Here is a 111,579-nt window from a genome sequence, read left to right as displayed (position 1 = left end):
CGCGCGGCGCCCACTGCCGTTTCACTTGCGGCGTTTCACCGCAGCCAGCCAACGGCCGTCGCGGTCCAGCATGGCGATGCAGCGCCCGTCGGCAGATGCGGCGAGCGTGGCGAGCGCTGCGTTGGCGCCCTCGATGGTTTCGCCGCGCCGCACGGCGAGCGAGTCGCTGTCGATCTCGGCCAGCGCCACACCGCCCTCGACCGCCAGCGCGAGCACGGCGCCCCGCATGTCCCCGAAGGGCAGCATCGCCAGCAGCCGACCCGGCAGCGACCGGGGCGGGCCGCGGCGCCACGAGCCGGACTCGAGGCGCCGGATCTCCGCCCCCTCGCGCAGGCCCAGCAGCCAGCCGCGCGCCTGCTCGCCGCGCCAGGCAGCGGCGAGCCACTCGCCCTCCTCGCGCAGCCTCGCGATCTCGCGCCGCACCTCGAGGTGCAGCACCGAGGCCACGCCCGCCGTGTCCACGCGCAGCCATTCGTAAGGCACCGGCCCGGGCAGCAAGCGCGCGGTCGGCGACACCACCGGCGCCGCGCGCGGCGTGAAGCGCCCCGGCAAGGGGATCGCCTCGTTCATCCGGTAGTCGTGCACCAAGCCCTTGAGCACCGGTGGCGCGTCCGGCGAGTAGGCCAGCTCCCAGACCTCGGCCGGCGCCGCCGGCTCGGCCAGCCCCACCAGGAAGCTCGACCGGCCCGGCACGTCGGCGAGCGCCGCCACCACGATCGGCGCATCGAGCCGGTAGCGGTGCACGTCGGCCAGCGTCGCCGCGTCCAGGATGCGCAGCGCATCGCGCCCCTCGCCGCCCACCGCGACCAGCCCGGCCTCGGCGCCCGACACCGCGATTCGGGCCCGTAGCGGCATGTCCGCGCGCGAGGCGAGCTCGCGCATCGCCGGCACGGACAGGACACGCAAGCGGCCGTCGGCGCCGAGCAACCAGGCACGGTCACCCGAAAGCAGCGGCGGCGCGGCCAGCCGCGCATCGAGCGAGGCGCGACCGAGCTCACGACCGCTCGCGCATTCGATCAGGGCGAGGCTTCGACCGCCGTCGACCGACGACAGCAGCCGGTCTCCCACCGCCGCCGCCGCCGCCCCCCCGACCGACAACGCAAGCAGCGCCCCGCAGAGCACGCCGCGCGAAACGCCACGGCAGCCGATCCGCAGGGCGCCCAGATCGAAAAAAGGGCGGCCAGAGGCCGCCCTAAGCTCACGAGGAGACTGTGTCACGAACCGTCGATCAGTAGACGTCGTGCTGCGTGTTGTAGATGTTGAACTTGCCGGTCGGCGTCACGATGCGCGGATCCTTGATCACCGCCTTCAGCTTGCGGGTCTTGTCATCGACGATCACGATCGCGGACTCCTGGTTCTTCGCACTCCACACCGAGAACCAGACCTCGTCGCCCGCCTTGTTGTACTCGGGCTGGGTGATCCGCTTCGCGCCATCGCCCACGCCGGCCCATTCGCCGATCGGAAGCACCTGGAAGGGCTTGTCGAGGTTCTTGATGTCGAACACCGCGACCGACTGGGCGATCTTCGGATCCGGGTTCAGCGGCGTGTCGACCCAGAGGTTGCTCGACTTCGGATGGGTCTTGATGAACAGGTTGCCACCGCCCTGGGCCTTCAGGCTGCGCACGACCTTCCACGCGTTCTTCGAATGCTTGGCCGGGTCGGTGCCGATCAGCGCGATGGTCTCGTCACCGAGGTGACCCGTCGCCCAGACCGGGCCGTGCTTCGGATCGACGAAGTTCGCGCCGCGGCCCGGGTGCGGGATCCGGCCCACGTCGACGAGGGCAGCCAGCTTGTCTTCCTTGCTGTCGACCACCGCGATCTTGTTCGACTCGTTGGCGGCCACCAGGAAGTAACGCTTGGAAGCGTCCCAGCCGCCGTCGTGCAGGAAGCGCGCCGCCTCGATCTCGGTCGTCTTCAGGTTCTTCAGGTCACGGTAGTCGACCAGCAGGATCTTGCCGGTTTCCTTGACGTTGACGATGAACTGGGGCTTGTCGTGCGCGCCGACGATCGACGCCACGCGCGGCTCGGGATGGAACTCCTGCGTGCCGACGGTCATGCCGCGGGTGCCCACGATCTTGAGCGGCTCGAGCGTGTCGCCCTTCATGATCGTGTACTGAGGCGGCCAGTAGCTGCCGGCGATCGCCAGCTGGTCCTGGTACTTCTTGTCCTTGGACGTTTCGACCGAGCGAGCCTCGAGACCCACGCGGATCTCGGCCACGTTGTCGGGCGTCTCCATCCAGAGGTCGATCAGGTTGATCTTGGCGTCGCGACCGATCACGTACAGGTAGCGGCCCGAGCCCGAGGTGCGGGAGATGTGCACCGCGTAACCGGTCTTGACGACGTTGATGATCTTCTTGGACGCGCCGTCGATCAGCGCGATCTCGCCGGTGTCACGCAGCGTCACCGAGAAGATGTTGCTGATGTCCCAGTCGTTCATCTTCTTCTTCGGACGCTTCTCCGGCGGAACGATGACCTTCCAGGTGTCCTTCATTTGCGCCATCCCGAACTCGGGCGGCGTCGGCGGCTCCTGTTGCACGTAGCGCGCCATCAGGTCGACCTCATCGTCGGTCAGGTCGCCCGAGGTCCCCCAATTGGGCATGCCGGCCGGCGAGCCGTACTTGATGAAGGTCTTGAGGATCTCGGTGCCGCGCTCGAGCGTGATGTCGGGCGTGAGCGGCTTGCCGGTGGCGCCCTTGCGCAACACGCCGTGGCACCCCGCGCAGCGCTCGAAGTAGATCTGGCGCGCCTTGTCGAACTCCGCCTTGGTCATCGGCGGGGCCTTCGGGTTGATGTTCTGGTGCATTTCCTGGCCAACCAGCGGCGAGCTGCCGGCCTGATAGCGGATCTCGGGCTCGGTCACTTTCTTGTCGACCGCCCAGCCCGCTGACGGCACCGCGGCGAACACGCCTGCGACCACTGCTGCAACCGGCAACCACTTCATTCGTGCCTTCATCTGGCTTCTCCTTGTTGGTCCCTTGGTTCGTCGGACCCTGAAAAATATGCTTTTGCGCTGCATCAATGACGCCATTCTTTGCTGCAATAGCCTCGGCCGCCTTGATTCAACGCAAGTGCGCCGCCGGTTTTCGACAAGTACAGTGACGCCTGCTCCACGACAACAACGAAACGGTGAATCCGTGCCGAAAGCGACGAAATCCGCACGCGCCCACGAGCCCCCTTCCCGAGCCGCCCGCGCCACGCGTTCGACCATCCCTCGAGCACCGGGCAGGGACCACACTGCAGTGCACAAACCGACCCTGCGCGCGATCGCCGCAGGCGCGGCGATCTGCCTGCTGTCGGCCGCGCAGGCCCAGCAGGTCACCGAGCCGCCGACGCCTGTCGCCCAGACGTCGGATGCCGCCGGCGGCGGGCTCGGCGCGGTCGTGGTCACCGCCACCCGCAGCGACACGCCGCTGCTCGAGGTGCCGGCCAGCGCCAGCGTCGTCTCGCGGCAGGACCTGGAGCAGCGCAATGTCGCGCGCTTCGGCGACGCGGTCGCGGAGGTGCCCGGGCTCTACGTGCGGGGCGCGGCGTTCGGCGCGAGCTTCCCCGGCTCGGGGCAGGCGGTGCTCTCGCTGCGCGGCATCCCGCGCACGCCGCGCACGCTGGTGATGGTGGACGGCCTGCCGATCAACAACGCGCTGTCGGGCGGCGTGAACGTGAGCGGGATCGCCCTGGAGAACGTGGAGCGCGTCGAGGTCCTGCGCGGCCCCTATTCGGCGCTCTGGGGCGGCAACGCGATGGGCGGGGTGATCAACTTCATCTCGGCCTCGCCCGACCAGCCGCTGGCCGAGATCCGCGGCGGCCTGGGCAGCAATGGGCTGCGCGCCGGCAGCGCGATCTTCCGCAAGCGATTCGAAGGCGGCCTCGGCGTGTCGATGGCCTTCGGCTACCGCGAGAGCGACGGTTACGACGACAGCGACTACGCGATCAAGCGCGCCCTGCCCGGCACCGGTGCGATCCCGGTCACCGGCGCGATCCCGACCCGCACGCCCGAGGGCGCGCCGGCCTGGTGGGTCGGCCTGAAGGGCGCGCGCCCCTGGACGCAGACCAATGCCTCGGCCCGCTTCGACTGGACGCTCGGCCCGGCCACCAGGATGAACGCCGGCCTGGCCTGGGGCGAGTACGAGGTGGGCTACCGGCGCCCGAGCAGCTTCCTGATCGGCCCTGCCGGCACGCCGGTGTCCTCGGGCAACGTGGGCCTGGCCGACGCCTCGACGCCGCTGCGGATCGCGATGGCCGAGACCGACTTCCTCACGCCCACGCCTTCGGGCGAGCGCGACCTGCGGGTGTTCGCGGGCGTCGAGCACCGCTTCTCGGGCGGCTCGCTGCTGAAGGTGAACCTCGGCCGGCTCGAGCATCGCTTCGGCTTCTCGCAGGCCGGCCGCGGCGCCGACTACGAGTCGGGCCCCGGGACCTACACCGACCAGCCCAACGATCGCACCGACCTCGACGTGTCCTGGCGCAACCGGCTCGGCGAGTCCACGATCTTCACCGCGGGCTTCTCGCTCAACCATTCCACGCTGGATCGCAGCACGCAGTCGCTCGCCTACTGGCGCGACCCCGACACCGCGGTGGCCGAGACCGGCCGCAGCACCGGCGAATCGGACAACACCGCGCTGTTCGCCCAGACCGAGACCTTCGTGGGCGAGAAGGGCCGCCTGGTCCTCGGGGCGCGCTACGACCGCTTCCGGACCTCGGGCAGCATCGCCGACGCCTCGGGCAGCGCGACCTTCCCGGCCAACACCTTCAGCCGGCTGAGCCCCAAGGCGGCGTTCGCCTGGCAGGCTTCGCCCGAGCTCACGCTGCGCACCTCGCTGGGCGCCGGCTTCCGCCCGCCGGCCCTGCTCGACCTGTACTCGCGCTTCACGGTGCCCAGCCCGGTGGCCGGCCAGCTGATCCTGTACGACGCCTCGCCGGACCTCGAGCCCGAGCGGGTGATCGCGCTCGACGCCGGCTTCGACCTGGCGCTGGCCAACGGTCTCCAAGGCTCGGTCACGGTCTTCGCACAACAGCTGCGCGACCTGATCTACCGCCGCTCGATCACGCCCACGCTGACTCGCGCCGAGAACACCGGCGAGGCCCGGGTGGACGGCATCGAGGCGAGCTTCCGGGCGCCCACCGGCCTGCAGGGCCTGCGCGTGATCGGCTCGTACACGCACAACTTCCGCTACGAGGTCACGAAGAACGACGCGGTGCCCGGCAGCGTGGGCAAGAACCTGACCGACGTGCCACGCACTTTGTGGTCGCTGGGCGCCGAGTACGCGTCCGGCCCCTGGAGCGGGCTGCTGGTCTACCGGCACGTGGGCCACGTGTTCGGCTCGAGCGACGACCTCAACCAGGAAACGACCGAGGGCATGTACGGCGCCTACGATCGGCACGGCGTGGCCAGCGCCAGGATCGGCTATCGCTTCAGCCGCCAGTTCAGCGCCAGCCTGGCCATCGACAACCTGACCGACCGCCAGTACTTCGTGTTCGCCAAGCAGCCGGGACGCACCGTGTTCGCCGAGGCCGCCTGGCGCTTCTGATCCCGCAGCCGGACCCTCGCGCGCCGGCGCAAGGTCAATCCGGCCAGCCTTGCGCCGGTCGCTACAATCCGCCGGTGCGCATCGTCCGACTCGTCAAGATCCTCTACGTCGCCTGGCGTCACGGCCTGGACGAAATCGCCGCCTCCGGGGCGGCGGCTACGTTCCGCTCGCCGTGGCTGCTGCGGGCGGTGCGGCTGCTCCACCTGGGCCGCAAGCTGCAGGCGCCGCGCGGCCAGCGCCTGCGCGAGGCGCTCGAGAGCCTGGGGCCGATCTTCGTCAAGTTCGGCCAGGTGCTGTCCACCCGCCGCGACCTGCTGCCGCCGGACATCGCCGACGAGCTCGCGCTGCTTCAGGATCGGGTGCCGCCCTTCCCCGGCGAGCTGGCGGTCAAGGCCATCGAGAAGGGACTGGGCAAGCCGATCGACGCGCTCTTCGACGACTTCGACCGCAAGCCGGTGGCCTCGGCCTCGATCGCGCAGGTCCACTTCGCCCGGCTGAAGGACGGCCGCGAGGTCGCGGTCAAGGTGCTGCGGCCCAACATGGCGCCGGTGATCGAGCGCGACCTGGAACTGCTGCGCACCGCCGGCACGCTGCTGGTCAAGGTGTCGGCCGACGCCCGCCGGCTGCGCCCGCTCGACGTGATCGACGAGTTCGACAAGTACCTGCACGACGAGCTCGACCTGATCCGCGAGGCGGCCAACGCCACCCAGCTGCGGCGCAATTTCGAGGGGTCGCCGCTGCTGCGGGTGCCCGAGATGTTCTGGGACTGGTGCTCGACCGAAGTCCTCACCATGGAGCGGATGCGCGGCATCCCGATCGGCCAGGTCGAGCGGATGCGCGCGGCCGGCATCGACCTGAAGAGGCTCTCGCGCGACGGCGTGGAGATCTTCTTCACCCAGGTGTTCCGGCACGGCTTCTTCCACGCCGACATGCACCCGGGCAACATCCTGGTGGGCGACGCGGGGCCGGACTTCAACCGCTACATCGCGCTGGACTTCGGCATCGTGGGCACGCTGTCGGACTTCGACAAGAACTACCTGGCCCAGAACTTCCTGGCCTTCTTCCGGCGCGACTACCGCCGGGTGGCCGAGCTGCACGTGGAATCGGGGTGGGTGCCGGCGACCACCCGCGTCGAGGAGCTCGAAGGCGCGGTGCGGGCCTGCTGCGAGCCGGTGTTCGACCGGCCGCTCAAGGAGATCTCGCTGGGCCTGGTGCTGATGCGCCTGTTCCAGGCCTCGCGGCGCTTCAACGTGGAGATCCAGCCGCAGCTGGTGCTGCTGCAGAAGACCTTGCTGAACATCGAGGGGCTGGGCCGGCAGCTCGACCCCGACCTGGACCTCTGGGTCACCGCCAAGCCCATCCTGGAGCGCTGGATGCGCGAGCAGATCGGCCTGGAAGGCCTGGTGGACCGGATGAAGCTGGAGTCCCGGCAGTGGGCGCGGCTACTCCCCGAGCTGCCCCGGCTGGCCCACGACGCGCTGGCGCGACAGGCCCGGCCGCAAGCCGATCCGGCCGTCCGGGAGCTGCTCGTCAGGCTGGTGGCCGAGCAACGACGCACGCGGCGCTGGCTGGCGGGCTTCATGGCGCTCACCCTTGCGGGATTCGGCGCACTGATCTGGCTGACGGTTCTATAATCGCGCGCCGCCCGCGGCGCCAGTCCGGCGCCGGCGGCATTTCCGAGTCGTCTTCCGCCCACCTTCCCGAACCCGGGGGAGCACGTTCATGCTGTTGCAGCTGGTCATCGCCTACCTGGTGCTGTCGGTCGCCATCGGACTCTTCGCCGCGACCCGCGTGCACAACACCCGCGACTACATCACCGCCGGCCGCAACCTGCCGATGCCGGTGGTGCTGGCCATGGTCTTCGCCACCTGGTTCGGCGCCGAGACGGTGCTGGGGATCTCGGCCACCTTCCTGGAAGAGGGCTTTCGCGGCCTGATCTCGGACCCGCTGGGCGCCTCGCTGTGCCTGGTGCTGTTCGGGCTGATCTTCGCCCGGCCGCTGTACCGGATGAACCTGCTCACGCTGGGCGACTTCTTCCGGGTGCGCTACAACCGCTCGATCGAGCTGGTGCTGTCGCTGTGCATCGTGATCTCCTACCTGGGCTGGGTGGCCGCCCAGGTGACCGCGCTGGGGCTGGTCTTCAACGTGCTGTCCGAAGACACGATCTCGATGAACCAGGGCATGTTGGTCGGCGCCGGCGTGGTGCTGGTCTACACGCTGTTCGGCGGCATGTGGTCGGTGGCCATGACCACCTTCGTGCAGATGATCGTGATCGTGATCGGCCTGCTGCTGGTCTCGGCCAACGCTGCCGAGCAGGCCGGCGGCGTGGCCACCGTGATCGCCAAGGCCCACGCCGAGGGCAAGTTCGCCTTCCTGCCCACGCTGGACCCGATCGACATGCTGGGCTGGGTCGCCGCGCTGTTCACCATGGCGCTGGGCTCGATCCCGCAGCAGGACGTCTTCCAGCGCGTCAACTCGTCGAAGAACGAGACCGTGGCCGTCTGGGGCACCACGCTGGGCGGGATCTCCTACTTCTTCTTTGCCGCGGTGCCGCTGTTCCTGGCCTACTCGGCCAACCTGATCGACCACGGGATGGTCGAGAAGCTCAAGGAGGTCGACACCCAGTTGATCCTGCCCACGCTGATCCTGAACCACATGCCCTTCTGGCTGCAGGTCGTGTTCTTCGGCGCGCTGCTGTCGGTGATCATGAGCACCGCCTCGGGCACGCTGCTGGCGCCTTCGGTCACCTTCGCCGAGAACGTGATCAAGCCCTACTTCCCGCGACTCACCGACCAGCAGTTCCTGTGGACCACCCGATTCACCGTGGTCGGCTTCACCACCATGGTGACCTCCTACGCGGTGGCCACCGACGCCACGATCCACACGATGGTCGAGAACGCCTACCGGATCACGCTGGCCGGCGCCTTCGTGCCGCTGGTCGCCGGCCTGTTCTGGAAGCGCGCGAACAGCTTCGGCGCGCTCTGGGCGGTGGTGCTGGGCCTGGGCACCTGGCTCGTGCTCGAGGTGCTGGGCATCGACGAGCCGGTGGAGCCGCAGCTGATCGGCCTGCTGGCCAGCGCGATCGGCATGGTCTTCGGCAGCCTGAGCGCGCCGGCCGATCAGCGCGCCGCCATCGCCTCCAGGTCCTGAACCCAGCCGCGCAGCCGGCGAGTCATCGCCTCGCGCTGCAGCGGCGCGGCAGAGGCCAGCAGGGCGGCCGAGAGCCGGTCGGTGGCCGCGCCGGCCTCGGCCAGCCGGGCCGCCCGGGCCGGATCGTCCACCTTCCACACCGCCAGCAGCCAGTCGCGCACGCGCGCCTCGGCCACCTCGATCGGCGGCTGCTCCCGGGCGATGGCGCCCAGCACCGCGATCGCCTGGCGCTGCCGGGCCTCGCGCTCGGCCATCCAGTCGGCCTCGTAGGGCGGGTGCGCGGCGGCCAGCGCGCGCAGCGTGTCGAGCTGCGGTTTCTGCAGCTCGCCCAGGAAGAACTCGGCGCGGCCGCGGAAGCGCTCGACACGGGCGTCGATCAGTGCCGAGGGGTCGACCAGCCCCCACTCGCGCTTCAATTCCTCGTTGCGCTCGGCAAAGCGCCGCGCCAGGCGATCGAGCTGCTCCGGACGCAGGGTCAGGGCCAGCGCGGCCACCGGCAACGCGGCCTTCTCGGCGATCGGGCGCCAGGCGTCTTCCAGCGCGCGGCTCCGCCAGCCGGCGACCGTGGCCCCCGACACCGGCGCCGGCGCGGCGGCGATGCCGGACAGGAAGGCGGCGTACCGGGGCAGCTGGCTGGCCCGGTGCCAGCTGGCCAGCGCGTCGAGATGCTCGCCGACCAGGGCGCGCTGGGCGCCGTCCAGGGCCAGGTCGCGGTCGATCCGCCAGGCAAGGACCGAGGGCAGCGAGGCGTAGCCGAACCGCACCGACGAGCAGGCGCCCAGCAGCAGGACCAGGACGGTGACAAGCGTCACCGATAGGAGTCGGGACCGCATGTTAAGATTTTCGACAAACTTCCTCGAAGAAGCCGCAAGCTTCTGATTAAAAAGGAAAAAATGAATATCGTCATCCTTGCCGCAGGCCAGGGCAAGCGGATGCGCTCCGACCTCCCCAAGGTGCTGCATCCCCTGGCCGGCAAGCCCCTGCTGCGCCATGTCATCGATTGTGCCCGCAGCCTGTCGCCGCAGCGCCTGATCGTCGTGCACGGCCACGGCGGCGACACGGTACGTGAGGCCGTCGACGCCGCGCTGCCGGGCAACGACATCGGCTGGGCGCTGCAAAGCCCGCAACTGGGCACCGGCCACGCGGTGATGCAGGCCGCCCCGCTGCTGGACCCCACGGTGCCCACGCTGGTGCTCTACGGCGACGTGCCGCTCACCACCCGCGACACCCTGGTGCGTCTGATCGAGGCCGCCGGCCCTGACAGGCTGGCCCTGCTCACGGTGAACCTCGACGACCCCACCGGCTACGGACGCATCGTGCGGCACGAAGGCCGGATCGTGCGGATCGTGGAGCACAAGGACGCCGACGCGCCCACCCGCGACATCCGCGAGGTCAACACCGGGATCATGGTCGCGCCCACCGCCGCGCTCGCGCGCTGGCTGGCCGGCCTGTCCGACGACAACGCGCAGAAGGAGTACTACCTGACCGACATCGTGGCGATGGCGGTGCGCGACGGCGTGGCGGTGGCGTCCGCCCAGCCGGCCGCGGCCTGGGAAACGCTGGGCGTGAACAGCAAGCTGCAGCTCGCCGAGCTCGAGCGCGTGCACCAGCGCAACGTGGCCGAGCGCCTGCTCGACGAGGGCGTGACCCTGGCCGACCCGGCGCGGCTCGACGTGCGCGGCACGCTCGCCTGCGGGCGCGACGTGGCCATCGACGTGAACTGCGTGTTCGAGGGCGAGGTGTCGCTGGCCGACGGCGTGCAGGTGGGCGCCAACTGCGTGATCCGCAACGCCCGCATCGATGCCGGCGCGCAGATCCTGCCCTTCACCCACATCGAGGACGCCTCGGTGGGCGCCGGCGCGCGCATCGGCCCCTACGCGCGGCTGCGCCCGGGCACCGAGCTGGGCGCCGACACCCACGTTGGCAACTTCGTGGAGATGAAGAACACGAAGATGGCGGCGGGCTCGAAGGCCAACCACCTGGCCTACGTGGGCGACGCCACCGTGGGCCAGCGGGTGAACATCGGCGCGGGCACCATCACCTGCAACTACGACGGCGTGAACAAGCATCGCACCGTGATCGAGGACGACGCCTTCATCGGCAGCGACAGCCAGCTGGTCGCTCCGGTGACCGTGGGCCGCGGCGCCACGCTGGGCGCCGGCACCACGCTGACCCGCGACGCGCCGCCCGACCGGCTCACCGTGTCGCGCGCGAAGCAGCTCACCGTGGAAAGCTGGAAACGTCCGCAGAAGGCCGCGAAAGCGGCCAAGTAACCAACACCGGCCTGAGCAAGGCCAACGAGGAATCGGCAACATGTGTGGAATCGTCGGGGCAGTGGCCCAGCGCAACGTCGTACCGATCCTGATCGAGGGCCTGCGCAAGCTCGAGTACCGCGGCTACGACTCGGCCGGCATCGCGATCATGAACGGCCAGATGTCGCGCGTGCGCGCGGTGGGCCGCGTGGCCGAGCTCGAGCACCGCGCCAAGGAAGCGCGCGCCGACGCCCCCACCGGCATCGCCCACACCCGCTGGGCCACCCACGGCGGCGTGACCGAGAACAACGCCCACCCGCACATCTCGAACGGCGAGGGCATCGAGGTCTCGGTGGTGCACAACGGCATCATCGAGAACCACGAGGTGCTGCGCGCGCGGCTCAAGGCCCAGGGCTACGCGTTCCAGAGCGACACCGACACCGAGGTCATCGCCCACCTGGTGCACAGCCTGGTGGCAAGCGGCAAGACGCTGATGCAGGCGGTCCAGCAGGCGGTGCGCGAGCTGCATGGCGCCTACGCGATTGCCGCGATCAGCAAGACCGAGCCCAACACCGTGGTGGGCTCGCGGCGCGGCTCCCCGCTGCTGCTGGGCGTGGGCAACGCGGGCTCGGGCCAGGGCGAGAACTTCCTGGCCTCGGACACCTCGGCGCTGCTGCAGGTGACCAGGTACGTGGCCTACCTGGAAGAAGGCGACGTGGTCGAGATCCGTCTCGACGGCTATTCGATCGTGGACGCCGAGGGCAATCCCGCCGAGCGCCCGATCGTGGAGAGCCAGCTGTCGGCCGACGCGATCGAGCTGGGCAACTACGACCACTTCATGCAGAAGGAGATCTTCGAGCAGCCGGGCGCGCTGGCCAACACGCTCGAGATGGTCGCCAACGCCTCGTCGCTGTCCTCGGGCCTGTTCGGCGCCGATGCCGAAGCGATCTTCGCCCGCACCAGGCAGATCCTGATCCTGGCCTGCGGCACCAGCTGGCACGCCGGCTCGGTGGCCAAGTACTGGCTGGAAAGCATCGCCGGCATCCCGACCAGCGTGGAGATCGCCAGCGAATACCGTTACCGCGAATCGGTGGCCCTGCCCGGCACCCTGGTGCTCACGATCTCGCAGTCCGGCGAAACCGCCGACACGATCGCAGCACTGCAGTACGCGCAAGGCCTGGGTCTGCGCGACACGCTGACCATCTGCAACGTGCCCGAGAGCGCGCTGATCCGGCAATCGAAGCTGCGCTTCCTGACCCGCGCCGGCCCCGAGATCGGCGTGGCCTCGACCAAGGCCTTCACCACGCAACTGGCCTCGCTCTTCGTGCTGACGCTGGTGCTGGCCAAGCAGCGCAACCGCCTCGCGCCCGCGCGCGAGAAGGAACTGATCGAGCAGCTGCGCCACCTGCCCGCCGCGCTGAACCGCGTGCTGGAGTGCGAGCCCGCGGTGCGCCACTGGGCTCGCCGCTTCGCGGTCAAGCAGCACGCGCTGTTCCTGGGCCGCGGCGTGCACTTCCCCATCGCCCAGGAAGGCGCGCTGAAGTTGAAGGAGATCACCTACATCCACGCCGAGGCCTACGCCGCCGGCGAGCTCAAGCACGGCCCCCTGGCCCTGGTCGACCGCGAGATGCCGGTGGTGGTCGTGGCCCCCAACGACGCCCTGATCGAGAAGCTGAAGTCCAATCTTCAGGAAGTGCGCGCCCGCGGCGGCGAGCTCTTCGTGTTCGCCGACCGGGATACCCACATCGAGCCGGCTGACGGGCTGAACGTGATCAACCTGATCGACCATGCGGGGCCGCTGTCGCCGATTCTTCACGTGGTGCCGCTGCAGTTGCTGGCGTATCACGCGGCGCTGGCGAGGGGGACGGATGTGGACAAGCCAAGAAACCTGGCGAAATCCGTCACCGTAGAGTGAGATGAGGTTGGCGCCAGGTTTCTTGGCTTGCGGCGAAGGCTAACTTGCCGGAGGCAAGTTAAGGGCCGGAGGCCCGGCCGGAGCCACAAACCGCGTGCGCCACAGGTTTGCCTGACGGTCAAATGACCGGCGCGCTCTTTGCGCGAGGTTGATCGTCGTAATCTGGCCCATCGACTCTTGACGTAGTCCGTCGATGATGATGGCGAGCCTTGCGATCTTGGCGGCCCCAGAGTTCCCCCTGCTCCCGGAGCTTTTCGGCCGCAGTCAAGAGGTCGGCGAACGGGGGCCGTCGTATGTCAAGCTGAGCACTATTCGGTGCAGGCGCTCGATGACATCCATGAGCACGGCCTCGGTCAAGAGCCGCGGTCCGCATGTCCGATGATCAGTTTCTCGAAGTCAGCCCTATGGTCGATCGCAATGGGACCGGGCGGCCGGGGTTGAGGCTTCCTTCCCCCGTACGGGGAGCTGGAACCTGCCCGCCAGCAATGCCCCGAACTGGGCCGGAGCTTTCTCCCATGTCGTCTTCAACTTCAAGACTTGCCACGCTCTGGGCGCTGGGCGTCATCGCCTTCGGGACGGCGACGTCCGTGGCAGCGCAGTCGGCCCCGCTGTCCGCACAGGACTCCGATCCGCGGATCATGGGCTGGATGCAGGGCTTTCCGCCGCCACCTGACAAGCTGATCATGCAACCAGACGCCGACTACTTCAGCTTTCCCAAGCTGCGCTGGTCAGTCTGCCACTTGCGCGAGTTCCTTCCGACCGAGGAAATCAGCCGGGGGACCGGCGCACCGGTTCCGCTCGACTACCTTCCGCACGCCGCCTTCGCGACCACGGCACGCGAGATTGACACGCTCACCTTCATGCCGATGACCGGGGGCAAGGCGATGACCTGGGAGGAATCGCTCTTCGCCAACTACACCGACGGGATGCTGATCCTCCACAAGGGGCGTGTCGTCTACGAGCGCTACTTAGGTTGCCTGCAGGAAGACGGCAAGCACGCCATCATGTCGATGACGAAGTCGATCACCGGGCTGCTGGCGCAGATTCTCGTGGCCGAGGGCGCACTGGACGACACCCTGCGAGTGCGCGACCTGATTCCCGAGATTGGCGATGGCGCCTTTGCCACCGCCACGGTGCGGCAAGTCATGGACATGACCACGGGTTTGAAGTATTCGGAGGACTATTCGGACCCGAACGCCGACATCTGGCTCTATTCCCGCGCAGCCAGCCCCCTGCCGAAGGCCGAGGGCTACACCGGCCCCGACGGCTACTGGGCATACCTCCAGCAGGTCCGGCCCGCGGGCAGACATGGTGATGCGTTCCACTACAAGACGATCAATTCCGACATGCTCGGATGGATCATCAGTCGCGTCACGGGCAAGGCCGTGACCGAACTCGCGTCCGAGAGACTCTGGCGGCCCATGGGCGCCGAGCAGGATGCTTACCAGACCGTGGATGGCAAGGGCGTTCCGTTCGCCGGCGGTGGCGTGACCGCGGGCCTGCGCGATCTCGGGCGACTGGGTCTCCTGATGCTCAACGGCGGCGAGATCAACGGCAAGCGGCTGTTCCCAGCCGCGGTCGTCGAGAAGATCCGGGCGGGCGACGACCGATCGAAGTTCAGCGGCTTCCCGACGATCCCGAACGGCAGCTACACGAGCCAGTGGTGGGTCTTCCACAACGAGCACGGCGCCTATGCCGCGCGCGGTGTCCACGGGCAGACGATTTACGTCGATCCCAAGGCTCAGATGGTGCTGGTCCGTCTGGCCTCGTTCCCGCGAGCCCAGAATGGGCTCATTGACCCGACATCACTGCCGGCTTACCAGGCCGTGGCGGAGTATCTGATGCGGCAACACTGAACAGGGGAGGCGAAGCATCTTCCGGACGGTCGCGAATCACGGAGCCAGGGACCACAGCGTTTCCGGCAACGCGCCGAACCGCTGACTGTAGATGCTCCAAAGGTTGTTTCGGCCGTGAAGGAGGTCTATTCGAACCAGGCTTCAGAAACTGGAAATCGCCAAACCCCCGGTTGCCTCGAGTAACCCGTCCGAATGAATCCGGACAGCAATGCCCGACTCACCTTCGCTCATCGACTCGGAATGGCTCGCCAGATGACAGAGAAGCGTCTGACAGCGGCTGCAGTGGCAGCCGCTACCGGCGCCAGCGAGCCCACTGCGCGCAGATGGCTGGGCCGCCACCGCGCCGGAGGCGAACCGGCACTGGCCGACGTCCGCTCACGCAGGCGCGGATTGCGGTCAGCGTCAGCGTATCGGCGAGCACGGTCAGCCGCGTGCCCTCCCGTGAGGGGCTATCGCGGCTCGCCGCCCGGCACGGCGACAGGTAGATCTCGTAGCTCTTGTTGACCTGCTTGGTGGTCTTGTGGATCGCCGTGTCCACCTCCTCGACGCTGGCCTTGCCCTGCGCGTCGACCACCTCGATTCGCCTGGCGTGCGGGCTCAGCTTGGCCATTGCGCCCTTCAAGGGCCGGAAGTCGTTGACCATGGTCTGGTCGATCAGGATGTTCCGGTCGGCCAGGTACAGGAGGCGTTTCTTCGCGCCGCTCTTCCACAGGCGCCAGATGATCTGGAAGGCGGTGTAGGTCTTGCCGATGCCAGTCGCCATGACCAGCAGCACCCGGTTCTGCCCGCGCGCGATCGCCTCCACCGTGCGGTTGATCGCATTGAGCTGGTAGTAGCGCGGCGACTTGCTGGGCGCGTAGTCCGACTCGGTGACCTGCCGCACCTCGGCCGTCCAGCCCTTCCAGGCGCACAGCCGGTTCCACAGCTCGGCCGGCGACGGGAACTCGTGCAACGCGATGTTGCGCTCGAGCACGCCACCGCCCAGCGTGGCATCGCGAAACACGAAGCCGTCGCCGTTGCTCGAGAAGCCGAAGGGCACGTCGAGCGACTGCGCGTAGTTGATCGCCTGCGCCATGCCGGCGCCCACCGCGTGGCCGTTGTCCTTGGCCTCCACCACCGCCAGCGGGATGTTGGTCTTCCAGAACAGCGCGTAGTCCGCCCGCAGCACCGTGGAAGCATCCCGGCGCGCCCTGCGCCCGCGCACCACCACCCGGCCCGCCCGCAGCGGGTACTCGCGGTAGATCTGCGACATGCCGTCCCAGCCGGCAGCCTCGATGGCCGGGCGGATGAACTTGTCGCAGATGTCGCTTTCGGACAGAGTCTTCTTGTTCATGCTCCTGGGGAGGCGAGCCTTGCGGAGGGCTCGCGGGCGCTACTGTCGCAGGATAGGCGGATCAGCACCACCTCCCGGGCGACGCACGGCGCATCAGGTCGGTTACGCCGGCCAGTCCTCCACCGCCAAGCCGGGTACGCGCCGGAACTCGCGCAGGTTGCGGGTCAGCAGCGTCATGCCGCGGGAACGGGCATGGGCAGCGACGAAGAGGTCGTGGCTGCCGATGGGCGTGCCGTTGCGTTCGAGCTCGGCGCGGATGTCGGCGTAGTGTTCGTCCGCGGGGGCGTCCAGCGGAAGCACCGTGAGCGCTTCCAGCAGTTGCTCCACGCGTTGCGTCAGCGTTACCGAGCCTTTCCGGCGCGCGCCGAAGCGCAACTCGCAGGCCGCGACGATGCTGGTGCACACGTCGTCGGGGTCGAGGTCGGCCACCTGCCGCGCCAGGGCGCCATGGGGATTTCGGATGAGTTCCGAGAGCGCACTGGTGTCCAGCATCCTGGGTGCCCGGGGCATCACAGGTCGTCCCGAGCTTGCGGGGGCAGGTCTTCCACCTCCGGGAGGGCATCGTCCAGCGGCTCCCACGAGGCCAGGAGATCCCTGAGCCGGTTCCGGCGGATGGGCGTCAGGATCAGGCTGTCGCCTTCCTGGCGGATCAGCACCTCGGAGCCCTCCATCTCGAACTCGCGTGGGATGCGAACGGCCTGGTTGCGGCCGTTACGGAACAGCGAAGCGTGGCGTTCGGTCACAGGGACCTCCGGTGAGAACCAAGGCATATGTCAAAGCATATGCCAAGCCGAGCGACAGCGCAAGACCGCGCTGTCGATCGTTGGTCACGGCGAGACGATACGTGCCGATCTGCTCGCAGGGCACTCAGGTGCGCTGTCGCCTCATGAGGCGCGCTCGGGGGGCTCGCGCGAACCCTTCGATGTGGAGCCTTCGACCGCGCTCGCCGGGTGGTCCTGGCGAACACGGGTACTCTTGGATACAGCCCGAATGACCAGTCCGAGGTGTCCCGCGGAATTGATCGGGGGCTTCGTTTGTTCATGTCTACGATCGCAGGCATTTGCAGGGCCTTCTTCAGTCCTCCAGGCATTCGAACATGACCCCCTACCCCAACCTCCTCTCTCCCATCCGAATCGGCGCCACCACCCTGCCGAACCGCATGGTGATGGGCGCGATGCACACGCGCCTGGAGACGATGGACCGGCCGATCGAGCGGCTGGCCGCCTTCTACGCCACGCGCGCACGCGGCGAGATCGCGATGATCCTCACCGGCGGCTACGCGCCGGTGCCCGAAGGGGTGATGGACGAGGGCGGCCTCGTGCTGAACAGCCGCGAGCAGCTGGCCGATCACCTGCCGATCACCTCGGCGGTGCGCGAGGCGGGCGGCCGCATCGTGCTGCAGATCCTGCACGCGGGGCGCTACGCCCGGGTGCCGGAGTGCGTGGCGCCCTCGCCGGCCAAGGCGCGGATCAACGCCTACGCGCCGCGGGCGCTCGCCACCAACGAGGTCTGGGCCACCATCGAGAGCTACGCGAACACCGCCGCGCTGGCGGCCGAGGCGGGCTACGCCGGCGTGGAGATCATGGGCTCCGAGGGCTACCTGATCAACGAGTTCACCGCGGCGATCACCAACCAGCGCGACGACGAGTTCGGCGGCTCCTTCGATCGGCGCATCCGCTTTCCGCTGGAGATCGTGAAGGCGGTGCGCGCGCGCGTGCGGCCGGACTTCATGCTCGTGTACCGGATATCGTCGATCGACCTGATGGAAGGCGGCATGGCCGCCGCCGAGATCGCCGAATTCGCCCGCCGCATCGAGCAGGCAGGCGCGGACATGATCAACGTGGGCGTCGGCTGGCACGAGTCGGCGGTGCCGACCATCGCGGCCTCCGTGCCGCGCGCGGCCTGGGCCGCCGCGGTGCGCAACGTGAAGCAGGCCGTGTCGATCCCGGTGATGGCGTCGAACCGGATCAACACGCCCGAGGTGGCCGAGGCGCTGATCGCCTCCGGCGCCGCCGACCTGGTGTCGATGGCGCGACCGCTGCTCGCCGACCCCGAGTTCGCGCTCAAGACCCGGCAGGGGCGCGTCGACGAGATCGCCCCCTGCATCGCCTGCAACCAGGCCTGCCTGGACCACATATTCACCGAGCGCGTGGCCACCTGTCTGGTGAACCCGCGGGCGGGGCGCGAGATCGAGTTCATGGACAGGCGCTCGCCCTCGCCGCGCCGCTTCGCCGTCGTGGGCGCCGGGCCGGCCGGCATGAGTTTCGCAATCGACGCGGCCCGCCGCGGCCACCGCGTCACGCTTTTCGAGGCCGCGCCCGAGATCGGCGGCCTGTTGAACCTGGCCTGTCGCGTGCCGGGCAAGAGCGAGTTCGATGAGCTGCTGCGCTACTTCGCGGTGTCGCTGCAGCGGGCAGGCGTCGAGGTGCGGACCGGCACCCGGGCGAGCGTCGACGCGCTTGCAGGCGGCGGCTTCGACACCGTGGTGCTCGCCACCGGCGTGCTGCCTCGCCGGCCCGATATCCCCGGCATCGACCACCCCAAGGTGCTCGGCTACACCGAGGTGCTGTCCGGCCGCGCCGAAGTCGGCGAGCGGGTGGCCATCATCGGCGCGGGCGGCATCGGTTTCGACGTGGCCGAGTTCCTGGTCGGCGATCCGGAAGAATCCACGAGCCCGGATGCCTTCCGCAAGGCCTGGGGCGTGGACGCCGCGATCGCCAGCCCCGGCGGGCTCGCCCCGCCGAGCCCACACCGGCCTCGCCGCCGCGTGCACATGCTCCAGCGCAAGCCCGGCTCGCTCGGCAAGGCCCTGGGCAAATCCACCGGCTGGATCCTGAAGGCGAAGCTGCGGCGGGCCGAGGTCGAGATGATCGCCGGCGCCCGCTACGAGCTCATCGACGATCGCGGCCTGCACTACTCGGTGGATGGCGAGCGGCGCCTGCTCGACGTCGACAACGTGATCGTGTGCGCCGGGCAGGAGCCCGAGCGCTCGCTGCACGACGCGCTCGCGCAGCGCGGAATGCTCGTGCACCTGATCGGCGGGGCGGACGAGGCGGCCGAACTCGATGCGTACCGGGCGATCGACCAGGCTGTGCGGCTGGCGGTTTCGCTCTGAGAAACCAGACGGCCTGACACCTCCGCACCCGCACCACCGAAAGTCAGTTTCGTATATCGGAACAGTGTTTTAGATCTGGCGGACCGGATGCCAACATGGCGCATCAATCCATGTTGCCGCACCCGGCCCCGCCATGATCCGCCGCCTGCACGACCGCCACGACCTCGAGTCGTCGCGCGCCGATAACCCCAACTTCGCCGGAACCTTGGCCAAGGGCCTGATGGTGCTCGAGGCCTTCGTGCGCGAATCGCGCCCGCTGGGCAACAGCGAGCTGGCCCACGCGCTCGGGCTTACCCGCCCCACCGTGTCCCGGCTCTGCCGCACGCTGCTCGACCTCGGCTACCTGGACCACGATCCGCGCATCGACCGCTACTTCATCGGCCCCGCCGCGGTAGCGCTTGGCTACCCGTACATCGTCAACACGCCGCTGCGCATGGTCGCGAGGCCCGGCCTGCAGGCGCTGGCCGACCGCTTCCAGGGGGCCGCATCGATCGGCGTCGCCTTCGGCCTTGACGTCGTCTACCTGGAAACCTGCGCCTGCCCCACCAGCACGCTGGCGCGGCCCGACGTCGGCGCCACCCGGAGCGTGGCAGCCACCGCGATGGGCAGGGCGTGGCTGGCTTCGCAGTCCGCCGACGAGCGCCAAGCAGTGCTTGCGGCGCTCGCGCGCGAGCGGCCGGCCGAGTGGGAACGCTGCCGCGCCGGCATCGACGACTCGCTGGCGCACTACGCGAAGCGCGGTTTCGCTCTGAACCTTGGCGATGCCGGCCTGGGCGTGCTCGGCGTAGGCGTCCATTCGCGTGTGCGCTACGGCCAGCGCACGCTGGTCTTCAATTGCGCAGTGCCCGGCCTGCAGTGGGCCGCGGCACGCCTGGCCAAGGAGGCGGGACCAGCCCTGGTGGAACTGGTGCGCCGCATCGAACAGCAGGCCGGCATTCGCTGATCCGACCACAACTCCAGGCGTTCCATCCGATGACACTGAAAGCGCTCCTGCACCCGGCCTCCGTTGCGATCGTCGGCGCGTCGCAGAACCCCCAAAAGATCGGCGGCATGCCGGTTCGGCTGCTGGCGGAGCTCGGCTATCGCGGCACGATCCACCTGATCAACCCCGCAGCCGAAGAAGTGCAGGGGCGCCGCGCCTATCCGTCTCTGGCTGCGCTGCCGACGACGCCCGATCTCGCGATCATCGCCGTGCCAGCGCCGGCGGTGGAAGCGGCGCTGCGACAGGCAGCAGACAAGGGGATCGGCGCTGCCATCGTGCTCAGCTCCGGCTTCGCGGAGGTCGGCGAGGCCGGCGCGGCCGCCCAGCAGCGGCTGGCCGACATCGCACGCGGCAGCGGCATGACGCTGCTCGGCCCGAACTGCCTGGGCACGATGAACCTGCGCGAGCAGCTCTTCGCCACCTTCTCCCCCGCCCCGCTGGCCGGGCGACCCGAGCCGGGCGCGGTGGCCATCGTGAGCCAGAGCGGCGCCTTCGGCGGCTACGCCTTCTCGCTGGCACGCGCCGGCGGGCTGGGCCTGAGTCACTGGATCACCACCGGCAACGAGGCCGCCACCTCGGTGGCCGACGTGATCGACGCGCTGGTCGACGACGATGACACGCGCGTGATCCTGGCCTACATCGAAGGCGCACGCGATGGTCGCCGCCTGCAGCAGGCCCTGCGGCGCGCGCGCGCCGCGGGCAAGCCGGTCATCGTCACGAAGGTCGGCCGCACCGACGCCGGGGCGCGTGCCGCGATGTCGCACACCGCCAGCCTGTCCGGCGAGGACAGCGTCTACCAGGCGGTGTTCGACGACACCGGTGCAGTGCGGGCCACCACCATCGAGCAGATGTTCCGCCTGGGCCAGGCCTTCGCGACAGGCACGCCGCCGCGAGGCCGGCGCCTGGGAATCATCACCGTGTCCGGCGGCGTGGGCACGCTGATGGCCGACGCCGCCAGCGACGCCGGGCTCGCGCTGCCGCCGCTGCCCGTGGCTGTCGCCGCCGAGCTGAAGCGGCGAATCCCGTTCTGCTCGACCGCGAATCCGGTGGACGTGACCGGGCAGATCACGGCCACCTACGAGGTCATGGACTTCGCCGCGATCGAAGCCGCGCGCTGCGGCGCCTACGACGGCCTGGTGCTGTTCCTAGCGGCCGCCGGCGGTGCGGCGGGATTCGCGGACAAGTTCGAGAACACGGTGCGACTGGTGCGGGAAGCCGCTCCTGGCCTGAGCCTGGCCTTCTCTGGCATCGTGAGCCCCGATCTCAGGCGACGGCTACAGGCGCACGGCTGCCTGGTGCACGAAGAACCGACTCACGCGATCGAAGCGATGGCGGCCATGGAGCGCTGGCTCGCAGCCGGCGCCGACGCGGTCGCGGTGCCGTCGCCCGTGCCCGAGACGCAGTCGGCTGCGACCGCGATGCCGCCGAAGGACTTGCCGTCGGGGCTGCTCAACGAAGTCGCAGGCCTCGCCTTTCTCGCCTCCCAGGGCATTCCCGCCGCGCCGCACCGACACGTGCGCGACGCCGACGCCGCTGTCGAGGCCTGGCGGGCGCTGGGCGGGCAGGCCGTGCTCAAGATCGTGTCGCCAGACCTGCTGCACAAGAGCGACGTGGGTGGCGTACGCGTCGGCTTGCGTGACGAAGAGGAACTGCGTGAGGCCTGCGCGACGATCGAGGCTTGCGTCGCGGCGAAGGCGCCGCAGGCGCGGCGCGAAGGCTTCCTGGTCGCGCGCCGGCTCGATCCGCGCGTCGAGCTGATGCTGGGCGCGCGCTGGGACCCCACCTTCGGCCCGCTGGTGATCCTGGGCCTCGGCGGCGTGGCGGTCGAGCTCGAGCCCCGTACGTCGGTGCTCACCGCTCCGACCACGCCGGCGCGCGTGCGCGCAAGGCTGCAGGCGCTGGGCGTGCTGCGGCGTCTCGGCGTCTGGCGCGGTCACGCCCCGATCGACGAGACGCCGATCGTCGAGACCGTGCTGCGCTTCGCCGCGCTGGCGGCGGCCCTGGGGCCGGGCCTGCGCACGATGGAGATCAACCCGCTGATGGTGACCGAGGACGGCGTCGCAGCGGCCGATGCGGTGGTCGAGCTCGGCCCGCCGCCACAGGATCAACCGAGCGCGACCCGCCAGGCGCAATCCGATCTGCCATGACCCATCCTGAACCGTTCCTCATCCTCGAACATCGCACGCCGCAATCGGCGCTCGCGGCGCACGCGGCAATCGCCGCGACGATTGCCGGCTATCCGCTGCTCGAAGCCGTTCGCACCTGCCACGTACAGACCGCACCGGGTGCAAGCGGCTACGGCCGGGCGCCGCTGAACACACTCGATCACAGCGACCACCGCTGGACCGATCGCGACCGCGACATCGTGACGCCTGCCAACGACCTGCTGTATTCGAACGCCTGGCTGGACCTGCGCCGCGGCCCTGTACTTGTCACGGTGCCGCCGCAGACCGGGCGCTTCTTCGTCCTGCAGTTGCTCGACATCTACACGAACAACTTCCACAACATCGGCATGCGCAACACACCGGCCGAGGGCGGGCGCTTCGCGCTGGTCGGACCCGGCTTCACGGCCGCAGACGCGCCGCCGGGCAGCGTTCTCGTCGAGTGCGCGACCTCGCTGGTCTGGCTACTGGGCCGGGTGCTGGTGGACAACGACGAAGACCTGCCTGCGGCGCGTGCGTTCCAGGAAGGTTTCCGCCTGCAGGGCACGCCCGCGCCCGAACCGCCGGCCAGCGTCTCGCGCTGGCAGAAGGGCGGCGAGCCGGCGCTGGACTTCTTCGCGAACCTCGCGCGTGCGCTCGCGGACTTCCCGCCATCGCCTTCACAGCAAGGGGCGTTCGCGCTGTTGACCGACAGCGCGCACGTCCGGCTGGATGCCGATGGTCGGCTGGACAGCCTGCGGCCGGCGGCGATCGAAGGGCTGCGCCAGGGACACGCCGCCGCGATCAAGATGATCGACGGCCACACGCGCAGCGCCTCGAAAGCGGCATGGCGCTACTCGACCCGCCTGGGCCGCTATGGCGACGATCTGATGCTGCGCGCCGCCACGGCGTACAAGGGCCTGGGAGCGCTGGCAGCCGACATCGCGCTCTACCTGACCACCGACTACGACGATGAGGGCCAGCCGCTGCATGGCGGAAACGTCTACCGCATCCGCTTCGAAGACGGCGGCGAGCTGCCTGCCGACGCCTTCTGGTCGGTGACCCTGTACGGCGCCGACCGATATCTTGCGGCGAACTCGCTTCAACGCTTCGCGCTGGGCAACCGCAGCCCGATGCAGCGCGACGCCGATGGCAGCTTGAGCGTCTACGTCGCGCACCACGAGCCGGCGTGCGCCCGATCGAACTGGCTGCCGGCGCCCGACGGCCCGTTCTACCTGATCCTGCGCCTGTACCACCCGCAGCAGCGGATGCTGGACGGGCAGTGCCGTTTCCCACCATTGGAGCGTGTCGCATGAGCCATTCCACCCTGTCCCAGGCCTCGACATCCCTCGAAGGGCTGGCGCGACGCGCGGTGCTCTACTCGCTGCCACTCTATGAGATGGCGCGCATGCGCGCGGCCACCTGCCCGCGCCGCGGTCCGGCCGGCGAGTTCGCCGCGAGCGACCGGGACTCCACGGTTCGCTGGTGCAACGGCTTCACCCATTCGCGCGCGCTGCTGACGCCGGCCAACCGCGAAGTGGTATCGCCGAACAACGACACGCTGTATGACAACGCCTGGCTGGATCTGGGCGACGGCCCTCTGGTCATCGAGGTCCCCGACATGGGGGATCGCTACTGGACCCTCGGCTTACTGGACTTCTGGACGAACCCCTTCGCTTACGCGGGGCGGCGCACCACCGGCAACCGGGCACAACGACTGTTCGTGCACGGGCCGCGCTGGCGGGGCACGGTGCCCGAAGGCATGATCCGCATCGGCGCGCCGGGCGACGACGCCTGGCTCATCGGCCGGATGCTGGTGGACCCGAACGATGACGACCTGGCCGCCGCGCACCGCCTGCAGGACGCCTACGCGATCCGGCGTGCCTCCGATGGTGCGCCGGCCTGGAAGCGAACCGACAGCGGCTTCGACGGCAGGCGCATCGAAGTCCCGGAGCCCGAGGCCTACCTGCGCGTGGTGGCCGAAGCGCTCGCGCGCACGCCGGCACCGGCTTCCGAAGCAGGGCTCCTGGCGTCCTTCGCCGCCTTCGGCCTCGTCGATGGCCGGCCCACCGAGGATCGGCAGGCGCGCGAGGCCTTTACCCGTGTGTTGCCGCAGGTCTATCACGCCCTGCGCGAAGACGTGCAGGGCACGCAACTCGGCGGCGGCTGGCACGTGCCGATCACGATCCGCACCGGCTACGGGGACGACTACCCGACACGGGCCCGCGTCGCGCGGAACCTGATCGGCGCGCTCGGCATCGAGGAAGCGATGTACCCGGTCTGCGAGGTCGACGCGCAAGGCCGTGCGCTGAGCGGTAGCGCGCGGTACGAGATTCACTTCGCGCCGGGCCTCTCGCCCCAGGTCGATGCCTTCTGGTCGCTGACGATGTATCGGCGCCGCGACTGCCTGCTGGTCGAGAACCCGATCGACCGCCATTCGATCGGCGACCGCACGCCCGGCCTCGTTCGGGAGCCCGACGGCAGTCTTCGAATCCGACTGCAGGCCGTCGATCCGGGTGTCGGATCCAACTGGCTGCCCAGCCCGGCGGACGACGACTTCTACCTGATCCTGCGCCTTTACCAGCCGCGCGAGGCGCATCTGCAGATGCAGTTCACCTACCCACCGCTTCGGCGACTCGACTGACCCGAGAGGAGACTTCCATGAACGAACTTCGACGCAGACTGCTGGGCGGCCTGGCGATCATCGGCTCTGGCGCTGTCACCGGCGCCGCGAACGCACAAGGGACCTGGCCCGAGCGACCGGTTCGCATGATCTCGCCCTATGGGGCCGGCGGCTCGAACGACATCTCGGGGCGCATCCTAGCCGAGCGCCTCGGCAAGCGGCTGAACCAGCGGTTCATCGTAGAGAACAAGCCCGGAGCGGCCACGCGCATCGCGAACGAATTCGTCGCGCGCGCGCCGGCCGACGGCTACACGATGCTGTACGCGGCCGCGCCCTTCGCGGTGGTCGAGAGCCTGTACGACAAGCTCAGCTACGATCCGGCGGCCGACTTCCAGCCGGTGACGCTGGCCGTCGTGGCGCCCGTGTTCCTGATCGTCAACGCCTCGCTTCCGGTCAAGACCGTGGCGGACTTCATCCGCTATGCGAAGAGCAAGCCCGAGGGCCTGACCATTGCCTCGCCAGGCGCCGGCTCGGGCCCGCACCTCACCGGCGAGCTGTTCATGAAGGAAGCCGGCATCAAGGGCCTGACCGTGCACCATCGGGGCGACGCCACGGCCTACACCGAACTGCTGGCGGGGCGGGTGGATGCGACGATCACCGCGATCACCACCGCGCTGCCGCACATCAGGGCCGGCAAGCTGCGCGTGATCGCGGTAGCCAACGAGAGCCGCAGCCCGGTCCAGCCGAGCGCACCGACCCTCGCGGAAGCCGGCTTCCCGAACATCGTCGGCTACGGCTGGTTCGGCTTCATGCTGCCGAACGGCACGCCCGCAAGCGTGGTGGACCGCCTGTCCGGGGAAGTGAACGCGGTCCTGAAGGGGCCCGAGATCAACAAGCGCTTCCTCGACCTCGGCCTGCAGGCGCGCGGCGGCACGCCGGCGGAGTTCGCCGCCTTCATCGTGCGCGAAAAGCGCAAGTGGGCCCAAGTGATCCGGTCCGCAGGCATCAAGGGCCAGTAGTGCCGCGCCCGCCGGGCGCGGCCGAATCACGTAGGCAGGCTGCCGGCGCCCTGACGGCAGCCCGTCGCTGCCGCCTCAGTGCGCGAGCGGCCGCCGAAGGTCGACGACGAAGCGCCCGCGTCCCTCGCCCCGGATCAGCGACTCGAAGGCTCGCGGCAATTCGTCGAGCGCGATCTGCGTGCCGATTCGCTGCGCATGGCGGGGCTCGAGGTCCGAACCGATCCGCGACCAGATCCGTTCGCGAATCGGCATCGGGCTGTTGGCGTTGATGCCGATCAACCGCACGCCGCGCAAGATGAACGGCATCATCGACGTCGAGAGGCGGTTGCCGGCGGCATTGCCGAAGCTCGCGACCACGCCGTCGGACTGCATCGATCGCAGCAGCGCATCGAGCGGCGCATCGCCGAGCGAGTCGATGGCACCCGCCCAGCGCGCGCGCTCGAGCGGCTTGTCCCCCGCTTCCCCTGACGCCGAGACCTCGACTGCGCCCAATCCGCGCAACCAGCCGTCGTCGGGCTGGCGGGTCAGCGCGTGCACCTGGTAACCCGCGCCCGCGAGCATGTCGATCGCCAGCGAGGCAACCCCGCCGGTGGCGCCGTTGACGACCACCGGACCGCGCTCGGGCGCGAGTCCGTTGTGCTCGAGCGCGTCGATCGCGAGCGCCGCCGTGTAGCCCGCGACGCCGACCGTGCCGGCATCCGCGAGCGACAGCGACGTCGGGAGCCGGACGACCATGCTGGCCGGAACGGCGATCAGCTGGGAGAACCCGCCGTCACGATCGGCACCGATACCGAAGCCATGGACGATCACCGGGTCGCCGGGCGCGAAGCGCGGGTCGGCGGATCGCTCGACCGTGCCGGTCACCTCGATGCCGGCCGTGCACGGAAAATTGCGGACGATCGGCGCGCGGTCCAGCCCGGCCAGCGCGTCCTTGTAGTTGACGCCGGCATAGGCACCTCGGATCAGCACATCGCCGTCGCCGGCGATCTCGGCCACCGCGCGCTCGACCAGTCGGCCGCGGAAGCCCTCGGCGTCCCGGAACAGCCGCCAGGCGAGGAATGTCTCGGACATCGTGTTTGTCTCCTGGGGGTTCGTGAGGCGGCGCTCAGATCACGCCTTCGCGTCTGAGTGCCTCGAGGGCAGCCGCATCGAGACCGATGCTGCCGAAGATCTCCTCGTTGTGCTCGCCTGGCGCCGGTCCGGTGCGCGGCGTCTTCATCGTCTCGCCGACGATGCGCGGCACGATGCACGGCGCGGGCAGGCTTCCGAGGTCAGGATCCGGCAGCCGAACGATCGCCTCGCGAGCGACAAACTGCGGATCGGTCACGATCTCCGCGATCGACTGCACACGGCTGTAGGGCACTTCGCATTCGTCCAGGCGGTCGGTGACCTGGATCGCGTCGCGCCCGGCGAACCAGGCCTCGATCACTGCGTCGATCGCTTCGACGTTCGCCACCCGATCCGGCATCTTCCGGAAGCGTGGGTCCTGGGGCAGCTCTGGACGCCCGATCGCGTCGCAGACGCGCGCGAAGATCGGGTTCGACGATGCCACGAGCGAGATCCAGACCCCGTCGCGGGTCCGATACATGTTCGAGGGCGCTGTGTAGGTTGCTCGATTGCCGGCCGGACCGCGCACCGTTGCGCAGCGCTCGTACTCGACGGGCAGCGGGTCGAGCATCCGGAACAACGCCTCGGTCGCCGACAGATCGATCTCGAAGCCGAGCGCATCGGGCCGGCTGCGCATCCGGACCATCGCCGCCGCGATCGAGAATGCGCCGAACGCGCCGGCGATCACGTCGCCGATCGGATAGTTCATGTGCAATGGGCTTCGCCCCGGCTCGCCGCACAGGTTGGTCAGGCCGCTCATCGCCTCGAAGATTCTGGCGAATCCGGGCTTGCCGCTCGCCGGCCCAGTCTGCCCGAAGCCGGTCAGCCTCAGCACGACCAATCGCGGGTTGGCGTCGTGAATCGCCTTCAGGTCCAGGCCCCAGCGGTCCATCGTGCCAGGGCGGAAGTTCTCGACCAGCACGTCGAACTCCGGCAGCAGGCGCAGCAGCAGCGCCCGGCCGGAAGGCTTGCGCACGTCGAGGGTGATGCCCTTCTTGCCGCGGTTGCCCACCTTCCAGTAGAGCGGCACGCCGTCCTGGACCGGCAGCAGGCCACGCAGCGGGTCGCTGCCGTCGGGCAGTTCCAGCTTGACGACGTCGGCGCCCCAGTCGCCGCACAGGGTGGCGCCGAAGGGCGCGGCGAGCACCGTGGCCATGTCGAGGATCCGCACGCCGGCCAGCGGCGCCGTCGACTCCTGGGAGGCATGTTCCCGCTGATTCAAGGTTTCGGCTCGCGTCGATGGAAATCACTGCCTTATGCCAGCAAAATGTCTTCGCCGGTACAGATGTTCCGCACAGCGAAACTAAAGGTCGGTTTCGTTGACCCCCACTCACCGGCCGGCGGAGTATCCGCGAACGAGGAGATCCTGCCTGATGGCTCACGAAAAGGCCCCCGTCCCGGGGCTCGTCGAACCGAACGAGCTGTCCGGCGATCGCCAGTTCTCGACAAGCATCTACCGGGGGCTGCAGGTGCTTCGCGCGTTCACTCCGTCGGACGTTTCGCTCAGCCATCGCGACCTGTGCGAGCGCACCGGCTTGCCCAAGGCCACCGTCTCGCGGATTACTCACACACTCACGATGCTCGGCTACATGGCACGCACTGCCGAGCAGCGCTACGCGCTCGGCGCGGGGGTGCTGTCGCTGGGTTATCCGATGCTCGCGGGCATGCGGATCCGGCAGATCGCGCGGCCTTGGCTGGAGCGACTGGCGGCCGAAACGGGCGGCACGGCCAACCTCGGCATGCGCGACCGGTTGAGCGTGGTGTATGTCGACAGTTGCCGCGCGGATCGGAGCAACCTGTTCCGGCCAGACATCGGTACGACTGCGCCCCTGCTCGCGACCTCGATCGGACGAGCGCTGCTGCTCGGCAGCGGCGCCTCGGAGCGAACCGCGGTGCTGAACCGCCTGCGAGTCGCCGCACGCGAGCGCTTCGAAACCGACCGCGCGCTTTGGGAAGTCGACCGCGACGCTTTCCCCGAGCGGCACTACTGCTGGAGCCGCGGCGACTGGCGGCCTGGCGTGCACGCGGTCGCCGCGCCCATCAGGCAACGGCTCCAGGCCGAGACCATGGCGGTCAACTGCACCTGGGCGGCCGAGCCGAAGCGCCGACTCCAGGATGCTCGCGAGATCGCCGCGAAGCTGCTCGAGACGATCAGGCGAATCGAGCGCGCCTGCCTGGACGAGGCCTGAATGAAACCTGCCAGCGCATCTGGCTTTCCGACGTCCGGCCCCAGCCGGCACGGCGACACCGGAGACCCCTGCCGATGATCAGTGACCGCGAATCCTTCGAGACCCTGCTCGCCGAGGTGCGCGCATTCGTGCGCGACGAATGCATGCCGCTCGAAGAGCAGATCGACCGCGAGGACCTCATCCCGCCGCCGATCGTCGATCGCATGCGAACGCTCGGCCTCTTCGGACACAGCATTCCGACCGAATACGGCGGCACCGGCCTGAGCACCGAGCAGCTGGCGCGCGTGAACATCGAGGTATCGCAGGCGGCCACGGTGTTCCGCGCGCGCTTCGGCGGCAACACCGGCATCGCTTCGGAGGCGCTGATCGCGGACGGCACCGAGGAGCAGAAACGGCGCTGGCTGCCGCAGCTCGCGTCCGGGTCGATCACCGGGTGCTTCGCCCTGACCGAGCCCGAAGCAGGATCCGACGCGACGTCGCTCCGGACCCGGGCGACCCGGGACGGGCGCGGCTGGGTCATCAACGGGCACAAGTGCTATATCACCAATGCCCCGATTGCCGACCTGTTCACGGTGTTCGCACGCACCGGCGATGCCCCGCGCGGCGCTTCGGGAATCAGCGCCTTCCTGTTGCCGCGCCAAACGCCGGGTCTCTCGGCGCCGCCGGGGGCCCGCAAGATGGGCCAGCACGGTTCGCCGGTCGGCGAGGTGATCCTCGAGGATTGCCGAGTACCGGACGAGGCGCTGCTTGGCGGGATCGAAGGACAGGGCTTCAAGAGCGCGATGAAGGCCCTGAACAAGCAACGGATCAACCTCGCGGCGCTGTGCGTCGGCCCTGCAATCAGGCTCGTGGACGAGATGCTCGGCTTCGCCAACCGGCGCCGGCAGTTCGGCAGCCCGATTGTCGAGTTCCAGCTGGTCCAGCAGCTGATCGCGGAGAGCAACGTCGAGGTGCACGCGGCCCGGGCCCTCGTGCTGGAAACCGCGCGCCGTCGAGACGCCGGCGACGACGTGACGATGGAAGCGTCGATGTGCAAGCTCTTCGCTTCCGAGATGTGCGGCCGGGTCGCGGACCGTGCGGTTCAGGTCATGGGCGGTGCCGGCTACATCGCCGGCAACATCGCCGAGCGCTTCTACCGCGACGTGCGGCTGTTCCGGCTTTACGAGGGGACGAGCCAGATCCACCTGCTCAACATCGTGCGCCAGATGCAGGCCCGTTGCGCCGGGGCGCAGCGCGGTGAAACGGATCCGGCGAAGCGGCTGATGGAGAACCGGCAATGACGACCTTCTCCGCGAAGAGCGGCTGGACGCCCGAAGCCGAGATCGAGTTCCTTGCGCGCGTCGAGGCGCTGGTGGAGGAACGGATCGGACCGATGGCCAACGAGGTCGGGAAGGTCGACGAGTTCGCCTGGGACACCTTCAGGCTGCTCGCCTCCGAAGGTGTGTTCGCCACCGCCTTCCCGACACGGTTCGGAGGCAGCGAGGCGCCGATGCGGCTTCGGGTACGCATAATCGAGTCGATCGCGCGCGTATGCTCGGCTGCCGCCTCGATGGTCACGGGCACCGACCTGTCCGGCAGGCCGATCGCCGCGTACGCCCCACCCGACCTGGCCGCGCAGATCGTACCCAGGCTCGCGACCGGTGAACTCCAGTGCGCGTTCGCGCTGACGGAGCGGGCAGCCGGCTCCGACGTGGCGGGTCTGACGACGACCGCGCATCGCCAGGGCGACTCGTGGGTGCTGAACGGCATCAAGCGCTACATCACGCGTGCGCCGGTCGCTGACATGTTCATCGTCGTCGCGCGGGGGAATGAGGTGCCGGGCGCCGCCGGATTGACCGCCTTCCTTGTCGATCGCAACAGCCCCGGACTCGAGGTCGGCCCGATGCAGCCCAAGCTGGGCTGGTACGGCTCGCCGATCGCCGAAGTCTTCCTCCGAGACGTGGAGGTGAACGACTCGAGGCGCCTCGGCGACGATGGCAAAGGCTTCACGATCGCGCAGGACACCCTGATCCGGGCGAGGATCGGCCACGCGGCGATCGCGATCGGGCGCGCCCAGGGGGCGATCGAAATGGCCGCGCAATATTCGACGCGACGCCGCACCTTCGGGCGCTCGCTGGGCGAGCATCAGGGCGTGCAGTGGATGCTCGCCGACATGGCCACGCAGCTCGAGGCCTCGCGCTGCCTCATGCAGGCCTGCGCCAGGCGTTACGACGCCGGCGATCCCGAGATCGCCGTGCATGCGTCGATGGCGAAGGTCCATGCAACCGATCTCGGCATGCGCATCACCACCGACTGCCTGCAGCTCTTTGGCGGCAACGGCTACCTGAAGGATTTCCCGCTGGAGCGCTTCATGCGCGACGCGAAGCTGAATCAGATCGGCGAGGGCTCGAGCGAGATCCACAAGACGGTGATCGGCCGGCACCTCGTACGAAAGGCGGCAAACGCACTGCACCCCTGCCTCGATCTCTCGGGGCTGGAATCGTGAGCCCCACGGGCGCGACGGCAGCCGCGCATTCTTTCCGGACGCCGGTCTGCGACAGGCTGGGCATCACCACGCCGATCTTCGGGTTTTCGCACGAGATCGACGTCGTGGCCGCCATCTGCGCCGCTGGCGGCTTCGGCGTCTTCGGCGTGGCCCGAGACGATCCCGCCCGGATACCGGGCAAGCTCGCCGAGTTGCGCGAGCGCGTCGGCGACGCGCCCTTCGGTGTCGACCTGATGCTTCCCCCGGGCGTTCCAGAGCGCTCGGATCCCGAAGAGATCGCCCGGCACATCCCTGAGGGTCACCGCCGCTTCGTCCAGGATCTGGGCAGGAAGTACGACGTGCCCCAGGCCACCCGCGAGACTTTCTTCACCTCGTTCGTCCGGTCGCGCGAGCTGTTCGAGCGACAGATTGAAGCGGTACTCGCGTCGGATGCCGACCTGGTCGCCACCGCGATCGGAGTGCCGCCCGAGGTGATCGCACGCGCGAGGTCGGCCCGCAAGACGACGCTTTCGCTGATCGGGTCGCCGCGCCACGCCAGGGCGGCGATGGCGGCGGGAGTCGAGATCCTTGTCGCACAGGGCTACGACGCCGGCGGGCACACAGGGCCGATCGGCACGATGTCGCTCATTCCTCAGATCGTCGAGATGGCCCGCCCTGCCGGCATCCCGGTGATCGCCGCGGGAGGGATAGCGACCGGATCGCAACTTCTCGCTGCGCTGGCCATGGGCGCGCAGGGAGCGTGGCTGGGAACGGCGTGGCTCGCCGCGCGCGAGAACCACACGCAGCGCACGCTGCTTCGCAAGCTGATCGACGCGGGTAGCGAGGACACGGTGATCACCCGCGCGCACAGCGGCAAGCCGTGCCGCGTGGTGCGCAGTGCCTGGTCGGACGAGTGGTCCGCACCGGGCGCACCGACGCCATTGCCGATGCCGTACCACCAGGCGCTCACCGGCGACCTTCTCGCCGCTGTCGAAGAGCACGACGTGGCGCCGCTCGTCTACGAGGCCGCCGGGCAAGGGGTTGCCTGGGTTCGCCATGAAGAAGGCGTCGCGGACATCGTTGCGCGCCTCGAGCGCGAGATGAGCGAGTCATGGGCAGCACTTCGGATTCTTGCGACCGGATGACCCGACATTGACGGAATGGCGAACGGGCCGCCTCAGATGCCCGCCAATCGACCAACGAGGAGACCAAGATGAGAAACGAACCAACGAGAGCCCGTCGCAGAGCTCTTGCCATTTGGACGAGCGGCATCCTCGCCGTTGCAGCATCCGCCGCGGTTCCGCTGCAGGCGGTCGCCCAGAGCGACTACCCGTCCAAGCCCATACACGTCATCGTGCCTTATCCGGCCGGTGGCGTTGTCGACCTGGTTACGCGCGCAGTGAGCGAGAAGATGGCCGAGTCGCTCGGCCAGCCGATCGTCGTCGAGGCACGACCTGGCGCCAGCGCCAACATCGGTACCGACCATGTGCTGCGCCAGCCTGCGGACGGCTACACGATCCTGATGGGTTCGCCCTATCTGGCCACGAATCCGCTGCTGAACTCGACAACCAAGTGGAAGACCGACGACTTCGTGGGGCTGGGCTTGATCGGTGCGCCGCCCAATCTGTTCGTCGTGTCGAACAACCTGCCGGTCAAGACGCTCGAGGAGTTCGTCGACTACGTCAAGGCTCGCCCCGGCAAGGTGAACGTGAGCAATCCCGGCGTGGGCAGTTCAAACCACCTCGGCCAGGAGCTGTTCTTCAGCATCACCGGACTGGAGATGCAGGACGTGCACTACAAGGGGCAGCCCCAGATGATCCCTGACCTGGCAAGCGGCCTGGTCTCGTTCGGTTTGGTGACGATCGCCCTTGCCGGCCCCCAGATCACGGAAGGCAAGTTCCGCGCCCTGGCAATCAGCGCGCCGAGGCGCGCGTCGACATTGCCGGAGGTGCCCACGCTCGCCGAGGCCGGGTTCCCGAATGCGACCTTTCTGCCCTGGTACGGGTTCGTGGCGGCGAAGGGGACACCCTCCCCAGTGGTCAAGCGACTCTCGGATGCGATCATGGGCGCCCTGAAGGATCCTGCGGTGATCACACGGCTCGAGAAGATGGGCACCCAACTCACGCCGGCACCGGCCGAAGAGTTCGACAAGCTGCTCGCCAGCGAGGCTGTACGTTGGGCAAACGTGATCAAGAAGCGGAACATCCAGCCGAACTGATTCCGGGGCGGCCCCGAGCCCGGCATCCGGTAGATTCGCACGTCATGGGGACGCCCGGACCGTCGAGAGGCCGGCCGGGCTGTATCCGCATCGCGCTGCGCAGCGCCCGCGGCAAGCCCCTCAGCGCTTCGCCCCACCGCGCAGCGCCGCCCTCGCGCACCCAGGGCTGCACCAGCCGCTCGCCGGCCCCCAGTCTCGAGGTCCAGCCGCCGATGATCAGGCCGAAGCCCTTGGCGTGACCGATCGCCACGCGTGCGTGCGGCTTGCGCTCTTCGGTGCAGGTGCCGGGCAGGCGCCGCGCGGCCTGCCCGAGGAAGGGCGGCATCCGGTGCGCGGCATCGCCCGCCAGGAACTCCTGGCCGTGCCGCCGCCGCTCGATCACCTGGCCGTCGACCCCGAGGTAGTCGGTGCCCGGGTGGGGAGCGGCTACTTCCGTTCCGATTTCTCGCTCCGTCCGTGTCGCTTTGAATGCAGGCGGCAACGACCACATCGCAGCCTCCCTATGATGCGCCGCAGCCGTTCCTTGCGCGTGGCGACGCGCCGCAGGGTTCTCGCGATTCTCACTGGAGCCTACCGATGCCCTTGCGCCCGGCCATTGCCTTGCTCGCCGCCCTCCTCGCCTGCTCCGCTTCCGCGCAGGAGCAGACGGTCGAGAGCGCGATGGAGTTCCTGTCGGAGGTGCTGGATGGGCAGCGCTACAACCCGAACCTGACGGAGTCCAACGGCGAGCCGGTGCGGCTGCACGATCGCTGGGGCACCATCAAGGAGGTGGGTCCGGACAAGCGCTGCGTGCTCGCGTACAAGGCGGCGATGCCCGAGGGCAGGCATGGAAGCTCGGTGTGGAAGGCCTATGAGCGCGAGGCCACCTGGGACTTCGGCAAGGTGCTCGAGATCCGGAAGGCTGGAACGATCGACCTCGAGGTGGTGCGCCGCGGCCAGCCGCTGCCCCTGGCGTTCCGGCTGAACGCGGAGTCGCTCAGGGACCGGGTCGCCTACGCGATGGACTACCTGCGCGTGAACTGCGACGCCTTGCGGCGCACCGGCTTCTGACCGCGATGCTGCGCCATCTCGCGCTGTTGCTGGGCGCCACGCTCGTCCTGGCCGCCACGCCTTCCGCACAGGCTGGCGGCGGCGTGATCGTCACGATGCCCGACACGACCCAGCAGCAGGCCGCTCGCCAACGGCGCCAGGAGGCGCAACGCCGCGAGGCGCAGGCCGTGCGAAAGCAGGCGGCGTCCGAACGCGAAGAGCGTGGCTGGGGCGAGCACCGCCAGGCCGAGGCGGAGCGGTTCGTGCAGATGCGCAACGCGGCGGAGCAGGCGCGGGGCATGCGCTTCGATCCGCCCGATGGCAGCAAGCCGCCGCGCAACTGCCGCAAGGTGCCGGTGACCCGCCACGGCCGCGCCATCGCCGAGTCCGAAGCGGCGGCCGAGAAGCGCATGCGAGAGACGTCTCGGGCCCGGTGCGGCGGCACCCTGGGCGGCGTGAGCAGCGAAGGCGCCACGAGCTGCGGCGTGTGGGACTCCGGGCGGCGCCTGGTCTCGAAGGGCGACGGCCGCTTCGAGCGCAAGCAGCTCAAGCCGGTGCGCTACGAGTGCAGCCATGTGGTGCAATGCGTGAAGCAGGAAGAGGTCTGCGACCCGACGGGGACGGGGCGGGTGTCGAAGCAGTGACGGATCTTCGAGACCGGCAGGGGCGAATGGTTCTTGCCGTGAAGTCGCTTGACCCTCCAATCATGGGAAGGTTGATGCTGCCTCCAGATCACCGGAGAGCGTCATGCAGCACGGCAACGAAACGACCCATCAGCAACCCCATCACGACCATCGGCATCACGGCCACCCGGCGCATGCGCCTGGCGCACCGGGCCCGATGCCCAAGGGCGACCTGAGCGCGGTCGAGTACACCTGTCCGATGCACCCGCAGGTGCGCCAGATGGGGCCCGGCAACTGCCCCATCTGCGGGATGGCGCTCGAGCCGGTGCTGGCCACCGCCGAGCAGGGCGAGAGCCCTGAGCTGCGCGACATGACCCGGCGTTTCTGGATCGGCGCGGCCCTCACCGTGCCGGTCTTCGCCCTGGAGATGGGCGGGCACCTCTTCGACATCCACCACTTCATCGCGCAGCGGACCTCGAACTGGGTGCAACTCCTGCTGGCCACGCCGGTCGTGCTCTGGGCCGGGTGGCCCTTCTTCGTGCGCGCGCTGGCGTCGGTGAAGCACCGCAGCCTGAACATGTTCTCGCTCATCGCGCTGGGCACCGGCGCCGCGTGGCTGTACAGCATCGTCGGCACGGTCGCGCCCGGAGTGTTTCCAGCCGACCTGCGCCTGGCCGACGGCGCGGTGCCGATCTATTTCGAGGCCGCCGCCGTCATCACGGTGCTGGTGCTGCTCGGCCAGGTGCTCGAGCTGCGGGCGCGCGAGAAGACCTCCGGCGCGATCAAGGCGCTGCTCGGCCTGGCGCCGAAGACTGCGGTGAAGGTCGATGCCGACGGCAGCGACGAAACGGTCCAGGTCGATGCCATCCAGGTCGGCGACCTGCTGCGCGTGCGTCCCGGCGAGAAGGTCCCGGTGGACGGCGAGCTCACCGAGGGCAAGGGCAACGTCGACGAGTCGATGGTGACGGGCGAGCCGATTCCCGTGGCCAAGTCGGTCGGGTCGAAGGTCACCGCGGGGACCCTGAACCAGACCGGCGGCTTCGTGATGCGCGCCGAGAAAGTGGGCGCCGACACGCTGCTCTCGCAGATCGTTCACATGGTGGCGGCCGCCCAGCGCAGCCGCGCGCCGATCCAGCGCATGGCCGATCAGGTCGCGGGCTGGTTCGTGCCGGTCGTGATCCTGGTGGCCGCGATGACTTTTGCCGCCTGGCTCGCCTGGGGACCGTCGCCGGCCTTCGGCTACGCGCTCGTCACCGCGGTCGCCGTCCTGATCATCGCCTGTCCCTGTGCGCTCGGCCTGGCCACGCCGATGTCCATCATGGTCGGCGTCGGTCGCGGCGCACAGCACGGCGTGCTCGTGCGCGACGCCGAGGCGCTCGAGCGCATGGAGAAGGTCGACACGCTGGTCGTCGACAAGACCGGCACGCTGACCGAGGGCCGCCCCAGGGTGGTCCACATCGAGCCGGCGCCAGGCTTCGGCGCCGACACCGTGCTGCAGAAGCTGGCAAGCGTGGAGCGCGCCAGCGAGCACCCGCTGGCGATGGCCATCGTGACGGATGCGCAGCAGCGCGAGCTGCCGCTGTCGCAGGTGACCGGTTTCGACTCGCCGGTCGGCAAGGGCGTGGTCGGTACCGTCGACGGACAGGCCGTCGTCTCGGGCAGCGCGAAGTTCCTGGCCGAACACGCCATCGACACGAACAGCCTCGCCGCGGCGGCCGAGGAACGGCGCCGGCAGGCGGCCACGGTCATCTTCGTGGGCATCGGCGGCAAGCTCGCCGGATTCGTCGCGATCGCCGACCCGATCAAGGAAACGACTCCGCGTGCCCTGCAGGCGCTGAAGGCCGCCGGCATTCGCATCGTGATGCTGACCGGCGACGGGAAGACCACGGCGCAGGCCGTGGGGCGCGAACTCGACATCGACGAGGTGGTCGCCGAGGTCTTCCCCGAGGACAAGGCCGCGGTCGTTCAAGGGCTGAAGTCCGAGGGCCGTGTGGTCGCGATGGCCGGCGACGGCGTCAACGACGCGCCCGCCCTCGCCGCCGCCGATGTCGGCATCGCGATGGGCACCGGCACCGACGTGGCGATGGAGAGCGCGGGCATCACGCTGCTGAAGGGCGACCTGATGGGCATCGTCCGGGCGCGGACGCTGTCCCATGCAACGATGCGAAACATCAGGCAGAACCTCTTCCTGAGCTTTGCCTACAACGTGGCGGGAATCCCGCTGGCGGCCGGGGTGCTCTACCCGTTCTTCGGCTTGCTGCTGTCGCCGGCGGTTGCGGCAGCGGCCATGGCGCTGTCCTCGGTGAGCGTCATTGGAAACGCGTTGCGCCTGCGCGCGGTCGAGGTGGACTGAGTCACGCGACGCCCGCGGCCTGCAACGCCGGCAGCCTGGTGACGGCAGCCCGTTGGCTCCCCGGAAGCACCCTGGTCATAACCAGTACGCCCAGATCCTGGCAAACGCTTCCTTGACGCGCAGATGGAACGGGCGGCGCTCCCACTGCTCGAGCTCGATCTCCAACGAGGCCGCGAGGTCGCGGTCGAACATCGCTTGAAGCTGCTTGCCGAACTCGGCCCCCAGCACCATCGCATCGAGCTCGTGGTTGTGCAGGAAGCTACGCCAGTCGAGGTTGGTCGACCCGACGGTGGCCCACACGCCGTCGACCAGCACCGTCTTCGAATGCAGGATGACTCCGCTGCGCTCGTGGATCCGCACCCCCGCGCGCAGCAGCCGCTCGTAGAAGGCGCGCCCCGCGTGGAACACCAGCGAGGAATCGATTTCGTTGGGCAGGATCAACCGGACGTCCACGCCGCGCGCCGCAGCCGCTTCGAGCGCGTCGAGCAGTTGCGGATCCGGGACGAAGTAGGCGTTGGTCACGTGCACGCTGGTTTCGGCGCTGCCGATGGCCGAGAGCAGGGTCACATAGATCAGGCTGAAGGGCTGCTCGGGGGAACTGCCGATCGCGCGCACCACCTGCGTGCCGACGGGCTCGAGTTGCGGAAAGTAGTCCCGCGCCGGCAGCGGATCGCCGCGCTGGCTTTCCCAGGCGGCGAGGAAGATCCTCTGGAACTCCGCCACGACCGGCCCCCGCAGCCGGAGGTCGGTGTCGCGCCAGGGCGGGCTGCCGCCCGGCCGGACGCGCGAGCCGTGACTGAACGATCCGCCGGAATAGACGCTGCTGATGTTGATGCCGCCGAGGAATGCCGTGCGCCCGTCGACGATCAGCAGCTTGCGGTGGTCGCGCCGGTTCAGCGCCCACTCCTTGCGGGTCATGAACGGATTGATCGGATTGAATTCGAGCACCCTGACGCCGCTGTCGATCAGCCGCTGGAAGAAAGCGGCCGGCGTGCCGCTGGTGCCGAAGCTGTCCCGGATCAGGTTCACCTGGACGCCTTCGCGCTGCTTGTCGATCAGCGCCTGGGCAAAGCGCTGGCCGACCTCGTCGTCATCGAGGATGTAGGTTTCCATGTTGATGTGATCCCGCGCCGCCATGATGGCGGCGTACATCGCCTGGAAAGTTGCGGGGCCGTCCTGGAGCAGGATCACCTCGTTGCCCGTGGTCAGCGGGCTCTCGACGATTTCCTCTTCGCGCGCCAGATGGCGCTCGAAGATGCCGGTGTCCTCGCCGCGGCTGCCCAGGCGTTCGAGGACTGCCTTGCTGCGCGCGGCCGACAGGGGGCCGCGCGCACCTTCCAGCTGCACCGGGGGGCCGGAACGCAGCTGCAGGTCGGGCACGATGACCGGCAGGCTGCTGCAGCCGGACAGCATCAGGAAACACGCCAGCCAGAGCGCCAGACGATGAAGCGTCCGCGGCATTGCAAGGGCGGGGTCGGCGTGGCGGCTCATCGATGACGTATGCTCGTCGAGTCGCTATCCGGCATCTCGGGATGCGGGCAGCCGACGACACCGGCCCAGCGTCCGGGCGTAGATTTCCTTGCAGGCCCTGTAGCACCCGCAGGAGGCCGCTTCCAGTCCGGCGCGGTCGACGATGGTGACATCCCCGCGGCTGTAGCGGATCATCCCGCGATCCTGGAGCAAGGTCGCGGCCCTGGTGACGCCGACGCGCCGCACGCCCAGCATCCGGGCAAGGAACTCGTGAGTGACGTGGAAGCCACCCGAGTGCGCGCGATCCTGCGACATCAGCAGCCGGCGCGCGAGGCGAGCCTCCAGAGTGTGGAAACGGGTGCAGGCGGCAGTCTGCGCGATCTGCCACATCAGCGCCTGGACATGACGCTTCATCAGGTCTTGCAGCGCGGGACATTCGAGCAGTTCGCGCTGGAACGGGACAGCCTTCATTCGCAGCGCGAAGCCGCCTCCCTGGACGATCGCACGCAATGCCGCGACCTGGACGCCGAGCGCCAGCGAGCTGCCGAGCATTCCCTCGTCTCCGATCAATCCGACCTCGAGCCCGGCATGGCCTTCGATCGGCATGACCAGGGAAACGGAGCCGGTCGTGGGGAAGTAGACATGGCGAACAGAATCGCCCGGCTCGACGAGCACCTGCGTGAAGGCCAGTCCGACCTGCTCGCAGCCGGCCAGAAAACGCCGGCGCTCGGCCGGCGGCAAGGCTGCGAGCAGGCGATTCTCGGCCGTGACGGACTTCTCGGGCGGCAAGGCGGGCTCCTCGTGTCGCAAATGCCCGGCGCAGGTGGCAGGCAGGGTTCGCGTGCGATCCGGTGCCGATTGCGTGGCGCGCGGCCACGGCCTCCGGGCGCGGTACGAGTCAGAGCCTCGCAGCATTCGATTCGACCGTCTGGCCGGTAGCGCACATACCGCGGCCTCGGCACACCCGTTTCCGCGAACGGGCACGCGGCCTACGCCGTGGCGGCAAGGCTGTCGGCGCGGGCCCAATGTACGGTGGCGGACAGACCGCGCGGGGGCCTTCGTTCAGGATGATTTCTTGGGGCGAGCGATCGGCTTGGCGCAAATGCGAGGCGGACGCTGTACCCGGTTTCCGATCAGAGGTGATGCAATGGACACGATTCGAAGATTCGCAGTCGGCACATATGCGGCAGCGATGATGCTGGGCCTGGCCGCCTGCGCAGGGATGTCGGGCCAGGACAAGGCCACGGCCATCGGCGCCGGGGTCGGCGCCGTCGGAGGTGCAGTGCTCACCGGTGGCAGCGCCGTCGGCACCGTCGGCGGCGCTGCCGTCGGCGGAGTGATCGGTCACGAAGTGAGCAAGGACAAGTAGGGCCAGACGACGTTCGACGATGGCCATCCTTCGTTCGACGATGGCAGGGGCCGCCGCGAGAGGCGGGCTGCCTGCTGTCCGCCACGCCCCCTGCGCTCCTCTTCCTGGCGCTTGCGTTCGAGTTCGGCTTCTTCACGCTTGCGCTTTTCTTCCGCGCGGCCTGTCGGGTTCCAGGGCGCGTTGGGCGGGCGGCTGCCGGCGTCGAACGGCGGCGCCGCTCACGCTCCTCCTGGTCGGCGCGACCGGGGCCGTCGCGGCGACCGGGCCGCCGGATACTCGCTGCTGCGGCACACGAACCGCTGCCGTGCCCTCCCCGTAGACCTCGCCCTGGCCCTGGCGCACGAAGATCGTCGTGCTGTCGCCGCGCGGATCCACCTCGATCCGGTAATCACCCGGCTGCCGGATGGTGAAGGCGAGATTCGGCGTGTCGACCTCGAACATCTGGCCGCGATCGACGCGCAGCACGCGGACGTTCAGGATGCCCTGCGTCAGCCGGAACGGGCCGATCCGGTCGTCGAAACTCAGCACGGACAGGGCCGCGCCGGCGCCCATGCGGATCATTGCGCCGCCTGCCTGGATCTCGGCCCGCGCGCCCGACTCAGCCCAGAGGCGGTCAGTGGCGTGTTGAGGCTGGCGTGCGCCCGGTCGCGCTCGCCGGCCGGCGAGAAGCCGACCGGCCCGTAGGTGTAGCCGAGGCGGGCGATCCGCGACGGCGGGTCCGCGCTGGCCCAGCCACTGAAGGCCAGCATCGCAGGCCCGGCGATCAGGCCAGGCACCCGGAGACGGTCAGCGTCGTCGCCCCTGAATCAGGCGCACCAGGATGACCACGACCGCGATGACCAGGAGGAGGTGAATGAACCCCCCATGGTGTACGAAGTGACGAAACCGAGAAGCCAGAGCAGGACCAGGACAAGCGCGATCGTCTGGAGCATCGTTCTTCTCCTTTCGCCAGGACCTGGCGATGCGTTGGAGCAAGGCGGGCTTGCCAGGGCCGGAAGGCGGTCGAACGCCTTCTTCACGACAGCGTAGCACTCGCCGACGCGAGCTTCGAGCGCCGGGCGGTCGAGACCGGACGGCAGCCCGCGGCACAGATGCCGGTCCAGCGAACGTTGGCGGTTGCACACGGCCGCGCCCGTTCGGGCGGTAGCCGTGGCCGGCGCCCGTGACGAGCGAGACGCCGACGATCCCCTCGATGCCGACCACGGCGATGCAGGGGCGAATCAGGATTCATTGCTATGTGCGGCACCGTACAGACCGCCCCTGTCGTGCCCGCGACATTGGGAACTGCAGCGCGGGCCGCGTTCGAATGTCCGGAACGTCGCGCCACGTGGATCTTCGTCGAATCGCATGGCGCCCGGCCGGCAGTCGCGACGCGGTCCTGCAGATCCTGTCCCCTTATCCTCATCTGGAAACTCGATCATGAAACAAGTCAGCAAGTATCTCTCCGCGGTCTTCATCGCCGTCACGCTCGTCTCGGCCGCAGGTTGCGCAGGCACCCGAACCAGCGAGGGAACCGCCGAGTACGTGGACGACTCCGTGATCACCGGAAAGGTCAAGCTTGCGATCCTGAACGAACCCACGCTGAAGTCCGCGGAAATCAACGTCGAGACCTTCAAGGGCGTGGTCCAGCTCAGCGGCTTCGTGAACTCCCGCGCCGACATCGACAAGGCGGTCGCCGTCACGCGCGGCGTCGCCGGCGTGAAGTCGGTGAAGAACGACATGCGCTTGAAGTAATTCGCCTTCCTCGAGGTCCCGCACAGGCGGACCTCGATCAGCGCCCGATGCAGCGGCCGGAATGCCGCTGCATCGGGACAGGCAGGCGCGGCTGCCTACCAGCGCGGCGCGGCCAGCGCCCGCAGCAGGTGATCGATCAACAACCTCACCTTCGGCGACACATGCTGCCGGCTCGCGTAGACCGCGTAAATGCCCAGCTCGACCGATCGGTACTCGGGCATCAGCTCGACCAGCCTGCCCGCCTCGACGTCCTCGCCCACCAGGAAGGAGGGCTGCAGGACAATGCCGCTGTCGTGCAGCGCGGCCTGCCGGCAGGTGTCGCCGCTGTTCGTGCGCATGCGCGGTTCGACCTTCACCGACACCGCGCCGTCGGGACCCTCGAACTCCCACTGCTCGCCCATCGAGAAGAGGCTGTAGGAGATCACCGCATGGTCCGCGAGATCACGCGGGTGGCGAGGCGCTCCATGCGCCGACAGGTAGCCCGGCGACGCGCATAGCACCATCCGCGTCGACGACAGCTGGCGGCCGATCAGCGACGAGCTCGCAAGGCGGCCGATGCGAACCGCCATGTCGTAGCCCTCCTCGACCAGGTCGACCACGCGGTCGGACAGCGTGATGTCCAGCACGACCCCGGGATTCTTCGCCATGAACTCGCTCCACAGCGGCGCCAGGTGCAGCAGGCCGAAGGTGACCGGCACGTTGAGCTTGAGCAGCCCGCGCGCCGCGCCCGAGCGCGCGCTGACCTCGGCCTCGGCCTCCTCCACCTCGGCCAGCACGGCCTTGCAGCGCAGATGGAAGATCCTGCCCTCGTCGGTGAGCGACAGCCGGCGCGTGGTGCGGTGGAGCAGCCGCACGCCCAGGCGCGACTCCAGCTCGCCGACCAGCCGCGACACCGCCGCACGGGACAGCCCCAAGGCCTCGGCCGCGCCGACGAAGCTGCCCGCGTCGACCACCGTGGCAAACACGCTCATTTCCTGGAATCGGTCCAAGATTGTCTCGATTTGCGAAACAATCAATCAATCTAGCAGGGATTTATCTGTTTGCGTTTGATCAATAAAGTGTCTCGATGCCCGGCGCCATCGGAGGCGACGGACTTCCAACAACGGAATCACGAGGAATCCTGATGAACACCCCCGCATCGAACACCCTGAACCTGCTCGGCCGGCTCGGCCTGGCGGCCCTTTTCCTGCCCGCCGGCATCGGCAAGATCACCGGCTTTTCCGGCACCGTCGGCTACATCGCGTCGGTGGGCCTGCCGATGGCCACGCTGGGGGCGATCCTGGCCCTGGTGGTCGAGGTCGCCGGCGGCCTCGCGCTGGTTCTCGGCTACAAGACGCGGATCGCGGCGCTGGTCCTGGCCGTCTTCACGCTGGTGGCCAGCTTCTTCTTCCACGCCTTCTGGTCGATGGCGCCGGAGCAGGCCTTCGTCCAGCAGCTGCTGTTCTGGAAGAACATTGCCGTCGCGGGTGGCCTGCTGGTGCTGGCGGCGCACGGCGCCGGCGCATTCAGCCTGGATGGCCGGCAACGGGCCTGAGCCGCGACCACGCAATCGATGGAGATGGTCATGACTGCCCCGACGCTCGCCCCGGTGCTCTTCGTGTCGCACGGTGCACCCACTTTCGCGCTCGAGCCCGGCCCGCTCGGCGCGAAGCTGGGCGAGATCGGCCGCGACTTGGACGGCCTGCGCGCGGTGCTCGTCGTGTCGCCGCACTGGCAGACGCGCGGGCTGGAAGTCATGACCACCGAGCGGCCGGCCACGATCCACGACTTCGGTGGCTTTCCGCCGGCGCTCTACCGGCTCGCCTACCCCGTGCCCGGCGCACCCGAGGCGGCCGCCGAAACGGCGGGACTGTTGCGCGAAGCCGGCTGGCGGCCGACCGAGAACGACCAGCGCGGGCTCGACCACGGCGCCTGGGTGCCGCTGATGCACCTGTTGCCCGATGCCGGCGTGCCGGTGTTCCAGCTCTCGCTGCCGCACACGCTCGACGCTGCCCGCGCGCTCGAGCTGGGCCGCGCGCTGGCGCCGCTGCGAGAACGGGACATCGCGATCCTGGGCTCGGGCAGCATGACCCACAACCTCCACGAGTTCCGCGGCGCGGCCTCGCGACCCGAGCCCTACGTGGCCCGGTTCACCGAATGGGTCCGCGAGGCCGTGTTGCGACACGACTCGGCGTCGCTCGTCGACTATCGAAGCCTGGCGCCGGAGGCCGCGCGCGCGCATCCGACCGAAGAGCACTTCCTGCCGCTGCTGGTCGCGATGGGCGCCAGCGGCGAGGGCGAGCCGCCCCGGCTGCTCGACGACGAGGTCAGGTACGGGATGCTGTCGATGGAGTCGTATGCCTGGGGGCTCGCGGCCTGAGACGCCCCGATCCGGCAAGGCGAGATTCCATCGCCGGCATCCCCGTGTCGATGGATCGTGTCTAATGCGGTACATCGCCCTCCCATCGACGCCGCGATGAAACTCCGGAAGATCGCCCTCGGCCTGGTCGCCGTCCTCGCCGTCGCCGGCACCGCCGGCTGGTTCAGTCTCGACAAGGAGACGCGCGGGCTGCTGATGGCGCTGCCCACCGACCGCGACATCCTGTTCTGGAGCCAGACCCAGCGCGACGCGGCCTTCCGCGCACTCGACCGGCTGCCCTTCCTGGCCAAGGCCCGCGCGGTGCCGGCCGGCGATGCGCCAAGGCCGCTGCCACCCGGCCCGCCGCTGAAGCTTCCGCTCGACGTCGACGCCTGGATGGCCGGCCAGCGCAGCGCGGCAGTGGTGGTCCTGCACGACGGCAAGCTGCGCCTGGAGCGCTACGGCCTCGACTTCGACGCCGCCGGGCGCTGGACCAGCTTCTCGGTGGCCAAGTCGATCACCGCCACGCTGGTGGGCGCCGCGATCCGCGACGGCCACATCCGCAGCATGGACGACAAGGTCAGCGACTACATCGCGGACATGAAGGGCTCGGCCTACGACGACGTGAGCCTCCGCCAGCTGCTGACGATGACCTCGGGCATCCGTTGGAACGAGGACTACGGTGATCCGGACTCCGATGTGGCCCGCTTCAACAACCACGAGCCGGACAAGGGCGTCGACGCGCTGGTGAGCTACCTGCGCAAGCTGCCACGCGAGGCCCCCGCCGGCACCCGCTGGCTCTACAGCACCGGCGAGACCAACCTGGTCGGCATCCTGCTGAGCCAGGCCACGAAGAGGCCGCTCGCCGAGTACCTGTCGGAGAAGATCTGGAAGCCGGCCGGCATGGAGCAGCAGGCCACCTGGATCCTGAACCGCACCGGCAAGGAGATCAGCGGCTGCTGCATCCAGGCCGCCACGCGCGACTTCGCGCGCTTCGGCCAGTTCGTCCTCGACGGCGCGCGCGTGAACGGGCAGAGCATCGTGCCCGAGGGCTGGCTCGCCGAGGCCACCACCCAGCGCGCCGCGATCGGCGAACCCGATCGCGGCTACGGCTACCAGTGGTGGACCCATGCCGACGGCAGCTTCGCCGCGCGCGGCATCTTCGGACAGGGCATCTTCATCGACCCGAAGCGCAAGCTGGTGGTGGCGGTGAACGCGAACTGGGGTGGCGGGGCGTCGGACCCGGCCGCCAAGGAAGCGCGCGACGCGTTCTATCGCGCGGTGCAGAAGGCGGTGGACGACGAGACGCCAACCGCGCCGGTCACCGCCGCGTCGCGCTGATCGCCTCCACGCCCAGCGGCGGCAGCGGCCGCCGCGCCACCTCGGCCGCCTCGCCGGCCGGCATGCCGAGGCCCCTGAGCACCATCGTGGCGGTGGCGATGTCGTGCTTGTCGCGCGCCTGGCCGGTGGCGATGCGCCGGATGGCCAGCGAGGTCGCGCCCTGGATCATGTCGAGCGCCGCGTCCTCGGTGGTGATCCGGAAACTCTTCTGGCGAACGCCGAGCCGCAGGTCGGCCAGCACATAGGACCGGATCCCGGCGATCAGCTCGGGCGCCACCGCCGAGACGTCCATCAGCAGCAGCGCCCAGGCCGGGCTCTCCCGGGCCAGCCACATGTAGCGGCGCTGGCCGATCGCCATCCGCTCGGCGCCTTCGGCCACGTGCTCGAAGCTCTCGGCGATCCGCTCGCACAGCGTGTGCATCAGCGTGGCCGCCACGGCCCGGGTCAGGTCGTCGCGCGTATTGAAGTGGTTGTAGAAGGTGCCGGTCGTCATGCCGGCCACCGACGCGATCTCCTGCACCGTGGACCCCGCCACGCCGCGCGCCGAGAACACCTTGATCGCCGCCTCGACCAGCTGCAGGCGCGTGCGCTCGCGCTTGCCGGGCCTGGGCTCGGGCGGGCGCAGGCCGCTGGCCAGCGCAGCCGGCAAGGGGGGCATTGACGGCATTCCGAAATTGTGTGTAGCATTCATTTTTACATGGTCTATGCATTTTTGATCATTACACACATTTTAACGGAAACGGAGAAGACAGATGAGCAAGCGCTGGATTCGCGCGCTGGGCGCTGGCCTGGTCGGGCTGGCGGCCCTGGCCGCAGGGGTGGCGGGCGTCGGGCTGTTCCTGGCCCAGCAGAAGATGCAGCGTCGCGTGGACGTGCCGGTGCAGCCGGTGGCAATGCGCAGCGACGGCGCGGCGCTGGAACGGGGCAGGTACCTGTACGCGTCGCGCGGCTGCGTCGACTGCCATGGTGCCGACGGCGCCGGCAGGCTCTTCCTGGACGACGGGGCCGGCCTGCGAATCGCGGGCCCCAACATCACGCGCGGGCCGGGCGGCGTGGTCGCCGACTACCGGCAGGTGGACTGGGTGCGCAGCATCCGTCACGGCGTGAGCCCTCGGGGCCGCGCACTGATGATCATGCCCAGCGAGGACTACAACCGCCTGACCGACGAGGACCTGGCCTCGCTGATCGCCTACGTGCGCGCGCTGCCGCCGACCGCCGGCGCGGGCGCCGTCGTGGAGCTGCCGCTGCCGGTCCGGGCCCTGTATGGCCTGGGCTACATCAAGGACGCCGCGGCCCGCATCGACCACACGCTGCCGCCATCGGCGCCGGTCCCCGAGGGCGTGACCGTGGCGCACGGCGAGTACGTTGCGAACATGTGCCAGGGCTGCCATGGCGCAGGCCTGGCCGGCGGCCGTATCCCGGGCAGCCCGCCCGACTGGCCGCCGGCCGCCAAGCTCACGCCCGGAGAGGGCACCGCGCTGGCGCTGTACCCCGATGCGGACAGCATGATCGCGATGTTCCGCACCGGCCGGCGCCCCGACGGCACGGCGGTCAAGGTCATGCCCTTCGAGTCGCTGAGCGAGATGAGCGACACGGACCTGCGCGCGCTTCACCTGTACCTGAAGAGCCTGCCGCCTCGGCCGCGCGGTTGACCGGGGCGGCGCCCTGCGCGGCCTGGCCGGCCGCGGGCCTTGCCGCCGCGCGATCCCCGGGCGAGACTGTCCCCGTTGCCGATGCGAAGGCGCGCCGCCCTGGGAACGCAGAGGACGTCGACCGACAGGAGAACAGCGAATGAAGGCAGCGTTCATCACCGGCCACGGCGGCAACGAGGTGGTCGAGGTCAGGCAGTGCGAGCGCCCGGTTCGCCAGCCGGGCGAAGCGCTGGTGCGCCTGCATGCGGCGACCCTCAACCAGGTCGACCTGTACATGCGCAACAGCGGCGCGGGCATCACCCACCGGCTGCCCCAGGTCATGGGGCTGGACGGCGCCGGTGTCGTGGAGGAGGTTGACGCGACCGAGACCCTGCTGTCGCCCGGGCAGCAGGTGGTGGTGTACCCGGGCGTGACCTGCGGCCGCTGCGAGTTCTGCCGGCGCGGCGAGGGCGTGCTGTGCACCCGGATGCAGTTGCTGGGCGAGCATCGCGACGGCACCTTTGCGCAATGGATCAGCGTCCCGGCCCGCAACCTCTTGCCGATGCCCGCGAACCTGAGCTACGTGCAGGCCGCGGCCCTGGGCGTCAATCACCTCACGGCCTGGCGCATGCTGTTCACCAAGGCGCGGGTCAGGCCCTGGGAGACCGTGCTGGTCTTCGGCATCGGCGGTGGGGTCTCGCTGGCGGCCATGCAGCTGGCCAGGGCGATCGGGGCCCGGGTCATCGTGACCTCGCGCGACGACGCGAAGCTGGCGCGCGCGCAGGCCATGGGCGCCGATCACGGGATCAACGGCAAGACCCAGGACGTGGCGAAGGCGGTGATGGCGTACACCGGCGGCCGCGGGGTCGACGTGGTGATCGAGAACGTCGGCGAGGCGGTGTGGTCCTCGGCGATGAAGTCCCTGGTGCGCGGCGGACGCCTGGTCACCTGCGGCGCGACGACCGGCGACCAGCCCCCGGCGGACCTGCGCCGCATCTTCATCCGGCAGCTCCAGATCTTCGGCTCCACGCTGGGCGACCTGTCGGAATTCCAGGACTTGCTGGGCTTCGTCGAGCGGCGCGGCATCGTGCCGGTGATCGACAGCGAGTTCGGCATCGAGCGCGTCCACGAGGCGCTGAGCCGGCTCGAGTCCGGCCAGCAGTTCGGGAAGATCGGGCTGGATCTGACGACTTGAACCGGTCACGGCGCCGCGCGCGAGCGACTCAAAGGCGCAGCACGTCTCCCTTCAACGAATAGAGGATCGCGACGACCTCGTTCGTCTCGGCCTGCGCCACGCCGTGCGAGGCCAGCGCGTCGACGATGTCGTCCACCGTGGCGATGAACTCCTGCTCGCTGACGTTCAGGCCGGCGTGCGCGGCCCGCAGGTCGCGCCCCTCGTAGGCCTGCGGTCCGCCGATGCCGGCGCAGAAGAACTGCGTGCCGAGCTTCTTCAGCTGCGGCAGGTCCTTGCCGCGGAACCGCGGCGCGAGCAGCGGGTTCACGGTGTGGCGGTCGATCGACTCCTCGACGATCGAGGAGATCCGTTCGGCGCCGCCCAGGCGCTGATAGAGCGTCTCGTTCATCCCGGTCTCCCGGTCAATGGCGCAGTTGCGCCAGCCACGAGGCATATTCCGCTTCGCCCGCGCGCGACCGGAACCACGAGGCGTACTCCGCCTCGCCGGCCTGCCGCGCGCCCTGCCCCGGGCCGCCGTCGGCGAGCACCCGCAGGATCCGGGCCGAGACTTCGCCCAGCGCGTCGAGGCGCGCCGGCGCGAGCGGCTCGGTGAAGGTCAGCATCGCCCCGCGTCCTTCGGGGGTCGAGAAGGTGATCCGTGAAAGGCTCATGGTGGTCTCCTCGCGTTCGGCCTGTCTGCCGGGTCCCGCAGGCGCGTCGACGGCCTGCACGCTTCGAAGCTTGCGCGGCCGGGCGTTCCCCAACCGTTCCCGGCGAACGCGCGCTCCCCTTGTTGGGAGGCCCCGCCGGGAGGACACTTTCCCCTGTCTCCTGCGGGACAAGGGAGGGCGCATGAGCGATTCGACCGAAGGCATCCGGATTCGCCTGTTGGGAGATTTCCGGCTGACGATCGATGGCGCTGCCGTGCCGCCCGAGCAGTGGCCCAGCCGCCGGGCGGCGGAGCTCGTGCAGTGGCTGAGCCTCGCGCCGGGCCGTCGGATGCCGCGCGAGCTCGCGATCGAGGCCCTGTGGCCGCAGCTCGACGCCGAGGCGGGCGGCGCCAACCTGAGAAAGGCCGCCCACCATGCGCGCCAGGCGCTGGGCCGGGCCGACGCCGTCGTGCTGCAAGGAGGCCAGGTGCTCCTGTGCCCGTCGCTGCGAGTCGATGTCGACGCCGCGCGCTTCGAGGCGCTCGCCGACGCAGCCCTGGCCTCGGGCGACGCGGGGGCTTGCGCGACCGCCGCCGATGCCTGGACCGGCGAACTGCTGCCCGGCTCGCCCTATGAAGCCTGGGCCGAGGCCCCGCGCGCCCGCCTGCGCGCGCGCTACCTGGAACTGCTGCGCGCGAGCGCTCAGTGGGAGCGGCTGGCCGAAGCGGACCCGACCGACGAGCCCGCGCACCGGGCGCTGATGCGCAGCGAGCTTGCCGCCGGCAATCGGTCGGCCGCGATCCGCTGGTATTTCCGGCTGCGCCGCGCGCTGCAACGCGCGCTCGGCGTGCCGCCCGACCGCGAGACCGAGGCGCTCTACGAGCAATGCGTGGCCGGCCTGCATCCGCCGGGGCCGGCCTTCGTCGGCCGGCAGGCGGAGCTGGTGCGCGCGACCGGATGGCTCGCCGCCCCTGAACGCGAGCGCGCCGGCGGCCTGCTCGTGCGCGGCCCCGGCGGCATCGGCAAGAGCGCGTTCTGCGCCCAGCTGGCCGGGCTTGCGCGCGATCGGGGCTGGACCGTGCTCGAGCTCGACGCCGGCCAGGCCCGATCCCCCTACGGAGTGACCGCCGCCGCGACCGAGCGCCTGCTGCGCGACGACCGATCCCTGCTCGACCCGATCGGCGCCCCGGCCCGCTCGGTGCTGGCGATGCTCTCCGACCTCGCCGCCCCCGCGGCCGCCCTGCCCGGACCGCTGGGACGGCACCAGGTGATCGGCGCGTTCCGGCGGCTGTTGCTGGCCGCCTCGCGGGGCGCGCCTGTCGCCCTGGTCGTCGACGACGCCCACCTGGTCGACGAAGCCGACGCCGACCTGCTGCTGCAGCTGGCGGCGAGCGGCCGGCCGGTCCACGTCGTGCTCGCCCTGCGCCATCCGGCGCCGACCCCGACCCCGGCGCTGGCGGCCGGCATGGCGCGCCTGCTCCGGGGCCGTCACCTCGAGGCGATCGACCTCGGTCCGCTCGGCGAGGACGAGACCGCCGAGCTGCTCGCGCAGGCGACACGCAGGCCGCTCGCAGACGCGCTGGCGCAGCGCGTCCTCGGGCTGGCCGAGGGCAATCCGTTCGCCGCGATCGAACTGGCACGTTGCGCCGATGCCGGCGCCCGGATGCCCGAGAGCACCCGCGAGGCGATCGCCGAGCGGCTGTGCGACGTCGACGAGGCATCGATGCCGCTCCTGGAGCGGCTGGCGCTGGTCTCGGACGCCTTCGACACGAGCACGGTGGCAGCGCTGGCCGACGGCGACGAGGCGCGCGCCGGCGCGCTGCTCGACGCCGCGATCGCGGCCGGCGTGCTGGTCGTGTCGGGCATGCAGTACCGCTTCCGGCAGGCGCTCCTTCGCCAGGCGCTGGTCGAGCGGGTGCCGCCGCACCGACGGCTCCGCATGCACCGCGAGGTGGCCCGGCAACTGGCCGGGCACGGCGCGCCACCGGGGCTCGTCGCCCGGCACTGGCTGGCCGGCGGCAGCCCGGCCGAGGCCGCGCCCTGCCTGCTTGCGGCGGCGCGCGATGCGGTCCGGCTGGCCGCTTACGGCGACGTGCTCCGACACCTCGAGCCGCTGCTGGAATTCGATCCTGGCCACGCCGAAGCGCTCCGGATGCGGGCCGAGGCGCTCGAGGCCGTCGGCGACCCGGCCGCGGTGGCTGCCTACCGGGCGGCCGCCGACGCGGCCGGCGGACAGGACTGGCACGAACTGCGCGCCAAGGGCGCGCTGGCCCAGGTGAAGCAGGGCGACCCGGCGGGTGGCCTCGCGGTGCTCCAAGGCGTGCATCCGGTCACCGTGGAGGGCCGGCTGTGCGAAGCGCTCGCCTACAGCGGCGCCGCGGCGCTGGGCTTCGGCGACCCGGCCGTCGGCACCCGAAAGGCGGCCGCCGCGCGCAGGCTGGCCCTGGAGAGCGGCGACACCGCTTCGATCGTGGTGGCCTCGTGGGCGCAGGCCGCAGCCGCCCACGCGCGCGGCGAACTGCACGGCAGCGTGTGGGCCGACCTGATGGAAACACGCAACGTGCCGGGGCTGGCGGTGCGCGTGTTCGACGGTCACCTGTGCATGACGCAACGCTTCCTGTACGGCGCGAGCCCCTATCCGAAGGTGATCGAGTTCGCCGACGCGATCGCCGACGAGGCGCGTCGCCTCGGCGCGGCCCGCGGCCACGCCTTCGGGGTGACGCTGCGCGGCGAGGCAGAACTGCTGGCCGGCGAGATCGACGCCGCCGACGAGCACCTGAAGCTGGGCGGCGCGCTGCACAGGCGCTTCGGCGGCGCGGTCGGCGAGGCGCTGTCGCTGCAGCGGCGCGCGGAGCTCGCGCTGGAGCGCGGTCGGAGCGACGAAGCCGCCGACCTGCTCGACGAGGCGCTCGACCTGGCCCGGCAGACCGACATCGGCTTCCACCTGTTCGACCGGATCTACGGCACTCGCCTGCGCCTGGCTGCCAACCCCGAGGCCGGCCTGGCCGCCCTGGAGGACGCGCAGCAGTCGGTGCGCGGCCTGCTGGAGACCTGCCCGGGCTGCCGGATCACCTTCGCGGTGCCGGCGGCGATCGCCGCGGCGCGAGGCGGGCAACTCGAGCTCGCCGAACGCTACGGCGAGTCCTGCGAGTACCTGGCCAACGTGGTGATGCGGCTGCCCGCCTGGCATGCGGCGCTCGAGGAGGTGCGAGGTCACATGGCGCGGGCAAGGGGGCAGGACGCCGCCGTCGCGGCGCGACACTTCGCCGCCGCGGCCCGGGGCTTCCGGGCGGCCGGGCACCGGCTCGACGCCCGCCGCTGCGACGCCCTGGCCGCCGGTCCGGCTTAGCGCGCCGAGCACGAGGCCGGATACGACGCCGGAGATTGCCCCGCCGCGCAGGCGAGGGCGGCTTCATGCTGCGGAGCACGATTGACACAAATCAATTGAACCGAAAGTATTGGCCCCATGGGAAAACTTGCCGAACGCCTGGCGGACAAGAGCCGCGCGGGTGTCTATCGTGTCGAGGTCACCGAGGCGCTGGAAGAGGCTGCGGGAATCGTCGGCCTGCCCATCGTCCGGCTCTCGTTGCGCGGCACGACCGCGGATCGCCTGCCCGGCGAGTGCGGGCAGGCGGCCGACGCCCCCGGGCAGATCCTGCTCATCGATGACTTCGACGATCTGGCGCGCCGCGACGCCGACGCGCTCCGGCCCCTGATCGCCGCGCTCGCGTCAGCCGCCGACCGGCACCGCTCTCGCGGAGACAACTTCTTCGCGGTGTTCCTCGACCCGGGCCGGCTGCTGGCCATCGGGCCGCTCTACGACCGGCGGCGGCATTCGTCGCGGTCCATGCCCATCGAGGCAATCCTGGAAAAGGGAGAAGAATCATGAGCACCGGAGACAAGCAGGTCGACATCGTCCGGCGCCGCTGGATGGCGGCGAGCGCCGCCGGCGCCGCGGCAGGCCTGAGCGGCTGGAGCCCGTCGAGCCTCGCCCAGGCCCAGCCCGGCGCCAAACCGATGCCGGCCGTCGCATCGTTCAAGGATGCCGACGCGATGATCGTGCACAGCGCGAACGGCATCGAGACCCGCCGCGACGCCTTCGGCTCGAGCGGCATCACCGACGTCGAGCGGCTCTTCCTGCGCAACAACCTCGGCGCGCCGAACGCTGCGATCGTCGAGAATCCGGACGCCTGGAAGATCGAGATCGACGGCGTCACCAGCCCGGCCAGCCTCACGGTGGGCGATCTCAAGCGCATGGGGCTGGACACCGTGGCGATGGTGCTGCAGTGCTCTGGCAACGGCCGCGGCTTCTTCGAGCACAAGGCCTCGGGCTCGCAGTGGAAGGTCGGCGCAGCCGGCAACGTGCTGTGGAGCGGCGTGCCGGTCCGGGACGTGGTCGCCGCGCTCGGTGGCGTGCGCCAGGGCATGCGCTACATGACCAGCACCGGCGGCGAAACACTGCCGCCCGGGGTGGACGCGGCCAGGATCATCGTCGAGCGCTCGGTGCCCTGGACCGCGATGGAAGAGGCGATCCTGGCCTGGGAGCTGAACGGCGCGCCGCTGCCCCTGGCGCACGGCGGCCCGCTGCGGGTGATCATCCCCGGCTACTACGGGGTGAACAACGTCAAGTACGTGAAGCGGCTGGCGTTCACCGTCGACGAGACGCAGGCGAACATCCAGAAGTCCGGCTACCGCGTGCGCGACATCGGCAAGAAGGGCGACCCCACGCAGCCGTCGATGTGGGAGATGAACCTGAAGTCCTTCGTCACCTCCCCGTCCGCGGACGGGCAGAAGCTGCGCGCCGGCCTGCTGCAGGTGCAAGGCGTGGCCTTCTCGGGCGGCAGCCCGGTCCGCGGCGTCGAGGTGTCGGTCGACGGCGGCAAGACCTGGCAGACCGCCCGCTTCGTGGGCCCGCACATGGGCCGCCACGCATGGCGCCAGTTCGTTGCCCAGGTCAACCTGCCACCCGGCAAGTACATGATCACCAGCCGGGCGATCGCCGCGGACGGCAGCACCCAGCCCGAGCAGCGGGTCGAGAACGAGCGCGGTTACGCCCACAACGGATGGCGCGACCACGCGCTGACGGTGACCGTGGCGTGAGGGGCTTGCGGAGATCCGGGCCGGCGCTCCTGCTGGCCCTGCCTGCAATGGCCGGCGCCGACGACCTGGGCCGCGAGGTCTTCACCGCGAAGGCCACGCCGCCCTGCGCGGTGTGCCACACGCTTGCCGCCGCAGGCGCCACCGGCGAGGTCGGCCCCTCCCTGGACGAGCTCAAGCCAACCAGGTCGCAGATCCTCGAGGCGGTCCGCTCCGGCGTCGGCGTGATGCCGCGCTACACCGGACTGCTCACCGAGGAGCAGATCCGGGCCGTCGCGGACTTCGTCCACGAGTCGACCAGCGGGAACTGAAGGCGGCCGGGCGCGGCCGCAGCGTGATTCAGGCCGGCGAGGGCAGCACTGTCCACTCCGGCTCTTCGAACTCGCCGATCACCGTGATCTCGCAGTGCCTCGCGTGCTTGTCGAGGATCGCGCGCACGATCTCGCTGCCGCGGTCGTCCTTCGCGTCGCGGTGGGCCTTCGATTCCCAGGTCGCGATCGCGAGCAGCGTGCCGGGCTCGCCGATCTTGCGGTGCAGATAAGTGCCGCGCGCGCCGGGCGTGCGCTGGATGATCTCGCTGGCCCGCACCCAGCCTTCGGCGTACTCCTCGACCGTGTAGCCGGGCTTCATGCGCACTTCGAAGATGAACTTCATGCCGACCTCCGCATGGATCTGCGCAGTCTGGCACGGGAACGCGGTGCCGGGACGCCAGCGGCCCGGCGCCGCGGCGTGGCGCGCGTCACTCGAAGCGATTGCTCAGCGTCCCGATCCCGTCGATCTCGATCCGCACCACGTCGCCGGTCTCCAGCCAGCTCGGCGGGGTCAGGCCCATGCCCACGCCCGCCGGCGTGCCGGTGGCGATCACGTCGCCCGGGTAGAGCGTGATGCCGCGCGACACGGTCTCGATCAGCGTGGGAATGTCGAAGATCAGGTCGGTGGTGCGCGCGTCCTGGCGCAGCTCGTCGTTGACCCAGCAGCGCACGCGCGTGTCGGTGCCGTCGAGCGCGTCGGCGGTCACGATCCACGGGCCCATCGGACAGAAGGTGTCGAAGCTCTTGCCCATGTCCCACTGCTGGTGGCGCATCTGCACGTCGCGCGCGGTGACGTCGTTGACGATGGTCCAGCCGAACACGTGCGACAGCGCGTCGGCGCGCGAGATGTTCTTGCCGCCCTTGCCGATCACCAGCGCGAGCTCGGCCTCGTAGTCGATCTGCGAGGACACCGCGGTGCCCGGCAATCGGACGGTCTCGCCGTCGGCGATCACGCACTCGGGCACCTTGGTGAACACGATCGGCCATTGGTCCACGGCCTTGGCGCTGTCCTTGAACACGGTCTCGCGCAGCTCCTTCGCGTGCGCGTGGTAGTTGCGCCCGACGCACCAGAGGTTGCGGAACGGACGCGGCAGCGGCGCCTCGAGCTTCACGTCGCTCGAGGGCACGATCGCCCCGGTGGCCATCGGCATGCGCGCGCCGGCGGCCGCGCGCTCGATCAGCGGCTGCGCGCCACGCGAGGCGTCGTCGAGCTCGAAGGCGGTGACGGTGTGGCCGTCGGCCGACACCTGGCCGACGTGGCGGCGGCCCTGGTACTGGTAGGTGGCGATGCGCATGGCGGGTTCCTGGTCGCTGCGATGGGCTATGGGGATCGAATGCTACCCGAGCCGCGCCGGGCTCACCGCCGGGGTCTCACGGGCGACTCACTGGCGGATGTCGGCCCAGCCGGCCCCGGTCAGGCCGCGCAATTGCCCGGGCGTCAGCGGAAACACCGAGAAGGGCGTGCCGCCTGCGGCCCACACGGTCTCGAACCTCTGCAGGTCCTCGTCGAGCAACAGCTTGACCGGCTGCGCATGCCCGATCGGCGCCACGCCGCCGATCACGTAGCCGGTCGCCTCGCGCACGAAGTCGGCATCGGCCCGCCCGAGCGGCTCGCCGACCAGTGCGGCCACCTTGGCCTCGCTGACCCGGTTGTCCCCGCTGGCCACGACCACGACCGCCTGCCCGCTCTGCCGGCCACGGAACACGATCGACTTGGCGATCTCGGCCACCGAGCAGCCGATCGCGGCCGCGGCCTCGGCGCTGGTGCGGGTGGGCTGCTCGAACTCGACGACCTGCGCGTCGATGCCGGCTTCGTGCAGCAGCTGCGCGGTGCGCAGGGCGGTCGGGTGACGGGCGGGTTTCATCGGGCGCCCGGCGGGCTCCAGCCGTCGGTCAGCGTGAGCATGAAGGCCACGATGTCGTCGACTTCGGTCGGGCTCAGCCGAAGCTTGCCCAGCTCGTCGGTGTTCACGTTGGCCACCATCTCGGGGCGCGGCCAGCAGCCGAGCCGCCGGGCATCGGCCTCGGCGGTGAACTCGTCGGGGCAGCGCGGCTTGACGTCGCGGGTGTTGTAGAAGTCGACCACGCCGCGCAGCGTCTCGAAGTAGCCGTTGTGCATGTAGGGCGCGGTGAGCGCCACGTTGCGCACGGTGGGGACCTTGAACTTGCCGTACTCCCCGGCCTTGCCGACCACGCCGCCCAGCCCGAGGTCGACATGGGCCTCGCCGGCCGGGTTGTGCGCGGGAGCCAGTCGGTAGAAGGGGTTGGCCGGGTTCTTCGGCACCCCGAGATTGTCGTAGGTGAAGTCGGTTCCGAGGCCGCCCCGGCCGTCGGTGCCCTTCGCGACGGGATGGCAGGCGGCGCAGTTGCCCTTGTCCTCTCGCTCGAAGAGCGCCAGACCCCGGCGCTCCTGAGCGGTCAGCCGGGCGCGTCCGGCCAGCCAGGCGTCGTACTTCGACGAGAAGGGGCTGAAGAGTGGCGTGCGCTGCCACGCGGCGATCGCCTCGGCAATGCCCTCGTAGGCCTGCTCCGCATCGGCCAGCGCGCTCGCGCCGAACACCTCGGCGAAGAGCGGCGCGTACGGTGCCTCCCGGACTTTCTCCACGACCTGCGCGGCATGCGTGTTGGCCATCTCCAGTGGATTCAGGAAGGGCCCCTTGGCCTGCTCCTCGAGCGTTGCGGCGCGGCCGTCCCAGAACTGGCCGCCCACGTAGTGCTCCTCGGTCTCGTCGAAATGGAACTTCGGGCTGAAGGCCATGTAGGCGGCCGAGGGCGTGTTGCGATCGCCGAACAGGCCGGCGCGCACGCCCTTCGAGGTCGGCGCGCTGCGATCCGGGTCGGCGAAGCCGGCGCCCAGGCGGTGACAGGTGGCGCAAGCCTGTCCCGGCGGATCCGACAGGTTGACGTCCTCGAACAGCAGCTTGCCCAGCCGCTCCTTCGGCGATGCCGAGCGAAGCACCGACGACTCGACCGCCTCGAGGTTCTCGACATGCCCGACCTGCCCGACGACGGCCGTTGCGGCCAGGGCGATCGCCGCGCCAATGAGTGCGTACCTCGGCACCTGCATCCTCCGAAATCCCCCGATCCTGGAGCCGCGACCCGAGGCCATCGCCGGGCGATGGCTCGATGGCCCGGCCATGTCACCGGCCCGCGGTTCAGGCCTGCCACACGCCGTAACCCGCCTCGCGCAGCGCCACGGCCAGCTCGACCTCCATCTCGCGCGCCGCCTCGTAGGGCATCGGATTGTAGACCTCGTAGAGCTCGGGCAGCAGCCGCAGGCCGTACTCGGTCACGAAACGATTCGCCTTGATGCCGGCCTTGTGGCGGTCGAAACGCCGGTCCGGGTCGAGCCCGGTCATGCCCACGTAGACGCAGGGCATGCCCGGACGGTAGGCCGGGTTGGCCTTGCGGAAGCGGGGCTCGTCGAGGACGCGCACGGACAGCGCGACCACGTAGACGTGATGGTGATGCCGGGGTTCGCGACGGGAGGCCATCTTCGATGCCGGTGCGGCTCGCCAGAGTGCCACAGCTCGAGTTTCGTCAAGTTTTCTATAATATTGGAACTATGAATGAGAAAGATGCTGTCGCCGCCCTTGCCGCCCTGGCCCAGGAAGTCCGCCTGCGGGTGTTCCGCGCCCTGGTCGGCGCAGGCCCCGAGGGCATGACCCCTGGCGTCCTGTCGGCCATCCTCGACATTCCCGCGTCCACGCTGTCCTTCCACCTGAAGGAACTGGTGCACGCGGGTCTGGTCGGCGCCGAGCGCGACGGTCGCAACCTGATCTACCGCCCCTCGCTCGACCGGATGGACGGCCTGCTCGCCTACCTGACCGACCACTGCTGCCAGGGGCGGCCCTGCCGGCCCGCCGCCGCGCGACGTCGCGCCCGCTGTTGAACCGGAGCCGATCATGAAACGCTTCCACGTCCACCTTCACGTCGACGACCTCGGCAAGAGCATCGCCTTCTACTCGAAGCTGTTCGCCGCCGAGCCGGCGCGCGTCGCGTCCGACTACGCCAAGTGGATGCTCGACGACCCGGCCGTGAACTTCGCGATCTCGACGCGCGGCGCGCAGCCCGGCATCGACCACCTCGGCTTCCAGACCGACGACCCGGCCGAGCTCGCCGGCATGAAGGCCCGCGCCGAGGCCGCCGACATGGCGCTGCTCGACGAGGGCACGACCACCTGCTGCTACGCCCGCAGCGAAAAGCACTGGGTGACCGACCCGCAGGGCATCGCCTGGGAGCACTTCCACACGCTGGGCGACATTCCGGTGTTCCGGCAGGCCGACGACGCGCCGGAAAGCTGCTGCACGCCGGCGCCCGCCGGCAAGCCGGTGGCCGCGACAGCCAAGGCGTCGGCCAGGTCCTGCTGCTGAGGCAAGGCGACCGCCGAGGGCATGGGTCTCTTCGAACGCTACCTGACCGTCTGGGTCGGCCTCGGCATCGTCGTCGGCGTCGGGCTCGGCCTGCTCGCTCCCGGCGCCTTCCACGCGATCGCCGCGCTGGAGCTCGCCCACGTCAACCTCGTCGTGGCGGTCTTCATCTGGGTGATGATCTACCCGATGATGATCCAGATCGACTGGGGCGCGGTGAAGGATGTCGGCAAGCGCCCCAGCGGGCTCGCGCTCACGCTGGTCGTCAACTGGCTCATCAAGCCGTTCACGATGGCGGCGCTCGGCGTGCTGTTCTTCCAGTACCTGTTCGCGCCCTGGGTCGACCCCGCATCGGCCAGCGAGTACATCGCCGGCATGATCCTGCTCGGCGTCGCCCCCTGTACCGCGATGGTCTTCGTCTGGAGCCAGCTGGTGAAGGGCGATGCCAACTACACGCTGGTGCAGGTCTCGGTGAACGACCTGATCATGGTCTTCGCCTTCGCGCCGATCGCAGCCTTCCTGCTCGGCGTCACGAAGATCACCGTGCCCTGGGAAACGCTGGTGCTGTCCACGGTGCTCTACGTGGTGCTGCCGCTGCTTGCCGGCATGGCGACGCGCCGAGCGCTGGCGCGCCGCTCGCCGCTCGCGGTGGCCGCGTTCGTCGCGCGGCTCAAACCCTGGTCGGTCGTCGGTCTGATCGCCACCGTGGTGCTGCTCTTCGGCTTCCAGGCGGGCACGATCGTGGCCCGGCCGCTGGTGATCGCGATGATCGCGGTGCCGCTCGTGCTTCAGAGCTACGGCATCTTCGCGGTGGGCTGGGCCGGCGCGCGGCTGCTCAAGCTGCCGCCCGAGATCGCCGGGCCGGCCTGCCTGATCGGCACCTCGAACTTCTTCGAGCTGGCGGTGGCCGTGGCGATCTCGCTGTTCGGGCTCGATTCCGGCGCGGCGCTGGCGACCGTCGTCGGCGTGCTGGTCGAGGTGCCGGTGATGCTGTCGCTGGTCTGGATCGTCAATCGCTTCGCACGCGGGAGCTGACCGCCGGCCGAACCGATGCAAAATGGCAGGTGTCGCCCAGCCCGAGACCCTGCACCGTGCGCGAAATCACCGGCCACACCCGCATCTACGGCATCCTCGCCGACCCGATCCACCATGTGAAGGCGCCGCAGCTGATGAACCCGGTGTTCGCGGCGCAGGGCTTCGACGGCGTCATGGTGCCGGTCCACGTGAGGCCCGAGGACCTCGGCACGGTGCTGGCCGGGCTGCGCGCGCAGCAGAACTTCGGCGGCTTCGTGGCCACCGTGCCGCACAAGCAGGCGATGGTCGCGCACTGCGACGAGCTGACCGACGCGGCCCGGGCGATCGGCGCGGTCAACATCGTTCAGCGCCTGCCCGACGGCCGGCTGCGCGGCGGCATGCTCGACGGCGACGGCTTCGTGGCCGGGCTGCGCAGCCACGGCATCGAACCGGCCGGCCGCAGCGCCTACCTGGCCGGGGCGGGCGGCGCGGCCAGCGCGATCGCCTGGGCGCTGGCGGTGGCCGGCGTGTCGCGGCTCACCGTCTGGAACCGCACCGCCTCGAAGGCACGCGAACTGCTCGAGCGGGTGACGCAGGCGAGACCAGGTCTCGAGACCGCGGTCGGCACGGCCGACCCCTCCGGCCACGACCTGGTCGTCAACGCCACCTCGCTGGGCCTGCGCGAGGACGACCCCCTGCCCTTCGACGCGGCCAGGCTGCAGCCCGGCCAGACGGTGGCCGAGATCATCATGCAGCCCGAGGAGACCGCGCTGCTGAAGACCGCGAAGGCACGCGGCTGCCGGATCCAGTACGGCAAGCCGATGCTGGCCTGCCAGATCGAGCTGATGGCCGCCTTCATGGGCGCGCCGATCGTTCCGCGAGGCGCCTGATCCCATGGACAGCTTCGACTACGTGATCGTCGGCGGCGGCGCCGCCGGCTGCATCCTCGCCAACCGCCTGACCGAGTCCGGGCGCCACAAGGTGCTGCTGCTCGAAGCGGGCGGCGAGCCCAGGAACTTCTGGATCCCGATCCCGGCCGGCTTCGCCAGGCTGATGCGCGGGCGCGAGTTCAACTGGGGCTTCCAGACCGACCCCGAGGAGAACACGCGCAACCGGGTGATCGCGGTGCCGCGCGGCAGGGGCCTGGGCGGCTCCACGCTGATCAACGGCATGATCTACGTGCGCGGCCAACCCGGCGACTTCGATGCCTGGGAGCGGTCCGGGGCGCGCGGCTGGGGCGCGGCGGCGGTGGAACCCTACTTCCGCAAGCTCGAGGATTACGCCCCCGGCGGACCGAAGCGCGGCCACGGCGGCCCGATGCGGCTGCACCGGGTCAGCGAGCGCTTCCAGATCGCCGACGCCTTCCTGAAGGCCGCCCAGCAGGACGGCCAGCCGCTGAACGAGGACTACAACGACGCGCGCCAGGACGGTGTCGGCTGGTACCAGGTGCTGCAGCACGGCGGCAAGCGCTGGAGCACCTACGACGGCTACCTGAAGCCGGCGCGCAGCCGGCCGAACCTGAGGATCGAGACCGGCGCGCATGTGCTGCGCGTCGAGCTCGACGGCACCCGCTGCACCGGCGTGAGCTTCCGGCAGGCCGGCCGCGATGTCACGGTCAAGGCCGGCATCGAGGTGATCATGGCGGCCGGCAGCGTGCAGACGCCGCAGATCCTCGAGCTCTCCGGCATCGGCAGCCCCGCGGTGCTGCAAGCGCTGGGCCTTCCGGTGCGGCACGCCCTGGCAGGCGTGGGCGAGAACTACATCGACCACTTCTGCACGCGGATGAACTGGCGGCTGAAGGACACGATCACGCTGAACGAGATGGCGCGCGGCTGGCGTCTCGTGCGGGCGGTGGCGCAGTACTTCGCCACGCGCACGGGCATCCTGACCCTGGGCACCGGGCTGGTGCACGGCTTCGTGCGCACCCGGCCCGAACTGGCCACGCCCGACGCGCAGTACTTCTTCATGCACGCCACCTACGCGAACGCGGCCGAGCGCATCCTCGACAAGGTGCCCGGCATGACCATCGGCGTCGCGCAGCTGCGGCCCGAGTCGACGGGCAGCATCCACGTCCGCTCGGCCGATCCCTTCGAGGGCCCTTCGATCCGGCCGAACTTCCTGGCCACCGAGTCCGACCGCCGGTGCCTGGTCGATGCGATGAAGATCGCCCGGCGAATCGTCGCGCAGCCGGCGCTGGCGCCCTACGTCGACATCGAGACCGCGCCGGGACCGCAGGTGAAGACCGACGACGAGTGGCTGGAGTTCGGCCGCCTCAACGGCCAGACCATCTACCACCCGATCGGCACCTGCCGGATGGGCGAGGACGACCGGGCGGTGGTCGACCCGCGGCTAGGGCTGCGCGGCATCGCCGGCCTGCGCGTGGCCGACGCCTCGGTGATGCCGTCGATGGTGTCGGGCAACACGCAGGCCGCGGTGATGATGGTGGCGGAGAAGGCGGCCGACCTGATACTGGAAGACGCGCGAGGCGCCTGAGCGCAGGCGGTTGCGGCGCCCCTCTGACAAGGCGCCGAGCGAGACGAATCAGGATCGCCCCTGCCGAAGCAGCACCGCGTGCTGCTTGGTGGGTGCGGAATCGCCAACGTCGACCTCCCCGATCAGCCCGTCCAGCGCCAGGATGATTCGCCTGAGCAGCTCGCTCCCGTCGCCGCCGCCCGGCATGCCTTCCTCGGTGGCCACCTCGGCTTCGGACGCGCCGTACCCCCAGAGCCTCAGGACCTCGATCTTCTGCTCCCTGGAGAGCTCCGCATGCTCCGCGACCGCCTCAGGCGAGGCGAAGACCGCGGCTGGGTCCCGCAGCGCGGCTTCCATGTCGATCGGTTCGCTGCTCATGCTGCCTCCGTGAATGTCGTGACCTGCCTCGGATCGGTTCTGTCATGGGCCGCGCCAGGGCGAATCCCGGCCCCGATTCCGCACCGGAGATCCGGGATGGGGCGTGCCTGCATTCTCCTGCCCGATGCTCGCCGCGCCAAGGCCCTCGTCGACCGGCTCAGCGATACTGCCTCAGGTACTTCCACTCGAAGCCGCGCTTGGCCCAGTGGAACAGCCGCGTGGACGGCAGCAGCAGGTTCCTCTGCGGCGTGCGCCAGACCAGCGTGCCCTGGTCGATCGCGTCCACGATGCACATCAGCTCGACCTGGAAGGTGTCGCTCGACCGCTTACCGGCCAGGTCGCCCAGCAGGTTGGCGGCCGCGGCGGCGGCCTGCAGGTCGGCCATGTGCGCCTGCTTGGGCATCCAGTCCGGTCCCGGGAAGCTGCCCGAGTCGCCGGCCACGTAGACCTTGTCGAATCCTGGCACCCGGCAGTGTGCGTCGGCCTGGATGAGGCCGCCGGCCGAGCGCGGCAGCTCGGTGGCGTCGAACCAGGCATTGCCGGTCATGCCCGGCATGAACAGGATCAGGTCGGCGGAGAACTCGCCGCCCTCGGTGACCACCTTGTCCGCCTCGAAGCGCTGCATCTTGTGACCGAGGTGGGTGCGGATGCCGCGCCGCGCCATCTCGGCAAGCAGGAACTTCACCGCCTTGGGGCCCAGCCGGTTCCCGGGCTCCTTCGACGGATTGAAGAACACCAGCTCGAAGCGATCGCGGCGGCCTTCGCGTCGCAGCTGCTGGTCGATGACGAACAGGAACTCGAACATCGGCCCGCCGCGCATCGCGCTGGGTTCGTTCGGATTGCCGGCGAAACCGACCGCGATCGTGCCGCCCTGCAGGTCGCGCAGGCGGTCGCGAATCCGCTCCGCCGCGGCGATGCCTTCGCAGGGCGTGATCGCGTGCTCGATGCCCGGCAGCTTCTTGATGAAGCGCCCGCCGGTGGCAATGACCAGCGCGTCGTTGGCCAGGCCGCCCGCGGTGGTCTGCACCGTGCGGCCGCCGTCGGCCAGGCCGGTCACTTCGGCGGCATGAAAGCGCACCCCTTGCCGCCTCAGGAATCCGTCGAGGGCAATGACGAGGTCCTCGCGCTTGCGCAGCCCGCTGGGGATCCAGATGATTCCGGGCAGGTAGTGCAGTTCCGCGCGCGGCGCGACGAGCGTGATCTCGGCCCCGGGATCGCGCTTGCGCAGCGCCCGGATCGTGGACAGGCCGGCAAAGCCTGCGCCCAGGACGGCGATGCTCGCGGGACGATTGCTCATGGGCCTTCGGTTCTCCGTGGGGCGGGAATGACACAATGGCGGCCTTCCGGTCGTGCCGGCGGAGCGCCATCGGCGCAGGTGTCATTCTGCGCCGGGCCGGCCCGCCCGAGTGCTTCCCGCCGTGCTTCCGTTTGCGCGATTCCTGCCCATGATCACGAAATTCCTCGATGCCGCATCGCGATCGCTCGCCTGGCTGGCGGTGTCGGCGGCCGCGCTGCTCGCGGGCTGCGCGATCGACCCGCACATGCCCGACCCGATGCCGCCGCGGCCCGAGGAGGTTCGCGCGCTGATCGCGAACCTGATGCCGGCCTCGGTCGGCGACCGCGCCGGCTGGGCCACCGACATCTACGCGGCGCTGACCAGTCTCGGGATCCCCGCCAGCCTTCCGAACATCTGCGCGGCGCTGGCGATCACCGAACAGGAATCGAGCTATCGCGCCGATCCGGCGGTGCCGGACCTGGGCCGGATCGCACGCGAGGAGATCGACCGGCGCGCCGATCGCATCGGCATCCCGAAGTTCGCGGTGAACGCCGCGCTCGGGCTTTCGTCTCCTACGGGCAAGACCTATGCGGAGCGGATCGCCGCCGCCCGGACAGAGAAGGCGCTGAGCCGCGTGTTCGAGGACTTCATCGACATGGCGCCGATGGGCAAACGGCTCTTCGGCGGCTGGAACCCGGTGCGCACCGGCGGCCCGATGCAGGTGAGCATCGCCTTCGCCGAGCAGCACGCGGGCGAGCGCGGCTATCCCTACCCGATGACCGGATCGATTCGCGACGAGGTCTTCACCCGGCGCGGCGGACTGTATTTCGGCATCGCCCACCTGCTCGACTATCCCGCCGCCTACGACAGCCACCGTTACCGGTTCGCGGACTTCAATGCCGGCCGCTACGCGAGCCGCAACGCCGCCTTCCAGAATGCGGCGAGCATCGCCTCGGGCATTCCGCTCGCGCTCGACGGCGACCTGGTCCGGCACGATGCCGGCCGCGACGCGAGCCCCGGCCAGACCGAACTCGCGATCCGCTCCCTCGGCAAGCGGCTGGGCATCGGCGATGGCGAGATCCGCCGGGCGCTCGAGCTCGGCGACCGGCGAAAGTTCGAGGACAGCGAGCTCTACCGGCGCGTTTTCGCCTTGGCCGAGCAGCTCGAGCGCCAGCCCTTGCCGCGCGCGGTGGTGCCGCAGATCGCGCTGAAAGGCCCCAAGATCAGCCGCAAGCTGACGACCGAATGGTTCGCCGACCGGGTGAACGAGCGGCACCGCCGCTGCCTGGCGAAGGCCGCCTAGGAGCGCCTGCCGCGCCAGATCGACAGCAGCACCCATACCCCGCCGGCCACCGCGCCGAAAAAACCCAGCAGTCCCAGCGTGCGCAGGCCGGTGAATGCCGGATCGCCCACCACCGTCATCAGGATCGCGGTGCCGATGATCAGCGCGGCGGTCACGATGCCGATGGTCATGCGGCTTGCCGCGCGATCGAGCTTCTCGCCGAAGCGGTCGAGCGCCACGATGTCGACCTGCATGTTCAGCCTGCCGCGTCGGGCCGCGCGCATCAGCTGGCCGAGATCCTGCGGCAGCGAGGCCAGCAGGCTCAACGCGCCGCCCGCCGCGCGCCAGCCCCGCTTCGCGATGGCGGCCGGCGACTGGTGCGCCAGCAGCACGCGCTCGAGGAAAGGCGCGGCCTCGGCCGCCATGTCGAAGTCCGGGTCGAGTTGCCGCCCCAGGCCCTCCAGCGTGATGAAGGCCTTGACCAGAAGCGACAGGTCCGGCGGCAGGGACAGGTCGTTCTCGCGCAGGATCGCCAGCAGGTCCGACAGCATGGCCGCCAGGTCCAGCTGCCGCAGCGGCACGTTGCGGTACTGGTCGACGAAGCCGTCGATCTCGTGGCGAAGCCGCGCCGGGTCGATCTCGCGGTCGGCGTCGCTGCGCCAGTCGAGCAGCACCTCGGCGACCGTCTCGGAATCGCCGGTGACCAACCCGTGCAGCATCAGCGCCACCTGATAGCGCCGCTCCTCGGTCAGCCGGCCCACCATCCCGAAGTCGATGAAGGCCAGGCGGTTGCCCGGCAGATAGAACACGTTGCCCGGGTGCGGATCCGCGTGGAACAGGCCGTCCTCGAGCATCATCTTCAGCACCGCCGCGGCGCCGCGCCGGGCCAGCAGCTTGCGGTCCAGGCCCGCCGCGTCGGCCGTCGCCAGGTCGCGGCCAGGAATGCCTTCGACGAAATCCTGCACGTTGAGCCGCTCGCCGGACCACTGCCAGTGGATCGCCGGCACCACGACATCCGGACTGCCGGCGAAGTTGGCGGCGACCCGCTCGGCAATCCGGCACTCGGCAGCGAAGTCCATCTCGCGGCGCAAGGACAGCGTGAACTCGCGCACCACCTCGCGCGGCCGGTAGCGGCGCAGGTCGGGCGCTTCCGCCTCGAGGATCTCGGCCAGCCGCGCGAGCAGATGCAGGTCGGCTTCCACCACCGGGCGGATCCCCGGGCGCCGGACCTTGAGCACGACCTCTTTCCCGTCGGGCAGCGTGGCCCGATGGACCTGCGCCAGCGAAGCGGCGGCGATCGGGTCGGTGTCCAGGCGAGCGAACGCGGTCTCGGGCGCCTCGCCGAGGTCTTCGGTGAGCTGCGCGCGGATCGAGGCGAAATCGGCAGCCGGCGCCGCGTCCTGCAGCTTGCCGAGCTCCTCGATCCATTCCGGGGGAAACAGGTCGACCCGGGTGGCCAGGATCTGGCCCAGCTTCACGAAGGTGGGCCCCAGGTCCTCGAGCACGCGCCGCACGCGTGCCGGCGGCTCCAGCCGCGCGAGTTCCTCGGGCGCGCGCCAGTGCAGCGCCTTGCCCGCTTTCTCCAGCGCGCCGGCCATGCCGATGCGCCGGACCAGGTCGCCGAAGCCGTAGCGGATCAGGACGGCCGCGATGTCGTTGGCGCGCGAAAGGTCGCGCGCGGCGCCGATGGCCTGCCAGAGCATCAGCTGCGATCGCTCGGGGGCGTGCCCCTCTCGTCGCGCCGCCCGGACGCCGGCTGCAGCGAGTCGGCAATGCCGCGCAGCATGCCTGCGGCCAGTCCTGCCAGGAGCCCCGCCTCGTTGCGCACGGTGCGCGCGCCGGCCTCGAACTGGTCCTGGGCCGCGTCCGCCAGCGCCCGGGCGAGCTGCGAGGCGGCCGACTGCACACGGCCGCCGACCGCGGTTCCACTGGCCCGCGAATGCGCCGCCAGGTCGCGCAGCGTTTCCTGCACATGGCCCGTCGCGCTGCGGGCCGCTTCCGTCAGCGTGTCCAGGAACCGCGACTCCAGGCCTGCGAGCTCGTCGGCCCGGGTCTTCAGGCCTTCCCGGGAGAACTCGCTGGTGCGGCCGGCGGCTTCCTGGATCGCCAGCTGGGTGGCCTGGGCGGCGGCCGCGAGGGCCTCGTCGAGCCCGCGCACCGCTTCCTCGAGCGCGGCCCTGCTCTGCTCGCCCGGCCGGGCGACGCCCTGCTGGGCGCCCTTCAAGACCGCGCCCATCACCTGCCGGATGCCCTCGCCGTCGAGCCTGCCCTCGGACAGGGCCGAGAGCGTGATGCCGCGCACGCGTTCGGCGATCGAGGCCGGGTCGCTTTCGACCGCTGCCTTCACCTCGCCTTCGAGCTTCGTCGTATCCTGATCCATCGTGCCTCCGTGTGCCCGGCGCGCGTCGTCGATCGACGACGCGCCGCCTCGGGATAGTCGCCCATTTTGAGCCTTTACGGTACCGAGTCCGCCGCCCCTCATCGCGACCTGAACGAGCCGGCATGAGCAGCCACCCCGCGCATCGCACCCGTCTGCCCGCTGCGATCTGGACGCTCGGCTTCGTGAGCCTGCTGATGGACGTGTCCTCGGAGATGATCCACAGCCTGCTGCCGGTCTACCTGGTGGTGGGGCTGGGCGCGAGCGCGTTCGCGGTCGGCCTGATCGAGGGCTTCGCCGAGGCCACCGCCCTGGTCGTCAAGGTCTTCTCCGGCATGCTGTCCGACTACTGGGGCCGACGCAAACCTCTGGCGGTGCTGGGCTACGGCCTGGGCGCGCTGTCCAAGCCGCTGTTCGCGCTGGCCCCGGGCGCAGGCTTCGTGTTCGCGGCCAGGCTGATCGACCGGATCGGCAAGGGCATCCGCGGCGCGCCGCGCGACGCGCTGGTCGCCGAGATCGCGCCCGAATCGATCCGCGGCGCCGCCTTCGGGCTGCGCCAGTCGCTGGACACGGTGGGCGCCTTCCTGGGGCCGCTGGTCGCGATGGGCCTGATGCTGCTGTGGGCGAACGACTTCCGGGCGGTCTTCTGGCTGGCGGTGATTCCCGGCGTGCTGGCGGTGGCGCTGCTCTTCGTCGGCGTGCGCGAGCCGGAGCGCGTGCGCGAATCCGCGGGCGGGCGCGGTCAATCCCCCGGCAACCCGATCCGGCGCGCGAACCTCGCGCGGCTGCCGCGCGCCTACTGGTGGGTGGTCGCCTTCGGCGCGGTCTTCACGCTGGCGCGTTTCAGCGAGGCCTTCCTCGTGCTGCGCGCGGAGCAGGGCGGCTTGCCGCTCGCGCTGGTGCCGCTGGTGCTGATCGCGATGAACGTCGTCTATTCGCTGTCGGCCTACCCGTTCGGGAGGCTCTCCGACCGCATGGACCGGCGCGCCCTGCTGATGCCGGGCCTGCTCGTGCTGGCGGTGGCGGACCTGGCGCTGGCCTGGAGCAGCCACTGGGGATGGGTCTGGCTGGGCGTGTCGCTGTGGGGGCTGCACCTGGGCATCACGCAGGGCCTGCTGGCGACCATGGTGGCCGATGCGGCGCCGCCCGAGCTGCTCGGCACCGCCTACGGCTTCTTCAACCTGGTGAGCGGCATCGCGATGCTGGTGGCCAGCGCGCTGGCCGGGCTGCTCTGGGACCGCTTCGGCGCCGCGCAGACCTTCCTCGCCGGCGCGGTGTTCTGCCTGGCCGCGCTGATCCTGCTATTCGCTCACCCGCCCGCCTTCGCGCGGCGGCGCAGGTGATCGATCAAGGCCCTGGAAGACGCCGACAGCATCGAATCCGGTCGCGAGCACACGACGAACTGCCGCCGGGCCCAGTCGTCGGTCAGCGGCACCGCGACCAGGCCGGTCGCGCCGGCGTAGGGCATCGTCGCCTCGACCGGCAGGATGGCCAGCCCCAGGCCCGCCGCCGCGATCCGGCGCGCCGCGTCGAGACTGGCGACCTGGATCCTGGGAGTGAGCGCCGCGCCGAGCAGCGCGGCCTGGCGACGCAACATCGACTCCACCATGCCGCCGGGCGTGACGCCGATCGACGGCCAGGCCAGCGTCTCGGCGAAGGTCGTGCGCGCGGCCCTGGCCAGCGGGTGGCGCGCATGGACCACCGCGCAGAGGCGATCCGAACGGTAGGGCACTGCCTGCAGCGCCGACATGTCGGCGGCATCCCAGAGCACGCCGATGTCGGCCGCGCCCTCGCGGACCATGCGCACGATCGCCGTGCTCACGGCCTCGTCGAGCACGACCCTCACCGACTGGTACGCGGCCAGGAAGCTCGCGATGTCGTCGGGCAGGTCCTCGGCCAGCGCCGAAACGCTGGCGACCACCCGCACGCTGCCCTGCACGCCGGTGGAGAATTCGTCGAGCTCGGCAAGCGTGCGGTCCAGCGCGCCGAGGATCTCGCGCGCCCGGCGCAACAGCACCTCGCCGGCGGCGGTGGGCGCCACGCCGCGCCGGTTGCGCACCAGCAGCGGGGCGCCGATCTCGCGCTCGATGGCGCCGATCCGCTTGCTGACGGCCGAGGCCACCAGCGCCTCGCGGGCGGCGGCCCGGGCGATGTTGCCTTCCTCGCAGACCGCCACGAAGAGGCGCAGGGTGACCGGATCCACATGACGGCGCATGGCTGCAACTTACCATGTCGATTCGGAACGCTGAGCGTTCCCAAATACCCGTTTCGATCGTATTCGGAACGCCTAGAATCCGGCCGATGAGCCCCCCTACCTCCCCGCCGGGCGCCCCGAGCCGCGAGACGCAAGCTCCCCGCGGCGGCACGACGCCTGCGGCACGCGCGGTGAGCATCCGCGAAGTCGGCCTGCGCGACGGCCTGCAGAGCATCGCCACGACGCTGCCCACCGAGCTCAAGCTCGCGTGGCTGCGCGACGCCCATGCCGCAGGCCTGCGCGAGATCGAGGTGGGCTCCTTCGTGCCCGCCCGCCTGCTGCCCCAGCTGGCCGACACGGCCGAGCTGGTGGCCTTCGCGCAGACACTGCCCGGGCTGGTGGTGTCGGTGCTGGTCCCCAACCTGAAGGGGGCGCTGCGCGCGATCGACAGCGATGCCGACGCGATGCTGCTGCCGCTGTCGGCGAGCCACGCGCACAGCCTGGCCAACCTGCGCAAGGCGCCCGACGACGTGGTCCGCGAGATCGGCGAGATCGTCGCCGCCCGCGATGCCGCGGGTTCGCGCTGCCGGATCGAGATCGGCATCAGCACCGCCTTCGGCTGCACGATCCAGGGGCATGTGGAGCCGGCAGAAGTGCTGCGCCTGCTGCGGACGGTGCTCGACCTGGGGGTGGACCGGGTCGGGCTGGCCGACACGGTGGGCTACGCCGACCCGAAGGCGGTCGGCGAGCTGTTTGCGCAGGGCCGCGAAATCGCCGGCGACCGCCTGACCTGCGGCCACTTCCACGACACGCGCGGCCTGGGCATGGCCAACGCCTTCGCCGCCTGGCAGGCAGGCGTGCGGGGCTTCGACGCGTCGCTCGCCGGGATCGGAGGTTGTCCGCACGCGCCGGGGGCGAGCGGCAACGTGGCCACCGAAGACCTCGCCTACCTGTTCGAGAGCATGGGCGAGCCCACGGGCCTGGATTTCGACGCGCTGGTCGCCCTGCGCGGCAGGCTGGCGGGCTGGCTGCAAGGCGTGCCCCTGCACGGCGCGCTCTGGCGCGCCGGCCTGCCCAGGACCATGCGCGCCGCGTCATGAACGCCATGCGAGCCCCCGCGACGACGGCGCCGAAGGAGGCCGCGGCGCAAGCGCCGCAGCCGCTGAAGGGCCTGCGGGTGGTCGAGTTCACCCACATGGTGATGGGTCCCACCTGCGGGATGGTGCTCGCCGACCTGGGCGCCGAGGTGATCAAGGTCGAGCCGATCGACGGCGAAGGCACGCGCCGGCTGCTCGGGGCGGGCGCGGGGTTCTTCCCGATGTTCAACCGGAACAAGAAGAGCATCGGCATCGACCTGCGCAACCCGCAGGGCGCAGCCGTGGCGCGGCGGCTCGCGGCCAGCGCCGACGTGGTCGCCGAGAACTTCAAGCCCGGGGCGCTCGCCAGGTTCGGCCTGGACTACGCCTCGCTCGCCAAGGCCAGCGAGCGCCTGATCTACGTGAGCCACAAGGGTTTCCTGCCCGGGCCCTACGAGAACCGGACCGCGCTCGACGAGGTCGTGCAGATGATGGGCGGGCTCGCCTACATGACCGGCCGCCCGGGAGACCCGCTGCGTGCCGGCACCAGCGTCAACGACATCATGGGCGGCCTGTTCGGCGCGATCGGCGCGCTGGGCGCCCTGATCCAGCGCGGGATCACCGGCAAGGGCATGGAAGTGCAGTCGGCCCTGTACGAGAACAACGTGTTCCTGATGGGCCAGCACATGCTGCAGTACGCGATGACCGGACGCCATCCGGCGCCGATGCCGGCGCGCGAGAGCCCCTGGGCGGTCTACGACGTGTTCACCGTGAAGGACGGCGAGCAGATCTTCCTGGCCGCGGTCAGCGATGGGCAGTTCGCGACCTTCTGCGAGGCGCTCGGCTTTCACGACCTGAAGGCCGATCCGGCGCTGGCCACCAACAACGACCGGGTGCGCGCGCGCCCCGCGCTGCTGACCACGCTGCGCGAGCGCCTGGCGCGGCGCAGCGCCGCGGAACTCGCGGAGATCTTCGAGCGCGCGGGGCTGCCCTTCGCGCCGATCCGCCGCCCCGAGGACCTGTACGAGGACCCGCACCTGAACGCCACCGGCGGGCTCGCCGAGGTCGTGCTGCCCGACGGCGAGAAGGCCGGCGAGAAGGTGCGCACCACCTTGTTCCCGATCACGATGCAAGGCGCCCGCTTGCCGGTGCGGCTCGACCCGCCGCGCTTCGGCGCGCACACGCTGGAACTGCTGGGCGGGCTCGGTTACGCTGCCGGCGAGATCGAAGCGCTGCGCGCCGCGAAGGCGGTCGCCTGACGGGCCCCTGCGGGCAGGCTCGCGACCCAGGTTCACTTCCCAGACGCCCCACACCGAAGACGATACAAGGGAGACACGGATGACCACCACACGTCGCTTTGCGCTGAGCCTCGCCGCCGGCGCCTTCGCCTCGCTCGGCCTGGCCGGCGCCGCATCGGCCGCCGACCACACGATGCGGATCAGCCACCAGTTCCCGCCGACCCATCACACCGCGGTCAGCCTCGCGCAGTTCGAGAAGGAGGTCGAGGCAGCGACCCAGGGCAAGGTCGACGTCCAGATCTTCGGCGCGGCACAGCTCTTCAAGCCCAACCAGAACCATCCCGCGGTCGCCAGCGGCAAGATCGAGGCCGCGGCGATCCTGAGCTTCCAGTGGGGCGGAACGATCCCCGAGATGAGCGTCACGATCATCCCCTACCTGATGACCTCGGTCGCCAAGCAGAAGGCCTTCATCGGGTCCGAGGCCTCGAAGCTGCTCGATGCCAAGATGGAAGCGCGCGGGGTGAAGAACATCGCGTGGATCGTCGACACCAACGACGGGATCTTCACCTCCGCGAAGAAGCCGCTGGCCGCGCCGGCCGATTTCTCGGGCCTGAAGATCCGCGGCCTGAACAAGCTGTTCGATGCAGGCCTCGAGGCAATGGGCGCCTCGCCCTCGGCGATGCCCGGCTCCGAGGTCTACCAGGCGCTGCAGACCGGCGTCCTCGACGCCGGCTTCACCGGCGTGAAGGCCGCCTACAGCCGCAAGTTCTACGAGATCCAGAAGTACGGCGTCGCGTCGAACATCATCCTGGCCTTCGACAACCTGGTGGTGAACCCCGCCTGGTGGAAGGGCCTGCCCGCCGACGTGCGCAACGCGATCCAGGCCGCCGCCGACCGCGCGGTGCAGCGCTCGATCCGCAACACCGACGGCGTGCCCCCCGAAGACGTCAGGATCCTGAACGACAACGGCATGCAGACGATCGCGCTGACCAAGGCCCAGGAAAAGGCCATGGCCGACGCGATGCAGCCGGCGGTCAAGAAGGAGTTCCTGCGGGCCACCGCGCCCGACGGCGTGCGGCTGCTCGAGCTGATCGACCGGCTCTGATCGCCCCGCTCTGATCGCCCCGCCGGCGTGACCCGCGACGCCCGTTCTCCCGGGCCCGCCGAAGGGCGGGCGCTGCGCGCCTTCGGCCGCCTGGTGGCCGCGCTGTCCGGCGCGGCCATGGCGCTGGCCGCCGCGGCCCTGCTCGTTTCGCTGGCGCTGATCGGCTGGGCCGTCGTCATGCGCTACGGGTTCAACGCGGCGCCGGTCTGGGTCGACGAGGTCGTCGGCTTCGCGCTGGTGGCGGTGGTGATGCTCGCTGCGGCGAACGCCTTGCGGCGAGGCGAGCACATCGGCGTCGACCTGCTGGCCGAGCGGCTGCCCGCCAGCGGGCGCCGCTGGGTCCGGGCCTGGAGCGCGCTGGCTGCGGCCGCCATCGCGCTGGTGCTGGTCTTCAACGGCTGGGACACGGCCATGCTCGCGAAGATGCTGGGCCTGGTCACCGAGGGCTGGCTCGAGTGGCCCACCTGGCAGTTGATGCTGTTCATGCCCGTCGGAGGCCTGCTGCTGCTGCTCGCCGCGATCGAGGCGCTGTGGCGCGCGCTCGCCGGACTGCCGCCTCCCCACGAGCCGTCCCACGGGCGGGCGAACGACGACCGATGACCATCGCGCTGCTCTTCGCGGGCCTGCTCCTGCTGCTGTTCACCGGCCTGCCGATCTTCGCCGGCCTGACGCTCTACGGCGGTGCGCTGATGCTCGCCACCCAGGGCGAGATCGGCTCGGTGACCGAGGTGATCTTCGGGGAGATCAACCGCTACCTGCTGGTAGCCATCCCGCTGTTCGCCTTCATGGCGCACGTGATGATCCGCGGCCGGATCGTCGACGATCTCTACAACACCGCCTACACGCTCACCCGCCACCTGCCGGGCGGGCTGGGCATCGCCACCATCGCGGCCTGCACCGTGTTCGCCGCGATCTCGGGCTCGAGCGTCGCCACCGCGCTGACCATCGGCGCGGTGGCCATCCCGCAGATGATCCGCTTCGGCTACGAGCCGCGCTTCGCCTACGGCCTGGTGGCCGCCGGCGGCACGCTGGGCATCCTGATCCCGCCTTCGGGACCGATGGTGCTCTACGGCGTGACCACCGACACCTCGATCGGCGGCCTGTTCATGGCCGGCATCGTGCCCGGCCTGCTGATGGCCGGCGTGTTCGTGGCCTGGAGCATGGCGCGCACCGCGATCACGCACCGCCACGTGCAGCGCGAGTCGCGCGCCACCCTCGCCGAGGCGGCGGGCGCCGTCCGCAAGGCGCTGTGGGCGATCTCGTTGCCGGTGTTCGTGCTGGGCGGCATGTACGCCGGTATCTTCACCGCGACCGAGGCGGCGGCAGCGGGCGCCTGGCTGGCGCTGCTGATCGCCGGGCTCGTCTACCGCTCGATCCGCCTGCGCGACGTCTGGGACTCGGCCGTCGATGCGTGCCGCGTCTCGGCGATGCTGTTCATGATCATGGCCGGGGCCTCGGTCTTCGGTCACGTGCTCACCAAGATGCGGATTCCGCAGCAGATCGTCGAGGCGATCATCGCCGCGGACATCGGCGTGGCCGGCTTCCTGATCGTGATGATGGCGCTGATCTTCATCCTGGGCATGTTCCTGGAATCGATCGCGATCATCCTGATCACCACTCCGGTGATCCTGCCGGCGATGATCCACCTCGAGATCGATCCGATCTGGTACGGCGTGCTGCTGGTCATCAACCTGGAGCTGGCGCAGATCACGCCGCCGGTGGGGATGAACCTCTTCACGATCAAGGCGATCACGCAGGCGCCGATCGGCGAGATCGTGCGCGGCGCCGCGCCCTACGTGCTGCTGATGATCGGGGTCATGGCCCTGGTCATGATCTGGCCCGACATCGCCCTGTGGCTGCCCGCGACCATGCGCGGGGATTGACCCCCCTGCGGGAAGGCGGGGAACCGGCCTGCCGCCGCTTCCCGGAACCCCCCCGATGCGATGCAGGTGCGTTCGGGCTAGCATTGGCGGATCGCTCCAGGGAGATCCCCCATGAACGGCATTCGCATCCTCGCCCTGATCCTGATCGTGGCCGGCGCGCTCGGGCTCGTCTATGGCGGCTTCAGCTACACCAGGCAGACCGACGTGGCCAAGCTGGGCCCGATCGAGCTCACGGTGACGGAGAAGGAAACGGTCAATGTGCCGCTGTGGGCAGGCATCGGCCTGATCGCGGTCGGCGCGGGCCTGCTCGTCTTCGGCGGCGGCGGCCGTCGCTGAGAGGCCGGGACCGCACATGAGCGACCCGATCCGCCGAGCCGACTTCGGCCGCGTCTCGGTCTTCTTCGGCGAGAAGTCAGGCAAGTATCCGGACGGCAACCAGGTGGTGGTGCGCGGCACCGACACGCACGCGATCTTCGACACGCCGCTGGTGGCCAATCGCATCGGGGCCGACGTCGACGATGCCGAGCTGGTCATCCAGGGCCACGTTCACGAGGACCACATGGCGGGGCTGCATCGCGTGCCGCGCGCGCCGGTGCACGTGCACGAGCTCGACGTCGAGGCCGCGCGCAGCTGGGAAGGACTGTCTCGGCACTTCGGGCTGTCGCCCGAGGCGGCGCGCAAGATGCTCGACAAGGCCCTGCGAGAGTTCCACTACGCGCCGCGGCCCGACGCGATCGCCTACCGGGACGGCGCCAGCTGGGACCTGGGCGGGTCCACGGTGCGTGCGATCCACATGCCCGGCCACACCTCGGGCCACTGCGTGCTGCTGGTCGAGCCCGAGGGCGTGGCCTTCATCGGCGACATCGACCTGAGCGGCTTCGGCCCCTACTACGGCGACGCCACCTCGAGCCTTGCCCAGTTCCGCCGCACGCTCGCGCGCCTGCCCGAGGTGCCGGCGCGCGTCTGGGTCACGTCTCACCATCGCGGCATCTACACCGAGCGGCCGGCCTTCCTCGAGGCGCTGGCCGCCTTCGCCGGCAGGATCGACGAGCGCAGCGATCGGCTGGTTGAACTGCTGCGCGAGGCGCCCCGGAGCGTGGACGAACTGGTGGCGATCCGCCTGCTCTACCCTGCCGACTACGAAGAGCTGTGGATCGACGACGTCGAGCGCCGCACGATCACCCAGCACCTCGACGAGCTGGCCGCCGCCGGCCGCGTGTCGGAAGTCGAACCCGGCCGCTTCGCCGCGGCCTGAACGCCCGCCAGTCGCCGCCACGCCGACTTCCCGACGAGACACGCCATGCTGCCCGGGGTACGCAAGCTGGCCGCGGTGGAGCGAACCCCACAGGCCAACGTGAAGCTGGGCGCGGCGCTCGCCTTCGTGGCAGGCGCGGCCAATGCCGGCGGCTTCCTGGCGGTGGGCCAGTACACCTCGCACATGACCGGCATCGTCTCGTCGATGGCCGACAACCTGGCGCTGGGCCAGCTCACGATGGCGCTGGCCGGGCTGGCCGCGCTCGGCAGCTTCCTGGCCGGCGCGATGACCACCGCGGTGCTGGTCAACTGGGGACGTCGCACGCGGCTGCGCAGCCAGTACGCGCTGCCGCTGCTGCTCGAGGCGGCGCTGCTGCTCGTCTTCGGACTGCTCGGGGCGGCCATGTCGATGAAGATCGCGCTGCTGCTGCCCGCGACGGTGCTGGTGCTGTGCTTCGTCATGGGCCTGCAGAACGCGGTCATCACCAAGATCTCGCGCGCGGAGATCCGCACCACGCACGTCACCGGCCTGGTCACCGACCTGGGCATCGAGCTCGGCAAGCTGGTCTACGTGAACCGCTTCCGCGACGACACCCGGGTCGTGGCGGACCGGCGCAGACTGCGGCTGCACGCGTTGCTGATCGGCATGTTCTTCGTGGGCGGCCTGGTCGGCGCGCTCGGCTTCAAGCACGTCGGCTACGCCATGACGATCGGCCTGGCCGCGATCCTGGTGCCGATCTCGCTGCGGCCCTTCCTGGACGATCTCCGGATCCGCTACCGGGCCTGGCGGCGGCGATGAAAGCTAGAATCCGATCGCGGGTATCCGCGAGCCGGCGGCCTGGCCGACCGGCAGTCCTGTCCCCGAACCGGAGCCGGCCATGAAGTGGCGAGGAAACCGCGAGAGCAGCAATGTCGAGGATCGCCGCTCGGGCGGCGGCTTCGGAGGCGGAGGGATTCGTCTCGGCGGCGGCGGCATCGGGCTGGGCACCATCGCGATCGCGCTGGTCGCTGGCTGGCTGCTCGGCGTGAACCCGCTGACCCTGCTGGGCATGCTGGCGGGCGGCGACCCGATGTCTTCGGCGCCGACCCAGCAGGCGCCGGCGCAACGCGGCCCGATCGACGACGAGATGGGCAGGTTCGTGTCGGTGGTGCTTGCCGACACCGAAGACGTCTGGCAGCAGGTGTTCGCCGACAACGGCGGGCGCTACCGCGAGCCGGTCCTGGTGCTGTTCCGCGGCGCCACCCAGACCGCCTGCGGGGTAGGCCAGGCCGCGATGGGGCCCTTCTACTGCCCCGCCGACCAGAAGGTCTACATCGACCTGGGCTTCTACGAGACGATGAAGAACCGGCTCGGCGCGCCCGGCGATTTCGCGCAGGCCTACGTGATCGCCCACGAGGTGGGCCACCACGTGCAGAACCTGATGGGGATCAGCGAGCAGGTGCGCTCGGCGCAGGCCCGCATGAGCCAGGCCGACGCCAACGAGCTGAGCGTGCGCGTGGAGCTGCAGGCCGACTGTTTCTCGGGGGTGTGGGCCAACCATGCGCACGAGGCCAGGCGGATCCTCGAGCAGGGCGACATCGAGGAAGCGATGAACGCGGCCGCGCAGATCGGCGACGACGCGCTGCAGAAGCGGTCGCAGGGCTACGTGGTGCCCGACAGCTTCACGCACGGCACCAGCAAGCAGCGGGTGGCCTGGTTCAGGCGCGGACTGGAGTCGGGCGACTTCAGGCAGTGCGACACGTTCAACGCGCGCACGCTCTGACGCACCGGTCAGGATCTCGCCCAGCTGCGAAGGATCCTGTCCGGGTCGTCTTCGCCGCGCGCCTTCGCCGCGGCGGTGGGCGTGCCGATCGCGATCCAGCCCACCAGCGTTTCGCCGGGCTCGCACAGCGCGGCAGTGATGCGCGGGTCGGCGGCCTTGCGGCCGCTCAGCATCTTGGCGCCGTAGCCCAGCAGGTGCAGGGCGTTCATGAAGTTGGCCAGCGCCCCGCCCACCGCGATCCACTGCTCGTGCGGCGGCACGCCGGCCTCGGCGTCGATGCGCGCGGCCAGCGCCACCAGGGCCGGGCCGTTCCAGGCGCGCGCGGCCTCTTCCTTCGCTTCGACCGCGGACCGGCCGCTGCGCCGCGCGAAATCCTCGAACAGGGCCGCGAGCTCGGCGCGGCGCGCATCGGGAATCTCGACAAGCCTGACTGGCGACAGGCGCTTGTGATCGGGCGCACGCATCGCTGCCCGTGCGGCCAGCCGGAGCTCGCCGCGCGTCGGGCCGGGCGCCGAGAGCTGCCTGGGCCCGATCGAGTGGCGCCGCAACAGGTGCTGCAGCACGGTCTCTGCATCAGGCCCGTCCTGCGCTGAGTCCATCGCGACCTCCCTGACGGCTGGCCATCGCGCCGCCTCCGGCGCGCTGGGACTGCTCTCCCGTGATTCGGGAACGATACATGTTTCATTACCAGAACAGTTCCCCGACGCACGACCACAAGCGCTTGCCAGGCGAATCAGGACCTTGCGGGCATCGCGCCACGGGCATGCGACTTGCATCGGCGCCGAGGCGGGGGACGTTTCGAGTGCATCCCCGCCCAACATCAACGCGCAGGTCATTCGCGACAGGGAGTGCACAAATGAGGAAGACATTGCTCGCCACGGCAATCGCCATGGCCTTCGGCTCAGGTACGGCCATCGCCAACCCTTACGCTGAAGTCAACGACAGTCCGCTGGACAGGAGCGGATCGATCACCCAGAACACCTCCGCCACGTCGAGGCAGAGCGGTGACGGCAGTCCGCAGGCGAATGAATACTCGTCGGCTTCTCAAGACACGACCACCACGACCTCGACAAGCAACCAGGCCGACAACAGCAACCGGAGCAACAACAGCAAGAACGCCTCCGGACTGGGCGGGGCGGCCGCGATCGATGGCGGCACTGCGGCCGCCAACTGGAACTCACACAACACCACGCAGACCTGGAACACCGCGATCGTGGCAACCTCGACGCTCAGCGCGACGGTCAGCAACAACACGATCAGGAACATCGGCAACCAGGCCGGCAACTGGGGCAGCACGTACGCAGGCCCCGGCGGCAACGGCCAGGGCGGCAACGGCGGCACCGGGAACGGCGGCAGCGGCGGCAACGGCGGCAATGGCGGCAATGGCGGCAACGCGAACAACGGCAGCGCCACCAATGGCAGCGCGAGCGCTGGCGCGGCCAGCAACGGCAGCGCCACCAATTGGGGCGCCCAGGGCGGCCGGGGCGGTCGCGGCGGCGACACCGGGGATGCCAACGGCGCCAACGGCGGTTGGGGCGGCAACTCTGCGGCCTGGGGCGGCGCGGCCGGCAACGCCGGGAACTCGACCTCCACGGGCTCGGCGACCGCGAACGGCGCCACCGGCGGCAACGGTGCGACCGGCGCGATCGGATCGGCCGGCGGCAGCGTGAGCAACGGCAACACGACCAACGGCAGCGCGTCCAATGGATATGCCGCAGCGGGTGACAGTGGCAACACGGGTCGCGCCGGCAACGCCGACGCCAGCGGGGCGAACGCCACCGGCGGCCTCGGCGGTTTCGCCAACGGCGGCATGGGCGGCGCCTCGGGCACCGGCGGCGCCGGCGGCACCGGCGCAGGCGGCATGGGTGGTGATGCCGGAAACGGCTCCGGGGGCAATGGCGGCGGCGGCAACGGCGGCGCCGGCGGCATGGCGGCCGGCGGCTCCGGTGGCTCGGGCGGCAGCGCGGGCAACAGCAGCACGTCCGCGTCGGTCGGCGATGCCGGCAACGGCGGCAGCGGCGGCGATGGCGCGGGCGGCGTCGGCGGCAGGGCGACTGGCGCCGGCGCGACCGGTGGAGGCGCGTCAGGCGCCGGCGCGGAAGGCGCGAACGCCCAGGCCTCGGCAACGAACGATGGGCGCCGGGATGGCAATTCCGCCGGCACCAGCACCGCTGGTACCAACACCGGTGGCACCAGCACCGGCGGCGCCGGCGTTGGCGGGACGAACACCGCGGGCGCTGGCACCGGCGGGTCCGGCGCGACCGGCGCCGCGGGCGGCGCCAGCGCGCCGGCCACGGCGGCAGCGGCCACCAGCAGCGGGGCGGTCGGCGCGGCCGGCGCAACCGGCACGAGCACCGGCGGCATGGCCGCTGCCGCGGCCGGCGCGACGGGCACCGGTGGGACCGGCGGCGCCGGCGGCGTCGGCACCGGCGGATCGGGCGCGGTGAGCGGTACTGGCGGCGCCGGCGGGACGGCCATGGCTGGCACTGGCACGGGCGGAAGGGGCGGCACCAACACCGCGATGAACACCAGCGGACATTCCGGCGCGGGCGGCTCCGCGACCAACGGTAGCGCAACCAACGGCGGCGCGAGTGCCTCGCTCGGCTCGGGCGGCGCAGGCGGCGATGGCGGCAACGGCGGCAATGGCGGTGCCGGCGGCATGGGCGGCACGGCCAGTGGCGGCACATTCTCGCCGAACGGCGGAACCGGCGGCACGGGTGGGACGGCCACCGCGGTCGCGGGCAACGGCGGCGCCGGCGGAACGGCAAGCAACGCCGGTGGCGCGGGCGGCGCGGGTGGCGCGGCGACGGCAGGTAACGCCACGAACGGCGGCGCATCCACCACCGCGTCGAACGGCTCTGCAACGAATGGCAGCGCGTCCGGCGGGAGCGGTGCCGTGGGCGCGGCCGGCGGCGTCGGTAACGGCGGCACGGGCGGCACGGGCGGCGTCGGCAACGGCGCGGTCGGGGGCGCGGGCGGCACCATCATGGTCGACGCCGGGACCTTCGACATGTCCAATACCGTGAGCGGCGGTTCGTTCGCCAACAGTGCCGGCATCACCGTCATGAGCCAGAACACCGGCTTCGCGTCGCTGATCCAGCAAAGCGTCAACGTGCAGGCGAACCTCGCGGTTCGCTGATCGGAAAGCCGGTCAGTGATCCTCGGAGCGAAGGGAGGCGCCATCGGGCGCCTCCCTTCGCGACGAATCGAACCGCATCTCCGGAGAGGAACATGAGTTCCACGAAGCCGATCGCCGGCGCAGCCCTGCTGGCCCTGGCGCTTCTCGCGCCCGTGGCGCCGGCCGTTGCCGAGGAAGGCGACGGTCTCGTCGCAAGCGAGGCCAGGGGCGGTCCTGCGCGCGCGGACGTCGCGTTCGGTCGCGTCCTCGGCGAGAGCGAGCTCGCCGGACAGCGCGGCGGCAACGTTCACGTCAACCAGAACAACGCGACTGCCACCGTCGAGGGCAACGTCGCGAGCAATCTCGCCACGGGGAACAACACGATCGCCGACAGCGCGTTCTCGAACGCGAACGGCGTGCCGATGGTCGTCCAGAACTCCGGCAACAACGTCGTGATCCAGAACTCGACGATCCTCAATCTCCAGCTGAAGTAGCGCGACCGTGATTCGCCGCGGATTCATCCTGGCACTCGCGGCCCTTGCGCTGGCGGCTGGTGCGCTGCGTCCGGCCGGAGCGGTCGGCACGGCGCCGGTGCTGGCCGAATCGGGCCGCGGTTACGCGATGCCCATCCGCACGATCAAGGAGATCCGGCAGCAGGCCGCCTTCCGGACCACGGTTCACCAGAAATACGACTTCAGTTGCGGGTCGGCCGCGATCGCGACCCTGCTCACGTTTCACTACGGCCGCAAGGTCAGCGAGGCTCAGGTCTTCCAGAGGATGTGGGAGCGCGGCGACCAGCCGAAGATCCGCGCGGAGGGCTTCTCGCTGCTCGACATGAAGCGATACCTCGAGGCCGAAGGCTATCGTGCCGACGGCGTGCAGGTATCGCTCGATGAGCTCGCCAGCGTCGGCGTGCCGGCCATCGCGCTGGTCAGCGACAACGGATACCGCCATTTCGTGGTCGTCAAAGGCTTGCAGCGCAATCGCGTGGTGCTGGGTGATCCGGCGATCGGCACTCGCTTCGTCGACCGGCAACAGTTCGAATCGCTCTGGGTCGGCGGGATCTTCTTCGTCATTCGCAGCCATCTGGACACTGCCAGCTTCAACGCGCCGGCCGACTGGGCCTCTCGCCTGGCCGCGCCAACCGCCCTGGCCGTCTCGCGTGACGGGTTGGGCACGCTCACGCTGGGCATCCCGGACGCGAGCAGATTCTGAGTCGAGGCACGTCATGGAAACAGATGGACGCAGGCTTGCCGTACCCAGTTGGCTGGCTGCGGCGCTGCTCGCCGCCGCGCCCGCCGCTGTCGGCGCAACCGGGAGCGCTTCGCCGATCGACGCGTGGAGCGCAGTGCAGGACGAGGCGCTGGCACAGATGCGTGGCGGCCTGGATCTCGGGGTGCTCATCGCGAACTTCTCGATCGAACGGCTCGTCCGGATCGACGGTGAGGTCGTGTCGCGCTCGCGACTCGTGCTCTCCGAGGTGGCCAACCTGTCCCGGGGGCAGGCGCCGCGCGTCGAACTCGCCGGCAATCTGGCCAACCTGATCCAGATCGGGCAGAACAACACGGTCGTCGCACAGGACGGCGTTGCGCGAATCCTCGACCAGGCTGGCGTCGACAGCGTTGCGCCGACCGCGCCCGGCGGACGGACTTCGGCGGCGGCGGGCGCCGCTCTCGGCTTCGCATCGCGCGCGATCCCGGACGCTGCCGTTCCGCCTGCGGCGCCGAGCCAGGGTGCGGCCCCGACGGCCTCGGGATCGGCCGGGGCGAGTTCGTCGGCAATGGGGCAGTTCGGGCCGGGCCTTGCGGCGGGGGTCAATGCCGCCAACGGCGAGCTTCCGGGTCGCTCCGCAAGCGCGCCCGGCGCCGCACTTCCGGTCGCGAATGCCGCGCCAGCCGTCACGGTCAGCAACCTGCCCGACGCCGCCGCGATGATGACCACGATCCAGAACTCGGTCGCGGCGATACGCATCGACACCGAGACCCGGATCCAGGCGACGATGAGCAGCCTCGCGGCGCTGCGTGCCTCGCACCTCGCTTCTTTCCTGCAACAACAGCAGGCCCTCGACGCGTTGCGGCGCTGAATCATGAATCGATCGAAGGCATTCGGCCTGGCAGCGACTCTGGCGGCCGCGCTTGGCGGCTGCGGCGGAGGCGGAGACGATCCCGTGGTGGCGACCGGGCCGGCGTCCGCTCCACGCGTGGCGGAGGGCGCCTACGCGCTCGATAACGACGATGGCTCGGGCATATTCCTGCTGGTGCTGGAGAACGATCAGCTCTGGGGTGTCTACCGCCTGCCGCCCGCGACCGGCAGGGCCGGCGGAGAGCACGGCGGCTTCGTTCAAGGCAACGGCTCGTCGCGCGACGGCAACTACACGGTCGCAGAGTTGCGCGATTACAACTTCCTCCAGGGAATCGTCGAGACTTCCTCGCTCAGCGCCACCTACGCGCCGCGTGAGCGAATGGACATCGCGATCACCCCCGTCACGCCCACTCCGCCGGCGCCCCCGTACCAGTACACCGTGACGGCCGCAGCGGTGGCCGACTACGACTATGACCAGCCGGCCAATGCCGCGGCCGTCGCCGGGCAGTGGCCCGGGTTCTTCGGGCGCACCGAAACGGGCGGCATCGAGGTCAGCGAGCAGGGCGCAGTCCGGGGCGTAGCCAGCGGCTTCGCCCCAGACGGCAGCATCGCCTACAGCTGCGAGTTCAGCGGCTCGTTACGGGCCAGGTCATCGGGGCGCAATGTCTACGACGCGAACTTCACGCTGGGCAACGGCTGCGGCAGCAGCGACGGCGAGTCGATCGCCGGTGTCGGATTCGTGACCGCGCCGTCGAGCGGCCCGTCGCAGCTGGTCCTGATGCTCCTCGACGATTCGCGTTCGGCCGGGCGCACCTTCGTGGGACAGCGCTGACGGAGCTTCGCCGGGCCGCCGAGGCCGACCCGGCGAGGCGCCCTTGCAGGCCGTACTTCCGGAGGCCGCTACAGTGACCACGGCACCCGCAGCGTGAGCTCCACATCGGGGCTGTCGTCGGTGACGCCGATGCCCAGCGACAGGTTCACGTTCTGCTTCTGGGTGACGCGGTACGCGATGCCGAAGCGAAGGGTGCCGAGCTGCAGGCTGCCCGACGGCGCCAGCAACCTGGCCGCCGATGCCGGGTCGCTTTGCGAGGTCCTGCCGACGATGCTGTGCTGGTAGCCGATGCTGAACGAGGAGCGCTCGTTGAGCGCCAGGCCCATCCCCAGATTGATGTCGGTGACGCCGCCGGGGCGGATCCGGCCGAATCCGTTGCCCACGTCCCGCGAGAAGTTGTGCATGTACGCGATACCACCGAAGAACACCGCCGGATCCGAGGGATAGAGGAAAGTCACCCCCGCCTGCAGGCCATGAAAGCCGGACCCGGTCGGCAGTTCCTGTTGGAGTCCGGTGGCCGGATCGATCGGGACTTCGAACGGTCCTTCGCCGGTGCGCGACTTGTAGCGCAGGTAACCGATATAGACCGCGTTGTCTCCCCGGAACTGGTTCAGCTGATAGCGCGCGGCGAGCTCGATGTCGCCCATGCCCGAACCGTTCGAGTCGAAGAAACTGTCGGTCACCGAGGGAGTCGCCAGGGGGCGGGTGAGCGTGGAGCTGCTCGCCGAGACCCAGGGCAGCTTGCCCTCGAGCTCGAAGCGGCCAGTGACGCCGTAGCGGGCGGTGACCGAGAGCGTGTGGATGTCCCGGGACACACGCCGCACGTCGATCAGGCCGATCGTGATCGCCGGGATCACGCTGTAGCCGACCAGCGCGATCCGGTTGTCGGTCGCATGAACGAACTGGTAGGTGGGCTCCAGGACCAGCTTGCCGCGCGGCGTCAGCGCCGTAGGCTCGTCGAAGATGCGGGCCGACGCAGCCGGCTGATCGGGCGGCTTCGGCGCCTCGCCCACCGGGCCGGTGGGCGCCTGAGCCAGCTGCGGCGGACCGCCCCGCGCCGAGAGACCGCCCAGATATGCCTCGCTCCTTCCCGCCATGCGCTCCAGCTCGCGCCGATCCTCGTCGAGACGTCGCTGCGCGTCGTCGAGCTGGCGCCGGAGCTCCTGCAGTCGGCGAGCCCCCTCTTCGAGCCTGTGCTCGATCGCGCGAAGCCCCGATTCGCCGTCGATGCCTTGTGCCCGGGCCGACGCTCCGGCGACCGCCATCCCGAGCCCGATCGCCAGTGCCATGGCGACCCTTGCCGGGCTCTCATTGTCGGTTTCCATCATTGCCCTCCCCTGAATGCGCGCCGAACTCTCGCCGTCTCGGCCGGACGGCCAGGCGCTCGGCCATCCTGTACAAGGTGACTCGCGACACGCCGAGCTCGCGCGCGGCGGCCGCCATGTTGTTGGCATTGCGTACAAGTGCGGCGATCACCAGGTCTCGCTCGGTGCCCCGCCGGGCGGTTGCGAGCGATCGTGATCCGACGTTCGCCGCGAGTGCGCCCAACCCGAGATCCTCCGCATCGATCAGCGACCCTTCGCACATGACCATCGCTCGATGGACCCTGTTGATCAGCTCGCGGACGTTGCCCGGCCACGAGTACTCACGCATCGCCCGCAAGGCGTCGCGCGAGATGCCGATCAGCGTCGGGGTTCGGTGGTCAGGCCAGAGCTCGAAGACGTGCTCGACGAGCATCGGAATGTCCTCGACCCGCTCACGAAGCGGGGGTACCCGGAGCTGAAGCACATTGAGGCGGTAATAGAGGTCCTCGCGAAAGCGACCGTCCGCCACGGCCGCGCCGAGATCCACGTGCGTGGCTGCCACGACCCTGGCGTCGACGCGCAGCGCGCGGGTGGAGCCGATCCGGACCACGGTCGATTCCTGGAGGAAGCGAAGCAGGCTGGCCTGCGATTCGAGTGGCAGGTCGCCGATCTCGTCGAGAAAGATGGTGCCGCCGCCTGCGGCCTCGAGACTCCCGATCTGGCGCTGATGCGCGCCGGTGAACGCGCCCTTCTCGTGGCCGAACAGCTGGGCTTGCATCAGCTGGGGCGGGATCGCCCCGCAGTTCACCGCGACGAAGGGGCCGTTGCGGCCCGGCGTGGCACGGTGGATCGCCTGGGCCGCGATCTCCTTGCCCGTCCCGCTCTCGCCACCGATCAGGACCGGCGCGTCGACCCGGGCGACCTTGTCGAGCGATCGGTACAACTCGAGCATCGCCCGGCTCGTGCCGACCATCCCGTGCCGCCCTGCGACGGCCCCGGCCGCAGCGACCATCCGCCGTCGTAGAGCGGCTTTGCCGCACGCGTGTCCCAGAGACGCGAGAAACCGATCCTTCTCGACAGGAAGCGTATGAAAATCGAAGCAATCGCCGGCCAGCAGCGCGGCGATCGACGCGTCGGCCAGCGCCGCGGACGACGTGACCGCGACCATCTGCGTCGCTGCGCGACAGATGGCTGCGCGCAGCGCGCGCAAGTCGAAATCGCCCAGCCGCTCGATCACGACGATCGACACCAGACAATCACGATCGCTTGCCGCAGCCTCGATCCGATCTGGCTCGGCGCAACGAATGGGACGCCAACCCCCAGAGGCGAGTACCGGTTCGAGGTCGATCATCGAACCGGCAGCCTGTATGAGCAGGACCCCCCGGCGCATGGACTCCGGCCAATTCACCTGCCACCTGCCGTGCTTCTTCGAGCAGCCCAGACACCGTTTGGCCGCGCCCGCTTCGGCTAGACTCGGGCAGACCGTGCGCACCTGCTCGGGACTGCTCGTCGAGCGGACGCTGCTGTGGCGCATCGTCGTTAAGGATACGACCGCAGGTACATACGGAAAACCCCCTAAACAGGGCCATTTCAGGCGGATGATCCCGCTCCGATCGATGCCGACTCGACATGCCGCCAGCGTTTTCCTGGTCTTCCTTCGCCTCGGTCTGACCTCGTTCGGCGGCCCGGTGGCCCACCTCGGCTACTTCCGGAACGAGTTCGTCGAGCGCCGGCGCTGGCTCGACGACCACGACTACTCCGACCTGGTCGCGCTGTGCCAGTTCCTGCCCGGGCCGGCCAGCAGCCAGGTGGGCATCGCGATCGGGCTGTCGCGGGCTGGCTGGCTGGGCGCGCTGGCGGCCTGGTGCGGCTTCACCCTGCCTTCGGCCTTCGCGCTGATCCTGTTCGGCTGGGGCATCGCCCAGCACGGCTGGCTCGCGACCTCCGGCGTCGTGCACGGCCTGAAGCTCGCCGCCGTGGCGGTGGTCGCGCAGGCAGTCTGGGGCATGGCGCGCTCGCTGTGCCCGGATGCCCCGCGCACCGGCATCGCGATCGGGGCGGCCCTGCTGACGCTGCTCCTGCCGAATGCCCTGTCGCAGGTCGGCGCGATCCTCGTCGCCGGCCTGGTCGGCTGGCGCTGGCTCGCGATGCCAGCGGCCGAGGCCGCCGAACATCGCGGGTACGGCGTATCGAAGCGTGCCGGCGCGATGGCGATCGCCGCCTTCCTGTCCTTGCTCGTGCTGCTGCCGATCTGGGCCGGGGTCTCGGGCTCCGCCTTCGCCACGCTGGTCGACGGCTTCTACCGCGCGGGCGCGCTGGTTTTCGGCGGCGGCCACGTGGTGCTGCCGCTGCTGCAGTCGGCCGTCGTGCCGGGCGGATTCGTCGACCCTGAAGCCTTCACCGCGGGCTACGGCGCGGCCCAGGCGGTGCCGGGACCGCTGTTCACCTTCGCGGCCTATCTCGGCGCGGTGGCCCAGGCGCCGGTCGCCGAGGCCGGGCTGGCTGCGGAATCGGTCGCCGGGTCGGGCAACGGCTGGATCGGCGGCTGGCGCGGCGGGCTGGCGATGCTGGTCGCGATCTTCCTTCCCGCCTTCCTGCTGGTGGTGGCGGCGCTGCCCTTCTGGGAAGCGCTGCGCCGCCGCGCGAGCATCCGGTCGGCCATGGCCGGCGTCAACGCCGGCGTGGTCGGCATCCTGCTGGCCGCGCTCTACGATCCCGTATGGACCTCGGCAGTTCACTCACGCGAGGATTTCGCGCTGGCGCTGGCCGCGTTCGGCCTGCTCGTCTACGCGAAGGCCTCGCCGATCGCCGTCGTGGCCTTTGCCGCGCTGGGCGGCGCGATGATCCCGGCCTTTCCCCCGACCCCAGGCCCCTGACCGGACTACGCCCATGACCAAGACCTCCACGCTGGACATCGACGTGCGCTTCGGCCACTGCGATCCGGCGGGCATCGTCTTCTTCCCGAACTTCCATCGGTGGATGGACGCCGCCTCGCTCCACTTCTTCATGCAATGCGGCGTGCCGCCGTGGCGCGAAATGACCGCGACGAACGGCATCGTCGGCACGCCCCTGCTCGAGCACCACACGCGCTTCGTCAAGTCCGTGACCTACGGCCAGCGAATCACGATCAGCACTTCGATCCAGGAATGGCGCAACAAGGTATTCCTGCAGCGGCACGAGATCCGGCGCGGCGAAGACCTCATCTGCGAGAGCGTCGAGACCCGGGCCTTCGTGATCCGCGACCCGCAGGATCCGCAGCGCCTGCGCGCGGTGCCGGTGCCGGCCGACATCCGCGCGAAGTGCGAGTGAGGCGGCCCGCGCCGGCTCAGGCCGCCGGCGCCGGCCGGTACTGCATCGACTTGTACTCGAGGAACTCCTCGAGACCGTAGACGCCGTTCTCGCGGCCGATCCCCGATTGCTTGAAGCCGCCGAAGGGCGCGGCCGGATTCCAGACGCCACCGTTGATGTCGACCTGGCCGGTGCGGATGCGACGCGCGACCGCGCTGGCCCGCTCGTCGCTGCCGGCCCAGACGCCGCCGCCCAGGCCGTAGACCGAGTCGTTGGCGATGCGCACCGCGTCGTCGTCGCCGTCGTGCGGAATCACGGTGAGCACCGGGCCGAAGATCTCTTCCTGCGCCAGCGTGGCGCGCGAATCCTCGACCGCGAACACGGTGGGGCGCACGTAGTAGCCGCCCTCATGGCCGGCCGGCACCTCGGGTGCGTCGGCGCCGCCGGTCACCAGCGTGGCGCCTTCGTCGATGCCGCGACGGATGTAGCCCAGCACCCGCTCCTTCTGCGCGGCCGACACCAGCGGCCCGAGCATCGAGCCCTCGGCCAGCGCCGGACCCACGGTGAAGCGCTCGGCGGCCTCCTTGGCCATGGTCAGCGCGTCGGCGAGCTTCGCGCGCGGCACGACCAGGCGGGTGTGCGCCGAACAGGTCTGGCCGGAATTCAGGTAGCAGTTGCCCACCGTGGCCTTGACGGCCCGCGCGAGGTCGGCGTCGTCGAGCACCACCGAGGCGGACTTGCCGCCGAGCTCGAGCGCCACCTTGCGGATGCCCTGCGCGGCCAGCTCGCCTACCCGGCGCCCGGCGCGGGTCGAGCCGGTGAAGGACACCATGTCGACATCGGGATGCCCGGCGATCGCCTCGCCCACCACCGGTCCCAGGCCGGTGACCAGGTTGAACACGCCGGCCGGCACGCCGGCTGCCTCGATGGCCTCGGCCAGGATGAAGGCGTTGATCGGCGCCACCTCGGAGGGCTTGAGCACCACCGTGCAACCGGCGGCCATGGCGGCGGCGACCTTCAGCGTGATCTGGTTCAGCGGGAAGTTCCAGGGCGTGATCGCGCCGACCACGCCGACCGGCTCGCGCACCACCAGCGAATTGCCGACACGTTGCTCGAACTCGAAACTGCCGGCCATCTTCGCGTAGGCCGACCAGGCCGCCACCGGGCCCGCCACCTGCACGCGCGAGGCCATCTTCAGCGGCATGCCGACCTCGGTGGCGATCGCGCGGGCGAGCTCGTCGGCGCGGGATTTCAGCTCGCCGGCGACGCGGCCGAGCACCTCGCCGCGGGCCGCCGGCGTCATGCCGGCCCAGCCGGCGAAGGCGCGCCGCGCGGCCGCGATCGCGGCCTGCGCGTCGTCGGCGTTGCCCTCGGGGATGCTCGCCCAGGGCTTGCCGGTGCTGGAGTCGGTCACCTCGAGGCGACCCCGGCCCTGCGGGCGGACCCACTTGCCGTCGATGTACAGCGTGTCGCGAGCGATCATTGCGCGGTCTCCTGGAGCCTGGTGAGAAACCGCTATTGTCGCCGCTCTTGCCCCTTGTGTGCCGGGCCGCCCAGGCCGCGCAGCGCGAGACTCCCGAAGGCGAGGCTCCAGCCCAGCGTGGCGGCGGCCGCGAGCGGCAGCCAGGCAGTCGCCGGCGCGAAGGCCATCGCAAAGCGCGCGAGCACGCCGACCGCCAGCGCGGCGGCGCCGGTCTTCTCCAGCCAGCAGGGCGGCCCGAGGGGCTCGGCCAGCGTGCGATTCATCATCGCCCAGGTCATCCCGCCGACGAGCCCCGCGGCCAAGGCATGGCTGCCCGCGCCGGCGGGTGCCCAGGCGCCTGCCGCATCGACCAGCAGCCAGACCGGCAGCCACGCATAGGCGAACAGCATCGTGGCCAGCCTCAGGTCGGCGCGAAAGCCCACCTGCGGCGCCCAGTTCCACCAGCGGTACAGGTTGGCCAGGGCCGCGAGCGCGGCGGCGAGATCGGCCACCGCCGAGCCCGGCATCAACGCACGCAGGCCGATCGCGGCGACCAGCGCGCCGAGCGCGATCCGCTCCAGGTCGGGGCGGATCTGCGCGCGCCGGCCCGGCGCCCTCGTGTTGACCAGGCCCGGGATCACCCGGCCGGCGAGCACGGCGATCAGGATGGCCACCATCTCGAGCACCTGCATCGGCGCGGCAACCGACAGCATCAGCACCCAGGGGGCGGCCGCGAACAGCAGGTTGTTGGGCGCCGGGGCGCGCAGCGCGCGACGGCCCAGCACGATCGCCGCGATGCCGAAGAAGACCAGATCGGCCGCCATCCCGTAGCGGGCCCAGTCCGGCGACCAGAGCGACAGCACGCGCGCCGCCAGCCAGGCGACGAGCAAGGCCCAGGCCTGCGCGCTGCGGTCCGCCGGCCACCGGCGCAGCGGTGCGACGAGGAAGGACACGACGACCGCGCCCACGTAGCCGGAGACCATGGCGCGGGCATGCCAGTCGATGGACCGGGCCGCCGCGGGCCAGGCGGAGGCGTCGGGCCAGAACCAGGCGATGGCGCTCCAGAGCGGGACGGCCAGGGCGGCCCAGAGTGCGGCGAGTCGGTACATCGGTCGGGTTTTCGCCTTCGTTTCGGATTTATCTGCAGAGAACCTGCGCGAGCGCAAAGGTCTGCGCTTGCTCCCGGCAGGCCCCGGTCATAAGATGCATTTCATATTTATCTTACAAGCCGCTCTGGCGGTCGCTCACTCCGATGCCTTCCTCCTCCACGCTGATCACCATTGCCGAGATCGAGGCACGCCGGCCTGGCGCGCGCCCTTCGGGACAGGATGCACCGCCGCAGGGCGTGGCCCTGTTCGCGCTCGGCTTCCGGCCACTGTACCTGCTGGCGGCGCTGTTCGCCGCGCTCGGCGTTCCGTTGTGGATCGCCCAGTTCGCCGGCCTGCTGCCGGGTCCCGCCTGGCTGCCGGCCATGCTCTGGCACGGCCACGAGATGGTCTTCGGCTTCGCGATCGCGGTCATCGCCGGCTTTCTGTTCACCGCCGGCCAGAACTGGACCGGCCTGCCCACGCCCAAGGGCTGGAAACTGGCCGTGATCTGCCTGCTCTGGGTGGCCGCCCGCGTCGCCAACTACGCGGCGCCGCCGCTGGTGGCCATGGTGCTCGACGCGGCCTTCCTGCTGTCGGTCATGGTGCCGCTCGGCTCCGTGCTCTGGCGCAGCCGGAACACCCGCAACCTGTTCGTGCTGGCCATCCTGACCGCCTTCCTGGTCGCCAACTCGCTGTTCCACCTGTCGCTGCCCGGCCGCCTGCCCTTCGACCCGCTGACGCCGCTCCACTTCGCGATCTTCGTGGTGGTGATGCTGGAGTCGGTGATCGCCGGGCGCGTGGTGCCCATGTTCACCGCCAACGTGATCCGCGGCGTGCGTCAGTGGCGCAACGAGCAGCTCGACGCGCTGGCGATCGGCGCCACCGGGGCGGCGCTGCTGCTGGTGCTCGGCAACGCGGGCGCCGGCCTGACGGCCGCGGCCTGCGCGGTCGCCGCGGCGCTCCAGGCCACGCGCCTGGCGGGCTGGAACCCCTGGGCCACGCGCGGAAACCCCTTGCTGTGGATCCTGCACCTTTCCTACGCCTGGATCCCGGTCGGCCTGCTTCTGCTCGCCTTCGCGGCGCTGGGCAAGCTGCCGCAAAGCGCCGGCCTGCACGCGCTGACCATCGGCTCCATGGGCGGCCTGATCATCGGCATGATGACCCGCACCGCGCTCGGCCACACGGGCCGGCTGCTGGCGGCAGGCCGCGCCGAGACCGCGATGTTCGTGCTGGTGCAGCTGGCGGCGGTGCTCAGGGTGGCGCCGGTACTGTTCGAAGGCCTTCCCTGGATGCCCTTCGTGACCGCCGCTTCGGTCTGCTGGTCGGCGGCCTTCGCGCTGTACTTCGCCACCTACGCGCCGAAGCTGATCGCGCCGCGGGTGGACGGCCGGCCGGGCTGAAGCGCCAGACCGACCAAGCCTCAGCCGATCACGATCTCGAACTCGGCCAGCAGCGCGCCGGGCTCGATCCGGTCCGCAGGGTCGAAGCGGGCGATCAGGCGCTCGCGCTGGCGCGCATCGCGCACCGAGTTCAACAGGAAGTCACCTGCGTTGCCCGGGTCGCCGGCCACGTAGAGCTGGGTGACCAGTTCGCGGCCGTCCGGCGTGCGCACGAAAAAATGGATGTGCGGCGTCCGACCGGGATAGGGCGCCGGACGGATGGTCCGGAAGGTCCAGCTGCCGTCGCTGGCGGCGCGGGTGCTGCCGCGCCCCTGGAACCCGGTGTCGCGGACGCCCCGGTCGCGCGGATGCCGGTACACGCCCCGGGCGTCGCACTGCCAGATCTCGACGATGGACCCGTCGAGCGGCGCGCCGTCACGGTCCACCACCCGGCCCCGCACGTGCGCTACCTGCCCCAGCGCGCGGGCTGCCTCGCCGCGCACGATCACCAGGTCGTTGTCGGCGTCGCCGGCCCAGTCGACCGGATAGAAAGGCCCGAGGCTCTGGCGCGGGGTGACGATGCGTTGCGCGTCGGCGCTGGCCGTGCCTCGTGCGCCCGGGCCGCCCGCGGCGGCAAGCGCCCGCCACGGCACGGCAGCCGTGGCGCCTGCGAGCGCTGCGCCGCCCAGGCCGGCCACGATCCGTCGGCGCCGGATCGGCGAATTGGGTCGATACTTCGTCATGCCCAATGGTCTGCCCGGACGGGGCAGCCTGACAAGCCCCGGTTCAGCTCGCCGGCCCGACCCCGATCGGCGCAGGCGCCAGCGACACGATGCGCCGGAACAGCTCCCGATACTCGTCCTCGGGCGCGTGGCCGGTGAGCGGATCGCGGTTCTCGGCGAAGGCCGCGTCGAGCTCGCGCCAGTCGTCGGGCTCGAGCGCGCGGCGGGCCAGCGGCAGCACCTCGGTTTCCTCGAGCTGCATGTGGGCGGCGTAGAAGTTCGCGAAACGCGAGGCGGCGTCCAGAAAGGCCTGGCGGCGCGAGCGGCCCAGCTGCTCGTAGGCCAGCAGCGCGCGCTCGAGGTCGCGGATCATCCGCTCGCCGAGCAGGTGCTCGGTATCCAGCCTGTCGAGCACCCGGCCCGCCTGCGGCGCGCGGGCGCGCAGCCGGGGAAACAGCTGCTCGGATTCCTTGCGGTGATGCCGACGCTCGGGGAACTCGTCGACGTAGAGGAGGATGGCCCGCAGGATCTCGAAGTCGGCGGGCCGGGGGGCGTCGGCCACGCGCGCGGCGAGCGCCCGCAACGAGTGCAACAGCGCGGCGAGCGCCCGGTGCTCGTCGTGGATGACCCTGAGGGCTTCGTACTGCATCGCGAACCTCCGAAACGGTTCGCGCCAGCCTGCCACGCTGGGCACGGGCAGGCCTGATCGCGATCAAGCCGCGACCCATTCGGCCTGCCCCCGGGCACGACCGGGCCCGGCTTCTCAGCGGATCTGCAGCCGCTTGGCCGACGGCGCGGTCTTCTTGGGCAGCGTGAGCCTGAGCACGCCGTCCTCGAAGCTCGCGGCGGCCCTGGACTCGTCGACCTCGGAGGCCAGCGTGAAGCTGCGCGCCACCGCGCCGTAGTAGCGCTCGCTGCGCAGCACGCGCTCGCCTTCCTTCTGCTCGGACTCGCGCTTGACCTCGGCCGAGATCGCGACGCGATTGCCGTCGATCTGGACGTTGATGTCCTCTTTCTTGACACCCGGCATCTCGGCCTGGACGGTGTAGTCGCCGTTGGACTCCTTGACCTCGACCTTGATCTCCAGCGCATCGCCGCCCGGCGCGCGAACCGGCTGCATCAGGCCGCGGAAGAGCTCCGGAAAGACTTCGGCGAACGGGTCGTAAACGGACAGACGGGCCATGACGGTTCTCCTTGCGTATGCTCGATTGCCTGTGAAACTCGGGCAGCCTCCGGAGTTCTCAGGCTCCGGCGGCGCAGCGCCCGATGCCGGTCAATTGGGTGCACCGACCTCGGCTTTCAAGTCCCCGACCGGAAGCCGCTATCTTGCAGCGCCCGGTTCGCGGCAAGGCTTGAGATGGATCAAGGCGAGTCCCATGTCGGCTCGCGCATCACAGGAGCTGGCAGGCGTCCTCGAACTCGAATCGCGGGCTGCGGGCGAACAACTTTGCCGGGTCGCCGTGCCCGAGGCTGCACAGGAAGTTCGACCGGAAACGGCCGTCGGGGAAGAACTCGGCGTCGACCTTGGCATTGTCGAAGCCCGACATCGGCCCGCAATCGAGCCCCACCGCCCGCGCGGCGAGGATCAGGTAGGCCCCCTGCAGCGTGCCGTTGCGGAAGGCGGCGGTTTCGCGAGCCGCCCGATTGGCCTCGCCGGCGAACCAGTTCACCGCGTCGGGGTTGTGCGGGAAGAGCCTGGGCAGGTGCTCGTGGAAACGCGTGTCGTGCGCCACGATGGCCACCACCGGCGCGGCCATCGTCTTCTCGAGGTTGCCTGGCGACAGCGCGGGGCGCAGCCGCGCCTTGGCCTCGGCCGAGCGCAGGAACACGAAGCGCCCCGGCTGGCTGTTTGCCGAGGTGGGCGCCATCTTGAGCAGGTCGTAGACCGCGCGCAGCTGCGCGTCGGAAACCGGGCGATCGAGCCAGCCGTTGTGCGTGCGGGCCTTGCGGAAGAGCGTGTCGAGGGACTGTTCGTCGATCATCGGGAGGATTCGGAGTGGTAGGGAACGCTGGCGCGGGCCGTCTGGGCGCGCCACCCCTGCGCCAGGCTTCAGGCGGGGATCGGAGTTGACTGCCAGGACACCATCTGCCAACCGCCGGGGCGGCGCGCCCAGACCTGAAGGTAGCGGGCGTTGACCTGCTTGGCCTTGCCCTGCACCTCGACATCGATCCGGACCTCGCCGTTCACGAGAACGACGTCGCCAAGCACGCGATGGTCGCGCTTCAGGCCGGTGAGGCCACGATAGACGTAGTGGCCGTTGCGCAGGCGCTCGAGGTACAGGGCGCGGTCCTCGACGGCTGCGCTGGAATGCACGTAGACGAGGTCGTCGCCGATCAGCGCGTCCAGTGCGGCGAAGTCACGCTCGAGCGTGGCGGCGACCCGGCGCGCATCCAGGGCTTCGATGTCGGCGATGATGGTCTGGTCGGACATGGTTCGTGTCATCTCTCGAAAGGTGGGAAGAATGGGTCCCGCGCAGGTGACGCCGCTCAGGCCGGCGCCAGCGCGAAGTCGTACTGCGCCGTCGAGAACCGGAGCTCGCTGCGACCGCCGTCGGGCGTGGGTCCGGGCGGGTGCTGGACGAAGTCGACGACCAGCGAGTCCTTGACCCCGAACACCGCGTCGGACGCCAGGTAGGCGTCGCCCTTCACGAAGATGTGGGTGGTCAGCGTCTCGTGCGCCGGGTGGGCGATCCTCGCGTGGATGTGCGCCGGCCGCCAGGGGTGCCGGCCCATCTTGCGCAGCATCTTGCCGACCGGCCCGTCGTCGGGGATCGGATAGCTGACCGGCTGCACCGTGCGGAAGGCGTAGCGGCCCTGGGCATCGGTCGTGATCCGGCCGCGACCGTACATGCCGCCCTCGCGTCGCTGCACGTCGTACAGGCCTTCGACGCCATCGGTCTGCCAGACGTCGATCACCGCGCCCGCGATCGGCCTGCCCCCGGTGTCGCGGACCGTGCCCGACACGAAGCACGGCGTGCCCGGGATGCCTTCGGAGACGTTCGCCCAGTGCGGCAACGCGGGCGCGCCCTCGACGAAGAAGGGCCCGAAGACCGTGGTGTCGGTGGCGCCGGCCCGATGGCGGTGATTGATCGCGTCGACCAGCATCGACAGGCCCAGCGTGTCCGAGAGCAGGATGAATTCCTGGCGCCTGTCGTCGCACATCCGGCCGGTGGCGGTCAGGAAGCGGATGCCCTCGAACCACTCGTCCTCGGTCAGCTCGACCTCGCGGGCGAAGTCGTGCAGGTGCCGGATCAGGCTCGTCATGATCTGCCTGAGGCGCGGGCTCTCGCAGCCCTCCATGCGCCCGATCACTGCGTCGGTCAGGTTCGACTCGTCGAGGCTCATGAGTGTCCGCCGCCCCTGCCCGCGCTCAGACCCGCTCGATCAGCGTGGCGATGCCCTGGCCCACGCCGATGCACATCGTGGCCACCGCCAGCCGGCCGCCGCTGCGGTGCAGCTGGTTGACCGCGGTGAGCACCAGGCGCGCGCCGGACATGCCCAGCGGGTGGCCCAGCGCGATCGCGCCGCCATTCGGGTTCACCTGCGGCGCGTCGTCGGGCACGCCCAGCTCGCGCAGCACGGCCAGGCCCTGCGCGGCGAAGGCCTCGTTCAGCTCGATGACGTCGATGTCGCCGATCTTGCGGCCGTTGCGCTCGAGCAGCTTCTTCGTGGCCGGCGCCGGGCCGATGCCCATGATCCGCGGCGCGACGCCGGCAGTGGCCATCGAGACCAGCCGCGCGCGCGGCGTGAGGCCGTGGCGCGTCGCGGCCTCTTCGGTGGCCAGGATCATCGCGGCGGCCCCGTCGTTGACACCCGAGGCGTTGCCGGCGGTGATCGTGCCATCGGGACGCACGATGGGCTTGAGCTTGCCCAGCGCCTCGACGGTCGTCTCGCGCGGGTGCTCGTCGCGGTTCACCACGACCGGGTCGCCCTTGCGCTGCGGAATGCCGACCGGGACGATCTCGCCGTCGAAGAAGCCGCTCTTCTGGGCGGCGGCCGCGCGCAGCTGGCTGCGGAAGGCCATCGCGTCCTGGTCCTCCCGCGAGATCCTGAAGTCGTCGGCGACGTTCTCGGCCGTCTCGGGCATCGAGTCGATGCCGTACAGCTTCTTCATCAGCGGGTTGACGAAGCGCCAGCCGATCGTGGTGTCGTAGACCGCGTTGCTGCGCGAGAAGGCGGCGTCGGCCTTGGGCATCACGAAGGGCGCGCGCGACATGCTCTCGACGCCGCCGGCGATGGCCAGGTCCATCTCGCCGCAGCGGATCGCGCGAGCGATGGTGCCCACCGCGTCCATGCCCGAACCGCACAGCCGGTTGACCGTGGCGCCGGGCACCGCGAACGGCAGGCCGGCCAGCAGCGCCGCCATCCGGGCCACGTTGCGGTTGTCCTCGCCGGCCTGGTTCGCGCAGCCGAAGATCACCTCCTCGATCGCGGCCGGGTCGAGTTTCGGGTTGCGCTCGAGCAGCGCGCGCAGCGGGATCGCGCCGAGGTCGTCGGTGCGCACCGAAGACAGCACGCCGCCGTAGCGGCCGATCGGGGTGCGCACCGCGTCGCAGATGAAGACTTCTCTCATGATCGGGGTCTCTCGAGGATTGAAGGGATGATGCGCCCGTGCCAGGCGTCGTCGAGCATGGCGCGGATCGCGTCGCGCTCGATCGGCCGGGGGCTCCGGTACGGATTCTGCACCGTCAGGTCGGCCGCGCGGTCGAGGCCCTCGGCGGACAGCGGCGCGATCGGGCCGCGTCGACCGCGTACAGGGCCTTCGGATCGCGGGCGGCGAAGCCGGTGCAGGGGAAGGGGCTGCGGCCGTCGAAGGCGAACGGGGCCGCGGACGACTGCGCGGCATCGGGAGGCCGCGCGGAATCGATCGGGCTCGTCATCGGAAATCGCTCCGCCGCTCAGGCGACGCGCGCGCCCCTGTCGCCGCGCCTCAAGGGCGCCGCGGTCAGCCTGGCGAGTTCCTCGAACGAGAGCCCGTCTACCCATTCGAGCGCGACGAAGCCCTCGGGGCCGACGTCGATGACCGCCAGGTCGGTGTAGACGCGCGACACGCAGCCGATCCCCGTCAGCGGATAGCTGCAGCGCTCGACGAGCTTGCTCTCGCCGGACTTGGTCAGGTGCTCCATCATGATGAAGACCTGCTTGGCGCCGATGGCCAGGTCCATCGCGCCGCCGACCGCGGGAATCGCGTCGGGCGCGCCGGTGTGCCAGTTGGCGAGGTCGCCGTTGGCCGCCACCTGGAAGGCCCCGAGCACGCAGAAGTCCAGATGGCCGCCGCGCATCATGCCGAAGGAGTCGGCGTGGTGGAAGTAGGACACGCCGGGCAGCTCGGTGACCGGCTGCTTGCCCGCGTTGATCAGGTCCCAGTCCTCCTGGCCCTTGGCCGGCGCCGGGCCCATGCCCAGGATGCCGTTCTCGCTGTGCAGGACGATCTCGCGCCCCTGGGGAAGGTGGTTGGCCACCAGGGTCGGCAGGCCGATGCCCAGGTTCACGTAGGCGCCGTCGGGGATGTCGCGCGCGACGCGCGCGGCGATCTGGTCTCGGGTCAGCTTGTTCATCGAGTCCTCCCTTGCGCTCAGGCGGCAGCCTGCGCCGACGCCTGCGCGGCGCCCGCCTGCACGACGCGCTTCACATGGATCCCCGGCGTGACGATGGCCTCGGGGTCGAGCGCGCCGAGCTCGACGATCTCGTCGACTTGCGCGATCGCGCACTTCGCGGCAGCGGCCATGATCGGGCCGAAGTTGCGCGCGGTCTTGCGGTAGACCAGGTTGCCCCAGCGGTCGGCCTTGCGCGCCTTGACCAGCGCGAATTCGGCGTGGATCGGATACTCGAGGACGTAGTCGCGACCGTTGATCCGGCGCGTTTCCTTGCCCTCGGCAAGCTGGGTGCCGAAACCGGTCGGCGTGAAGAAGCCGCCGATACCGGCGCCCGCCGCGCGGATCCGCTCGGCAAGGTTGCCCTGCGGCACCAACTCGAGCTCGAGCTTGCCGCTGCGGTAGAGCTCGTCGAAGACGTACGAGTCGGCCTGGCGCGGGAAGGAGCAGAGGATCTTGCGCACCCGGCCCGTCTTGAGCAGCGCGGCCAGGCCGGTCTCGCCGTTGCCCGCATTGTTGTTGACGATGGTGAGGTCCTTCGCGCCCTGGGCGATCAGCGCGTCGATCAGCTCGGCCGGCTGGCCCGCGCTGCCGAAGCCGCTGATCATGATGGTGGCGCCGTCGTGGATGCCTGCGACGGCCTCCTCCAGCGAGGCAACGGTCTTGTCGATCATCGGAGTCCTCTGTCTTGCCTGGCAGCGCGATCGGTCGCGGGCCTGTTGTGCGCATAGCGCACACATGTTCAAATAGCGCACATGAAGCCGGCATTAGAGGCCGACGGCGGCCGCCTGTCAACCGCGGAGCCTCCCGATTTCGTCCAGTCCTTCGCGCGCGGGCTGGCGGTCATCGAGGCCTTCGACCGCGAGCACGCTGCCATGACGCTGTCCGAGGTCGCCCGCCGTGCCGGCCTGACCCGCGCGGCGGCGCGCCGGCTGCTGCTCACGCTCTGCGAACTCGGCTACGCCGAGACCGACGGCCGGCTGTTCTCGCTGCGCCCCAGGGTGCTGAAGCTCGGCTTCGCCTACCTGCACGCCCAGGGCATCTGGGACCTGGCCCAACCCTTCCTGGTCGAGCTGGTCGAGCGGATCCACGAGAGCTGCTCGATCGCGGTGCTCGATGGGCGCGACATCGTCTACGTGGCGCGGGTGCCGACCCGCACCCGGATCATGTCGATCAACCTGGGCATCGGCTCGCGGCTGCCGGCCCATGCGACTTCGCTCGGGCGCGTGCTGCTGGCCGCGCTGTCCGAACCCGGGCTCGACGCGGTGCTGACCGAGGCGTCGCCCCTGCCCGCCTACACCGAACGCACGGTGACCGATCCCGCCGAGCTCGCGCGGCGGATCGCGCAGGTCAGGCGCGACGGCTGGTGCATCCTGGACCAGGAACTCGAACTGGGGCTGCGTTCGATCGCGGTGCCGCTGCGCGGACCGGGCGGCAAGGTGGTGGCCGCGCTGAACGCCGGCCTGCAGGCCTCCCGCTTCACGCTCGAGGCGATGCGGCAGCAGGTCCTGCCGGAGATGCTGCGGGCCGCCGCGCAGATCTCCACGGCGCTCGGCGCGCCTACGACGGCTCCTGCCGCCCCGGCTCCGGCGGCCCGCCGAGCGCCGCCACCTGCGGCCGCAACCAGGCGAGCAGCAGCAGCCCGGGCAAGGCCGCCGCGACGGTGAACACGAAGAAGGCCGGCCAACCGAAGGCGGCGACCATCACCCCCGAGGCCGGGCCCACGTAGACCCGACCCACCGCGGCCAGCGCCGACAGCAGCGCATACTGGGCCGCGGAGAAGCGCCGGTCGGTCAGCGCCATCAGGAAGGCCACGAAGGCGGCGGTGCCCATGCCGCCGCACAGGTTCTCGAAACCGATGGCGGCGGCCATCAGCGTGTAGCTCTTGGGCAGCACCGAGATCAGCCAGTAGCCGAAGTTCGAGACCGCCTGCAGGACGCCGAACAGCATCAGCGAGGCGTACAGGGGGCGCTTCGCGAGCCATGCGCCGCCGGCCAGCGCGCCCACGATCGTGGCGACCAGCCCCAGCACCTTGTTCACCGCGCCCACCTCGGTGGGCGTGAAGCCGGCGCCGCGTATCAGGAAGCTGGTCGACAGGCTGCCGGCGAAGGCGTCGCCCAGCTTGTAGAGCACGATCAGCGCGAGCAGCCAGGCGGCCTTCTCGCGCGAGAAGAAGGCATCCCAGGGCGCGAGGAAGGAAGGGAAGCCCGCCGCGCGCGCGGCGCGCAGCGCGGCCACGCAGGCCACGACCAGCATCAGCGTGTCCGCGGCGAGCCGGGCGAAGCGCCCCTCGCCGATCCAGTTCCAGGGCAGCTGGCGAAGCAGCCAGAAGCTGCCGGCGCCGGCCGCCAGCATGGCCACGAAGCCGACCAGTTCGCGGCGCACGTCGCTGCGCAGGGCCTCGGCAGGCGGCGGCCTGGGCGACCAGAGGGTGACCAGCCCCATCAGGCCGAACAAGCCGCCCATCAGCCGGAACATGTTCGGCCAGCCCAGCCACTGATCGGCGATGATCAGCGCCAGCCCGCCGGACACCAGCATCGCGAGCCGGTAGCCGAGCACCGACACGGCCGCGCCGGCGCCCCGCTCGCTCTCGTCGAGAAGATCGGTCCGGTAGGCGTCGAAGACGATGTCCTGCGAGGCGGACAGGAAGGCGATCGCCACCGCGCAGGCGCCCACGGCCATCACCGACGTGCGCGGGTCCAGCGTGGCCATCACGAAGCACAGCGCGGCCAGCCCCAGCTGGGTGACCAGCAGCCAGCTGCGGCGCCGGCCCGGCAGCATGGTCGGCTCGAAGCGGTCCGCGAGCGGCGCCCAGACGAACTTGAAGGTGTAGGGCAGGCCGGCCAGCGCGAAGAAGCCGATCGTGGCGATGTCGAGGCCCTCGACCGTGAGCCAGGCCTGCAGCGTGCCCGAGGACAGCGCCAGCGGCAGCCCGCTGGCGAAACCCAGCAACAGCATCGCCGCGATGCGACGGCTGCCGAAGACCTGGAGGATGGGGCGCGGTCTGGACACGGTGGCCGCAGTGTACCCGCGGCCACCGAAGGTTCAGCCGCGCTTGCCACCCGGGCGGCCGGGGGCTCGCCCCGGTCCCGCGCCCGATCAGGCGAGCGCCGGATCCCTGAGCAGGGTCTCGGGGCCGGACTCTCCGGCATCGGCCGCGCCCTGCCCCCCGGAGGGCAGGGCAATCGCTTCGACCGACTCGATCCGCCCCGCCTCGTCGTGCGTCACGTGCAGGATCCGGGCGCGCTGCCAGGCCAGCAGCGTGTCGGGCTCGACCCCCACGTGCTCGGCCACCTGGGCGACCCTCACCAGAGGCCTCGCCTTGCGGCGCTCGCGCCCGCGAAAACGCACCAGGTTGTAGAGGGCCCAGACGATCAGCGAACCCGCGAGCGCCACGATGCAGACCGCGTACCAGCCGAGCAGCTCGACCAGGGGCTTGTAGCCCTCCAGCCGCACCATCTCGTCGTAGAAGCGTGTGGCGCCCAGCCACCAGCCCACCAGCGCCACCACCGGCAGCCACAGGTAGAGCCACAGCGCCCAGAAGAACGCGGTGAGCGTCGCGGAGATCAGCCTTTGCGACCGCGACTGCAGGTCCGGTCGCTCGATGATCAGCGGTCTTGGGGAAGCAGTCCCCGATCCGGGCTTTTCCATCTTGCGCGTTTTCCAGTCGAACGGAACAGGGCCCTCGGCACGCCCACCACCGTGGTGAGCGCGCTGAGGAGCCAGAAGGCGAGCGGGTACCAGATCATCCAGAAGAAGTAGCGGAACAGGCCCTTCTCGACCCGCGCATCGAGCGACATGCCGATCGCGATCTGCACGAGACACGTGGTGCCGATGACCACCCCCGACCACCTCGGGATCAGCGACGAGCCGTCGATGGGCGTGGGCACGCCGAAGACCACCCTGAGCACCCACACCAGGAAGAGCCCGAGCATCGTGTAGGCCCAGAACGCGCTGGTCAGGTACTCGGCGAAAACCGGCCACATCCGGCGCTGGCGCCAGGCCTGCATCGGTCGCCAGTTCTTCGCAAGGACCTGCATGCCGCCGGCGGCCCAGCGCAGCCGCTGCTTCCAGAGTCCTCGCAGGGTCTCCGGCATCAGGATCCAGCACAGTGCGTTCGGCTCGAAGCGCACGTCCCAGTGCCGGGCCTGAAGCTTCCACGAGATGTCGACATCCTCGGTGAGCATGTCGGTGCTCCAGTAGCCCACGTCGTGCAGCGCGCTGCGGCGAAAGGCCGCCACCACGCCCGACACGGTGAAGACCCGGCCGTAGGTGCGCTGCGCCCGCTTGATCAGGCCGATCGTCGACGAGAACTCGCCGACCTGCAGGCGGCCCAGCAGGGTCGAGCGCGTGCGCACGCGCGGGTTGCCGGTGACGGCACCCACGCGCGGCCAGCGGAAGTGCGCCACCAGCCAGTGCACGGCCCAGGGATCGAGCAGCGCATCGCCGTCGATGCAGACCAGGATCTCGGCGCGGGTCATCGCCGCGGCCGTGTTCAAGGCGGTGGCCTTGCCCTGGTTGCGCATGAGCCGCACCACGCGCAGCGAAGGGTAACGGGCGGCGAGCCGCTCGAGCACCGTCCCGGTGTCGTCGGTGCTGCCGTCGTCGACCGCGATCACCTCGAGATTCGGGTACTTCGATCGCATCAGGCAGCCGATGGTCTCTTCCGCGTGCGCCTCCTCGTTGAAGCAGGGAACGATGACCGCCACGCTCGGGTACTCGTCGTGCGCGGGCGGCTGGTCGACCTTGCCGGCCCCGCGCTCGTGGCGATACCAGTAGAAGAGCGCGCCCGCCATCCACAGGTAGGCCATGAACAGCGGGTAGTAGAAGGCGAAGTCGGTCAGGGCCTGTCCGATCGATGCAATGCTCATGTTCATCGTGGCTAGCGCTGCGGAAGGGAACGAACCGAGAAGGCGGGCACGATCGGCCGCATCTCGGGCACGTCGGCGCGCGCGTCGTCCGGGTAGTAGCCGATGTTGCGGGCGCCGGCGAGCTCGAGCTGCCTGATCCAGCCGGCCAGCTCGGCGGACGGCACCGCTTCGCCGTCGCGCCAGTCGCGGGCCTGCAGCTCGAACACGGTGCGCGCCAGGCCATCGGGCTGCGCCGACACCGCATCGACGAGCGCCTGCAGGAAGCGGGCGGGATCCTCGGCGTTCTCCATGTAGGGCATGGCCATCAGCGCGGTGTAGTCGTAGCCGCCGAGGAAGGCCGGCAGGGACTGCGCGAACCATTGCCGCGCCTGAGGATCGAGCACCGGCGCCGCGTACAGGTTGCGCGCGGTCTTCAACGGCGCGGTGAAGCGGCTGGCGGCGCCGGCCAGCTCGCGCGTGAAGTCGACCAGCCAGTCGGTCTTGCGCTGCGCCCAGCGTTCGGCGAGCGCCGGGTCGGCGCGGATCGCGTCCACCGAGCCCGGGAGGCCCCACTGATGGCGGTACACCGCCAGGGCCTCGGGACTGGCGTCCTCGTGGTCGCCCAACAGGCCGTCGTCGTGGAAGAGCAGGCCCGCGAAATGGGCGTGCCGGCCAAGGTCTTCGTAGATCTCGCGCACCGCCTGGCGGGCCGCCGCCGAGAAGGGCGAGAGCCTCCGGTAGGACGAGCCCGCCTTGCCGGGGGCGGCACGCACGATCTCGTCGCGCGCCGGATGGCCTGCGGGGAGCCGGTAGGCGAGCATCGGCATCCACGCGTAGACCTGCACGCCGACCCGCGTCTCGAGCTGCCAGGCGACCCGGTTGAACAGATCGGCGCGCACCGGAAGATGACGGTTCGGGAAGTAGAGCGCATCGGCCTCGCCGTCGCCGTCGGGATCGGCAAAGGCCTGCAGGTAGACCGTCGTGGGCCCGATCGCCTGGATCCGGTCGAGCAGCGCCGACAGGTTGCGCTCCTGCTCGGCCGCGTCCGGACTGTAGACGTAGTCGAGATCGACGTGGACCACGCGCTGCGGATCCTCGGGCCAGACCCGCTCGATCTCGTCGACGAAGGCGCCGAGCTTCGGGTTGAACTCGACGATGATCCGCCTGATCCGGTCGAGCGGATCGCCGGCCAGGTTGGGCCCGCCCTGCAGCGTGAGCATCATCGGCATGCCGAGCTCCCGCGCCGCCTGCTGCAGCGCGCCGTTGTAGCGGCCGTAGGGCCAGACCACCGCGCGCGGACGCTTGCCGGTCTCGCGCTCGATCAGGCGGCTGTTGCGATCGAGATCCTCGCGGACCCGGGCGAGCCAGGCCTCGTCGGTCTCGTAGCGACCGGTGGCGGGATCGTGGATCCGGGTGGTCGCCGCCGGCTGCATGTTGCCCTGCGGGTTGCCCAGCACGCCGCGATGCAGGTCGTAGGAATGCGACGCCACCTCGACCAGGCCCGATCCGACCATCTCGCGCACCTGCGCCCAGGACAGGAAGGCCTCGCGCGGCATCGGCTTGCCGTCGTAGTCGACCTGGCCGCCGGCCGGCACCTCCATCCACTTGCCGACCAGGGCGATCACGGCCGGATAGCCGAACAGCTGCAGCACCGGGTAAACGCGCTCGTGGAAGTCGGCGTAGCCGTCGTCGAAGCTCAGCAGCACGGCCTTGGGCGGCAGCGGCTTGCCGCCGGCGCGCGCCTCGGCGATCTCGGCCAGGCTCACCGGCCGGTAGCCGTTCTCGCGCAGCCAGGCGAACTGGGCGATCAGGTAGGAGGCCTCGACGCCGTAGCGACCCGCGCCCGGCGCGGCCTCGCGCGGGCCGTCCTCGGGCACCTCGTGATAGGACAGCGCGACGAAGGCGCCAGCCGGGATTCCCGGCGCGCGCGCCAGCGAGGGCTGCGGCAGCGCCAGCAGCATCGCCCACAGGATCGCCGCGACGAGACTCAGCACACGCGAGACCAACTCAGAACCTCCCTTCCAGCGTGACGCGGGCCACCGTGCGGCCGGTGCGCTCGCCGTCGTAGGGGCGCAGCGAACGGCCGACACCGTAGCGCAGGTGCAGGCGACGGTCGAGCTCCCAGACGTGCTCGTAGGACACGCCCAGGATCGAGCCGCTGCCGAAGCCCTCCTGCGCGTACTGGCCGAGGGTCAGCGCCGCACGCTGGCTGAATTGCCTCTCGTAGCGGCGCCAGTTCAGCCATTCGCCGGCCAGCTCGACGCTGGCGGTGAGGTCGCTGCCCGGATTGAAGTAGGGCGCGCCGGCCAGCGAGTTGGCCGAACCCCCGAGCGAAGCGGTGGTCTCGACCCGCCAGCGCGGCTCCGACACCCAGCGCTCGAACCACGACACCCACCACTGGTCGCGATCGTTGCCGTCGCCGAAGTCCATCCGGGACAGGCCCGCCCCGAAGCTGCGCGACTCGTTCACCGCATAGCGCGCGCCCAGGCCGATCTCGCCCGCGCGCACGCCGGCGTTCCAGGCCTGCAGGGGGACATTGCTGCTGACGCTGGCCGATTGCGCGGTCAGCGACCAGTGGTCGTCGGGTTGCCAGGCGGCGGCGGCCTCGACGCCGGCCTTGCCGGAGGAGCCGTCGGTGAGCGCGGCGCTCAGCAGCAGGTCGCGGGCGCGGTACTCGGCGCCGATTCCCTCGCGGTGCCAGCGCGCGACACGGGTGTCGAAATCGGCGCGTGCCCGCGTGGCCTGCCCGAACAGCCGCCAGTTCGAGGCCAGCGGGCGCGTGTAGAGGCGCGCCTCGATCCGCCAGTCGTCGCTGCCGGTGGGCGTGCCGCCGCTCGAGGTGCCCCACTCGGCGCTCAGGTCCAGCTCCCGCAGTTCGTGAACCGCCCAGAGATCGGCCGCGCGCCGCACACGGTGGTCGTCGGGACGCATGGCCTGCGCCGCATGCAGTTCCGCCCGGGCCCGGCCCCAGTCGTGCACGTCGAGCAGCGGCCCGACCCGCTGCGCCCGAAGGCCGGCGCTGGCCGGATCGACCGCCCCCGCTCGCCGGAACTCCTCGTCGGCGAGCCGCGGCCAGCCGCGCGCGAGCAGCACCGCGGCGTGTGCTTCGCGCACCTGGGCGTTGTAGGGCAGCGCGTCGCGCAGGGCGCCGCTGCGCCGCTCGGCCTCGGCGAGCCGGTCTCCGTAGAGCCGCGCCAGCGCCTGGGCATTGCGCGCGGTGACCGCGTCGTGGCTCGCGCGGCCGGCCTGCCAGCGCGGCGTGCGCTCGGCCAGCGCGTCGATGTGCTCGGTCGCCTCGTCGATCCGCTCGGACTCGATCAGCGCGAAGAACAGCGCCAGCGACAGGTCGAAGTCCCCCGGCTGTTCCGCGAGCGCCTCGCGGTAGAGCGCCGCCGCCGCCTCGGGCTGGCGCAATTCGAGCAATGCATCGGCGACGGAAGGGCGCGCATACCCGGGCACCGGCAGCCCCGCCGACGTCATGTCCCGATGGAGCGCCACGGTGTCGGCCGGACGCCGGCGCACCTGCAAGGCTTCGAGGCGGTCGGCAAGCAGACGGCGGTCGGTCGGGGAGAAGTCCCGGGCACCCTCCGCGAGCCTGCGTACCGCGGAATCGCTGGCGGCCAGCGCCCGGTCCGCCCATTCGAAGCGTGCCTCGCCGGACTCGATCCGCTCCTCGACCCGCGCCCAGCGGATCTGCAGGGCCGTGGCATCGGCACGCAGGGCGGCGGTCTCGGCTTCGGTGAGCAGCCCCGGATGGCGAGCCGCGAGATCGACGGCAAGTTGCGGCGCGCCCAGCCGGCCGGCGGCGCGGATCACGCCTCGCAGGGACTCGCGTCGCTGCGGCTCGGCCTTCAGCGCGCGCTGGTGCAAGGCGAGCGCGCCCAGCCAGTCGCCGCCGTACTCGGCGACCAGCGCGCGCGCCTCGAGCAGCCGGGCATCGCCCGGCATCGCGGCCAGCGCCTCGTCGAGCCGCCTCGCCGCTCCGGCGTGATCGCCCTGGTCCGACATCGTGAAGGCCAGGCCGATGCGGCTCTCGATCCGGCCGGGCTCGGCTCGCAGCGCGCGCTGGTAGGCCGAGCGGGCCAGGTCGAAGCGCTTCTGGTCGCGGGCCGAGCGGCCGATCGCCTCGAGCACCCAGGCTGGCGCGCCGGCGATGTCGAGGCCGGAGGCCAGGGCCAGTGCCTCGGCATCGCGCCCAGCCCAGCCGAGGATGAGGATCCGGTCGAAGGCGATCGCGCGATCGCCGGGGCGCTGCGCGGCCAGGGACTCGAGCGCAGCCAGCGCGCCGGCATGGTCGCCGTCGCGAGCCTGCGCGACCGCAGCGGAATGCCGGTCGGGCTGACTCGCGAGGGGCGCGGAAGCGAACGCCGCGCACAGCGAGAACGCCAGGACGGTCGCGCGCATCCGGAGAGCTTGTCGAGACATCGGTTGGAGATGCAGGAAGACGATCACGAGAGTGCCGGCCAGGCGGCTGCGCGGCTCGCCCTCCCGACGGGCGGCGCGACGAAAGGCGGCACTTTACCGCCGGTCCCCCGGAACTGACCGTGCGATCTTGCCCGGGGAGACGCGATTGTCACTGCGGCGCAACAATCTCTTCGACTCCGGCCGAATGCCCGATGCCGGCAGGCGTGTCCAAGCCCGGTTCCCGACGAATTTCCCGACCGGTTTCCCGAGAGGGTTGACGGAAGGCGGCGGCGCCCCGATCTTTCTGCGCATGAAACTCCGGAGCGCGCTGCTCATCGCCCTGCTGACGGCCTGCCTGGCTTCGTCGCCGGGGGCGCACGCCCGCGCCCAGGCGCCCGAGCAGGCCGACGGCGTGGTGCTGGCTCCGCCAAGCCGACTTTCGGCGCTCGCGCCGGCCGAGAGCGTCGAGGCGCAGGCGCTGACCCAGTACCGCCAGTTGCTGGACAAGGCGGCGGCCGCGAAGGCGCTCGCACCGGCCGGGCACCCGCAGGTCCAGCGCCTGCGGCGGATCGCCGGCCGGCTGATCCCGCACGCCACGCGCTTCAACAAACGGGCCGCCCACTGGAAATGGGAGGTCAACCTGATCGACTCGAAGCAGGTCAATGCCTTCTGCATGCCCGGCGGGAAGATCGCCTTCTACAGCGGGATCCTCGACACGCTGAAGCTGACCGACGACGAGATCGCGATCGTGATGGGCCACGAGATCGCGCACGCGCTGCGCGAGCACGGCCGCGAACGGGTCGGCAAGGCCCGGCTGGCCCAGGGGCTGACGATCGGGGCGTCGATCCTGTCGCAGCTGTTCGGCTACGGCGACCTGGGCGGCCACCTTGCTTCGGGCGCGGCGCAGCTCACGATGCTCAAGTTCGGCCGCGACGACGAAGTGGAGGCCGATCTGGTCGGCATGGACATCGCTGCGCGAGCCGGCTTCGATCCGCGCGCAGGCATCGTTCTGTGGGAGAAGATGGCGGCCGCCTCGAAGGGCCAGCCGCCCGAATGGCTCTCCACGCACCCGTCGCACGAAACGCGAGTCGAGGAGATCCGGCGCAACCTGCAGGCCACGCTGCCACTGTACGCGCGCACCCGCGGCACGACCGCCGCCGCGCTGCCCGCCTATCGGTCGAACAACGGCGCGGCGGTGCGCTGATCAGTCCAGCAGTTCCTTCGGCACGTTGCCGCCGTTGTCGGCGATCTTCTGAAGCACGGTCTTGTGCAGCCACATGTTCATCTGGGCGGAATCGCCCATCTTGTCGGCCGGGCAGCCCAGCTCGGTCGCAAGCTCCTTGCGTGCGGTCAGGCTGCTGTCGATGTCGAGCAGCTTGAGCAGGTCGACGATCGAGGTGCGCCAGTTCAGCTTCTGCGGACTGGCCGCAGCCTTCTGCTCGAGCTGGGCGACGACGTCGACCATCGCCATCGGCCTGGGCACCGCGGCGGGCGCTGCACCCGGGGATGCGCCCGGCGCGGGCTGCGCCTCGGCGGCCTTGGCTTCACCGAAGCCGAGCTTCTCGAGGATCTTGCTGAAAAATCCCATGGGTTTCTCCTGTTGTTGGCGGGATCAGGACTGCTTGAGCACGAAGGTGACCATCATGTTTACCCGATACTCGGTGACCTTGCCCTTGCTGACGACGACCTTCTGTTCCTTTATCCACGCGCCGGCGACGTCGTCGAGCGAGTCGGTGGCGCGAGCGATTCCCTGAGCGACCGCATCCTCGAAACTCTTCGGGCTCGAGGCAACGACTTCAATGACCTTGGCGACTGACATGACGGTCTCCTTGGTTTGCACAAAGGGAACGCCTCTTTTAGCACGCATCGGCTGATGCGTCATGGCGTGACGCAATATCCGGATCGCGTCAACGGCCGGCGCCCTCGGCCTGCGACTCCCTGCGCATCGCGAACGCGCCGGCGATGTCGCTGCCGCTCGGCCGCTGGTAGAGCCGCAAGCCGAACTCGGGGAGTATCGCCAGCAGGTGGTCGAAGATGTCGCTCTGTATGCCCTCGTACTCGGCCCAGGCGGTCGTCGAGGTGAAGCAGTAGAGCTCCATCGGCACGCCCTCTGGCGAAGGCTCCATCGTGCGGACCATCCGGGTCATGTTCTCGTGGATGCCGGGATGCGCGGCCAGGTAGGCCTGGACATAGGCCCGGAAGGAGCCCAGGTTGGTGAGCCGCCGCTGATTGGCCGGCTCGACCGCCAGCGGTCCGAGCCGTCTCCGCAACTCGGCGTTCGTGCGCTCGACGTCGCGCCGCTTGCCCTCCAGGTAGGGACGCAGCAGCGCGATCTGCCCGAGCCGGGCAATCTCGTCGTCGCGCAGGAAGCGCACCGAGGCCGCGTCGAGCCGGATCGTGCGCTTGATCCGCCGGCCGCCCGACTCGGACATGCCGCGCCAGTTGCGGAAGCTCTCCGACATCAGCCGCCAGGTCGGGATCGTGGTGATCGTCTTGTCCCAGTTCTGCACCTTGACCGTGTGCAGTGCGATGTCGATGACGTCGCCGTCGGCGCCGAGCTGCGGCATCTCGATCCAGTCGCCCACGCGCAGCATGTCGTTGGACGCCAGCTGCAGGCCGGCGGTGAAGGACAGAAGCGTGTCCTTGAACACCAGCATCAGCACCGCCGACATCGCGCCCAGGCCGGAGAGCAGGATCAGCGGCGAACGATCGATCAGCGCCGCGATCATCACGATGCCACCGAGGAACATCATCGCGAGCTTCGC

107 protein-coding genes and 2 pseudogenes (1 of these 109 running past the window's edge) are annotated in these 111,579 nt (G+C 70.3%); 58 read left to right on the top strand and 51 right to left on the bottom strand.

Annotated elements, in window-relative coordinates; genetic code table 11:
- Positions 1–21 precede the first annotated feature (21 nt).
- Entirely contained in the window at positions 22–1,068 is a 1,047-nt protein-coding gene (locus FHP08_RS11080; RefSeq protein ID WP_147704521.1) for a PQQ-binding-like beta-propeller repeat protein, read from the bottom strand.
- Between the two features lie 160 nt (positions 1,069–1,228).
- On the bottom strand, positions 1,229–2,941 hold the full coding sequence (locus tag FHP08_RS11075; protein WP_222707882.1) for a nitrite reductase: 1,713 nt from the start codon (positions 2,939–2,941) through the stop codon (positions 1,229–1,231).
- Between the two features lie 298 nt (positions 2,942–3,239).
- Between FHP08_RS11075 and FHP08_RS11070 the strand changes: the two genes are divergently transcribed.
- The 3 genes from FHP08_RS11070 (at position 3,240) to FHP08_RS11060 (ending at position 8,675) form a co-directional block, all read left to right on the top strand.
- Positions 3,240–5,525 carry a TonB-dependent receptor gene (locus FHP08_RS11070; protein WP_187272261.1) on the top strand — a complete coding sequence of 762 codons (2,286 nt, stop codon included), beginning with the start codon at positions 3,240–3,242 and terminating at the stop codon, positions 5,523–5,525.
- Positions 5,526–5,599: 74 nt separating this feature from the next.
- Entirely contained in the window at positions 5,600–7,159 is a 1,560-nt protein-coding gene (gene ubiB, locus FHP08_RS11065; protein ID WP_147704518.1) for a ubiquinone biosynthesis regulatory protein kinase UbiB, read from the top strand.
- Positions 7,160–7,247: 88 nt separating this feature from the next.
- Positions 7,248–8,675, top strand: a complete 1,428-nt coding sequence (locus FHP08_RS11060) for a sodium:solute symporter family protein (RefSeq protein ID WP_147704517.1) — start codon at positions 7,248–7,250, stop codon at positions 8,673–8,675.
- On the opposite strand, the gene FHP08_RS11055 is transcribed toward FHP08_RS11060, so the two are convergent.
- A complete protein-coding gene (locus FHP08_RS11055) occupies positions 8,645–9,487 on the bottom strand; it encodes a DUF6279 family lipoprotein (RefSeq protein ID WP_147704516.1) in 843 nt (280 codons plus the stop codon). The two genes, FHP08_RS11060 and FHP08_RS11055, sit on opposite strands and share 31 nt — an antisense overlap.
- A gap of 81 nt (positions 9,488–9,568) precedes the next feature.
- On the opposite strand from FHP08_RS11055, the gene glmU reads away from it, so the two are divergent.
- The 4 genes from glmU (at position 9,569) to FHP08_RS18815 (ending at position 15,202) form a co-directional block, all read left to right on the top strand.
- On the top strand, positions 9,569–10,948 hold the full coding sequence (glmU, locus tag FHP08_RS11050) for a bifunctional UDP-N-acetylglucosamine diphosphorylase/glucosamine-1-phosphate N-acetyltransferase GlmU (protein WP_147704515.1): 1,380 nt from the start codon (positions 9,569–9,571) through the stop codon (positions 10,946–10,948).
- A 40-nt stretch (positions 10,949–10,988) separates the two neighbouring features.
- The gene (gene glmS / locus FHP08_RS11045; RefSeq protein WP_147704514.1) at positions 10,989–12,842 is read left to right on the top strand and encodes a glutamine--fructose-6-phosphate transaminase (isomerizing); all 1,854 of its coding nucleotides are present in this window, start codon (positions 10,989–10,991) and stop codon (positions 12,840–12,842) included.
- Positions 12,843–13,357: 515 nt separating this feature from the next.
- Positions 13,358–14,698 carry a serine hydrolase domain-containing protein gene (locus FHP08_RS11040; protein ID WP_147704513.1) on the top strand — a complete coding sequence of 447 codons (1,341 nt, stop codon included), beginning with the start codon at positions 13,358–13,360 and terminating at the stop codon, positions 14,696–14,698.
- A 192-nt stretch (positions 14,699–14,890) separates the two neighbouring features.
- Positions 14,891–15,202: a helix-turn-helix domain-containing protein gene (locus FHP08_RS18815; RefSeq protein WP_147704786.1), complete on the top strand. Its 312-nt coding sequence runs from the start codon at positions 14,891–14,893 to the stop codon at positions 15,200–15,202.
- On the opposite strand, the pseudogene FHP08_RS11030 reads toward FHP08_RS18815, so the two are convergent.
- The 3 genes and pseudogenes from FHP08_RS11030 to FHP08_RS11020 all read right to left on the bottom strand — a co-directional run.
- Positions 15,138–16,031 (bottom strand): annotated as a pseudogene (locus tag FHP08_RS11030) (DEAD/DEAH box helicase family protein); the annotation flags it as partial. The gene FHP08_RS18815 and the pseudogene FHP08_RS11030 overlap by 65 nt on opposite strands.
- A 102-nt stretch (positions 16,032–16,133) precedes the next feature.
- On the bottom strand, positions 16,134–16,523 hold the full coding sequence (locus FHP08_RS11025; protein WP_147704512.1) for a type II toxin-antitoxin system VapC family toxin: 390 nt from the start codon (positions 16,521–16,523) through the stop codon (positions 16,134–16,136).
- 17 nt (positions 16,524–16,540) lie between these two features.
- A complete protein-coding gene (locus tag FHP08_RS11020) occupies positions 16,541–16,774 on the bottom strand; it encodes an antitoxin (RefSeq protein WP_147704511.1) in 234 nt (77 codons plus the stop codon).
- A gap of 353 nt (positions 16,775–17,127) precedes the next feature.
- Here FHP08_RS11020 and FHP08_RS11015 point away from each other — a divergent pair, with 353 nt between their 5' ends.
- The 6 genes from FHP08_RS11015 to FHP08_RS10990 all read left to right on the top strand — a co-directional run bounded on the left by FHP08_RS11015 (position 17,128) and on the right by FHP08_RS10990 (position 25,911).
- Complete coding sequence (locus FHP08_RS11015) at positions 17,128–19,146, top strand: NADPH-dependent 2,4-dienoyl-CoA reductase (protein WP_147704510.1); 2,019 nt, start codon at positions 17,128–17,130, stop codon at positions 19,144–19,146.
- A gap of 133 nt (positions 19,147–19,279) precedes the next feature.
- Complete coding sequence (locus tag FHP08_RS11010; RefSeq protein WP_147704509.1) at positions 19,280–20,089, top strand: IclR family transcriptional regulator; 810 nt, start codon at positions 19,280–19,282, stop codon at positions 20,087–20,089.
- 29 nt (positions 20,090–20,118) lie between these two features.
- Positions 20,119–22,275: an acetate--CoA ligase family protein gene (locus FHP08_RS11005; RefSeq protein WP_147704508.1), complete on the top strand. Its 2,157-nt coding sequence runs from the start codon at positions 20,119–20,121 to the stop codon at positions 22,273–22,275.
- Positions 22,272–23,585: a DUF1254 domain-containing protein gene (locus FHP08_RS11000; RefSeq protein WP_147704507.1), complete on the top strand. Its 1,314-nt coding sequence runs from the start codon at positions 22,272–22,274 to the stop codon at positions 23,583–23,585. The genes FHP08_RS11005 and FHP08_RS11000 overlap by 4 nt, the downstream gene beginning before the upstream one ends.
- Complete coding sequence (locus tag FHP08_RS10995) at positions 23,582–24,913, top strand: DUF1254 domain-containing protein (RefSeq protein ID WP_147704506.1); 1,332 nt, start codon at positions 23,582–23,584, stop codon at positions 24,911–24,913. The genes FHP08_RS11000 and FHP08_RS10995 overlap by 4 nt, the downstream gene beginning before the upstream one ends.
- A 17-nt stretch (positions 24,914–24,930) precedes the next feature.
- Positions 24,931–25,911 carry a Bug family tripartite tricarboxylate transporter substrate binding protein gene (locus FHP08_RS10990; protein ID WP_147704505.1) on the top strand — a complete coding sequence of 327 codons (981 nt, stop codon included), beginning with the start codon at positions 24,931–24,933 and terminating at the stop codon, positions 25,909–25,911.
- 75 nt (positions 25,912–25,986) lie between these two features.
- Here the strand turns inward: FHP08_RS10990 and FHP08_RS10985 are convergent, their stop codons facing one another.
- The gene (locus FHP08_RS10985; RefSeq protein WP_147704504.1) at positions 25,987–26,982 is read right to left on the bottom strand and encodes an acrylyl-CoA reductase family protein; all 996 of its coding nucleotides are present in this window, start codon (positions 26,980–26,982) and stop codon (positions 25,987–25,989) included.
- Positions 26,983–27,016: 34 nt separating this feature from the next.
- Positions 27,017–28,240, bottom strand: coding sequence for a CaiB/BaiF CoA transferase family protein (locus FHP08_RS10980; protein WP_225879110.1), 1,224 nt, complete (start codon positions 28,238–28,240; stop codon positions 27,017–27,019).
- A 151-nt stretch (positions 28,241–28,391) separates the two neighbouring features.
- Here FHP08_RS10980 and FHP08_RS10975 point away from each other — a divergent pair, with 151 nt between their 5' ends.
- From FHP08_RS10975 to FHP08_RS10955, 5 genes are all read left to right on the top strand, one after another.
- Complete coding sequence (locus FHP08_RS10975; protein ID WP_147704503.1) at positions 28,392–29,207, top strand: IclR family transcriptional regulator; 816 nt, start codon at positions 28,392–28,394, stop codon at positions 29,205–29,207.
- 74 nt (positions 29,208–29,281) lie between these two features.
- Positions 29,282–30,487: an acyl-CoA dehydrogenase family protein gene (locus FHP08_RS10970; RefSeq protein WP_147704502.1), complete on the top strand. Its 1,206-nt coding sequence runs from the start codon at positions 29,282–29,284 to the stop codon at positions 30,485–30,487.
- Complete coding sequence (locus FHP08_RS10965; protein ID WP_147704501.1) at positions 30,484–31,692, top strand: acyl-CoA dehydrogenase family protein; 1,209 nt, start codon at positions 30,484–30,486, stop codon at positions 31,690–31,692. Before FHP08_RS10970 ends, FHP08_RS10965 begins: the two co-directional genes overlap by 4 nt.
- Positions 31,689–32,816 (top strand): NAD(P)H-dependent flavin oxidoreductase, encoded by a 1,128-nt coding sequence (locus FHP08_RS10960; RefSeq protein ID WP_147704500.1) that lies wholly within the window; start codon positions 31,689–31,691, stop codon positions 32,814–32,816. The genes FHP08_RS10965 and FHP08_RS10960 overlap by 4 nt, the downstream gene beginning before the upstream one ends.
- Before the next feature lie 68 nt (positions 32,817–32,884).
- Positions 32,885–33,889, top strand: a complete 1,005-nt coding sequence (locus FHP08_RS10955; RefSeq protein ID WP_147704499.1) for a Bug family tripartite tricarboxylate transporter substrate binding protein — start codon at positions 32,885–32,887, stop codon at positions 33,887–33,889.
- Here the strand turns inward: FHP08_RS10955 and FHP08_RS18560 are convergent.
- On the bottom strand, positions 33,861–34,379 hold the full coding sequence (locus tag FHP08_RS18560) for an FAD-dependent monooxygenase (RefSeq protein ID WP_222707872.1): 519 nt from the start codon (positions 34,377–34,379) through the stop codon (positions 33,861–33,863). The two genes, FHP08_RS10955 and FHP08_RS18560, sit on opposite strands and share 29 nt — an antisense overlap.
- 86 nt (positions 34,380–34,465) lie before the next feature.
- Here FHP08_RS18560 and FHP08_RS10945 point away from each other — a divergent pair, with 86 nt between their 5' ends.
- From FHP08_RS10945 to FHP08_RS10935, 3 genes are all read left to right on the top strand, one after another.
- Positions 34,466–34,939, top strand: a complete 474-nt coding sequence (locus FHP08_RS10945; RefSeq protein ID WP_147704498.1) for a hypothetical protein — start codon at positions 34,466–34,468, stop codon at positions 34,937–34,939.
- A gap of 5 nt (positions 34,940–34,944) precedes the next feature.
- Positions 34,945–35,562: a hypothetical protein gene (locus FHP08_RS10940; RefSeq protein ID WP_147704497.1), complete on the top strand. Its 618-nt coding sequence runs from the start codon at positions 34,945–34,947 to the stop codon at positions 35,560–35,562.
- Between the two features lie 103 nt (positions 35,563–35,665).
- The gene (locus FHP08_RS10935; protein WP_222707871.1) at positions 35,666–37,894 is read left to right on the top strand and encodes a copper-transporting P-type ATPase; all 2,229 of its coding nucleotides are present in this window, start codon (positions 35,666–35,668) and stop codon (positions 37,892–37,894) included.
- A 75-nt stretch (positions 37,895–37,969) separates the two neighbouring features.
- On the opposite strand, the gene cls is transcribed toward FHP08_RS10935, so the two are convergent.
- Both cls and FHP08_RS10925 read right to left on the bottom strand, forming a co-directional pair.
- Positions 37,970–39,385, bottom strand: coding sequence for a cardiolipin synthase (gene cls, locus FHP08_RS10930; protein WP_225879109.1), 1,416 nt, complete (start codon positions 39,383–39,385; stop codon positions 37,970–37,972).
- Between the two features lie 24 nt (positions 39,386–39,409).
- Positions 39,410–40,153 (bottom strand): Crp/Fnr family transcriptional regulator, encoded by a 744-nt coding sequence (locus tag FHP08_RS10925; protein ID WP_225879108.1) that lies wholly within the window; start codon positions 40,151–40,153, stop codon positions 39,410–39,412.
- Between the two features lie 358 nt (positions 40,154–40,511).
- On the opposite strand from FHP08_RS10925, the gene FHP08_RS10920 reads away from it, so the two are divergent.
- Positions 40,512–40,733, top strand: a complete 222-nt coding sequence (locus FHP08_RS10920) for a glycine zipper 2TM domain-containing protein (RefSeq protein WP_147704496.1) — start codon at positions 40,512–40,514, stop codon at positions 40,731–40,733.
- A 132-nt stretch (positions 40,734–40,865) separates the two neighbouring features.
- On the opposite strand, the gene FHP08_RS10915 is transcribed toward FHP08_RS10920, so the two are convergent.
- The 3 genes and pseudogenes from FHP08_RS10915 to FHP08_RS10905 form a co-directional block, all read right to left on the bottom strand.
- Complete coding sequence (locus FHP08_RS10915) at positions 40,866–41,294, bottom strand: hypothetical protein (protein ID WP_147704495.1); 429 nt, start codon at positions 41,292–41,294, stop codon at positions 40,866–40,868.
- Complete coding sequence (locus FHP08_RS18555; RefSeq protein WP_147704494.1) at positions 41,291–41,509, bottom strand: hypothetical protein; 219 nt, start codon at positions 41,507–41,509, stop codon at positions 41,291–41,293. The genes FHP08_RS10915 and FHP08_RS18555 overlap by 4 nt, the downstream gene beginning before the upstream one ends.
- A gap of 10 nt (positions 41,510–41,519) precedes the next feature.
- Positions 41,520–41,665 (bottom strand): annotated as a pseudogene (locus FHP08_RS10905) (lmo0937 family membrane protein).
- Positions 41,666–42,152: 487 nt separating this feature from the next.
- On the opposite strand from FHP08_RS10905, the gene FHP08_RS10895 reads away from it, so the two are divergent.
- Positions 42,153–42,467 carry a BON domain-containing protein gene (locus FHP08_RS10895; protein WP_147704493.1) on the top strand — a complete coding sequence of 105 codons (315 nt, stop codon included), beginning with the start codon at positions 42,153–42,155 and terminating at the stop codon, positions 42,465–42,467.
- Positions 42,468–42,562: 95 nt separating this feature from the next.
- Here FHP08_RS10895 and FHP08_RS10890 read toward each other — a convergent pair whose 3' ends face one another.
- Complete coding sequence (locus FHP08_RS10890) at positions 42,563–43,438, bottom strand: LysR family transcriptional regulator (protein ID WP_267285493.1); 876 nt, start codon at positions 43,436–43,438, stop codon at positions 42,563–42,565.
- A gap of 152 nt (positions 43,439–43,590) precedes the next feature.
- Between FHP08_RS10890 and FHP08_RS10885 the strand changes: the two genes are divergently transcribed.
- The 3 genes from FHP08_RS10885 to FHP08_RS10875 all read left to right on the top strand — a co-directional run bounded on the left by FHP08_RS10885 (position 43,591) and on the right by FHP08_RS10875 (position 46,146).
- Positions 43,591–44,001 carry a DoxX family protein gene (locus FHP08_RS10885; protein WP_147704491.1) on the top strand — a complete coding sequence of 137 codons (411 nt, stop codon included), beginning with the start codon at positions 43,591–43,593 and terminating at the stop codon, positions 43,999–44,001.
- A gap of 30 nt (positions 44,002–44,031) precedes the next feature.
- Complete coding sequence (locus FHP08_RS10880; RefSeq protein ID WP_147704490.1) at positions 44,032–44,826, top strand: DODA-type extradiol aromatic ring-opening family dioxygenase; 795 nt, start codon at positions 44,032–44,034, stop codon at positions 44,824–44,826.
- Between the two features lie 96 nt (positions 44,827–44,922).
- The gene (locus FHP08_RS10875; protein WP_147704489.1) at positions 44,923–46,146 is read left to right on the top strand and encodes a serine hydrolase domain-containing protein; all 1,224 of its coding nucleotides are present in this window, start codon (positions 44,923–44,925) and stop codon (positions 46,144–46,146) included.
- Here FHP08_RS10875 and FHP08_RS10870 read toward each other — a convergent pair.
- On the bottom strand, positions 46,127–46,804 hold the full coding sequence (locus FHP08_RS10870; RefSeq protein WP_187272258.1) for a TetR/AcrR family transcriptional regulator: 678 nt from the start codon (positions 46,802–46,804) through the stop codon (positions 46,127–46,129). The genes FHP08_RS10875 and FHP08_RS10870 overlap by 20 nt on opposite strands.
- 94 nt (positions 46,805–46,898) lie before the next feature.
- Here FHP08_RS10870 and FHP08_RS10865 point away from each other — a divergent pair, with 94 nt between their 5' ends.
- Both FHP08_RS10865 and FHP08_RS10860 read left to right on the top strand, forming a co-directional pair.
- Complete coding sequence (locus FHP08_RS10865) at positions 46,899–47,798, top strand: c-type cytochrome (RefSeq protein ID WP_147704487.1); 900 nt, start codon at positions 46,899–46,901, stop codon at positions 47,796–47,798.
- Between the two features lie 139 nt (positions 47,799–47,937).
- Positions 47,938–48,972: a zinc-binding dehydrogenase gene (locus tag FHP08_RS10860; protein ID WP_147704486.1), complete on the top strand. Its 1,035-nt coding sequence runs from the start codon at positions 47,938–47,940 to the stop codon at positions 48,970–48,972.
- 28 nt (positions 48,973–49,000) lie between these two features.
- On the opposite strand, the gene FHP08_RS10855 is transcribed toward FHP08_RS10860, so the two are convergent.
- Positions 49,001–49,360, bottom strand: a complete 360-nt coding sequence (locus FHP08_RS10855) for a group I truncated hemoglobin (RefSeq protein WP_147704485.1) — start codon at positions 49,358–49,360, stop codon at positions 49,001–49,003.
- Positions 49,361–49,373: 13 nt separating this feature from the next.
- Complete coding sequence (locus FHP08_RS10850) at positions 49,374–49,622, bottom strand: hypothetical protein (RefSeq protein WP_147704484.1); 249 nt, start codon at positions 49,620–49,622, stop codon at positions 49,374–49,376.
- Between the two features lie 181 nt (positions 49,623–49,803).
- Here FHP08_RS10850 and FHP08_RS10845 point away from each other — a divergent pair, with 181 nt between their 5' ends.
- The 4 genes from FHP08_RS10845 to sorU all read left to right on the top strand — a co-directional run bounded on the left by FHP08_RS10845 (position 49,804) and on the right by sorU (position 55,009).
- Positions 49,804–52,950: an ATP-binding protein gene (locus tag FHP08_RS10845; RefSeq protein WP_147704483.1), complete on the top strand. Its 3,147-nt coding sequence runs from the start codon at positions 49,804–49,806 to the stop codon at positions 52,948–52,950.
- A gap of 117 nt (positions 52,951–53,067) precedes the next feature.
- The gene (locus FHP08_RS10840; RefSeq protein ID WP_147704482.1) at positions 53,068–53,490 is read left to right on the top strand and encodes a hypothetical protein; all 423 of its coding nucleotides are present in this window, start codon (positions 53,068–53,070) and stop codon (positions 53,488–53,490) included.
- Complete coding sequence (sorT, locus tag FHP08_RS10835) at positions 53,487–54,701, top strand: SorT family sulfite dehydrogenase catalytic subunit (protein ID WP_147704481.1); 1,215 nt, start codon at positions 53,487–53,489, stop codon at positions 54,699–54,701. The genes FHP08_RS10840 and sorT overlap by 4 nt, the downstream gene beginning before the upstream one ends.
- Complete coding sequence (sorU, locus tag FHP08_RS10830; RefSeq protein WP_225879107.1) at positions 54,698–55,009, top strand: SorU family sulfite dehydrogenase c-type cytochrome subunit; 312 nt, start codon at positions 54,698–54,700, stop codon at positions 55,007–55,009. The genes sorT and sorU overlap by 4 nt, the downstream gene beginning before the upstream one ends.
- Before the next feature lie 28 nt (positions 55,010–55,037).
- Here the strand turns inward: sorU and FHP08_RS10825 are convergent, their stop codons facing one another.
- The 5 genes from FHP08_RS10825 to FHP08_RS10805 form a co-directional block, all read right to left on the bottom strand.
- Entirely contained in the window at positions 55,038–55,352 is a 315-nt protein-coding gene (locus FHP08_RS10825; protein WP_147704479.1) for an antibiotic biosynthesis monooxygenase family protein, read from the bottom strand.
- An 85-nt stretch (positions 55,353–55,437) separates the two neighbouring features.
- Positions 55,438–56,304, bottom strand: coding sequence for a fumarylacetoacetate hydrolase family protein (locus tag FHP08_RS10820; protein ID WP_147704478.1), 867 nt, complete (start codon positions 56,302–56,304; stop codon positions 55,438–55,440).
- An 87-nt stretch (positions 56,305–56,391) separates the two neighbouring features.
- Positions 56,392–56,874 (bottom strand): YbaK/EbsC family protein, encoded by a 483-nt coding sequence (locus FHP08_RS10815; RefSeq protein ID WP_147704477.1) that lies wholly within the window; start codon positions 56,872–56,874, stop codon positions 56,392–56,394.
- Complete coding sequence (locus FHP08_RS10810; RefSeq protein ID WP_222707870.1) at positions 56,871–58,070, bottom strand: cytochrome-c peroxidase; 1,200 nt, start codon at positions 58,068–58,070, stop codon at positions 56,871–56,873. The genes FHP08_RS10815 and FHP08_RS10810 overlap by 4 nt, the downstream gene beginning before the upstream one ends.
- Positions 58,071–58,164: 94 nt before the next feature.
- On the bottom strand, positions 58,165–58,503 hold the full coding sequence (locus tag FHP08_RS10805; RefSeq protein WP_147704475.1) for a hypothetical protein: 339 nt from the start codon (positions 58,501–58,503) through the stop codon (positions 58,165–58,167).
- A 71-nt stretch (positions 58,504–58,574) separates the two neighbouring features.
- Here FHP08_RS10805 and FHP08_RS10800 point away from each other — a divergent pair, with 71 nt between their 5' ends.
- The 5 genes from FHP08_RS10800 to FHP08_RS10780 are packed head-to-tail and all read left to right on the top strand — an operon-like array spanning position 58,575 to position 62,886.
- A complete protein-coding gene (locus FHP08_RS10800) occupies positions 58,575–58,901 on the top strand; it encodes an ArsR/SmtB family transcription factor (protein WP_147704474.1) in 327 nt (108 codons plus the stop codon).
- A 13-nt stretch (positions 58,902–58,914) separates the two neighbouring features.
- Positions 58,915–59,382, top strand: a complete 468-nt coding sequence (locus tag FHP08_RS10795) for an ArsI/CadI family heavy metal resistance metalloenzyme (RefSeq protein WP_147704473.1) — start codon at positions 58,915–58,917, stop codon at positions 59,380–59,382.
- 21 nt (positions 59,383–59,403) lie between these two features.
- Positions 59,404–60,414, top strand: a complete 1,011-nt coding sequence (arsB, locus tag FHP08_RS10790) for an ACR3 family arsenite efflux transporter (RefSeq protein ID WP_147704472.1) — start codon at positions 59,404–59,406, stop codon at positions 60,412–60,414.
- Positions 60,415–60,470: 56 nt separating this feature from the next.
- The gene (locus tag FHP08_RS10785) at positions 60,471–61,283 is read left to right on the top strand and encodes a shikimate dehydrogenase family protein (RefSeq protein WP_147704471.1); all 813 of its coding nucleotides are present in this window, start codon (positions 60,471–60,473) and stop codon (positions 61,281–61,283) included.
- A 4-nt stretch (positions 61,284–61,287) separates the two neighbouring features.
- Positions 61,288–62,886: a GMC family oxidoreductase gene (locus FHP08_RS10780; protein ID WP_147704470.1), complete on the top strand. Its 1,599-nt coding sequence runs from the start codon at positions 61,288–61,290 to the stop codon at positions 62,884–62,886.
- Positions 62,887–62,934: 48 nt separating this feature from the next.
- Here FHP08_RS10780 and FHP08_RS10775 read toward each other — a convergent pair whose 3' ends face one another.
- Together FHP08_RS10775 and FHP08_RS10770 are read right to left on the bottom strand one after the other, a co-directional pair.
- The gene (locus tag FHP08_RS10775) at positions 62,935–63,243 is read right to left on the bottom strand and encodes a hypothetical protein (protein WP_222707869.1); all 309 of its coding nucleotides are present in this window, start codon (positions 63,241–63,243) and stop codon (positions 62,935–62,937) included.
- Between the two features lie 157 nt (positions 63,244–63,400).
- Complete coding sequence (locus FHP08_RS10770) at positions 63,401–64,540, bottom strand: NAD(P)/FAD-dependent oxidoreductase (protein WP_147704469.1); 1,140 nt, start codon at positions 64,538–64,540, stop codon at positions 63,401–63,403.
- 148 nt (positions 64,541–64,688) lie between these two features.
- Here FHP08_RS10770 and FHP08_RS10765 point away from each other — a divergent pair, with 148 nt between their 5' ends.
- A complete protein-coding gene (locus tag FHP08_RS10765) occupies positions 64,689–65,822 on the top strand; it encodes a DUF1615 domain-containing protein (protein WP_147704468.1) in 1,134 nt (377 codons plus the stop codon).
- Here the strand turns inward: FHP08_RS10765 and FHP08_RS10760 are convergent.
- Both FHP08_RS10760 and FHP08_RS10755 read right to left on the bottom strand, forming a co-directional pair.
- Positions 65,819–67,504, bottom strand: coding sequence for an ABC1 kinase family protein (locus tag FHP08_RS10760; protein ID WP_147704467.1), 1,686 nt, complete (start codon positions 67,502–67,504; stop codon positions 65,819–65,821). The genes FHP08_RS10765 and FHP08_RS10760 overlap by 4 nt on opposite strands.
- Positions 67,504–68,181 (bottom strand): DUF6781 family protein, encoded by a 678-nt coding sequence (locus FHP08_RS10755; RefSeq protein ID WP_147704466.1) that lies wholly within the window; start codon positions 68,179–68,181, stop codon positions 67,504–67,506. Before FHP08_RS10755 ends, FHP08_RS10760 begins: the two co-directional genes overlap by 1 nt.
- 122 nt (positions 68,182–68,303) lie before the next feature.
- Here FHP08_RS10755 and FHP08_RS10750 point away from each other — a divergent pair, with 122 nt between their 5' ends.
- Positions 68,304–69,521, top strand: a complete 1,218-nt coding sequence (locus FHP08_RS10750; RefSeq protein WP_147704465.1) for an MFS transporter — start codon at positions 68,304–68,306, stop codon at positions 69,519–69,521.
- On the opposite strand, the gene FHP08_RS10745 is transcribed toward FHP08_RS10750, so the two are convergent.
- The gene (locus FHP08_RS10745) at positions 69,488–70,393 is read right to left on the bottom strand and encodes a LysR family transcriptional regulator (RefSeq protein ID WP_147704464.1); all 906 of its coding nucleotides are present in this window, start codon (positions 70,391–70,393) and stop codon (positions 69,488–69,490) included. The genes FHP08_RS10750 and FHP08_RS10745 overlap by 34 nt on opposite strands.
- Positions 70,394–70,563: 170 nt before the next feature.
- Between FHP08_RS10745 and FHP08_RS10740 the strand changes: the two genes are divergently transcribed.
- From FHP08_RS10740 to ypfJ, 9 genes are all read left to right on the top strand, one after another.
- Complete coding sequence (locus FHP08_RS10740; RefSeq protein WP_225879106.1) at positions 70,564–71,472, top strand: hydroxymethylglutaryl-CoA lyase; 909 nt, start codon at positions 70,564–70,566, stop codon at positions 71,470–71,472.
- A gap of 5 nt (positions 71,473–71,477) precedes the next feature.
- The gene (locus tag FHP08_RS10735; protein ID WP_147704780.1) at positions 71,478–72,707 is read left to right on the top strand and encodes a CaiB/BaiF CoA transferase family protein; all 1,230 of its coding nucleotides are present in this window, start codon (positions 71,478–71,480) and stop codon (positions 72,705–72,707) included.
- Positions 72,708–72,786: 79 nt separating this feature from the next.
- Positions 72,787–73,791 carry a TRAP transporter substrate-binding protein gene (locus FHP08_RS10730; RefSeq protein WP_147704462.1) on the top strand — a complete coding sequence of 335 codons (1,005 nt, stop codon included), beginning with the start codon at positions 72,787–72,789 and terminating at the stop codon, positions 73,789–73,791.
- A 27-nt stretch (positions 73,792–73,818) separates the two neighbouring features.
- Positions 73,819–74,391 carry a TRAP transporter small permease gene (locus tag FHP08_RS10725; RefSeq protein WP_147704461.1) on the top strand — a complete coding sequence of 191 codons (573 nt, stop codon included), beginning with the start codon at positions 73,819–73,821 and terminating at the stop codon, positions 74,389–74,391.
- Complete coding sequence (locus FHP08_RS10720) at positions 74,388–75,674, top strand: TRAP transporter large permease (protein WP_147704460.1); 1,287 nt, start codon at positions 74,388–74,390, stop codon at positions 75,672–75,674. Before FHP08_RS10725 ends, FHP08_RS10720 begins: the two co-directional genes overlap by 4 nt.
- A 111-nt stretch (positions 75,675–75,785) precedes the next feature.
- Positions 75,786–76,010, top strand: a complete 225-nt coding sequence (locus FHP08_RS10715) for a hypothetical protein (protein ID WP_147704459.1) — start codon at positions 75,786–75,788, stop codon at positions 76,008–76,010.
- Between the two features lie 16 nt (positions 76,011–76,026).
- Positions 76,027–76,929, top strand: a complete 903-nt coding sequence (locus tag FHP08_RS10710; protein ID WP_147704458.1) for an MBL fold metallo-hydrolase — start codon at positions 76,027–76,029, stop codon at positions 76,927–76,929.
- A gap of 45 nt (positions 76,930–76,974) precedes the next feature.
- Positions 76,975–77,727, top strand: a complete 753-nt coding sequence (locus tag FHP08_RS10705) for a YoaK family protein (RefSeq protein WP_147704457.1) — start codon at positions 76,975–76,977, stop codon at positions 77,725–77,727.
- A gap of 79 nt (positions 77,728–77,806) precedes the next feature.
- Entirely contained in the window at positions 77,807–78,691 is an 885-nt protein-coding gene (ypfJ, locus tag FHP08_RS10700) for a KPN_02809 family neutral zinc metallopeptidase (RefSeq protein ID WP_147704456.1), read from the top strand.
- Positions 78,692–78,699: 8 nt separating this feature from the next.
- On the opposite strand, the gene FHP08_RS10695 is transcribed toward ypfJ, so the two are convergent.
- Positions 78,700–79,290 carry a nitroreductase family protein gene (locus FHP08_RS10695; protein WP_187272257.1) on the bottom strand — a complete coding sequence of 197 codons (591 nt, stop codon included), beginning with the start codon at positions 79,288–79,290 and terminating at the stop codon, positions 78,700–78,702.
- Between the two features lie 257 nt (positions 79,291–79,547).
- Here FHP08_RS10695 and FHP08_RS10690 point away from each other — a divergent pair, with 257 nt between their 5' ends.
- The 5 genes from FHP08_RS10690 (at position 79,548) to FHP08_RS10670 (ending at position 84,723) form a co-directional block, all read left to right on the top strand.
- A complete protein-coding gene (locus FHP08_RS10690) occupies positions 79,548–81,830 on the top strand; it encodes a hypothetical protein (protein ID WP_147704454.1) in 2,283 nt (760 codons plus the stop codon).
- 92 nt (positions 81,831–81,922) lie between these two features.
- Entirely contained in the window at positions 81,923–82,303 is a 381-nt protein-coding gene (locus FHP08_RS18445) for a hypothetical protein (protein WP_187272256.1), read from the top strand.
- A 7-nt stretch (positions 82,304–82,310) separates the two neighbouring features.
- Complete coding sequence (locus FHP08_RS10680; protein ID WP_222707868.1) at positions 82,311–83,024, top strand: C39 family peptidase; 714 nt, start codon at positions 82,311–82,313, stop codon at positions 83,022–83,024.
- Between the two features lie 133 nt (positions 83,025–83,157).
- A complete protein-coding gene (locus tag FHP08_RS10675; RefSeq protein WP_147704453.1) occupies positions 83,158–83,892 on the top strand; it encodes a hypothetical protein in 735 nt (244 codons plus the stop codon).
- A 3-nt stretch (positions 83,893–83,895) separates the two neighbouring features.
- Positions 83,896–84,723, top strand: coding sequence for a hypothetical protein (locus tag FHP08_RS10670; protein WP_147704452.1), 828 nt, complete (start codon positions 83,896–83,898; stop codon positions 84,721–84,723).
- 68 nt (positions 84,724–84,791) lie between these two features.
- Here the strand turns inward: FHP08_RS10670 and FHP08_RS10665 are convergent, their stop codons facing one another.
- Both FHP08_RS10665 and FHP08_RS10660 read right to left on the bottom strand, forming a co-directional pair.
- Entirely contained in the window at positions 84,792–86,048 is a 1,257-nt protein-coding gene (locus FHP08_RS10665) for an acetate kinase (protein WP_147704451.1), read from the bottom strand.
- The gene (locus tag FHP08_RS10660; RefSeq protein WP_225879121.1) at positions 86,032–87,417 is read right to left on the bottom strand and encodes a sigma-54 interaction domain-containing protein; all 1,386 of its coding nucleotides are present in this window, start codon (positions 87,415–87,417) and stop codon (positions 86,032–86,034) included. Before FHP08_RS10660 ends, FHP08_RS10665 begins: the two co-directional genes overlap by 17 nt.
- 226 nt (positions 87,418–87,643) lie before the next feature.
- On the opposite strand from FHP08_RS10660, the gene chrA reads away from it, so the two are divergent.
- Positions 87,644–88,903: a chromate efflux transporter gene (chrA, locus tag FHP08_RS10655; RefSeq protein ID WP_225879105.1), complete on the top strand. Its 1,260-nt coding sequence runs from the start codon at positions 87,644–87,646 to the stop codon at positions 88,901–88,903.
- Positions 88,904–88,916: 13 nt separating this feature from the next.
- The gene (locus FHP08_RS10650) at positions 88,917–89,336 is read left to right on the top strand and encodes an acyl-CoA thioesterase (RefSeq protein ID WP_147704448.1); all 420 of its coding nucleotides are present in this window, start codon (positions 88,917–88,919) and stop codon (positions 89,334–89,336) included.
- A 16-nt stretch (positions 89,337–89,352) separates the two neighbouring features.
- On the opposite strand, the gene FHP08_RS10645 is transcribed toward FHP08_RS10650, so the two are convergent.
- Both FHP08_RS10645 and FHP08_RS10640 read right to left on the bottom strand, forming a co-directional pair.
- Positions 89,353–90,798, bottom strand: a complete 1,446-nt coding sequence (locus tag FHP08_RS10645) for an aldehyde dehydrogenase family protein (RefSeq protein ID WP_147704447.1) — start codon at positions 90,796–90,798, stop codon at positions 89,353–89,355.
- Positions 90,799–90,830: 32 nt separating this feature from the next.
- A complete protein-coding gene (locus tag FHP08_RS10640; RefSeq protein ID WP_147704446.1) occupies positions 90,831–91,886 on the bottom strand; it encodes an NnrS family protein in 1,056 nt (351 codons plus the stop codon).
- A gap of 143 nt (positions 91,887–92,029) precedes the next feature.
- On the opposite strand from FHP08_RS10640, the gene FHP08_RS10635 reads away from it, so the two are divergent.
- Positions 92,030–93,265 carry an NnrS family protein gene (locus tag FHP08_RS10635; RefSeq protein ID WP_147704445.1) on the top strand — a complete coding sequence of 412 codons (1,236 nt, stop codon included), beginning with the start codon at positions 92,030–92,032 and terminating at the stop codon, positions 93,263–93,265.
- A 20-nt stretch (positions 93,266–93,285) separates the two neighbouring features.
- On the opposite strand, the gene FHP08_RS10630 is transcribed toward FHP08_RS10635, so the two are convergent.
- The 10 genes from FHP08_RS10630 to FHP08_RS10585 all read right to left on the bottom strand — a co-directional run bounded on the left by FHP08_RS10630 (position 93,286) and on the right by FHP08_RS10585 (position 100,234).
- Positions 93,286–93,987, bottom strand: a complete 702-nt coding sequence (locus tag FHP08_RS10630; RefSeq protein WP_147704444.1) for a dioxygenase family protein — start codon at positions 93,985–93,987, stop codon at positions 93,286–93,288.
- A gap of 43 nt (positions 93,988–94,030) precedes the next feature.
- Positions 94,031–94,615 (bottom strand): hemerythrin domain-containing protein, encoded by a 585-nt coding sequence (locus tag FHP08_RS10625; RefSeq protein ID WP_147704443.1) that lies wholly within the window; start codon positions 94,613–94,615, stop codon positions 94,031–94,033.
- A gap of 114 nt (positions 94,616–94,729) precedes the next feature.
- Positions 94,730–95,149 (bottom strand): Hsp20/alpha crystallin family protein, encoded by a 420-nt coding sequence (locus tag FHP08_RS10620; protein WP_147704442.1) that lies wholly within the window; start codon positions 95,147–95,149, stop codon positions 94,730–94,732.
- A 208-nt stretch (positions 95,150–95,357) separates the two neighbouring features.
- Positions 95,358–95,948 (bottom strand): malonic semialdehyde reductase, encoded by a 591-nt coding sequence (locus tag FHP08_RS10615; protein WP_147704441.1) that lies wholly within the window; start codon positions 95,946–95,948, stop codon positions 95,358–95,360.
- 68 nt (positions 95,949–96,016) lie between these two features.
- A complete protein-coding gene (locus FHP08_RS10610; protein ID WP_187272254.1) occupies positions 96,017–96,397 on the bottom strand; it encodes a nuclear transport factor 2 family protein in 381 nt (126 codons plus the stop codon).
- A 56-nt stretch (positions 96,398–96,453) separates the two neighbouring features.
- Positions 96,454–97,311: an intradiol ring-cleavage dioxygenase gene (locus FHP08_RS10605; RefSeq protein ID WP_147704439.1), complete on the bottom strand. Its 858-nt coding sequence runs from the start codon at positions 97,309–97,311 to the stop codon at positions 96,454–96,456.
- Between the two features lie 25 nt (positions 97,312–97,336).
- Positions 97,337–98,539: a 3-oxoadipyl-CoA thiolase gene (gene pcaF, locus FHP08_RS10600; protein WP_147704438.1), complete on the bottom strand. Its 1,203-nt coding sequence runs from the start codon at positions 98,537–98,539 to the stop codon at positions 97,337–97,339.
- Positions 98,540–98,654: 115 nt separating this feature from the next.
- Positions 98,655–98,846 (bottom strand): hypothetical protein, encoded by a 192-nt coding sequence (locus FHP08_RS18440; protein ID WP_187272253.1) that lies wholly within the window; start codon positions 98,844–98,846, stop codon positions 98,655–98,657.
- Between the two features lie 18 nt (positions 98,847–98,864).
- Positions 98,865–99,524 carry a CoA transferase subunit B gene (locus FHP08_RS10590; RefSeq protein WP_147704437.1) on the bottom strand — a complete coding sequence of 220 codons (660 nt, stop codon included), beginning with the start codon at positions 99,522–99,524 and terminating at the stop codon, positions 98,865–98,867.
- Between the two features lie 17 nt (positions 99,525–99,541).
- Positions 99,542–100,234 (bottom strand): 3-oxoacid CoA-transferase subunit A, encoded by a 693-nt coding sequence (locus tag FHP08_RS10585; protein ID WP_147704436.1) that lies wholly within the window; start codon positions 100,232–100,234, stop codon positions 99,542–99,544.
- Between the two features lie 81 nt (positions 100,235–100,315).
- On the opposite strand from FHP08_RS10585, the gene FHP08_RS10580 reads away from it, so the two are divergent.
- Positions 100,316–101,227 carry an IclR family transcriptional regulator domain-containing protein gene (locus tag FHP08_RS10580; protein ID WP_147704435.1) on the top strand — a complete coding sequence of 304 codons (912 nt, stop codon included), beginning with the start codon at positions 100,316–100,318 and terminating at the stop codon, positions 101,225–101,227.
- Here FHP08_RS10580 and FHP08_RS10575 read toward each other — a convergent pair.
- The 5 genes from FHP08_RS10575 to pgaA form a co-directional block, all read right to left on the bottom strand.
- Positions 101,121–102,518: an AmpG family muropeptide MFS transporter gene (locus tag FHP08_RS10575; protein WP_147704778.1), complete on the bottom strand. Its 1,398-nt coding sequence runs from the start codon at positions 102,516–102,518 to the stop codon at positions 101,121–101,123. The genes FHP08_RS10580 and FHP08_RS10575 overlap by 107 nt on opposite strands.
- Before the next feature lie 141 nt (positions 102,519–102,659).
- Entirely contained in the window at positions 102,660–103,211 is a 552-nt protein-coding gene (gene pgaD, locus FHP08_RS10570) for a poly-beta-1,6-N-acetyl-D-glucosamine biosynthesis protein PgaD (protein ID WP_147704434.1), read from the bottom strand.
- Entirely contained in the window at positions 103,169–104,431 is a 1,263-nt protein-coding gene (pgaC, locus tag FHP08_RS10565; protein ID WP_222707867.1) for a poly-beta-1,6-N-acetyl-D-glucosamine synthase, read from the bottom strand. Before pgaC ends, pgaD begins: the two co-directional genes overlap by 43 nt.
- Positions 104,432–104,442: 11 nt before the next feature.
- Positions 104,443–106,416 carry a poly-beta-1,6-N-acetyl-D-glucosamine N-deacetylase PgaB gene (gene pgaB, locus FHP08_RS10560; RefSeq protein ID WP_225879104.1) on the bottom strand — a complete coding sequence of 658 codons (1,974 nt, stop codon included), beginning with the start codon at positions 106,414–106,416 and terminating at the stop codon, positions 104,443–104,445.
- A gap of 1 nt (position 106,417) precedes the next feature.
- Complete coding sequence (pgaA, locus tag FHP08_RS10555; protein ID WP_187272252.1) at positions 106,418–108,814, bottom strand: poly-beta-1,6 N-acetyl-D-glucosamine export porin PgaA; 2,397 nt, start codon at positions 108,812–108,814, stop codon at positions 106,418–106,420.
- Between the two features lie 310 nt (positions 108,815–109,124).
- On the opposite strand from pgaA, the gene FHP08_RS10550 reads away from it, so the two are divergent.
- Positions 109,125–110,018, top strand: a complete 894-nt coding sequence (locus FHP08_RS10550; protein ID WP_147704431.1) for a M48 family metallopeptidase — start codon at positions 109,125–109,127, stop codon at positions 110,016–110,018.
- Here the strand turns inward: FHP08_RS10550 and FHP08_RS10545 are convergent, their stop codons facing one another.
- The 3 genes from FHP08_RS10545 to FHP08_RS10535 all read right to left on the bottom strand — a co-directional run.
- Positions 110,019–110,402, bottom strand: coding sequence for a DUF3597 domain-containing protein (locus FHP08_RS10545; RefSeq protein ID WP_147704430.1), 384 nt, complete (start codon positions 110,400–110,402; stop codon positions 110,019–110,021).
- Between the two features lie 24 nt (positions 110,403–110,426).
- Entirely contained in the window at positions 110,427–110,633 is a 207-nt protein-coding gene (locus FHP08_RS10540) for a dodecin family protein (protein WP_147704429.1), read from the bottom strand.
- An 88-nt stretch (positions 110,634–110,721) separates the two neighbouring features.
- Positions 110,722–111,579: the 3' portion of a mechanosensitive ion channel family protein gene (locus FHP08_RS10535; protein ID WP_147704428.1), read on the bottom strand. 417 nt of this gene lie beyond the right edge of the window; only the last 858 of its 1,275 coding nucleotides appear in the window; the start codon falls outside the window, past its right edge — the gene reads right to left on this strand; the stop codon is at positions 110,722–110,724.

The organism is Zeimonas arvi, from assembly GCF_008039575.1.
GTDB classification, from domain to species: domain Bacteria; phylum Pseudomonadota; class Gammaproteobacteria; order Burkholderiales; family Burkholderiaceae_E; genus Zeimonas; species Zeimonas arvi.
This window is presented reverse-complemented; position numbering and strand designations above follow the sequence as displayed.

Bases quoted from the DNA above. Each gene is read 5' to 3' on its own strand.
- FHP08_RS11075 (WP_222707882.1), bottom strand. From the start codon at position 2,941: ATGAAGTGGTTGCCGGTTGCAGCAGTGGTCGCAGGCGTGTTCGCCGCG.
- FHP08_RS11060 (WP_147704517.1), top strand. From the start codon at position 7,248: ATGCTGTTGCAGCTGGTCATCGCCTACCTGGTGCTGTCGGTCGCCATC.
- glmU (WP_147704515.1), top strand. From the start codon at position 9,569: ATGAATATCGTCATCCTTGCCGCAGGCCAGGGCAAGCGGATGCGCTCC.
- glmS (WP_147704514.1), top strand. From the start codon at position 10,989: ATGTGTGGAATCGTCGGGGCAGTGGCCCAGCGCAACGTCGTACCGATC.
- FHP08_RS11040 (WP_147704513.1), top strand. From the start codon at position 13,358: ATGTCGTCTTCAACTTCAAGACTTGCCACGCTCTGGGCGCTGGGCGTC.
- FHP08_RS18815 (WP_147704786.1), top strand. From the start codon at position 14,891: ATGAATCCGGACAGCAATGCCCGACTCACCTTCGCTCATCGACTCGGA.
- FHP08_RS11025 (WP_147704512.1), bottom strand. From the start codon at position 16,523: ATGCTGGACACCAGTGCGCTCTCGGAACTCATCCGAAATCCCCATGGC.
- FHP08_RS11015 (WP_147704510.1), top strand. From the start codon at position 17,128: ATGACCCCCTACCCCAACCTCCTCTCTCCCATCCGAATCGGCGCCACC.
- FHP08_RS11010 (WP_147704509.1), top strand. From the start codon at position 19,280: ATGATCCGCCGCCTGCACGACCGCCACGACCTCGAGTCGTCGCGCGCC.
- FHP08_RS11005 (WP_147704508.1), top strand. From the start codon at position 20,119: ATGACACTGAAAGCGCTCCTGCACCCGGCCTCCGTTGCGATCGTCGGC.
- FHP08_RS11000 (WP_147704507.1), top strand. From the start codon at position 22,272: ATGACCCATCCTGAACCGTTCCTCATCCTCGAACATCGCACGCCGCAA.
- FHP08_RS10995 (WP_147704506.1), top strand. From the start codon at position 23,582: ATGAGCCATTCCACCCTGTCCCAGGCCTCGACATCCCTCGAAGGGCTG.
- FHP08_RS10990 (WP_147704505.1), top strand. From the start codon at position 24,931: ATGAACGAACTTCGACGCAGACTGCTGGGCGGCCTGGCGATCATCGGC.
- FHP08_RS10985 (WP_147704504.1), bottom strand. From the start codon at position 26,982: ATGTCCGAGACATTCCTCGCCTGGCGGCTGTTCCGGGACGCCGAGGGC.
- FHP08_RS10975 (WP_147704503.1), top strand. From the start codon at position 28,392: ATGGCTCACGAAAAGGCCCCCGTCCCGGGGCTCGTCGAACCGAACGAG.
- FHP08_RS10970 (WP_147704502.1), top strand. From the start codon at position 29,282: ATGATCAGTGACCGCGAATCCTTCGAGACCCTGCTCGCCGAGGTGCGC.
- FHP08_RS10965 (WP_147704501.1), top strand. From the start codon at position 30,484: ATGACGACCTTCTCCGCGAAGAGCGGCTGGACGCCCGAAGCCGAGATC.
- FHP08_RS10955 (WP_147704499.1), top strand. From the start codon at position 32,885: ATGAGAAACGAACCAACGAGAGCCCGTCGCAGAGCTCTTGCCATTTGG.
- FHP08_RS18560 (WP_222707872.1), bottom strand. From the start codon at position 34,379: ATGTGGTCGTTGCCGCCTGCATTCAAAGCGACACGGACGGAGCGAGAA.
- FHP08_RS10945 (WP_147704498.1), top strand. From the start codon at position 34,466: ATGCCCTTGCGCCCGGCCATTGCCTTGCTCGCCGCCCTCCTCGCCTGC.
- FHP08_RS10940 (WP_147704497.1), top strand. From the start codon at position 34,945: ATGCTGCGCCATCTCGCGCTGTTGCTGGGCGCCACGCTCGTCCTGGCC.
- FHP08_RS10935 (WP_222707871.1), top strand. From the start codon at position 35,666: ATGCAGCACGGCAACGAAACGACCCATCAGCAACCCCATCACGACCAT.
- cls (WP_225879109.1), bottom strand. From the start codon at position 39,385: ATGAGCCGCCACGCCGACCCCGCCCTTGCAATGCCGCGGACGCTTCAT.
- FHP08_RS10920 (WP_147704496.1), top strand. From the start codon at position 40,512: ATGGACACGATTCGAAGATTCGCAGTCGGCACATATGCGGCAGCGATG.
- FHP08_RS10915 (WP_147704495.1), bottom strand. From the start codon at position 41,294: ATGATCCGCATGGGCGCCGGCGCGGCCCTGTCCGTGCTGAGTTTCGAC.
- FHP08_RS10895 (WP_147704493.1), top strand. From the start codon at position 42,153: ATGAAACAAGTCAGCAAGTATCTCTCCGCGGTCTTCATCGCCGTCACG.
- FHP08_RS10890 (WP_267285493.1), bottom strand. From the start codon at position 43,438: ATGAGCGTGTTTGCCACGGTGGTCGACGCGGGCAGCTTCGTCGGCGCG.
- FHP08_RS10885 (WP_147704491.1), top strand. From the start codon at position 43,591: ATGAACACCCCCGCATCGAACACCCTGAACCTGCTCGGCCGGCTCGGC.
- FHP08_RS10880 (WP_147704490.1), top strand. From the start codon at position 44,032: ATGACTGCCCCGACGCTCGCCCCGGTGCTCTTCGTGTCGCACGGTGCA.
- FHP08_RS10875 (WP_147704489.1), top strand. From the start codon at position 44,923: ATGAAACTCCGGAAGATCGCCCTCGGCCTGGTCGCCGTCCTCGCCGTC.
- FHP08_RS10870 (WP_187272258.1), bottom strand. From the start codon at position 46,804: ATGCCCCCCTTGCCGGCTGCGCTGGCCAGCGGCCTGCGCCCGCCCGAG.
- FHP08_RS10865 (WP_147704487.1), top strand. From the start codon at position 46,899: ATGAGCAAGCGCTGGATTCGCGCGCTGGGCGCTGGCCTGGTCGGGCTG.
- FHP08_RS10860 (WP_147704486.1), top strand. From the start codon at position 47,938: ATGAAGGCAGCGTTCATCACCGGCCACGGCGGCAACGAGGTGGTCGAG.
- FHP08_RS10855 (WP_147704485.1), bottom strand. From the start codon at position 49,360: ATGAACGAGACGCTCTATCAGCGCCTGGGCGGCGCCGAACGGATCTCC.
- FHP08_RS10850 (WP_147704484.1), bottom strand. From the start codon at position 49,622: ATGAGCCTTTCACGGATCACCTTCTCGACCCCCGAAGGACGCGGGGCG.
- FHP08_RS10845 (WP_147704483.1), top strand. From the start codon at position 49,804: ATGAGCGATTCGACCGAAGGCATCCGGATTCGCCTGTTGGGAGATTTC.
- FHP08_RS10840 (WP_147704482.1), top strand. From the start codon at position 53,068: ATGGGAAAACTTGCCGAACGCCTGGCGGACAAGAGCCGCGCGGGTGTC.
- sorT (WP_147704481.1), top strand. From the start codon at position 53,487: ATGAGCACCGGAGACAAGCAGGTCGACATCGTCCGGCGCCGCTGGATG.
- FHP08_RS10825 (WP_147704479.1), bottom strand. From the start codon at position 55,352: ATGAAGTTCATCTTCGAAGTGCGCATGAAGCCCGGCTACACGGTCGAG.
- FHP08_RS10820 (WP_147704478.1), bottom strand. From the start codon at position 56,304: ATGCGCATCGCCACCTACCAGTACCAGGGCCGCCGCCACGTCGGCCAG.
- FHP08_RS10815 (WP_147704477.1), bottom strand. From the start codon at position 56,874: ATGAAACCCGCCCGTCACCCGACCGCCCTGCGCACCGCGCAGCTGCTG.
- FHP08_RS10805 (WP_147704475.1), bottom strand. From the start codon at position 58,503: ATGGCCTCCCGTCGCGAACCCCGGCATCACCATCACGTCTACGTGGTC.
- FHP08_RS10800 (WP_147704474.1), top strand. From the start codon at position 58,575: ATGAATGAGAAAGATGCTGTCGCCGCCCTTGCCGCCCTGGCCCAGGAA.
- FHP08_RS10795 (WP_147704473.1), top strand. From the start codon at position 58,915: ATGAAACGCTTCCACGTCCACCTTCACGTCGACGACCTCGGCAAGAGC.
- arsB (WP_147704472.1), top strand. From the start codon at position 59,404: ATGGGTCTCTTCGAACGCTACCTGACCGTCTGGGTCGGCCTCGGCATC.
- FHP08_RS10780 (WP_147704470.1), top strand. From the start codon at position 61,288: ATGGACAGCTTCGACTACGTGATCGTCGGCGGCGGCGCCGCCGGCTGC.
- FHP08_RS10775 (WP_222707869.1), bottom strand. From the start codon at position 63,243: ATGAGCAGCGAACCGATCGACATGGAAGCCGCGCTGCGGGACCCAGCC.
- FHP08_RS10770 (WP_147704469.1), bottom strand. From the start codon at position 64,540: ATGAGCAATCGTCCCGCGAGCATCGCCGTCCTGGGCGCAGGCTTTGCC.
- FHP08_RS10765 (WP_147704468.1), top strand. From the start codon at position 64,689: ATGATCACGAAATTCCTCGATGCCGCATCGCGATCGCTCGCCTGGCTG.
- FHP08_RS10760 (WP_147704467.1), bottom strand. From the start codon at position 67,504: ATGCTCTGGCAGGCCATCGGCGCCGCGCGCGACCTTTCGCGCGCCAAC.
- FHP08_RS10755 (WP_147704466.1), bottom strand. From the start codon at position 68,181: ATGGATCAGGATACGACGAAGCTCGAAGGCGAGGTGAAGGCAGCGGTC.
- FHP08_RS10750 (WP_147704465.1), top strand. From the start codon at position 68,304: ATGAGCAGCCACCCCGCGCATCGCACCCGTCTGCCCGCTGCGATCTGG.
- FHP08_RS10745 (WP_147704464.1), bottom strand. From the start codon at position 70,393: ATGCGCCGTCATGTGGATCCGGTCACCCTGCGCCTCTTCGTGGCGGTC.
- FHP08_RS10735 (WP_147704780.1), top strand. From the start codon at position 71,478: ATGCGAGCCCCCGCGACGACGGCGCCGAAGGAGGCCGCGGCGCAAGCG.
- FHP08_RS10730 (WP_147704462.1), top strand. From the start codon at position 72,787: ATGACCACCACACGTCGCTTTGCGCTGAGCCTCGCCGCCGGCGCCTTC.
- FHP08_RS10720 (WP_147704460.1), top strand. From the start codon at position 74,388: ATGACCATCGCGCTGCTCTTCGCGGGCCTGCTCCTGCTGCTGTTCACC.
- FHP08_RS10715 (WP_147704459.1), top strand. From the start codon at position 75,786: ATGAACGGCATTCGCATCCTCGCCCTGATCCTGATCGTGGCCGGCGCG.
- FHP08_RS10710 (WP_147704458.1), top strand. From the start codon at position 76,027: ATGAGCGACCCGATCCGCCGAGCCGACTTCGGCCGCGTCTCGGTCTTC.
- FHP08_RS10705 (WP_147704457.1), top strand. From the start codon at position 76,975: ATGCTGCCCGGGGTACGCAAGCTGGCCGCGGTGGAGCGAACCCCACAG.
- ypfJ (WP_147704456.1), top strand. From the start codon at position 77,807: ATGAAGTGGCGAGGAAACCGCGAGAGCAGCAATGTCGAGGATCGCCGC.
- FHP08_RS10695 (WP_187272257.1), bottom strand. From the start codon at position 79,290: ATGGACTCAGCGCAGGACGGGCCTGATGCAGAGACCGTGCTGCAGCAC.
- FHP08_RS10690 (WP_147704454.1), top strand. From the start codon at position 79,548: ATGAGGAAGACATTGCTCGCCACGGCAATCGCCATGGCCTTCGGCTCA.
- FHP08_RS18445 (WP_187272256.1), top strand. From the start codon at position 81,923: ATGAGTTCCACGAAGCCGATCGCCGGCGCAGCCCTGCTGGCCCTGGCG.
- FHP08_RS10670 (WP_147704452.1), top strand. From the start codon at position 83,896: ATGAATCGATCGAAGGCATTCGGCCTGGCAGCGACTCTGGCGGCCGCG.
- FHP08_RS10665 (WP_147704451.1), bottom strand. From the start codon at position 86,048: ATGGAAACCGACAATGAGAGCCCGGCAAGGGTCGCCATGGCACTGGCG.
- FHP08_RS10660 (WP_225879121.1), bottom strand. From the start codon at position 87,417: ATGCGCCGGGGGGTCCTGCTCATACAGGCTGCCGGTTCGATGATCGAC.
- chrA (WP_225879105.1), top strand. From the start codon at position 87,644: ATGCCGACTCGACATGCCGCCAGCGTTTTCCTGGTCTTCCTTCGCCTC.
- FHP08_RS10650 (WP_147704448.1), top strand. From the start codon at position 88,917: ATGACCAAGACCTCCACGCTGGACATCGACGTGCGCTTCGGCCACTGC.
- FHP08_RS10645 (WP_147704447.1), bottom strand. From the start codon at position 90,798: ATGATCGCTCGCGACACGCTGTACATCGACGGCAAGTGGGTCCGCCCG.
- FHP08_RS10640 (WP_147704446.1), bottom strand. From the start codon at position 91,886: ATGTACCGACTCGCCGCACTCTGGGCCGCCCTGGCCGTCCCGCTCTGG.
- FHP08_RS10635 (WP_147704445.1), top strand. From the start codon at position 92,030: ATGCCTTCCTCCTCCACGCTGATCACCATTGCCGAGATCGAGGCACGC.
- FHP08_RS10630 (WP_147704444.1), bottom strand. From the start codon at position 93,987: ATGACGAAGTATCGACCCAATTCGCCGATCCGGCGCCGACGGATCGTG.
- FHP08_RS10625 (WP_147704443.1), bottom strand. From the start codon at position 94,615: ATGCAGTACGAAGCCCTCAGGGTCATCCACGACGAGCACCGGGCGCTC.
- FHP08_RS10620 (WP_147704442.1), bottom strand. From the start codon at position 95,149: ATGGCCCGTCTGTCCGTTTACGACCCGTTCGCCGAAGTCTTTCCGGAG.
- FHP08_RS10615 (WP_147704441.1), bottom strand. From the start codon at position 95,948: ATGATCGACGAACAGTCCCTCGACACGCTCTTCCGCAAGGCCCGCACG.
- FHP08_RS10610 (WP_187272254.1), bottom strand. From the start codon at position 96,397: ATGTCCGACCAGACCATCATCGCCGACATCGAAGCCCTGGATGCGCGC.
- FHP08_RS10605 (WP_147704439.1), bottom strand. From the start codon at position 97,311: ATGAGCCTCGACGAGTCGAACCTGACCGACGCAGTGATCGGGCGCATG.
- pcaF (WP_147704438.1), bottom strand. From the start codon at position 98,539: ATGAGAGAAGTCTTCATCTGCGACGCGGTGCGCACCCCGATCGGCCGC.
- FHP08_RS18440 (WP_187272253.1), bottom strand. From the start codon at position 98,846: ATGACGAGCCCGATCGATTCCGCGCGGCCTCCCGATGCCGCGCAGTCG.
- FHP08_RS10590 (WP_147704437.1), bottom strand. From the start codon at position 99,524: ATGAACAAGCTGACCCGAGACCAGATCGCCGCGCGCGTCGCGCGCGAC.
- FHP08_RS10585 (WP_147704436.1), bottom strand. From the start codon at position 100,234: ATGATCGACAAGACCGTTGCCTCGCTGGAGGAGGCCGTCGCAGGCATC.
- FHP08_RS10580 (WP_147704435.1), top strand. From the start codon at position 100,316: ATGAAGCCGGCATTAGAGGCCGACGGCGGCCGCCTGTCAACCGCGGAG.
- FHP08_RS10575 (WP_147704778.1), bottom strand. From the start codon at position 102,518: ATGCTGTTGCTGGGTTTCGCCAGCGGGCTGCCGCTGGCGCTGTCCTCG.
- pgaD (WP_147704434.1), bottom strand. From the start codon at position 103,211: ATGGAAAAGCCCGGATCGGGGACTGCTTCCCCAAGACCGCTGATCATC.
- pgaC (WP_222707867.1), bottom strand. From the start codon at position 104,431: ATGAGCATTGCATCGATCGGACAGGCCCTGACCGACTTCGCCTTCTAC.
- pgaA (WP_187272252.1), bottom strand. From the start codon at position 108,814: ATGCGCGCGACCGTCCTGGCGTTCTCGCTGTGCGCGGCGTTCGCTTCC.
- FHP08_RS10550 (WP_147704431.1), top strand. From the start codon at position 109,125: ATGAAACTCCGGAGCGCGCTGCTCATCGCCCTGCTGACGGCCTGCCTG.
- FHP08_RS10545 (WP_147704430.1), bottom strand. From the start codon at position 110,402: ATGGGATTTTTCAGCAAGATCCTCGAGAAGCTCGGCTTCGGTGAAGCC.
- FHP08_RS10540 (WP_147704429.1), bottom strand. From the start codon at position 110,633: ATGTCAGTCGCCAAGGTCATTGAAGTCGTTGCCTCGAGCCCGAAGAGT.